Raw genomic sequence first — 115,343 nt, 5'->3', positions numbered from 1 at the left:
TCTTTCACGCGCCACTTGGCGTAGGCGTCCACCATCACGGCTTTCTTTTCCAGCGTCAGGAAGCGTTGTGTCGGTGCATCCAGTGTCATCAGGCGGGCATCGAACTTACGCACCTTGTTGACGTACGGGACTTTCACATGCAGGCCCGGCTGGACATCCGCCTGGACCACGCGACCGAATTGCAGCAACACCGCACGCTCGGTCTGAGCCACGATGTAGAAGCAGTTCCAGGCAGCGATCGCCACGACGACACCGACAATAAGGGCGATCAGCGATTTATTGCTCATCAGCGACTCTCCCTGGTACGTGCTTGCTGTTGCTGCTGCTCCGCCGCCGCGCGGGCATTGGCTTCATTGCTGGCCGCTGCCGTGCTGGACGGTGGCGTGCCGGTTTTACGACTGCCTTCGACCATCTTGTCCAGCGGCAAGTACAGCAGATTGCTCTGGCCGTTCTTGTTGCCGGTCACGAGGACCTTGCTGGTGTTGCTGAAGACTTCCTGCATGGTGTCCAGGTACAGACGCTCACGGGTGACTTCAGGCGCCTTGCGATACTCGCTCACCAGTTTGGTGAAGCGATCTGCCTCACCCTTGGCGCGGGAGACCACTTCGTCGCGGTAACCGTTGGCATCTTCAATGATGCGCTGGGCCTGACCACGGGCTTCCGGCACGACGCCGTTGGCGTAGGTCTCGGCCTGGTTGCGCGAACGCTGCTCGTCTTCACGGGCACGGATCACGTCATCGAAGGCTTCCTGGACTTCACGCGGTGCCGCTGCGCTCTGAACGTTGACCTGGGTAACGGTGATACCGGTGCGATAGGTATCGAGGAACCTTTGCAGGCGCTCCTTGATTTCGCTGGCCATCAACTCACGACCTTCAGTCAGCACCTGATCCATGGCGGTAGAGCCCACCACATGACGCAAGGCACTTTCAGTGGCGTGCTGCAGGCTGATTTCCGGTTGGTCGACGTTCAGCACGAAGTCTTGCAGATTGGAAATCTTGTATTGCACGGTCAGCGGCACTTCGACGATGTTCTCGTCTTCGGTGAGCATCTGGCCCTGCTTGGTATAGGCACGCTCACGCGTGACGTTTTCCATGAACTTCTTGTCGATCGGCGGGAAATAGATGTTCAGACCCGGACCGACAGTCTCGTAGTACTTGCCGAAGCGCAGCACCACGGCCTGCTCCTGCTCGTCCACGACATATACCGCGCTGTACAGCCAGACAGCCGCGAGCACGACAAGACCAATGCCGAGCAGGCCATAACCGCCACCCTTGCCCGAACGGCCACCACCATCGTCACCGCGTTTCTTACCACCACCGAACAAACCGTTCAGGCTTTCCTGCAGCTTTCGGAAGGCCTCGTCGAGATCCGGCGGCCCCTTGCGGTCGCCGTTGTTACGACGTTTTCCACCCCAGGGATCCTGATTATTCGAGTTGCCACCCGGCTCATTCCAAGCCATAGCGCTCTCCATCTGATAAAGCAAAGACGCACCCACGGCGCGCCGACCAATGCTACAGAATGCCTGACACAGCTTTCTCAGGCTTTTATTGCAAAGTGTGTTGCTCGATGAATTCCATCGGCTGCAGCCCTTCGCGACTGACCAGTCGATTGAGCTCCGTCCGAGGCAGGCGAACCGCCAGCAGGCAGACGCCTTCTTCGTCGTGTTCTTCTTTCTGCACCGCTCCGAGCTCAAAGAACTGGGCCCGCAACCGGGCGAAACGTTGCGGCAACTTCAGCGTGCCAACAAACAGGTCGTTGCCCAGCAGCTCCGCCACGGCCTGCTTGAGCAGGTCGAGGCCGGAGCCGTCGCGGGCCGATAACCAGACCCGCTGCGGCTTGCCATCGGCATCGCGCTGGATCTGCGGCTCCACGCCTTCGAGCAAATCGAGTTTGTTGTATACCTCGAGGATCGGCAAGTCCTGGGCTCCGATCTCGCCCAGCACCACCATGACCTGCTCGATCTGCAGCATCCGGTCCGGCTCGGCGGCATCGATCACGTGCAGCAGCAGGTCGGAGTTGCTCGACTCTTCGAGCGTAGCCCGGAAAGCCTCGACCAGCTTATGTGGCAGGTGCCGAATGAAGCCCACGGTGTCGGCCAGCACAATCGGCCCGAGGTCGTCCAGATCGAGCCGGCGCAGGGTCGGATCGAGCGTGGCGAACAGCTGGTCGGCGGCGTAGACATCGGACTGGGTCACGTTATTGAACAGCGTCGATTTGCCGGCGTTGGTGTAACCCACCAATGAAACCGTCGGGATATCAGCACGCTTGCGGCCACGCCGGGATTGCTCGCGCTGGCTGCGGACCTTTTCCAGACGCCCCTTGATCTGGCGCAGGCGAACCCGCAGCAAGCGCCGGTCGGTTTCCAGCTGGGTCTCACCCGGACCACGCAGACCGATACCACCCTTCTGCCGCTCAAGGTGGGTCCAGCCACGAACCAGTCGCGTACTCATGTGCTCAAGCTGGGCCAGTTCGACCTGGAGCTTGCCTTCATGGGTACGGGCGCGTTGGGCGAAGATATCGAGAATCAGCCCCGTCCGGTCGATCACGCGACACTCGAACACACGCTCGAGGTTACGCTCCTGACTGGGCGTGAGGATGTGATTGAAAATCACCAGGTCGACCTGCTCGGTTTTGACCAGGTCGCGCAATTCCTCGACCTTGCCGCTACCTATCAGGTATTTGGCGGTTGGCCGATGACGCGGCACGTTAAAAAACGCGACGGTCTCGGCGCCGGCCGAAAGTGCCAATTCCTGAAACTCCTGCGGATCTTCGCGCGCCTCAGGGTCTTGTCCATCCAAGTGAACGAGAATGGCCCGCTCACCCCCACCGTGGCGCTCAAAGAACAAAGGAGACTCCTATCAAGCGTTACCCGGTTCAGCGTCACCGGCTTCGGATTCGGTTGCGCTAGGCAGACGAATCGCACGCACAGGCACTACTGTCGAGATCGCGTGCTTGTAGACCATCTGGCTGACGGTGTTTTTCAACAGGATGACGAACTGGTCGAAAGACTCGATATGGCCTTGCAGTTTGATCCCGTTGACCAGATAGATGGACACCCCAACTTTCTCTTTACGTAAAGTGTTCAAGTAAGGGTCTTGTAGCGAATGCCCTTTTGACATGTGCCGCACTCCTTTAAGGATCAATAATTAAAATCGGAATCAGATGGCTTGGGCCGTCACACCCCCAAGGATAGACGGCAATTGCAAGGACTCAGCTCAATATGGAGATGGTCCCAAGGTATTTCAAGGCGCGCGGCAGATTGTCGCAATCAAGACTGTCAAGCCAATGCAAGTCAGTCCAGCTCCGCAGCCAGGTGAACTGGCGTTTCGCCAATTGGCGCGTGGCAATGATTCCACGCTCCTGCATCTCGGCTGACGTCAGCTTGCCGTCCAGATAGTCCCAGACCTGTCGATAACCCACCGCACGTATAGACGGCAACCCGGCATGCAGGTCACTTCGCTCACGCAGGGCTACGACCTCGTCTATGAATCCCTGTTCCAACATTAATGTGAATCTTTGTTCAATTCGCCGATGCAGCACTTGCCGGTTCGCCGGAGCGATGGCCAGATTGGCGACAGTATAGGGCAATTGTTGCATTCCCGAAGCGGCTGCTTCAGTACTTTGCGCAGATTGTCGCTGTCGCAGGGCCGTCATGCTCTGCCCGCTGACCCGATAGACCTCCAGCGCCCGGCTGAGCCGTTGCGGGTCGTTGGGGTGAATGCGGGCCGCCGACTCCGGGTCGATGATCGCCAGTTGCTCATGCAGGGCTTGCCAGCCAAGGCGTGCAGCCTCTTCTTCGATCTGCGCGCGCACGTTGGGATCGGCAGCCGGCATGTCCGCCAGCCCCTCGACCAGAGCCTTGTAGTACAGCATCGTGCCGCCCACCAGCAGCGGAATCTTGCCTCTGGCGGTGATGTCGGCCATGGCCTGAAGGGCATCGCGACGAAAATCCGCTGCCGAGTAAGCTTCGGCCGGATCCAGGATGTCGATCAGTCGGTGCGGGAACTCGGCCAGCAGCTCTTTTGACGGCTTGGCCGTGCCGATGTCCATGCCCCGGTAGACCAAGGCCGAATCGACGCTGATCAGCTCGCAGGGCAGCACTTTGGTCAACTCAATGGCCAGGTCGGTCTTGCCGGCTGCGGTCGGCCCCATCAGAAAGATCGCAGGTGGTAACTGGCTCATCAACGACCGCGCAGGAACAGTTTGTCCAGGTCGTCCAGGCCCAGTTGGGTCCAGGTCGGCCGGCCATGGTTGCATTGGCCGCTGCGCTCGGTGTTTTCCATATCCCGCAGCAGGCCATTCATTTCCGGCAAGGCCAGACGCCGGTTGGCGCGGATTGCGCCGTGGCAGGCCATGGTGCCGAGCAGTTCGTTCAGGTGCGCCTGGATCCGGTCGCTGGTGCCGTACTCCATCAAGTCCGCCAGCACGTCGCTGACCAGTCGGTTGGCCTCGGCCTGCTTCAACAACGCCGGGATCTGCCGGATCGCCAGGGTTTCCGGGCCCAGGCGCTGCAGCTCAAAGCCCAGGCGCTGGAACCAGCTCACATGCTCCTCGGCGCAATCGGCCTCACGCTGGCTGACCGCCAGGGATTCAGGCACCAATAGCGGTTGCCCGCTAAGGCCTTCGCTGGCCATGGCGATCTTCAGCCGCTCGTACATGATCCTCTCGTGGGCGGCATGCATGTCTACCAGAACCAGGCCTTGGGCATTTTCCGCGAGGATATAGATGCCTTTGAGCTGCGCCAGGGCATAACCCAGTGGCGGAATATCACCCTGGCCGTCCGGCAACGCCGCCGCACCGGCCTCAGGCAGGGGCTTGAAGAACTCGCGATAAGCCGCCTGAGCTTCGGCGGCGGGCACGCTCGATTGCGCACGCGGGGTGTATTGGTACTGGTAACCGCTGCCCGCGCCGGTCCCGGCGGCGTTGTAGGTCGGCTGGGGCTGGGGTTGCTCCAGCAGTGCGTTGGCGGCCAGGCGCATTTCGCCCTGAGGCCCGAATTCGCCAGCCTCCAGCCCCGTTGGCCGGACCATGCCGGCAACTGCCGCTGGTGCCGCCAATTGATCTTCGGGGCGCACATCACCCAAGGCGCGGTGCAAGGTGCCGTAAAGGAAATCGTGCACCATGCGCCCGTCACGGAAGCGTACTTCATGCTTGGTGGGATGCACGTTGACGTCCACCACCGCGGGATCGACTTCGAAAAAAAGCACGAACGTTGGATGCCGACCGTTGAACAACACGTCGCGATAGGCCTGGCGCACCGCGTGGGCCACCAGCTTGTCGCGCACCGCCCGCCCGTTCACGTAAAAGTACTGCAAGTCCGCCTGGCTGCGAGAAAAAGTCGGCAGCCCGACCCAGCCCCACAGGTGCAGGCCATTGCGCTCCACTTCGATGGGCAGAGCCTGCTCCAGGAACCCGGCACCGCACACCGCGCCAACGCGTCGAGCACGGGCCGCATCATCATGGGCCTCGTGCAGGCTGAGGATGGTCTTGCCGTTGTGGCGCAAATGGAACGCCACGTCAAAACGCGCCAGCGCCAGACGCTTGATGACTTCCTGCAAATGATCGAATTCGGTCTTCTCGGCCTTGAGAAACTTGCGCCGGGCCGGGGTATTGAAGAACAGGTCGCGCACTTCCACCGAGGTGCCCACCGGATGGGCCGCGGGCTGGACGCGAGAGGCCATGTCCCGGCCTTCGGTCTCGACCTGCCAGGCCTGGTCGGCTTCGCGGGTACGCGAGGTGAGCGTCAGGCGCGACACCGAACTGATGGAGGCCAGCGCCTCGCCACGGAACCCCAGGCTCATGACCCGCTCGAGGTCTTCCAGATCGCGGATCTTGCTGGTGGCGTGGCGCGCCAGGGCCAACGGCAGGTCGTCGGCAGGAATGCCGCCACCGTCATCGCGCACACGCAGCAGCTTGACACCGCCCTGCTCGACATCCACATCGATGCGCCGGGCCCCGGAGTCGAGGCTGTTCTCCAGCAACTCCTTGATCACCGACGCCGGACGCTCGACCACCTCACCGGCGGCGATCTGGTTCGCCAGCCGGGGGCTGAGCAGTTCGATGCGGGCAGTGCTGCCGGTCAGTTCATCGCTCATTGCTTGACCACCACTTCGTTGCCGGGAATGGTCAGGGTCTGGCCGATCTTGAGCTCGTCGCTCTTGAGATTATTGGCACTGCGCAACGACGCGGGCGACACCTGATAGCGCACCGCGATCATTGCCAGGGTTTCGCCAGGATTGACCCGATGGTCTCGCGGCCCCTGGGCGATCTTGCCGGAGTCTCGTAGCCAGGCGATGTAGGTGCCCGGTGGCGGGTTCTGCTGGAAGAACTGTCGCACGCCGCTGCTGATGGAACGGGCCAGGGCCTGTTGGTGGCTGGAGGATGTCAGCTTCGAGGCTTCGTTGGCGTTGGAGATGAACCCGGTTTCCACCAGAATCGACGGGATATCCGGTGACTTGAGCACCATGAACCCGGCCTGCTCGACGCGTCGCTTGTGCAGCGGCGTGACACGCCCAATGTTGCTCAAGACTTTTTGACCGACGTTCAGGCTGGACGTCAGCGAGGCGGTCATCGACAAATCGAGCAGCACGCCGGCGAGCATGCGGTCCTTGTCATCGAGGCTGACGTTACCGGCACCGCCAATCAGGTCGGAACGGTTTTCGCTGTCAGCCAGCCAACGGGCGGTCTCGGAGGTGGCCCCCCGGTCAGACAGGGCAAACACCGAGGCCCCGAACGCGGCTTTTGAAGGGGCGGCGTCGGCATGGATCGAGACGAACAGGTCCGCGCCCTTCTTGCGGGCGATTTCGGTACGGCCACGCAAGGGGATGAAATAGTCTCCGGTACGGGTCAGCTCCGCGCGAAAGCCCTTCATACCATTGACCTGACGCTGCAACTCACGGGCGATGGACAACACCACGTCCTTTTCACGCTGCCCTCGCGAGCCAGAGGCACCCGGGTCCTCCCCCCCGTGACCGGCATCGATCACAACGATGATATCGCGCTTGCCGGAAGGCGCCGGCGGTAGCTTGAGAGCAGGCTCGGTCGGCGTGACCGGCACCGCCGGCACTGTGGCGACTTTGGTCGGCGGCGCAGGCGGTGGCGCGGCATCGCCCGGGTTGTCGAACAAGTCCACCACCAGTCGGTTGCCGTACTGGGCGTTGGGCGCCAGGGTGAAGCTTTTCGGGGTCACCGCCTTATTCAGATCGACGACCACCCGCAGGTCAGTCGGCGTGCGCTGAGCCGAGCGAATGGCCGTGATCGGCGTGTTGGCGGTGGCGGCTGTCAGCGGCGCCCCCAGGGATGCGCCATTGATGTCGATCACCAGGCGATCCGGAGCGGTCAGGGTGAATACGCTGTGCTGCACCGGCCCCGTCAGGTCGAACACCAGACGAGTGTTGTCCGGCGCCCGCCACAGACGAACGCTGCTGACCTTCGTCTGTGCCACAGCATCGACGGCCAGTGCCGTAAGCAACATTCCTACGACAGCAACCACCGCGCGAAAGCGCATACCAAACCCCATCATCAATTAGTTTCCAGTGCCAAAGCGGCACACCACGACTCGCCACGCGAGCCTTGCGGCGTCAGTATCAACGAACGCCCGCCGTTCTGCGCGCCAATGGTAATGGTCAGGTCGGGCTTTGGCAAAAAGCCTGCACCCTTCTGGGGCCATTCGATCAGACACAAGGCGTCATCTTCGAAGTAATCGCGGATACCGAGGAATTCCAACTCTTCAGGGTCCACCAGTCGGTACAGGTCAAAATGGAAGGCACGAATGTCGCCGATTTCGTAGGGTTCAACCAACGTGAACGTAGGACTTTTCACTGCGCCGACGTGTCCCAGGCCACGAATAATGCCGCGGGACAAGGTGGTTTTTCCCGCGCCGAGGTCGCCCTCCAGAAAAATCAGACCATGGCCAGCCGTGGTACGCGCAATGCGCGCCCCCAATTGCGTCATGGCTTGTTCGTCCGCCACGTACAGGGTTACTTCAGACACGGTGAATGCTCCTCCAACAACTGACGAATGGCCGGGATCAGATCGGTCGCCGCCAATCCCCGGCCCGACTGACCGGCTTGCGCACCGGCATTGGCATGCAGCCACACCGCCAGGCAGGCGGCGTCAAAGCCATCCATGCCTTGGGCGAGCAACGCACCGACCACCCCGGCCAGCACATCCCCGAGGCCTGCCGTGGCCATGGCCGGATGGCCCTGGCTGCAAACCGACAGGCGACCGTCTGGACTGGCAATCAGGCTGCCAGCGCCTTTGAGAATCACTGTGGCCGCGTATTGTTTGCTCAATGCGTGGGCCGCCGCCGGACGATCGGCCTGCACCTGAGCCGTGGAGATACCCAGAAGCCGCGCCGCCTCGCCCGGATGAGGGGTGATCACACAGTGCGCGGGCAAACTGACCGCGCCACTGCTCAGCAGGTTCAGCGCATCGGCATCCCACACCTGGGGCAGCAATGCGTTGGCCGCCGCCGACAACAAGCTACGTCCCCACGCAGCCTGGCCGAGGCCCGGCCCCACCACCAACACACTGACCTGCTCAAGCAACCCCATCAATTGGTTTGCTGAGTGGGTGCCCTGCACCATGACTTCGGGTAAACGCGTCAGCGCAGCGGACACATGCTCGTTGCGAGTGGCCATGGACACCATCCCCGCGCCGCAACGCAGGGCACTCTCGGCGCTCATCTGGATAGCCCCGCCAAAACCTCGATCGCCGCCGATCAATAGAACATGACCGAACTTGCCTTTGTGGGATGCGCGCGCGCGCGGCGTCAGACCCGGCAGATTAGCGGGCTGCAGAAGCCGGGCCGTGGCCGGCGCCGCCTCGACGATGTCGGGATCGGCATGCAGATCATTGAATATCAGTTCACCGACCCGGTCCGCCGCATCGCCTGTGAACAGGCCCAGCTTCAGGCCGATAAAGGTTACGGTCAGGTCGGCCGTCACTGCCGTACCCAGCACCCGTCCCGTGTCGGCACACAAGCCCGAAGGGATATCCACCGCGGCCACTGGCAGGCCACTGACATTGATGGTGTCGATTGCCCGAACGTAGGGCTCGCGTACTTCGCCACTCAATCCCGTGCCGAGCAAGGCGTCGAGCAGCACGCCGCGCAAGTCGGACTCGTCCGACCATGGCTCCACCGGCACACCCACCGCCACCGCCTCGGCGTGGGCATTGGCGGCATCCCCCTGTAAACGCCGGGGCTCACCCACCGTCAGCACCCGCACTGACCAGCCGGCACGGCGGGCCAGGGTCGCCACCAGATAACCGTCGCCGGCGTTGTTGCCATGCCCGGCCAGCACGGTCAGCTCGCTGGCGTCTGGCCAGTGCCGGACAATGGCGCGCCAGGTGGCGCGGGCGGCTCGCTGCATCAATTCGAAGCCAGTCGTGCCTGCCGCAATCAGCTGTGCGTCAAGGGCCCGAACCTGCGCGGCACTGTACAGCGCGTCGGGAAAATCATCTTTAGTGTGCGGCATGCGTCTTCGGGCTCCGATGTCTGGCAGAATTATACGCATCTCAGCTCCGGTTTCTCTCGCCTCATGCCCGTCATTCCCACAGACCTCCCCGCCCTCGCCCAATCCATCAAGGACTGGGGCCGCGAGCTGGGTTTCCAGCAAGTCGGCATCAGCGGCCTGGACCTTGCCGAGCATGAGCAACATTTGCAGCGCTGGCTCGACGCGGGCTATCACGGCGAGATGGACTACATGGGCGCCCACGGCAGCAAACGCTCGCACCCCGAGGAACTGGTGCCGGGCACATTGCGTGTGGTTTCCCTGCGCATGGACTACCTGCCGGGCGACACGCAAATGGCGCAGATGCTCGGCCAACCGGAAAAAGCCTACGTCTCGCGTTATGCATTGGGCCGCGATTACCACAAATTGATCCGTAAACGCGTGCAGCATCTGGCAGAAAAAATTCAGGCGGTCATTGGCCCCTTCGGTTATCGGGCCTTCGTTGACAGCGCACCGGTGCTGGAAAAAGCCATCGCCGAGCAGGCAGGGCTGGGCTGGATCGGTAAAAACACCCTGGTACTGAACCGCAAGGCCGGCAGCTACTTCTTCTTGAGCGAGCTGTTTGTCGACCTGCCGCTGCCGGTTGACCCGCCCCACGCCAGCGAACACTGCGGAAAATGCACCGCATGCCTGGACATCTGCCCTACGAATGCCTTCGTCGGCCCCTACGTCCTGGATGCGCGACGGTGCATTTCCTACCTCACCATCGAACTCAAAAGCGCCATCCCCGAGGAACTGCGGCCATTGATCGGCAACCGGGTGTTCGGTTGCGATGACTGCCAGATCGTCTGCCCGTGGAACCGCTTCGCCCGACCGTCCGGAGAAAGCGACTTCAAACCGCGACACAACCTGGACAATGCCGGGTTGGCCGAGTTGTTCATGTGGGACGAGGAAAAATTCCTCAGCAGTACCGAGGGCTCGCCCCTGCGCCGCGCCGGGTACGAACGCTGGTTGCGCAACCTGGCGGTGGGGCTGGGAAATGCACCTTCAACCATCCCGGTCATGCAAGCGCTTGAAGCGCGGCGCGATTACCCATCGGAACTGGTGCGCGAGCATGTGGAGTGGGCGTTGCGCCAACACGCCGAGCGTCAGACCTCGTCGTTGTAGACGAACTTCGGCATTTCCCAGTGAAAGCGGATCGCCAGGAGCCGCAACAGGAAACCGCCGAACAAGGTGATGAGGATCGCCTGCTCGCTCGGCAACTGCAGATAGACACACAGCATGTAGCACCACGCCGCGGCAAACGAAACGCTGGCATAGAGCTCGCGACGGAAGATCAGCGGGATATCGTTACAAAAAATGTCACGCAGGATGCCACCGAAAACGCCGGTAATCACGCCACTGACCGAAGCCACCAACATGCCATGGCCCATTTCCAGGGCGGTCATGCAGCCGATCAGGGTGAACGCCACCAGGCCCACGGCGTCGAGCACCAGGAATAACGAGCGCAAATGGCGCATCCAGCGCGCCAGGATCACCGTCAGCATCGCCGCCGCGGTGGTCAGCACCAGATATTCCGGGTGCCTGACCCAGGTGAGCGGGTAATGACCGAGCAGCACATCGCGCACCGAGCCGCCACCCAACGCGGTGACGCAGGCGATCAGCACCACGCCAAACCAGTCCATGCCACGACGCCCGGCAGACAAAGCCCCAGTCATGGCTTCGGCGGTGATGGCGATCAGGTAAAGCATCAGCAACATGATGGCGGTCCTTGCAGGAAGGCGCGCAGTCTAGCCAGTTTGGGCAGGCACCAAAAGAGGGCGCGACACCGTCTTCTGCCTGAGCGCCATGCCGCCCGTTCAAACTACCCCTGTGGCGAGGGAGCTTGCTCCCGCTCGGCTGCGCAGCAGTCGCCAAACCGGACAACTCGATCTACCTGAAGCTGTTGGGCCTGCTTCGCAGGCCAGCGGGAGCAAGCTCCCTCGCCACAAAAGCGTGCTCGCACAACAGCCGAGGAGCCGACTTAGAACTTGATGAAGTGCTTACGGTAGTGCTGCAGCTCGGCGATGGACTCGCGGATATCGTCCAGGGCCAGGTGGCTGCCGCCCTTCTGGAAGCTGTCACGCACCTCAGGTGCCCAGCGGGCGGCCAGTTCCTTGAGGGTGGAGACGTCCAGGTTGCGGTAGTGAAAGTAGCTTTCCAGGGATTTCATATGGGTATAGAGAAAGCGACGATCCTGGCAGATGCTGTTGCCACAGATCGGTGACTTGCCCTTGGGCACCCACTGCTCAAGAAAGGCGATGGTTTGGGCTTCGGCCTCAGCCATGCTGATTTTGCTCTCGCGCACCCGTTGGGTCAGGCCTGAGCCGCCGTGCTGGCGAGTGTTCCATTCGTCCATACCCGCCAGGACCTCGTCGCTGTGATGGATCGCGATCACAGGGCCTTCGGCCAGGGTGTTGAGATCACTGTCGGTGACGATGGTGGCCATTTCGATGATGACGTCGGTGTCCGGGTTCAGACCGGTCATTTCCAGGTCGATCCAGATCAGGTTCTGCGGGTTCTGCATGGGGGAGCTCCTCGGCGTAGCTGCGCAGTTTAGCTTAGGCTTTGAACGAAAAGTGCCTGCGCGACGATCATGCTGCGTTGAAAACAGCCTCGGAATGCTCATTGACCACCAGTCAACGCTGCTTCCTCGCCTGTTTTCGCCCTGCCTGCTCGCTGCTCGGCGACTTTTCGTTCAAACCCGAGGCTGGGCCTTGAGCGTGCTAAACTCGCGGCCGTTTTTACCTAATCGCTGCATTCTTCGTACGGAACACCCATGGCCAAACGCCAACTCAATCGTCGTCAAAACTGGCGCATCGAAAAGATTCAGGGCGAGCGCGCCGCCCGCGCCGCCAAACGCGAATCCAGCGCGGTACAAGCGCTGGAGGGCGGCGACCTGGGCCCTGAACAGACCGGTCTGGTGATCGCGCACTTCGGTGTACAGGTCGAGGTCGAGGCCCGTGAAGGCGAATTGGCCGGCCAGGTATTCCGCTGCCACCTGCGAGCCAACCTGCCGGCCCTGGTCACCGGCGATCAGGTGGTCTGGCGTGCCGGCAACCAAGGCATCGGCGTGATCGTGGCTCAACTGCCGCGCCACACCGAACTGTGCCGTCCGGACAGCCGAGGCCAGCTCAAGCCGGTGGCGGCCAACGTCGACATGATCGTCATCGTCTTCGCCCCGCTGCCCGAGCCCCACGCCAACCTGATCGACCGCTATCTGGTCGCGGCCGAACACGCCGGCATCCGCCCCTTGTTGCTGCTCAACAAATTCGACCTGATCGATGAACACAACGCCCCGGCGCTGAACGCACTGCTCTCGGTCTATCGGCACTTGGGCTACCCGGTGCTGGAAGTTTCGGCTCACCACGGCGATGGCATGGAGAAATTGCAGGAACAACTGGACGGGCGCATCAGCGTGTTTGTCGGCCAGTCCGGTGTCGGCAAGTCGTCGCTGGTCAACAGCCTGCTGCCGGAAGTCGAGACGCGCGTCGGGCCGTTGTCCGAGCTGTCCGGCCAGGGCACTCACACCACCACCACTGCGCGGTTGTTCCACTTCCCCGGCGGCGGTGAGCTGATCGACTCGCCGGGCATCCGCGAGTTTGGCCTGGGTCACGTCAGCCGAGCCGATGTGGAAGCGGGGTTCATCGAGTTCAACGACCTGATCGGCACCTGCCGTTTCCGCGACTGCAAGCACGACCGCGAACCCGGTTGCGCCCTGCTCAAGGCGCTGGAAGACGGTCGTGTGCAACAGCAACGGATGAACAGCTATCGCTCGATCATCGCCAGCTTGCCGGAAAGCAGTTACTGATCTGAAAGGAAGGCAAGCCGGACACAGTTGTGGCGAGGGGATTTATCCCCGCTGGGGCGCGAAGCGCCCCTCCTTTTTATTCAACCCCGAATATCAGATGAAAAAAGAGGGGCTGCTTCGCAGCCCAACGGGGATAAATCCCCTCGCCACAGGTTGCGCTCGCCAGTCAGGTCACTGCGCAGGCGGCTCGGCCGGTTTCGGCGCGAGATCATCGAACAGATTCAGACGCTCACGTACCTCATGGGCGGGAACAGGCTGCTGGTCCGCCGGCAATGCGTTCGGATCCGCCGCCGCGCCGGGCGTAACCGGCACTTCACCCGGCGCGCCATCGCCCTGGGCCGGGTCCGGCGCCGGGTCATCGGTTTGCGAACCTTCGATGGCTTTCTGGGCCTTCTTGGTCAACACCACGATATCGATCCGCCGGTTGACCGGGTTGAACGGGTCTTTGCGGTCGAACAGCGCCGAGGAGGCATAACCGACCACCCGCGCCACCTGCTCGTCCGGATAACTGCCGGCCACCAGGGCCCGACGAGCCGCGTTGGCGCGATTGGCGGAGAGTTCCCAGTTACCGAAATCGCCTTTGCCGATGAAGGGCTTGGCATCGGTATGGCCACTGATGCTGATCTTGTTCGGCACCGCTTTGATGGTGTCGGCCATGGCCAGCAGAATATCTTCGAAATAAGGTTTCAGGCGCGCGCTGCCAGAGTCGAACATCGGACGATTCTCGGCGTCCATGATCTGGATGCGCAAGCCGTTCGGCGTGATTTCGAACAGGATCTGATCCTTGAACTTCTGCAGCTCTGGGTTCTCTTCGACTTTGTTCTGCAACTCTTGCAGCAACAACTCCAGACGCTCGCGCTCGACCTCCTCGGCCATGCCTTCGGCGTCATTGGCGTCTACCGTCGCCTTGTCGGGCTGAGGCTGGGATTCGACTTCAGGGTTGAGGGTGTTTTCCGGCGCCAGGACCGGCGAGCCGCCCAGGTCGATGATGTACGGCGTGCCGCTTTCGGAAAAACCCACCGGGTCCTTGAAGTAACCGGCGATGGCGATTTTCTGCTCTGGAGTCGCGGTGGACAGCAGCCACAGCACCAGAAAGAACGCCATCATCGCCGTCGCGAAGTCGGCGAAGGCGATTTTCCAGGCGCCCCCGTGATGCCCGCCGGCTATGCGCTTGACGCGCTTGATAATGATCGGCTGGTTGTTTTCCATCTTAGCGACCGCGAACCGCTTGTTCTAACTCGGCGAAGCTTGGACGGTGCGCCGGGTACAGGACCTTGCGACCGAACTCCACAGCCAGCGATGGAGGCATGCCCGAAGCCGAGGCCACGAGCGATGCCTTGATGGCTTCGTAGACATTGAGTTCTTCCTTGGCGTCGTGGGCCAGGGAATGGGCCAACGGGCCAAAGAAGCCATACGCGGCGAGAATACCGAAGAAGGTACCTACCAGTGCCGCACCTACGTGCAGGCCGATAGATGCCTGGTCGCCTTCGCCCAGGGAGGCCATGGTCACCACGATGCCCAATACCGCCGCGACGATACCGAAACCCGGCATGCCGTCGGCGATGCCGTTGACCGCGTGAGACGGGTGCTCCAGGTCTTCCTTGAGGCTGTACAGTTCCATGTCGAACAGACCTTCGAGCTCATGGGGAGCCATGTTGCCGGACGACATGATGCGCAGGTAATCACAGACGAACGCCGTCATGCGCTCATCCTTGAGCACCGTGGGGTACTTGGCGAAGATCGGGCTGGACGCTGCGTCTTCGATATCCCCTTCGATCGCCATCATGCCTTCGCGGCGGCTCTTGTTGAGGATCTCGTAGATCAGCCCCAGCACCTCAAGGTAGAAAGTGTGGCTGAAACGCGAGCCGAACATGCTCAAGGACTTTTTGAGCACGTGCATCGTCATGTAGCCGGGGTTGGCCTGCAGGAATGCGCCAAGGGCCGCGCCGCCGATGATCAGAACCTCAAAGGGCTGGATCAGGGCGGCAATCTTGCCATGGGAGAGCACGTATCCGCCCAGAACGCTCGCGAACACGACAATGATGCCGATAATTTTAGCCATAGATAGAAAGTACTTATTTAAGTCGGGTTCAAGGTCATATTCGGAAGCTGAAAAATCTCTTCTTCTACTTATCGGCAAAACTGCGCCAGACTATAGCCAGTTCAGGCGAAAAGCCAATTTGCCCCGTTCCGGGCGTAGATACTCCCTATGATGATCGCGTCCAGCCATGGCTAATGAAACGAAGGTTCCAACTCCACGACCGACCACGCTCGAAGGCTGGGTGAAGCTGCTCGAGGGCGTCCATCTGCCAGTGCCGCAGGCCAGTCATGACCTGGTCTGCAAAGCCATTGCCGACAGCCGCCGCTCACTGCGCGACATTGCCGAGCTGATCCAGGACAGCCCCGCCCTGGCGCTGAGCGTCATTCGTGAAGCCAACCATCACACCCATGGCAACTTTGCCGAACCGGCAGAAAATCTCGAAGTGGCCATCAACCGCCTCGGCCTCAAGCGCACCGAAGAACTGCTCGCCCGCCTGCCCTCGTTGCCGGAACAGCAAATCCCCCTCGCGCTGCGCCAACTGCAATTGATCAGCCAGCACGCAACGCAACAGGCCAATGGTTTTTTTGCCAGTCGCCTGGCGCGGCTGTGGCAAGACATCCACTGGGGCAGCCTGCTGTTTCTGTCACCGCTCTGGCCGCTGGCCCTGACTCATCCGGGATTGCTGGGCGAGTGGGAATTGCGGGTTGTCCATAAAGGCCAGTCAGCGAGCAAAGTGGAGCGCGAGCTGTTCGGCGTCAGCCTGCTGAAAATCTGCCTGGCGCTGGTGGAGACCTGGCGCCTGCCGGCCTGGGTGGCGCAGGGCTACCGCCTGCTGCTCAACGAACGCCGCGAGCTGGTGAAAGTGCTGCGCATCGCCCGGGACAGTGAACACCCGCTGCGCCAGCAGAATCGCCTGGACGATGACCCGACCCTGCGGCGCTGGCTCAATCAGCCAGCCAACACCGTGCTGCTAGCCAACGGCCTGGCCCTTTCAGCGCAACAGGCGTGGGACGGCCCTCACAGCACCCGCTGGCAATATCTGACAAGTTTGTATCTGCAGATGTCCATGGATGACGTCCAGCAGCAATTGCACCAGCAAGCCGTCATCAGTGCCCGCCACAACACCATGCCGGACCTCTGGCATCCGGCTGTGGCGTTGATCTGGCCCTGGGGCAGCCGACGCGTCCACCCGGGGCTGCTGCCGGCCGCCCCGCCCAGCGCCGAAGACCTGACCCAGTGGCGCAAGCAATGCGCCGAATTGCTGCTGGAACCGAGCCCGTTCAGCAACGCCATGCACCTGACCACCTCGGCACGGGACGCCTTGGTGGCATGCGGCATGCGGCGAGTGATGATTCTTATGGCCGACCGCAGCCAGACCAGCTTGCGCGTGCATCAGATCGCCGGCCTGCCCAAAGAAGCGGCGGCCATGAGTTTTTCCATCAGCCAAAGCAAAGTGTTGCAACGGTTGCAGGCCCAGCAGGCCCAGGTTCGCCTGAACCCGGACAACAACGCTCAGTTTTCGGCGTTGCTGCCGCCGGGCCTGCGCAGCCTGTTTCGCGGCGAACACCTGCTGTTGCGTTCACTGACCTGCAACAGCCGGGTGATCATGCTGGTGGCGGTGGACCAGGGCGGCGGGCCCTTCTCGGACGTGACGGTGCAAGCCTTCGGCAAAACCGTGCAGTGTATCGAACGCGCCTTGCACAGCTTTACCAACCGCGGTCGCTGATCTTGATACAATCTTTTCCCTTTGCGCCCCTGGAGACCTCACATGCCTGACTTCTCTGGCTTGCCGCTGGTAATCGAGCCGAGCGACCTGCTGTCGCGCCTCGACGCCCGCGAACTGATTCTGGTGGACCTGACCAGCGCCGCCCGCTATAGCACCGGGCACATCCCTGGCGCACGCTTCGTCGACCCCAAGCGCACCCAACTGGGCCAGCCCCCGGCACCAGGCCTGTTGCCAGCAAAAGCTGACCTCGAGACGCTGTTCGGCGAACTGGGGCACAACCCGAATGCGGTCTACGTGGTCTATGACGATGAAGGCGGTGGCTGGGCCGGGCGCTTTATCTGGCTGCTGGATGTGATCGGCCATTCGAACTACCACTACCTCGACGGTGGTTTGCTGTCGTGGCTGGACGAAGGCCTGCCGGTGTCCACTGAAGTGCCGCCGCCCGCCACAGGCCCGGTGAGCCTGACCCTGCACGATGGACCCACCGCCACCCGCGAATACCTGCAAAGCCGCCTCGGTGCCGCTGACCTGGCGATCTGGGACGCACGCGGGCCGCTGGAATATTCCGGCGAGAAAGTCGTCGCAGCCAGGGGCGGACATATTCCCGGCGCGATCAACTTCGAATGGACCGCCGGCATGGATCAGGCACGCAACCTGCGCATCCGCAGCGACATGCCGCAGATCCTCGAACAGTTGGGCATCACGCCTGACAAAGAAATCATCACCCATTGCCAGACCCACCACCGCTCTGGCTTCACCTATCTGGTGGCCAAGGCGCTCGGTTATCCGCGAGTCAAAGGCTATGCCGGCTCCTGGGGCGAATGGGGCAACCACCCTGATACCCCCATCGAGCTCTGAAGGTTCTTAAGGACAGTTAATGAAAAACCGCTTGTTCATCCTCAGCCAATACCTGCTACCCCACCACCTGCTGTCTCGGCTGGCCGGCTGCATTGCCGAATGCCGCGTGCGCTGGTTCAAGAACGCCTTCACCCAATGGTTCGCCAAACGTTATCAGGTGGACATGTCCCAGGCGCTGGTCGAAGACCTTACGGCCTACGAGCACTTCAATGCGTTCTTCACCCGAGCGCTGAAAGAAGGCGCCCGCCCGCTGGACCAGACTCCGGGAGCGATCCTCAGCCCCGCCGACGGTGCCGTCAGCCAACTCGGTCCCATCGAGCACGGCCGGGTATTCCAGGCCAAGGGCCACAGCTTCAGCGTGCTGGAACTGCTGGGCGGCGATGCAGCCAACGCAGCGCCGTTCATGGGCGGCGATTTCGCCACCATCTACCTGTCGCCCAAGGACTATCACCGCGTGCACATGCCACTGGCCGGCACCCTGCGGGAAATGGTCTACATCCCGGGACGGATTTTCTCGGTGAACCAGACCACCGCCGAAAACGTTCCGGAACTGTTCGCCCGTAACGAGCGCGTGGCGTGCATTTTCGACACCGAGCGCGGGCCGATGGCCGTGGTGCTGGTGGGCGCGATGATCGTTGCGTCCATCGAAACCGTCTGGGCCGGCCTGGTGACGCCACCCAAGCGCGAACTGAAAACCTTCCGTTACGACGAAGCCGCCCGGGCGCCGATCCACCTGGAGAAAGGCGCCGAGCTGGGCCGCTTCAAACTGGGATCGACCGCCATCGTGCTGTTCGGCCCGAACCAGGTGCAATGGGTCGAAGACCTGGTGGCCGGTTCGCCGGTGCAGATGGGCCAGGGGTTGGCACTGCCTCAGCTTGATTAAAGGGAGGCGGCTCGACTGGATTGAGCCGCCATCTCTCAAGCGAGACTTCCACTGCTCCGAAAGAATCTGACGAAGCTATTATCTATTACCCCTGGAAAACAGGCATGAAGAGTTCGGCTGTTTTAAGATACACATTGTTCATTTTAACGATCGGATTCACTACACACCTAACCGGGTTACTCTTCATCGTTGACGGCAGTACTTACACGACCATATCCAATCTTGGTCTTTTCCTGCCTGCGTTGATTTTATGTATTGGCGACACAGACCTGCGCAGAAGCCTTACCCAAAAACGATATCGACCCATTCTTCTACTGCTTGCCTTTTCTATGCTAATGGCATTGCTGAACCCCAACGCAGCGACACCTGCTTTTATACAATTCAAAACCGTGTTGTATATTACCCTGTACTTGGGTGCAATCCATATATTGAACAGGGAGGGACTACTTGAAAAATGCCTCACCCTTACCTTTGTAGTGGCGGGACTCTTTGCCATTGCTGGCTTGCTGATCCACTCCGTGCAACACGGGCAGAACATCCTGTTCAGTGGCAAGCGAATATTTAGCCTGGGTTATGGCGATTACGCGAATTTCAAGAACCCCATCATTGCCGCTCTTTACTTTGGTTTTTTTGGTATCTACGGTTTTCACCTACTGCTGACCAAAACCTTCGGTTTGTGGTCCAGAGTTCTATTCTCGGTGTGCATACTGGGCTTATCGATGTATCTGTTTTGCACCCTCTCCAGAGCTGTCTGGCTTGGATACGGCATGGCCGCCTGCACCACCATTCTTTTCCACCATAATTACAGATCAAGAAAATGGTTGTACCTGGCAGGTATATTTTTTATCGTTCTCGCGGCATGGTTATGGCCCATACTGATTCAGCAGCAAGGCCGTGGCTTCAGCCTGCGGGATGATATATGGGCCGGCTGGCTGAGCCGCTTTGGAGATTTCTGGATATTCGGCGCGGGAGCAGGTCGTGATTTTGACTTCTGCATTGCCGGGACAGTATGTTTCAACCAAGCACACAACTTGCTCCTTCAGTTCTTTTATGAATTTGGGATCATGGGCGCTGCACTGATGCTCCTAACCATTTTTTACGCCTTCAAATACTCTCTGGACAAGAGAGCCTGGAGGCTTCCCATGGGTTCGATTGGTCTGCCTCTATTCTTATTTGGTATTACCGCCGCCCTGTTTGACTATCACACCGTATTCAACAGACCGGGTGTCTATTGGATTGTCTTCTGGTTACCTATCGGAATAATTCTCTCCCAAACAACCCGTCCAGTTGTCCCGCACAAAGAGGCGGCTCATGCTCATTGATATTTTCCGGTCAGCCAAGCGTTACTGGCACATCGAAATTCTGGGTGGCCTGGATAAACCGTTCAAATGGAGACGGCTTTTCCTGAAGTGCCATAAGATCAACAGATACCGTTATTTGTTCTGGTTTCGCCTGGCCTATGCCATGCATCAGCAAGACAGTAAATTCTGGAGACGACGCGGCAAGCTGCTCAACGAACGAATAAGCCGCCAATTCAACGTCGAGATCATGCTGGGAGCCAGCATCGGGGAAGGACTTTGGATTGCCCACCCGAACGGAATAGTCATAACCTCCCATGCCATTATCGGGAAAGACTTCAGGATCTGGCAAAACTGCACACTTGGCATTAAGGGACAACGCGAATTCGCGGCATTGCGCATTGGCGATGGAGTAAGGGTTCACGCACACGCGTGCATTATTTCTGATGATCTCGAGCTGGGTGACAATGTCATTATTGGCGCCGGTGCTTTCGTCAACAAGAGCGTACCGTCCAACCACATGTACATCACTAAGAGCGTAGGTGAAATGAAGCGGTACGATCCTCAATCAATGGGTCGCCTGCAAAACCAGACGAAAAAAGGGGGCTGAAGAAGCGCAACCGCTCTTCGATTGCACCTCGAGCAATGAGCGCCCAACGAACGTCGATACCACACGCTCTTTCGGCCACAGCTGCTAGAGTTGGGAACATCCCTTTCATTTCCCGACGGAGCCCATCCACGGCATGAATGAGACCAGCCCTCTCCAGCTTTCGCGCGTTCTGACACCGACCCAGTCGCGCCTGTCGTTCTGCGACGCCACGCCGCGCGACCTCAAGCGCTGGATCGCCAACCTGCCCAAGGCCAATATCGGCGAAACCGCACGCCTGTTGTACCAGGCCATCGGCGAACTCAACCAACTGCTCACCCCCAGCGAGAATCGCCTGCAACTGCTCGAATTGTTGCGGCCCGAGGTGTATTACGTCTGCAAACACCTGGAGCGGCATTTTTTGCAACAGGCCATCGTTCTGGATGAGCGCTCGCGCAAGATCGTCAACCTGTGCCAGGCCCTGCAAACCCAATTGGCCATGGGTTACAAACAGATCGTCGCGCGCATCTCGCCGAAATACTCCAAGGACCGCGCCCGGCTGCTGAGCACCGCGCTGCAACGCGCGATGCATGCGCTGGACGGCACACTGCTGCGTATCAGCCAGTTGTATAGCCCGGTACCCGAAGGGCTGTGGCTCGATTTGCATCAGTTGTACCGAATCGCCTGCCACCATCGGCTGCAACACCTCAGCGTCAGCGATGAACTGGCCAGCCAGGTGCATCAGTTGAATGTTGAGCAAACCTACGTGGTCGCCCTGCTGCTGGGCACCTCACGCAGCAATCAACTGCGCCAGGGCCAGATTGCGCGACTCGTCGAGGTGCTCGAATCCTGGAGTCAGAAGGTCACGCTGGACCCGGCCACCACCGCCACGAGCCTGTTCGCCGTTGCACCGCAACTGGATATCGGACCGCGCTATCGCTCCAAGTTCAGGGCCGAGCAACAGCCCAGCCTGCTGGGTTTCGATCCGCAGCCGCTGGTGCGCGCCATTGCCACTCATCTGGAACAACCCGACGATCACACCTTGCCCGTGCCTGGCGCAATGAACGCCGACACCTTGCATCACCTGCAAGCGGCCTGGGGCGAAGCGGTCGAACGCAGCTTCCAGCGCACGGAGGGCAACGGCACGCTGACGCTCTGCGTGGGCATGAGCGCTTTGCACTATTACCTGGGCGGCGAGCGCTCTTTCAGCGAAATCCTCAAGGACTCTGCAACGCGCAAGGCCCGGTTCGAGGCCACACCGACCAAGACCAACGACACCTGGAGCCAGGCTTTCGACGCAGCTGCGACCGGTGACAGTGATCTGTTGCCCTATGAAGAAATCGAGTACCCGGTCAATCCGGCCGATGACGACGGCGCCAGCTCCGACAACCAGCACCACTTCGCGACCTACGACCTGCCCATCATCAATCACAGCCCCGGAGGTTACTGCCTCGGCTGGCCGAAGGAGGTGCCTGAGCAACTGCAGGCCGGGGAAATGGTCGGCATTCGCGACACTAACGATCAAGCCTGGAGCATCGCCGTGGTGCGCTGGATCAGGCAAGTGCGCAATGGCGCCATGCAAATGGGTATCGAGCTGGTCGCGCCTCATGCCCAGCCTTGCGGGCTGCAACTGGTACGAGAGAAGGATGAGCATGGTCACTACCTGCGAGGGCTGCTGCTGCCTGAGATCAGCGCCATTGACCTGCCTCCCACCATGATCGCGCCCCGTCTGCCTTTCCAGGAAGGCCAGCAAGTGCTGATCAACACCAACGGCCAGGAACGCCGCGCCAGCCTGGACCGACGGGTGACCAGCACGCACAGCTTCAACCAGTTTGCTTATCGACAGGAGGACTCAGCGACCACCGGAGATGACCACGACAATGAAGGGGATTTTGATTCGTTGTGGAAGTCGCTTTAGACCGCCAACACATAACCCTTTGTGAAGAGAAAGCTCTCTGTGGGAGCAAAGCTTGCTCCCACAGAAATCCCCTTGCCACAGGAGATTGAGTCAGAGCTGCCCGTCGCGATCCCTGAAGCCCAGCAGATACAACACCCCATCCAACCCGAGGGTTGAGATCGCCTGCCGGGCCGACTGCTTGACCAGCGGCTTGGCGCGGAACGCCACGCCCAGACCGGCGATCGCCAGCATTGGCAGATCGTTGGCGCCGTCGCCCACGGCGATGGTCTGTTCCAGGCGCAGGCCTTCCTTCTCGGCCAGTTCGCGCAACAGATCCGCCTTGCGCTGGGCATCGACGATCGGTTCGACGGCCACGCCCGTGACCTTGCCATCCACGACTTCCAGTTCATTGGCAAACACGTAGTCGATGCCGAGTTTGGCCTGCAACTGCTTGGCGAAGTAGGTGAAGCCACCCGACAGGATCGCGGTCTTGTAGCCCAGGCGCTTGAGTTCGGCGAACAGGGTTTCGGCGCCCTCGGTCAGGCGCAAGGAAGCGCCGATGGCGTCCAGCACGCTGACGTCCAGCCCCTTGAGTAGCGCCAGGCGCTCCTTGAAGCTGGCGCGAAAATCCAACTCGCCGGCCATGGCTCGCTCAGTGATGGCCGACACCTTGTCGCCCACGCCGGCGGCCTTGGCCAGTTCGTCGATGACTTCGGCTTCAATCAGCGTCGAATCCATGTCAAACACCGCCAGGCGGCGGTTGCGGCGGAACAGCGAGTCTTCCTGGAACGCGATGTCGACATTCAACTCCTGGGCCACGCTGAGGAACTCGGCACGCAGCGCCTGGGGATCGGCCGGCTCGCCGCGCACAGAGAATTCGATGCAGCCCTTGCCCTTGTCATCCGGCGTATCCAGCGGCATGCGCCCGGACAAACGGTCGATGTGGTCGATGTTCAGGTCGTATTTGGCAGTGATCGAACTGACCCGCTGCAATTGCTCGGCGGTAACCTTGCGGGTCAACAGAGTCACGATGTGCCGCTTCTTGCCCTGGCCATTGACCCAATGCTGGTAATCGGCTTCGGACACCGGGGTGAAACGCACCTGTTGGTCGAGTTTGTAGGCGGTGAACAGGATGTCCTTGAGCACCGACTTGCTTTGCTCGGCGTCCGGGATTTCAACCAGGATGCCGAACGACAGTGTGTCGTGAATCACCGCCTGACCAATGTCGAGAATGTTCACACCACCCTGGGCCAGAACGCCGGTAATGGCCGCAGTCAGACCCGGACGGTCACTGCCAGTGATGTTTATCAGGACGATTTCGCGCAAGGCGCACCCCCGCAGGTGGAAAAAAACCGCATTCTACCCACTTTCAGTGACCATCGGGCACCGTCGGTGCTTTGCCGGTCATGGGCCTGTCGCTATACTGCGCGTCAATTTCACGGACAAAGAGCCGAGCTCAGTGAACCGGCCCACGCCAGTCAAAACCGACAATTTCTTTCTGCTGATCTTCCGTGCACTGCGCCACCGTCGCGTGCCGATTGCATTGCGCATTGCCAGCCATAACGTGATCCTGGTCGCCCTGGCCCTGGTGATCTATGCCTGTGTGATGGGCCTGCAGTTCAAGCAGGCAATGCACGAGCAGGCCGATGCCCTGGGCGAGAGCCTGACCACGCAGACCGCCACGTCCGCCACTGAGCTACTGGTGTCCAACGACATCCTAAGCCTCAACGTGCTGCTCAACAACCTCACCAAAAACAAACTGGTGGCCCACGCCGCCATTTATAGCGTGGACAACCGCATCCTCGCCGAAGCCGGCCAGCGTCCCAAGCCGGGCCTGCTGGGCGAATCCGGCGGCATGTACCAGAGCAGGATCACTTTCCAGGACGTGACCGCCGGGCAACTGCGCATCAGCCTGGACATGGACCAGTTCCAGCAGCCGATGACCATCAGTCTGCAAAGCATGGGCATCCTCAGCGCGATATTGCTCGCGCTGGCGCTGGCCTTGAGCCTGCGCCTGGGACGGCACATCTCTACGCCACTGCTGCAACTGCGGGTCTGGCTGCGGGATATCGACGAGCACACCCCAGCGACCCAGCGCCAGGACGAAATTGGCGATCTGGCTCGGCAACTGCACGCCAGCTTCGCCCCGGAACCTGCCCCCGTGCCGGAGCCTGAAGACATCGACTACAGTGACGACGACGAAGCCGAACCAGGTTTCGAAGTGCGTAACCTGCGGGACCCGGACTTCGATGAAAGCCAACCTCTACCCGCCTCCAGGCCCGGGCCACGCCGCGTGGTCCGCACGGTAGAGGACGATGAAGACGACGATGCTTTCGCCGACCTGCGTGACGACTCAATCGCCGATGAGCCGCAATCGGTCGCCAGACCCGTCGCCTCGGACCTGCCCCAGCACAGTGCCGTGCTGGCCGTGCAACTGGGCGCCCAGGACCAACTGCGCCGGCTGCCCCAGGCGCGCCTGAAGGAACTGCTTGAGCGTTACCGCGACTGCCTCGACCAAGCCGCATCGCTGTATCAGGGCCAACTGCACACCCTGAACGATGGCAGCACGCTGATGCTGTTCCATACCGAGGACAGCGGTGATGACTACCTCACCAACGCCATTTGCTGCGGTGAGTTGCTCCGAGCCCTGGGCCACCAGTTGCAGATCGAAGTCGCCGACAGCGGCATCACCCTGCAATTGCAGTTGGGCCTGACCTTGGGTGACGGGCTGTTCGGCCTGAGCCAGATCGACCTGCTACTGACCGAAACCGCCCAGGACGCCCTGGCCCTGTCGCAGCACAGCCGCAACCTGCTGCTGGTGGAGCGCAAGATCAACGACGACGCCCTGATCCGCCAGCGCGCCCGCATCCGCCCTATCGCCAGCCCGGAAGGCGCATGCTGCGTCGAGCGACTGATGGAGCCTTATCCGTCGATGCTGGAGCGACAACTGGCGCGGATGCATGAGCGTCAGGCCTGAGCCTCAACACCTGAAATGACGAAGCCCGCAGATGAATGATTGTCTGCGGGCTTTTTTGTGGCCTTCGCCTACCTCATCGCGAGCAAGCTCGCTCCCACAGGGACCTCTGCCAGCCACAGATCCAGTGTGGGAGCGAGCCTGCTCGCGATGAGGCCGGCATAGACACCCGAGACTGCACCCCACAGAAACAACAAAGCCCGCATCAACGCGGGCTTTGTTTTGCATCCAGTTCAACCATCAGAACCTGAACACTTCCATGTCCGTACGGATCGGCAAGGCCATTGGAATCTTGTCCTTTTCCTTCTCGACCTTTTTGGTCGCTGCAGGAGCAGATTTGCGCGGCACCTCTGCGACAGGCGGCTGGTTGGCCAAAGGCTTGAGCGCCACGGACAGTTGCTCGGCCAGACGTTGCAGCAGCACGCCCTGAGCCTGGACCTGCGCCGCGGTACCGCCGGCATGTTGCTCCTGCAGATGAATGATCCGGTTCTCGCGAACCTTTCCGCGACGATCGATCAGGCGCCACTGGGCATCCAGTACCGCCGGTTGCGATTCGCCCGAATCCAGCCGGGTAATCGACAGCAAGACCTGAACATCCGGGGTAAAGCCCTGGGTGGCCGGCGCGAGTACTACGCGCTGGCTGTCCAGATGCCCGGCGACCTGACGCAGCAACAGCTGGTCAATGTCCGACGACAGGCTGCCGGCCCAACGACCGTCGGTGGCGGCCTGCAGGCTGCCGTCCGGTTGGCGTTGCAATAGGGTTTCACGTTGCAGGTAATCGGCAATCAATACCGGGCCCAGTAATACCGCCATGCCTGCGCTTTGTGCAGGCTGGGCCGGGTTTCCGCTGTCGAGTTGATACAGCGACACTGGCTGATTGACGCTACAGCCCGCCAGGCCAAGCAGGCCGGCGAGCCACAAAATAGGAAGGCGCAGAGCAGTCATCGTCCCGTCCAGGTGGCGGCCACAAGGCTTACCACAGTGAAAAAATACTCGGTCAATATGAAGAACGCTCGGCCACGCCGGCGCTTGAAAGGGCCTATCATCCGTGAATATGCGCTCCGACTCCAGCGCGAAAGTGCCGATCTGCGGCTTTTAATCGCAGACCGAGCGCTCTAGCACGCTTAATTGAGGTTTTCGACGAGCAGTGCATCGACCCGCTGAAACCCTCTCGGAAGCTTGTTGCCCCGCCGACCGCGTTCACCTTTGTAGTGTTCAAGATCGTCTGCCTTCAACGAAAGCGTACGCTTTCCAGCCTGCAGCACAAGCGTGGCGCCTTCCGGCAACACTGCAATATCCGTGACATATTCCTCACGACTTGCCACCCGTTCGCCGGAAATACCGATGATCTTGTTGCCTTTACCTTTACCCAACTGTGGCAAGTCACTGATTTTGAAGACCAGCAACCGACCTTCGGTCGTCACCGAAGCCAGCCAGTTGTTCTCACGATCGGACACAGGTCGCGGCGCTATGACCTTGGCGTTATTCGGCAGGCTCAACAACGCCTTGCCCGCCTTGTTCTTGGCTTGCAGGTCCTCACCCTTGACGACAAACCCGTAGCCGGCGTCCGACGCAATAACGTACAGCCCGTCATCATCAGGCATCAGCACGCATTCAAAAGTTGCACCCGGTGGAGGAGTTAATCGACCGGTCAGTGGCTCGCCCTGTCCGCGAGCCGATGGCAGGGTATGCGCCGGCACCGAATAACTGCGTCCGGTGGAGTCGACGAACACCGCAAACTGATTGGAACGCCCGGCCGCCAGGGCCTTGAAGCCATCCCCGGCCTTGTAGGAAAGCCCCGTCGCGTCAATATCATGACCTTTGGCAGAGCGTACCCAACCTTTTTCTGACAGCACGACAGTCACTTTCTCGTTCGGCAGCAGATCGTGCTCACTCAGCGCCTTGGCTTCGGCGCGCTCGACGATAGGCGAGCGACGGTCGTCGCCATAGGTTTCGGCATCCTTGAGCAGTTCGGTGCGCACCAGCTTCTTGAGCTTGGCTTCGCTGCCCAGCAAGGCTTGCAGCTTGGCCTGCTCCTTGAGCAGTTCATCCTGCTCGGCCCGCAGCTTCATCTCTTCCAGCCGCGCCAGTTGCCGCAGGCGGGTATCGAGAATGTAGTCGGCCTGGATTTCGCTCAAGGCGAAACGCTCGATCAGGCTGGCCTTGGGGTGCTCCTCGGTACGGATGATATGAATCACTTCATCCAGGTTGAGGTAGGCAATCAGCAAACCGTCCAACAGGTGCAGGCGACGTTCGACCTTGTCCAGGCGAAATTGCAGGCGCCGGCGCACGGTCTTGACCCGGAACTCCAGCCATTCAACCAGCAGCGCCCGCAGGTTTTTCAGCTGTGGCTTGCCGTCCAGACCGATGATGTTGATGTTGACCCGGTAGCTGGACTCAAGATCGGTACTGGCGAACAGGTGCTGCATCAGCGCGTCATGATCAACCCGACTGTTGACCGGAATAATCACGATCCGGCAGGGGTTCTCGTGGTCGGATTCGTCGCGAAGGTCAGCGACTTGCGGTGCTTTCGACGGTTTTGCCTGCATCATCGCGGCAATTTGTTCCAGCACCTTGGCCCCGGAAACCTGGTGCGGCAGGGCGGTGACGATGATGTCGCCATCTTCGATGTGGTACACCGCGCGCATACGCACCGAACCGCGACCGGTTTCGTAGATCTTCAGCAGGTCGGCGCGCGGGGTGATGATTTCCGCTTCGGTTGGGTAGTCCGGGCCCTGAATGTGTTCGCAGAGCTGCTCCACCGTGGCTTTGGGCTCGTCCAGCAAGCGCACGCACGCGGTGGCCACTTCCCGCAGGTTGTGGGGCGGCACATCGGTGGCCATGCCCACGGCGATACCGGTGGTGCCATTGAGCAGGATGTTCGGCAAACGCGCTGGCAACACCAGGGGTTCATCGAGAGTACCGTCGAAGTTCGGCCCCCAGTCCGCAGTGCCCTGGCCCAGCTCGCTGAGCAGCACTTCGGAATAACGCGACAGCCGTGCCTCGGTGTAACGCATGGCAGCAAAAGACTTGGGATCGTCTGGCGCACCCCAGTTCCCCTGGCCGTCCACCAGGGTGTAGCGGTAGCTGAACGGCTGGGCCATCAGCACCATGGCTTCGTAGCAGGCCGAGTCACCGTGAGGATGGAACTTACCGAGCACGTCACCGACGGTACGCGCCGACTTCTTGTGCTTGGAATCGGCATCCAGCCCCAGCTCACTCATGGCGTAGATGATCCGCCGCTGAACCGGCTTCAGACCGTCGCCGATGTGCGGCAAGGCGCGGTCCATGATCACGTACATGGAGTAATTGAGGTAGGCATTTTCGGTGAAGTCAGCCAGCGACCGGCGCTCTACGCCGTCTAAGCTGTCTGCAAGAATGTCGCTCATGCGGGCCTCATCAGTTCGTTGTCTGGCGCAGCAACATGGTGCCGCCGCGCTGGGTAAATTCAAGTTTGTTCAGGGCGCTCATGCCCAGCAGCACTTGCGTGCCGCCCAGGCCTGGCGCCACCAGGGCACGGACATCGCGCAATACGATGTCACCCAATTGCAAACGGTCGATACGGGTGCGATAACCCTCGCTCAAACCGTTGGCGGTGCTCAACGTCACACCGAAACCTTTTTCCAGCTTGAGGCGCGCGGCCAGCTCCTGCGGGATCGCCACGTCCGTGGCGCCGGTGTCGAGCATGAAGTCCACCGGTTGGCCGTTGATCTGGCCGCTGGCGACAAAATGCCCCTGTTTATTGCTGACCAGCTTCACCTCGATAAAACCTTCACCCTTTTGCGAATACACCTCGGTATTGGGATTCTGCGCACGCTGCTCCCACTGGGCAAAAAACCGCGCCGCCAGAAACAGCGCCGCGCACCAGGCCAGTATCATCAACACCCGGCCGGCGCGCTTGCCCGGCGGTTGCTGGCTCATGGCGTGGCGCCCCAACCACCGTCCGGCGCGGCAAAGCGCCAGATGATCGGCCGCCGCTCACCGTCGGCCCGTGCCCCGTCGTTGTTATCCAGACCAACCCAGGCGCCCTCGGCATCCACCACCAGCGCTTCGGCCAAGCCGTAGTTCTGTGAATAACGACGGTTTTCCTGCAACGCCTCGGCGGCGAACGACCAGCAACGCTCCACTTGAGCGGTTTGCGAGTCACGCCGGCAGATCTGATAAGCGTTGCGCTCCAGGGTAAACAGCTTGCCGTCGAACAGTGACAGATCGGCGAAATCCCGTGATACCGCCTGGGCATTGAGAAACTGCGCCGGCTGCATCTGCTTCCCCGCCTCACTGAGCAACACGCAATTTCCATCACATTCCCACACCGATTGCTGACGCTTGATCAGCAACAGCCCGCGACGCTCCCGCTCAGCGGCCAGCCATAGCTGATCACCGGCCGGATTGATCGCCAAGCCTTCAAACAAAGCATTGAAATGCAGCAACATGCCACTGGCCCGCGCCTGACGGATCATCGCCGGTCCGATTTTCAACCAGGACGCGGCGCCCGTCGGCGACACCTGCAACACCGCGGCATGGGATTCACTGACCACGTAGCGATTGCCGGCACTGTCACAACTGATGCCTTCGAAATCCAGCTCGCCACCGCGCAGGTACGACGCCGCCCAGGTCCGCGATCTCAAACCCCACGGCAAACCGCTGTCCGGCACCGGCGGCACCTCGATTTCAACGGCTTCTGCCTGCCAGACCGGCGCATCAGAAGACTTGAGGCGGTAGATCCGATCGTCATCGCGATCCGACACCGTCCACATTTCACCCCCGCACACGGCCAGCCCGGACAAGTTACCGCCACGCAAATCCTCGACGGCATGCTCGGACAGCAACTTCAACTGCGGTGCAGGACCTGCGACCACCACCCCCGCCCACAGCAACAACGCCAGGGCGAAACCGTTGCGCATCAGGCCAGCACCTCGGCCAGGTCCCCTTTGGATTCGAGCCAGGACTTGCGATCGCCAGCGCGTTTTTTCGCCAGCAGCATGTCCATCATTTCCGAGGTCGCTTCGAAATCATCCAGGGTCAACTGCACCAGGCGGCGCGTGTTCGGATCCATGGTGGTTTCGCGCAGTTGCGGCGGGTTCATCTCGCCAAGGCCCTTGAATCGGGTGACCTGCGGTTTGCCGCGTTTCTTTTCGGCCACCAAACGATCAAGAATGCCATCGCGCTCGGCCTCGTCCAGGGCGTAGTAGATCTCTTTGCCCAGGTCGATGCGGTACAGCGGCGGCATCGCCACGTAGACGTGACCGGCGTCCACCAGCGGGCGGAAATGCTGGACGAACAACGCGCAGAGCAACGTGGCGATGTGCAGACCGTCGGAGTCGGCGTCGGCGAGGATGCAGATCTTGCCGTAACGCAGTTGGCTCATGTCCGCGGCGCCCGGATCGACACCGATGGCCACGGCAATGTTATGCACTTCCTGGCTGGCCAGCACTTCGCTGCCGTCCACTTCCCAGGTGTTGAGGATCTTGCCGCGCAACGGCAGGATCGCCTGGAACTCTTTGTCCCGCGCCTGCTTGGCCGAACCGCCGGCGGAATCACCTTCCACCAAAAACAGCTCGGAACGCATCGGGTCCTGCCCGGCACAGTCAGCGAGCTTGCCGGGCAACGCCGGCCCCTGGGTGATGCGCTTGCGCTCGACCTTCTTGCTGGCCTTGAGGCGCCGGCCGGCGTTGTTGATCGCCAGTTCTGCCAGGGCCAAGCCGGTTTCCGGGTTAGCATTGAGCCACAGGCTGAACGCATCCTTGACCACCCCGGAAACAAACGCCGCCGCTTCGCGGGACGACAGACGCTCTTTGGTCTGGCCGGAGAATTGCGGCTCCTGCATCTTCATCGACAATACGAAGGCAATGCGCTCCCAGACGTCTTCCGGCGCCAGCTTCACGCCACGGGGCAGCAGGTTGCGGAACTCGCAGAACTCGCGCATGGCGTCGAGCAAACCCTGGCGCAACCCGTTCACGTGGGTGCCGCCCTGAGCGGTGGGGATCAGGTTGACGTAGCTTTCCTGGACGCTTTCGCCGCCTTCGGGCAGCCACAACAGCGCCCAGTCCACCGCTTCCTTGTTACCGGCCAGACTGCCGCAGAATGGCTCGTCCGGCAGGCGTTCGAAACCGTTGACCGCGTCCACCAGGTAAGAACGCAGGCCGTCCTCGTAATGCCACTCGACTTTCTCGCCGGTGGCTTTGTCTTCGAAACTGACCAGCAGCCCCGGACACAACACGGCCTTGGCCTTGAGCACGTGCTTGAGGCGGGTGACGGAGAATTTAGGCGAATCGAAATACTTCGGGTCCGGCGCAAAATACACGCTGGTCCCGGTGTTGCGCTTGCCGACTGTGCCGACCACTTCCAGTTCGGTGGCCTTGTAGCCATCGGCGAACGTCATCTGGTACTCGTTGCCGTCACGCTTGACCCGCACGCGGACCAGGGTCGACAAGGCGTTGACCACGGAAATACCCACCCCGTGCAAACCGCCGGAGAACTGGTAGTTCTTGTTGGAAAACTTGCCGCCCGCGTGGAGCTTGGTGAGGATCAACTCGACGCCGGACACGCCTTCTTCAGGGTGAATGTCCACCGGCATGCCGCGACCGTCGTCGCTGACTTCCAGCGAATGGTCGGCGTGCAGGATGACCTGCACCGAACGGGCGTGCCCGGCCAAGGCCTCGTCGACGCTGTTGTCGATGACTTCCTGGGCAAGGTGGTTCGGCCGACTGGTGTCGGTGTACATGCCGGGGCGCTTGCGCACCGGGTCGAGGCCCGAGAGGACTTCGATGGCGTCTGCGTTATAAGAGCTAGCGCTGGGAGTGGCCATGGGGTCTCGTCGTCAGTGTTCAATGAAAAAGAGGCGATGGCTCACAGCGACGTGAAGTCGATCGCCTGGTACAAATCGGCGCCAATGCCGGCAAAACTCAACAGCGCCGGCAACTGCTGGGCAAACCCTTGGAAACTGTGGTCGCCGCCGGCCTGGATGCGCAAGGCACAGGCGCGGTAATACTGCTGGGCGTGGCGATAATCCAGCGTTTCGTCCCCGGTTTGCAACCATACCTGATACCGCTGCGGATCCTGGGGCGCCGGCACCTCCAGTTCGGCCAGGGCCGTGACGTGGTCGTGGGTCAATTCCCAGGTTTCATCGGTGTACAAATTCTTCTGCGTGCCCAGGTAACCGTCGAACATCCGATGGGGGCTGACCGCAGGGTTGACCAGCAGGGCCTTGAGCCCGTGGCGCTCGGCCAAGTGAGTCGCATAGTAGCCGCCGAGCGAGCTGCCGACCAGCAGTGGGCGGCCCAGTTGTGCAATCGCCTGTTCCAGCTGACCGATGGCCTGGCGGGGGTGGTGATGCAAGGCGGGCACCTGTAGCTGGTCGCTGAGGCCGAGGCGTGCCATTACTTCGATCAACTGACTGGCCTTGGTCGACGCTGGGGCGCTGTTGAAGCCGTGGATGTAAAGGATCGAACCCGACATTGCCGACTCCCTGGGTGTTGGGCAAAGGGCGGAGTTTACAGGGAGATTGCGGTGATTGGGGGGGGATTTGCCCGTGTTGTCGCCTCCTATGACCCGTCGATCACAGCACCTGTGGGAGCGAGCCTGCTCGCGATGGCGGTCTGACTGAGTACATATCCATTGCTGAGGTAACGGCCACTTATGGTTCCGCTCTTACAGCGGGTCACTTTCGAAAAGCGCGAAAGTAACCAAAGCGCTTCTGCCCCACCACTCGGTGCCTCGCTTTGGCTCGGCATGCCCTCACTCCGGCATTGCTCCGTGGGCCCGCCGCGAAGGGCCATCCATGGCCCAGCGCGGCTATCCCGGCATCCATGCCGGGATGCCCACTCCACAATGCCTGCGTTCGGCCAGCGTGGTTAACGGGGCGCCGAGATCAACGTCCACCACGAGGCGGCCTGATAGCCGACCTGGTTCTTGGTGGGACCGCGTTTCTCCTGTGGGAGCGAGCTTGCTCGCGATGGCGGTGGACCAGCTTGCATCAGCGTTGGATGTACCACCATCTTCGCGAGCAAGCTCGCTCCCACAGTCGGATTGAAGTACTGCCGCCGGAGACAGGTCGGCGATAAGTGCTCTCCACAATGCTTCCGCTCGGCGCTAGCGCGGATCGACGATATCCAACGCCCGGTTCGCCAACAATTCACTGAGTTCGATCATCTGCTGGACTCCCAGGGCGAAATGCCGACGCGAGCCTTCCAGGTCGAAGGTCAGGTCGCCGAGCATGGCGTTGGCGGAGGCTAGGGTTTCGCTGAGGTTGGCTAGGAGGGTTTCGGTGTCTGCGCTCTCCGCGACGGAGAACAATTGGCTTGAGGGTTGTTTCTTCTTGGGTTGGGGCTTGGGGTCGAGGTAATGGTCGATGGCGCGCTTGGCGGCTTCATCGAGTTTTTGGAGATCGAGACCGGCGTGGGGTGATGAGGGATCAGTTTCGGGGGGATTGGGTGTGGCTTTGAACATAGGGTGACACTCCGTTTACTGGTTGGAGCTACCACGTTCGTTTCCAAGCGAGGGGGTGGCAGCCGTACGCAGGTTGGAAAACCGGGGTAAACGAGCCCGACAGACCCGAAGGTCTCCCGCGCACAGCTGCCATAACGAAAGCATGGTCAAAAAACGACCGCAAGCATACGTTATGAAGGGCGCTTTCGCGCCGTCTACTTATCGGATTTCCAAGCCCGGCCGCTGAATTTGCAGCGACGGAAAAAGACTAGCGACAGCCCTTCCCACCCGGCAACCGCCAGAACTCGTCGGAAAAATCTACTGCAGCCCGGAGGCCTGTCCGACCATTCCCACAATCCTGGTCGGCTGTCAGGCCGCCATCGCGAGCAAGCTCGCTCCCACACAGATTTTTGGTCGTTTATACAATCAGTGTCCACCGCCGATCCCTGTGGGAGCCGAGCTTGCTCGCGATAGCGGTGGGTCTGCTTGCATCGATGCTGAATGTGCTGCCGCCTTCGCGAGCAAGCTTTGCTCCCACAGGTCCTGCTCAAACAGGTTTGATGGATGTACACCCGCTAAAACCAGGCCGGCTATCAGGCCGCCTCGCGGTGGAGGTTGATCTTGGGCGCCCCGTTAACCACGCTGGCCGAACGTAGGTATTGCGTAGTGGGCACCTCGGCATGGATGCCGAGGTAGCCGCGCTGGGCCATGGATGGCCCTTCGCGGCGGGCCCACGGAGCAATGCCTACGTTCGGGCACACCGAGCCTAGGCGAGGTGCCGAGTGGTGGGGCAAAAGCGCTTTGGTTACTTTCGCGCTTTTCGAAAGTGACCCGCCGTAAGGGCGGAACCATAAGTGGCCGTTACCGCAGAAATGGATATATACCCGGTCAACAAAATCCTGGCCAGCTGTCAGGCCGCCATCGCGAGCAAGCTCGCTCCCACAGTTGGGCCGAACTTAATACCCGTTGGAGCCATAGTCAGGAGTGAACGCAAAACCAACCACCCGCTCAACCCCCGTCTCCAACCGCCCATCCGGCAAGAGCCGCAACCACCGATACCCCGGCGCCTGCCCCCCCACCGCAAAATCCTCACTCCCCGGCTCAAACTGAATACAGGTCGAAGGCGAAGCCAACAAACGAACCCCCTCACGCACCTGATCAACTTCCTGATGCACATGCCCCCACAGAACAGCACGCACCTGAGGAAACCGATCCAACACCGCAAACAGCGCCTCAGGATTACGCAACCCAATCGGCTCCATCCACGCACACCCAATCGAAACAGGATGATGATGCAGGCACACCAAGTGATGTCGCTCCGGCGCCTCGCTCAAGGCATTGGCCAACAGAATCAATTGCTCCTCGGCCAAAAACCCCGGCACCGACCCGGGCACAGCGGAGTCGAGCATCGTCACGCGCCAGTTGCCAATATCCACCACCGGATCAAGCAACGCGCTCTTGACCGCCGCCGTGACCATCACCTGCGGCTCGTCATGATTGCCCGGAATCCAACGCGCCGGCGCGTCGATACGCGCACTCAGTTGCCGAAACGCTTCGTAGGACTCCAGCGTTCCGTCCTGGGACAAATCCCCAGTGGCAAGCATCAGGTCAATGTTCGGCTGCTGCGTGAGCACCAAGTCAATGACCGCCTGCAGGCTGTCGCGGGTGTTCATGCCCAGCAACGAAGCGTCGGCCTCGGCAAACAGGTGACTGTCAGACAGTTGGACCAGCAGCGCCGTATCGGCGGTGGTCAAGGTGGATACGCTCGGCAAATCGCTCTCTCCCAGGCGCGACTACGCCATTGGATGAAGCGGCAATTATGCTGGGGAAGATCGAAAGGGGAAACCCGCGAACCGGAACCGGTTCACAACCAGTGTCCAGTTTTTGACCGGCAGCTACCGAACAACCTCGAATTCGTGGCCCAGCGCCAGGCAATGACTCAGCCATTCCCCCAGAAACAGGTTCAACTGGGCCTTTTCATCCGGTTGGTGCATCGACGCATTGGGATAAGGATAGATGCCGCGAAAACGTCGCGCATGTTCGGCGCTCACGACTTCGGCCATGCGCGCATCGTGATAGACCTGCACTTCCAGTTGCGGCACCGGCAACCAGGGCAGGCTGTGTTCCTGGCGCACTTGCAAGGTGGTGGTGTATGGGCAGGTTTGCAGCACTTCAATGGCCAGCACGCCGAGCATCTGGTCGCCATGGGTCACGGCGATGCGCCGGGGCGCGGGGTCGTTGCGCATGTCCGGCAACAAGCGCATCAGGCGGGCGTAGTTGGCCTCGCAGGCGGCCTGCAACCCGACCAGATCGACGCGATAACGGTCGCGCAGCTTGCTTAAGACCATAGCCCCCTCACTTCATCGCGATTCAAGGCCAGCCATTGCAAGGCAATGATGCTGGCCGCGTTGCAGATCTGCCCGTCGCGCACTGCTTGCAAGGCATCTTCAAAAGCCCAGACCTTCACACGAATGTCTTCGGCTTCTTCCACAAGCCCATGCAGGCCACCGGCCCCCACACTGTCGCAACGCCCCAAATAAAGATGCACGAATTCATTGCTGCCGCCCGGCGATGGAAAATACTTGGTCATCGGCCAGAGCGCAGCGAAGACAAGCCCAGCTTCCTCCTGCGCTTCGCGATGAGCAACTTCTTCCGGTTGCTCGTCCTTGTCGATCAGGCCGGCCACCAGTTCCACCAGCCAGGGGTTGGTGGTCTTGCCAATGGCGCCGACGCGAAACTGCTCGATCAGTACCACCTCATCGCGTTGCGGATCGTAGGGCAGCACGCACACCGCGTCATGACGCACGAACAGTTCACGGCTGATTTCACGGCTCATGCCACCGGCAAATAACTCGTGGCGCAGGTGGACGCGATCGAGTTTGTAGAAACCCTGAAAGCAGTTTTCACGCTTTACGATGTCCACGGCGCTCGGTGTGGCGTTGGCGAAATCGGTCATGACAGTCCTCGTTTGCAGCGGATCGATGCGAGGTTCCAGCCTCGGCTTCGCGCCATCCTAGCGCGCCCGTACCGTTTGATGCAGCCCCTTTCCAGTCATCGGGATAGACGGCTGCCCTCAAAGCCACTCTAATGAGCTTAGTGGCGAACTGATTGCCCTGCCGACAGTCGAAGCGGGTAACTTTTCGCCTTTCCCTGTTTCATGAAGGACGCCCATGTCGCTTTTCAAAACCCTTTGCGTGGCCACTATTGCCCTGACCCTGGGCGCTTGCCAAAGCCTGTTCCAACCCAACTACCGCGCTCCGCTGGAAACTACCCGCGATGCCTCGGAACAACTGCAACCAGGATGCGCCAGCGCCGACTGCCCCCTGGTCAACATTGACACCCTGCGCTTTCCCGCCGAGCCGGCCTTGGACGGCATTATCGAGAAACGCCTGCTGCAAATGACCCGCACCACACCGGACGCCCCGCTGGCGCCGACGCTGGCCGCCTACCGCGAGCAGTTTTTGCGCAGCGCCGCGCCACGCAACAGCAGTTACTTGCAAGCCAAGGTACGGGAGCAGCATGACGGCTTGGTGATCATCGAATTGTCCAGTTACCTGGACACTGGCGGTGCGCACGGTACGCCGGGGCGCGGTTTCATCAACTATTCGCGCCAGCAGCACAAAGTATTGACGCTGTCGGACATGCTGCTGCCGGGCCAGGAAGAGGCGTTCTGGAAAGCCGTGCAGGTCGCCCACAACAGCTGGCTGATCAGCACCAAACTGGATCAGGAACCGGAGTTCGTGAAGCAGTGGCCGTTCCAGAAAACCCCGAACGTGGCGCTGACCTACGGCGGCGTGATCCTCAAGTACCAAGTGAGCACCATCGCGCCATACGCCCTGGGCCACATCGAACTGAAGATCGCTTATCCACGCCTCAATGGCATCCTCAAGCCCGAGCTGTTTCCCGGCCGTAGTTGAAAGCCCGGCCCAGTATCAGTTGCAGCACCCCTGCCAGGACCAGCGACGGCAGGGTGGCGCCGATGTCCGGGTAGAAGTTGGCCAGCAGGTGATAGGTACTCACCCCGCCCAGCCAGGCCAACAGTGCCGGCCAGCACAACGCCGCTGACACGACCCGGCTGGCGCGCTTGCGCAGGATGAAGTGGTCCACCAGCACCACACCGAACAGCGGTGCGAACACCGAGCCGATCAGCAACAGGAAATTCTGATACTGAGCCAACGGCGCGAAGCAGGCGATCAAGGTGCAGACCACGCCAATCGCCAAGGCCAGGTGCTCGACTTTCAACCCCGTCAGCATGCCGCTGGACACCGCCGCCGAGTGGATATCAGCGAAGGCATTTTCCGATTCATCCAGCAAAATCAGCAGCAGCGGGATACCCAACCCGGCGCCCGCCAGGGCCAGCAACAGCGCGTTGACTTCACCGCTCGGCGCGAACGCCAGGGTGTAGGCCACGCCCAGGCTCATCAGCCAGAAATTACCGATAAAGAACCCCAGCGCGGTGCCGCCGAAGACGTTTTTTGCGCGTTTGCCGAAGCGCGAGTAGTCGGCAATCAGCGGCAACCAGGACAGCGGCATGGCTATCGCAATGTCGAAACCGACGGCAAACGGCATCGAACCATCTCCCGCCCGCGCCCACAACGCCGCCAGATCAGCCTTGGCAAACAGGTTCCAGGTCAGCCAGATGCACGCCGCCAGCAGCAGCCAGATGCCCCACTTGCGCAGGACCTTACGCACGAACGTCAGCGGCCCGCTCACTGCCAGCAGGGTCGCCAGTGCGCCGAAAAACAATGTCCACAGCAGTGGGTTCGACCCCAGGCTGCCTTCGCTGAAGGCCCGGGCGCCGAGCAGGCTGGCGGCGTCACGCATGACGATGATTTCGAATGAGCCCCAACCGATCAACTGCAGCAGGTTCAACACCGCCGGCACGCTCGCGCCCTTGCCGCCGAGGCTGAGCTTGAGAGCGGCCATGGCCGACAGGCCGGTGTCGCTGCCGATCACCCCGACGGCCGCCAGCAGCAGGACGCCCACCAGCGTGCCGAGGAAAATCGCCAGCAACGAACCGCTCAGGCCCAGGCCCGGCGCGAGCAAGGCGCCGACCTGCAAGACCATCAGGCCGATGCCGAGGGAAAACCACAGGGAGAACAGATCGCGGGCGCCGAAGACGCGCCTGTCCAAGGGGACGGCGGCGTCGGGGGAGTAGGTGCTGGGTTGGATGTTCAAGGGTTGTTATCTCAGAGGAATCTTTGTTGTTTTTTTGGCCGCTATCGCGAGCAAGCTCGCTCCCACAGAGGATCAACGGTGCACACAGACTTTGCGTCCACAGTAAATCCCCTGTGGGAGCGAGCTTGCTCGCGATGAGGGCAGTGAAAACACCGCCCCCCACAGCTCAAATCACACTTTCTTGTACAGCTGGCTGCCTTCCTTCTTGAACCGCTCAGCCTGTTCCGCCAAGCCCTGGGCGACATCGACATCCACCGCTTCAATGCGCTGGTTGGCCGCGTACTCGCGCACTTCCTGGGTGATTTTCATCGAGCAGAACTTCGGCCCGCACATCGAGCAGAAATGCGCGACCTTGGCCGAGTCCTTCGGCAGGGTTTCGTCGTGGTACGAGCGGGCGGTGTCCGGGTCCAGGCCGAGGTTGAACTGGTCTTCCCAGCGGAACTCGAAACGCGCCTTGCTCAAGGCGTTGTCGCGGATTTGCGCGCCTGGGTGCCCTTTGGCCAGATCGGCCGCATGCGCGGCGATCTTGTAGGTGATGATCCCGGTCTTCACGTCATCCTTGTTTGGCAGCCCCAAGTGTTCTTTCGGGGTGACGTAGCAGAGCATGGCGCAACCGAACCAGCCGATCATCGCCGCGCCGATACCGGAGGTGATGTGGTCATAGCCCGGCGCAATATCGGTGGTCAGCGGGCCGAGGGTGTAGAACGGCGCCTCGTCGCAGCACTCCAGCTGCTTGTCCATGTTCTCTTTGATCAACTGCATCGGCACGTGGCCCGGGCCTTCGATCATGCACTGCACGTCATGCTTCCAGGCGATCTTGGTCAGCTCGCCGAGGGTTTCCAGCTCACCGAACTGCGCTTCGTCGTTGGCGTCGGCAATCGAACCCGGACGCAGGCCATCGCCCAGCGAGAAGCTGACGTCGTAGGCCTTCATGATTTCGCAGATGTCTTCGAAGTGGGTGTAGAGGAAGTTCTCTTTGTGGTGCGCCAGGCACCACTTGGCCATGATCGAACCACCACGGCTGACGATGCCGGTGACGCGCTTGGCGGTCATCGGCACATAACGCAACAGCACGCCGGCGTGGATGGTGAAGTAGTCGACGCCCTGCTCGGCCTGTTCGATCAACGTGTCGCGGAACAGCTCCCAGGTCAGGTCTTCGGCCACGCCGCCGACTTTTTCCAGGGCCTGATAGATCGGCACGGTGCCGATCGGAACCGGCGAGTTGCGGATGATCCACTCGCGGGTTTCGTGGATGTGCTTGCCGGTGGACAGGTCCATGACCGTGTCCGAACCCCAGCGAATGCCCCAGGTCAGCTTCGCCACTTCTTCTTCGATGGACGAGCCCAGTGCGCTGTTGCCGATGTTGCCGTTGATCTTCACCAGGAAGTTACGGCCGATGATCATCGGTTCCAGTTCGGTGTGGTTGATGTTGGCCGGGATGATCGCGCGCCCCCGGGCGATTTCGTCACGCACGAATTCCGGGGTGATGACTTTCGGCACACTGGCACCGAAGCTGTGGCCGGCGTGTTGCTGGTCCAGCAGGCCGGCGACGCGGGCCACTTCCAGCTTCATGTTTTCGCGGATGGCGACGTATTCCATCTCGGCGGTGATGATGCCTTTGCGCGCGTAGTGCATCTGGCTGACGTTGGCGCCGGGCTTGGCGCGACGCGGGTTGTTCACATGGGCGAAGCGCAGTTTGGTCAGCTCGGGATCGGCCAGGCGTTCCTGGCCGAAGTTGGAGCTCAGTCCCGCCAGGCGTTCGGTGTCGCCACGGGCTTCGATCCACGGTGAGCGCACATCGGCCAGGCCTTTGCGCACGTCGATGATCACATTCGGGTCGGTGTAAGGACCCGAAGTGTCGTACACCACCACGGGCGCATTGATTTCGCCGCCAAAGTCGGTGGGGGTCACGTCGAGGCTGATTTCGCGCATGGGCACGCGAATATCCGGGCGGCTGCCCTGGACATAGATTTTTTGCGAGCGGGTAAAGGGCTGAACCGATTGCTCATCGACCTTGGCCGAATCACTGAGGTTGGTCGCGTTTTTTGATTTTGTCGTCATCACGGGCTCTCCAGACACACATCCAGGCAGTGGATTTTTGTCGGAGCGAACCTGTAACGAATGGACGCGTCCCTGCACGAGAGTGCGGACGCTGTGCTTGCTGCTCGAGGATGCTCGAAGATCGAAAGTCGATTGTCGAACAACATCCCGGACGAAGCACAAGAGGACTCGCCGGGTGACGAGAAATCTTGTTCCCTACGCAGGCGCTAACCTGATCAGGTTCAACGGGATCCGAAATTATTCGATCTCAGCCTCATAGCAAGGCACCCCGACAAGAACCCGGCCAGTCTAGACACAACCACCGCAGAACGCCATCGCGACGGCAAAAGGCGTGATGAATGGCGCAAATACAGGATTGTTGCCGTGCGCCCGCGCAACTACACTCGCTACGCCGCGCCTCTTGTGCGCAATCATTTGAGAAGTAGGGAACGCCTCATGCTGCGCAAACTCTCACTGGCCCTTGCCGTGTCTTGTGCGTCCAATGGAATGGCCTGGGCTGCCGAAGCGCCCTTGACCACCAAAACCGATCTGGTGAGCGTGTATCAGGAAGCGGTGGACAACAACGCCGACCTGGCCGCCGCCCGCGCCCAGTATGGCGCCCAGAAAGAAGTGGTGCCCCAGGCGCGCGCCGGGTTGCTACCCAACCTGTCGGCCGGTGCCGACCTGAACAACACCCGTACCGAGCTCGACCAGCCAGCCATGACCGCCTCCCGTAGCGGTACGGTCTACCAGGCCACGCTGTCCCAGCCGATTTTCCGTGCCGATCGCTGGTTTCAGTTCCAGGCGGCGAAGTCGGTCAACGAACAAGCGTCGCTGCAACTCTCGGCCACTGAACAGAACATGATCCTGCAAAGCGCCGAGAGCTATTTCAACGTGCTGCGCAGCCAGGACAACCTGGCCTCGACCAAGGCCGAGGAAGCGGCGTTCAAGCGTCAGCTCGACCAGTCCAACGAGCGCTTCGACGTAGGCCTGTCGGACAAGACCGACGTGCTGCAATCCCAGGCCAGCTACGACACCGCGCGAGCCAACCGGATCCTGGCCCAGCGTCAGGTCGACGACGCCTTCGAAGCCTTGATCACCCTGACCAACCGTCAGTACAACTCGCTCCAGGGCATCGTCCACACGCTGCCGATCCTGCCGCCGGCACCGAACGACGCCAAGGCCTGGGTCGATACGGCCGCCAAGCAGAACCTCAATCTGCTGGCCAGCAACTACGCCGTCACGGCCGCCGAAGACACCCTGCGTCAGCGCAAGTCCGGGCATGCCCCGACCCTCGATGCGATCGCCCAATACAAAAAAGGCGACAACGATGGCCTCGGTTTTACCAACCCCAGCCCTACCGGCCAGCGTTATGGTGGCGATGCCGAGCAACGCACCATCGGCCTGCAATTGAGCATCCCGATCTACAGCGGCGGGCTGACCAGCTCTCAGGTGCGCGAATCCTACTCGCAACTGACTCAGACCGAACAACAGCGCGAGGCCCTGCGCCGGCAGGTGGTGGAGAACACCCGCAACCTGCACCGGGCGGTGAATACCGATGTGGAACAGGTCCAGGCCCGCCGCCAGTCCATCATCTCCAACCAGAGCGCAGTGGAAGCCACGGAGATCGGTTACCAGGTGGGCACGCGCAACATCGTCGATGTACTCGATGCCCAGCGTCAGCTGTACACCTCGGTGCGCAACTACAACAACGCCCGCTATGACTACATCCTCGACAACCTGCGGCTCAAGCAGGCAGCGGGTACGTTGAGCCCGTCGGATCTGCAGGACCTGTCGCGCTATCTCAAACCCGACTACAACCCGGACAAGGACTTTCTACCGCCGGATCTGGCACAGGCTGCGGCGGAGCAACTGCGCTCGCGGCCGGCGCAGTAACCCCTCGGAGGGAAGCCCCCTCAGCAACCTCCTGTGGGAGCAAGCTTTGCTCCCACAGATATTCAGTCGCTCAGTCAATCAACCGCCCCAACCCCTCCAACAACCGTTGCAACGCGCCCTGGTTGGTGCGCATTACCGCAAGCCCCGCCTCGGCCATGCGCTGGGCATCGCGGGGCAGTTCGAACAGGCGTTGTACCGCCAGGGCCAGGCTTTCGGCATCTTCGACTTCCGCCAGCGCCCCGGCAGCCCGCAGTTGCGCGGCGATTTCGAGGAAGTTGAACAGGTGCGGCCCGCTGAGCACCGGCTTGGCCAGTGCCGCCGGTTCCAGCAGGTTATGCCCGCCGTTGGGTACCAGGCTGCCGCCGACAAACGCGCTGTCGGCCAGCGCGTAGAGAAACAACAGCTCGCCCATGGTATCGCCCAGCAGCACCGAGGTCTGGGCAGTGACGGGCCGTGCGCTGGAACGCCGCACCGTGGCGAAACCTTCGTTCTCACACAATTGATGCACTGAATCGAAACGCTCGGGATGGCGCGGCACCAGGATCAGCAACGCATCGGGATAACTGGCGAGCAACCGACGGTGGGCGGCCAGCACCACCTCATCTTCGCCTTCATGGGTACTGGCGGCGATCCACACCGGGCGTTCCGTCGCTTGCCACTCATGGCGCAAGGCGCTGGCGTTTTCCAGCAGTTGCGGGTCGATGGTCAGGTCGAACTTGATCGAACCGGTGACCTCGACGGTTTGCGCCCGGGCACCCAACTGGCGCAAGCGCTCGGCCTCGGCTTCGGTCTGGACAGCGAACAGGCTCATCTCGGCGAGCATTGGCCGGGTGAGTTTGGGCAAACGTGCATAACCGCGCGCAGAACGCTCCGACAGTCGCGCGTTGGCCAGGGCAACAGGGATGCCGCGCCTGGCGCATTGATGAATGTGGTTGGGCCACAATTCGGTTTCCATGATCACCGCGAGCACCGGGCGAACCCGATCGAGGAAACGGTTGGCCGCGCAGGGCAAGTCGTAGGGCAAATAGCAATGCTGGATGCGCGGCTCGTTGGCGAACAACGCCTGGATGCGCTCGGAACCGGTGGGCGTCATGCAGGTGACCGTGATCGGCAGCTGTGGATAACGTTGCAGCAAGGCGCGGATCATCGGCGCGGCGGCAATGCTCTCGCCCACCGATACGGCGTGGACCCAGATGCCTCCCGGCACCATCACCGGCAACCCCCAGGAAAAACGCTCGCCGATGCGCCGGGCGTAGGCCGGCGCCTTGCGTGCCCGCAACCAGAGCCGAATCGCTACCAGTGGCAGCCCCAGATAAAACAATGCGCTATAGAGAGTTCTGTTCATGGCGGCGGAGTTTATCGGGTTTTCAGCCGATCGCCTGCAACTGCACGGCAAAACGTTCCGCCAGCCAGCGCGCGGCCGGGCCCAACGGCTCGTCGCGGCGCCAGACCAGCTCCACCACCAGGGCCGGCGGGGTCCACTCACTGTTGAGCTCGACCATATCCCCCAGGTACGCCGGGTACTGCACCACATGCCGTGGCAGCCACGCCCAGCCCAGGCCGCTTCTCAGCCATTCGGCCAAGACGTAGAAACTGTCGGCGCGCCAGACCTGCGGGCTGGCCTGTTCACTCCCAGGGTAGACACTGGACTGGGTCGCCATGAGCAATTGCCGATGCCGGGCCATTTCCAGGCAGGTCACGTAATCATGGCTCGCCAGTGGATGCCCCCTGCCACAGACCGTGACCATCTCGACGCTGCCCAGCACCCGGCGCTCCAGCGCTTCGGGGATCTGGTCGTGATAAAACAGCAACCCCAGGTCAGCGCGGCGCTCCACCAGTTTGCGCGCCACATCGCCCTGCGCAGCGCTGGCCAGTTGCACCTCGAGGGTCGGGAACCGCTCGGCCAGGGCCGCCAGGCTGTCGATGACCGGCTGATAGGGCATCGCCTCATCCTGAGCCAGGCGCAACATCGCCTCCTGACCGCGCATCAGGGCCAGGGCCCGGCCATTGAGACGCTCACACTGGCGCAGCACTTCCCGCGCCTCTTCCAACAAGGCCTCGCCGGCTTCGGAGAGCTTCGGCTGGCGGCCACTGCTGCGCTCGAACAGCGTCACGCCCAGGTCGGTTTCCAACAACGCAATCGCGCTGCTAATGGCCGATTGAGCCTTGCGCTCGTCCCGCGCCACGGCGGAAAACGAACGTTTCTCGGCGACACCGACAAACAGCCGCAATTGCTCCAGATTCCACAGAACACTCATGCCCCGACCTATCTCGTATACAGATAGGTAATGACTTTACCCCATCTGACAGCGCCCTAAAATGTCCACACAGAAAGACGCACCCTTCAAGAGGATTTTCGCCTATGAACGCTTACTACTACCTGGCCATCGCCATCTGCGCCGAAGTGATCGCCACCGTGTCGATGAAAGCGATCAAAGGCTTGAGCACACCCCTGCCTCTGCTGCTGGTGATCGCCGGCTACGGCATCGCATTCTGGATGCTGACCCTGGTGGTGCGCACCGTTCCGGTGGGCGTGGCATATGCGGTCTGGGCTGGGATGGGGATCGTCATGGTCAGCGTGGCGGCGCTGTTCATCTACGGGCAGAAGCTGGACGTGCCGGCGATGCTGGGGATGGCGTTGATTGTGCTGGGGGTGGTGGTGATTCAGCTGTTTTCCAAGACTGCCGGGCACTGAAGCTGCAAGCTGCAAGCTGCAAGCTGCAAGCTGCAAGCTGCAAGCTGCAAGCTGCAAGCTGCAAGCTGCAAGCTGCAAGCTGCAAGCTGCAAGCTGCAAGCTGCAAGCTGCAAGCTGCAAGCAAAGGCTATCCCTCTTGCTTGTAACTTGCAGCTTGAAGCTTGAAACTTGCCGCTTCATTTCCCGCGAGGTCGCTGCATGCCATCCGTTATTTCCACCGACGTTCTGATTGTCGGCGCCGGAGTCGCCGGCCTCTGGCTGAATGCGCGCCTGCGCCGCCAGGGCTTTTCGACTGTGTTGGTGGAAAGCGCCAGCCTCGGCGGCGGGCAGAGCATCAAATCCCAGGGCATCATCCATGGTGGCGCCAAGTACGCCTTGCACGGTGCCCTCACCGGCGCCTCGGAAGCCATCGCCGACATGCCACGCCGCTGGCGCGAAGCCCTGGCCGGCGAGGGCGAACTGGATCTGTCCGGCGTGCGCCTGCTGTCCGAAGCTCACTACCTCTGGTCTCCCGGCACCCTGGCCGGCAACCTCACCAGCTTCTTCGCCAGCAAGGCCGTGCGTGGGCGGGTCGATCAGGTCAAGGGCGAGCAACTGCCGCCGGCCCTGCAAGACAAGCGCTTCAAGGGCAAGGTCTATCGCCTGGCCGAGTTGGTGGTGGACGTCCCCAGCCTGCTTGCACGGCTGGCAGATCTGGCCGGCGATGGTTTGCTGGCCGGCAAAGATATCGAGCCGTTGCGCGACGGCGACGAACTGATCGGCCTCAAGGTTGATGGCCGCGAGATCCGCGCCCAGCGTATCGTCCTCAGCGCCGGGGCCGGCACCGCCGATCTGCTCAGTGCCCTGGGCCTGGAGCAACCGGCCATGCAGCGTCGGCCGTTGCACATGGTGCTGGTCAAGGGACCGAGCCTCAAGCCGCTGTACGCTCACTGCCTGGGGGGCGGGCCGAAGCCGCGCATCACCGTGACCACCCACCCGGCCGCCGATGGCCAATGGGTCTGGTACTTGGGCGGCGACATTGCCGAAGCCGACGGCGTGGCCCGCGAGCCCGCCGCGCAGATTGCTACCGCCCAGAAAGAACTTGGCCAATTGCTGCCCTGGGTCGACCTCAGCGCCGCACAATGGGCCACGCTGCGGGTCGACCGCGCCGAACCGCTGCAATCGGGCCTGACCCGCCCGGACAACGCCTTTCTCGCCGAACAGGATCGCCTGCTGGTGGGCTGGCCGACCAAACTGGCCCTGGCCCCGGATTTTGCCGATCGAGTGATCGCCACGCTGCAACGCGATGGCATCGCCCCCAGCCATCCGGCGCCATTACCGGACCTGCCGAAACCGCCCATGGGCATCCCGGCCTGGGAGCAACTGCTGCCATGAGCCAACCGACCCTGCACGACATGCATCGCCCGCTGGGCAATAACGGCCCGCGGGTTTCACCCCTGGGCCTGGGGACCGTCAAGCTCGGCCGCGACCAGGGGGTCAAATACCCCAACGGTTTCCAGATTCCCGATGACGACGAAGCGCGCATGCTGCTCAAACTGGCGCGTGACCTGGGCATCAACCTGATCGACACCGCGCCGGCCTATGGCCGCAGCGAAGAACGCCTGGGCACGTTGTTGCGCGGCCAGCGCCAGGATTGGGTGATTGTCAGCAAGGTCGGTGAAGAGTTCAGTGACGGCCAGTCGCACCACGATTTCAGTGCCGCCCACACCCGACTCTCGGTGGAACGCAGCCTCAAGCGCCTGGAAACGGACTACATCGACATGGTGCTGGTGCACTCCGACGGCAACGACCTGGCAATCCTCAACGACAGTGAGGTCTACCCGACCCTGGCGGCGCTCAAGCGCGAGGGCAAGATCGGCGGCTTCGGCTTTTCCGGCAAAACCGTCGAGGGCGGTTTGAAAGCGCTGGAGCAAGGCGATTGCGCGATGGTCACCTACAATCTGAACGAACGAAACGAGAAGACTGTCATTGACTACGCAGCCTTGCATGGCAAGGCCATTCTGGTGAAGAAAGCCTTGGCCAGCGGTCACGTCTGCCTGAACCCTGGCGTGGACCCGGTCCGGGCCAGCTTCGAACTGTTGTTTGAACATCCCGGTGTCGCCAGTGCTATTGTCGGCACCATCAATCCGCTGCACCTCGCCCATAACGTCGCGACCGTAGCCAAGGTCCTACGTAAAAACTGACGCCGCCCTGCGCGGCCTTAAGGAAGGAGCCGACATGCCGCGCACGCTCATCAGAAAAAACCCCAGCAACTTCAAGACCCTGCCCCTGTTCGTCGAAGCGACACCCGAAGGCCTGACTTACCAGAGCGTCGGGATGCCATTGAATTTTTCCCAGACCTTGCAGCGGCGCCGTCCGGTGACGGTGGACGACCCCGAGCGTTTTTCCCTGGAACTGGCAAACCTCGGTGTCTCGGTGCGCCTGACCCTGCACTGGCAGAACCGCGACTATTGGGTGCTGGTGCGCCAGCGTCGACAGGACCGCGGCGACGTGGTGCTCAAGTTGATTTCCGGTTATGTCCCGGCCCATGAGCTGAACCTGCCGCTGCTCACCGCCATCAGTGAAATTGCCGAAGAATGCCTTCTGGAAACCCCCGAGGGCTGGCTTGGCGGACGCTTCAATGACACCTGGTTGCCCGCGCCCTACGCCACCGCCCTGCATTATCGTGAAGCCTTGCCGTTTCGCCTGACGCCGCTGTCCGGTTCGGCCCGCCCGGTGCGCAGCGCCAACCTGCAACTGATCGAGCGACCACGCGCCTACGTGCACCTGCCGACGGCCTCGCTGCAACTGATTTACGATTTGCGCCTGGATGTGCCCAAGGAAGCCAAGTCCCTGAGCCTGTTTCATGTGGATGAACGCCTGGAGGGAGACCAACTGGTGGCGCGCCTGGACCGCAAGCGACCCGATCTCTACCTGATGCCGCTACAGGACGGCCAACCCTTGCCCGAGCTGTACACCTTGAAGAAGGATCAACTGTACCCGGCCAGCACCCGCGGGCTGTACCTGGCGGAGAGTTTTGCCAGGCAGGACGGATGGCTGGTACGAGACGAGCGGATTCGCTGGAAGGATTGGCTGCACCAGCAAGGGCTGACGCCACCGGGCAAGGAGTCGGGGCTGACCCGGCTGAGGGGCAAGGCCCGGCAATTGCTCAAGAAGATCGTGCCACGCAAGGTGGCTCGTTAACGTCATCGAGTTGATGATGGGCCCTGTGAGAGCGAGCCTGCTCGCGATAGCGATGTGTCAGCCAAATCGAGGCTGACGGGGCCAACGCCATCGCGAGCAGGCTCGCTCCCACAGGTTGGCGCATTGCCTGACACATTGTCACCAGCAAAGGCTCAGTGATTGCGGATCTTTTCCACAATCGCCGTCGTCGAGCTGTTTTCCACCAGCCCCAACACCTTCACAGTGCCGCCGTAGGCCGCGACAATGTCCGCTCCCACGACCTGATCGATCCCGTAGTCACCGCCCTTGACCAGCACATCCGGCTTGACCTCGCGCAGCAGGTTTTCCGGCGTGCCTTCGCTGAAGCTGATCACCCAATCCACCGCGCCAAGACCAGCCAGGACCGCCATGCGCCGGTCGACGCTGTTGATCGGCCGACCCGGTCCTTTGAGACGACTCACGGATGCATCGTCGTTGACCGCGACGATCAGGCGATCGCCCTGGGCCCGGGCCTGCTCGAGGTAGGTCACGTGACCGGCATGCAGGATGTCGAAGCAGCCGTTGGTGAACACGATCGTCTCGTTGTGGGCACGGGCGTCGTCGACGGCCAGCAGCAATTGCTCCAGGCCCAGCACGCCTCGCTCGGAGCCTTCTTCGCGCTGGATCGCGCGGCGTAGCTCCGGGGCGCTGATGGCGGCAGTACCGAGCTTGCCAACGACAATGCCCGCCGCCAGGTTCGCCAGGGCCACCGCATGGGGCAGTTCCTCGCCGGCGGCGATGGCCGCAGCCAGGGTGGAGATCACGGTATCGCCGGCACCGGTCACGTCGAACACTTCACGGGCACGAGCCGGCAGGTGCAACGCTGGATGATCGGGACGCAACAGGGTCATGCCATGCTCGCCACGGGTCACCAGCAAGGCGCCGAGGTCGAGGTCTTGCATCAGCTGTGCGCCTTTGCTCACCAGTTCGTGCTCATCGGCGCAACCGCCGACGATGGTTTCGAATTCGCTGAGATTCGGCGTGATCACGCTCGCGCCGCGGTAGATCGAGAAATCCTTGCCCTTGGGGTCAGCCAGTACCGGAATGCCACGGGCACGAGCGGCCTGGATCAGCGCCTGATGGTTTTTCAACGCACCTTTGCCGTAGTCCGACAACACCAGCACCTTGACGCCTTCGAGCAGGTTATCGACCTCCGCCCCGAGGGCCAGGGGATCGGTGGCGAACGGTTCTTCGAAATCGATCCGCAACAGTTGCTGGTGACGGCTCATGACCCGCAGCTTGACGATGGTCGGCTGGTGCGCAACGCGCTGGAAAATCGCCCGCACGCCGGCGCCATTGAGGCTATTGGTCAGGCTATCGGCGGCTTCGTCGTCACCGGTCACCCCCACCAGAGAGGCCGGCGCACCGAGGGCGGCGATGTTCAAGGCAACGTTGGCGGCACCACCGGGACGGTCCTCGATGTGTTCGACCTTGACCACCGGAACCGGCGCCTCAGGGGAAATCCGTGAGGTACCGCCATGCCAATAGCGGTCGAGCATGACATCGCCGACCACCAATACAGGGGCTTGATCGAATCGCGGCATGGACAACTTCATGGAGCATCCCACATACAAAATGAACAGGGCCGCGATATTAGCACAGGGTTGAGGAAGGCTCTTGCATGGCTGTAAGCGGATGCGACAGCAGTTCTGGAGTCAGCGCTGGAGCAATGCCCACAACCGCTCGCAGGCCTCGCTCAGCGCTAGCTCGCCCGTGTCGATATCGCAATCGGGCTCCAGGGGGGCTTCGTACGGGCTGTCGAGACCGGTGAAATTTTTCAACCGTCCGGCCCGCGCTTCCCGATAAAGCCCCTTGGGGTCACGCAGGGCACAAACCTCGAAAGACGTGCTGACATAGACTTCAAGGAAAGCACCCTCGGGAAACAACTTGCGTGCCGCTTCGCGGTCGGCGCGAAATGGCGAAATGGCCGCAACGATGACAATCAGTCCGGCGTCGACCATCAACCGTGCCACTTCGGCGATACGCCGGACGTTTTCCTTGCGGGCTTCAGACGTCATGCCCAGGTCGCTGCACAAACCTCGGCGCAAGTTGTCGCCATCAAGCAGACAGGTATGAAGACCACTGCCGTGAAGCCGTACTTCCAGCGTATTGGCCAGTGTCGACTTTCCCGCCCCGGAAAGTCCGGTCAACCATATGCATCGCGGTTGCTGGGATTTGATCGCCGCCCGGGCCTCGGGAGAAATCGAGAGCCCATGCGGCTGTTGTAGCGAGACCTTTACCGTTCCATCCATAGCCGAGCCTCTCGCGAATATTGAAATCGCGCAAAACCGAAATCAGGCGAAGGTACCTTTCGTCACGTCGTCGGTGCCATCGATGAAATCCTTCTCATGCAAGCGGGCGTATAAACCGTTCAGTGCCAACAACTCTGAATGAGTACCTCGCTCGACAATACGCCCCTTGTCCATCAGCAGGATCAAGTCAGCCTTCTCGATGGTAGACAAGCGATGGGCGATCACTAGGGTGGTGCGTCCCTTCATCACTTGGTCCAGAGCTCCCTGGATGTGGCGCTCAGACTCGGTGTCGAGGGCCGAAGTGGCCTCATCCAAAATCAACAGGGGAGCGTTCTTGAGCAGGGCCCGAGCGATCGCCAGGCGCTGGCGCTGACCGCCGGAAAGCAGAACACCGTTTTCGCCCACCAAGGTGTCGTAACCCTGAGGCATTTGCTCAATGAATTCGGCCGCGTAGGCGTCTTCGGCAGCCTTGCGCACGTCCTCGAACGGGGCGCCTGCCAGGTCACCGTAGGCAATGTTGTTGGTAACGCTATCGTTGAACAGGGTGACCTGCTGAGTCACCAGGGCGATGTGACGACGCAAGTTAGTCAGCTTGTATTGCTCTACGTCCAAACCGTCGAGCAGGATCTGACCTTTGTCGTGATGATAAAAGCGCGGAATCAGGTTGGCCAAGGTCGACTTGCCGCTGCCTGAGCGCCCTACCAGCGCGATCATTTGCCCTTCTTCTGCGGTAAAGGAAATGTCGTCGAGCACGAGTTTTTCGGTGCCTGGGTACTGGAAGCTCAGGTTGCGCACCTCCAGGCGACCGTTTACACGAGCGATTTCCTGAGTCCCCGTATCCACTTCCGGCTCTTCGTCTAGTTGCTCGAAAATACTGTCCGCTGCCGCCAATCCTTTCTGGATCGTGGCGCTGACTTCCGACAGTTGACGAATGGGCTTGGGCAGCAAACCCGCAGCAGTGATGTAGGCGACCAGCTCACCGGCAGAAGCATCGCCGCGAAGATAAAGCACCAAGTACATCAGTACGGCCATACCAATATAAATCACCAGTTGCAGCATCGGCGTATAGATCGACTGGGTGCGGGTCATGCCCAGGCTGCGGTTCATATTGTCAGCACTGGCCTTGTGGAACCGTTCGATTTCGTAGGCTTCACCGCCAAAACTGCGAACGACACGGTAGCCCTGGATCGTCTCCGAAGCCACATGGGTCACATCACCCATCGCCACCTGGATTTTCTTGCTCTGCTTGCGAAATTTCTTGCTCGCGCTACTGACCATCAACGCGATGAAGGGAAGGATCGCCAGCAAGACGAGCGTCATTTTCCAGTTGCTATAAAGCAGGTATCCGAAAAGGAATACGACGGTCAGGCCTTCGCGGATCACCACTTTGATCGCATCGGTCGCGGCACCGGTGACCATGGTCACATTATAGGTAATGCGTGAAATCAGGTGCCCCGAGTTATGGTTGTCAAAATAGCGGTTAGGCAGGGTCAGCAAGTTGTCGAACAGGGCGCAACGCAGGTCATGAACCACGCCACGGGCGACCTTGGCCAAATAGTAGTTACCTAGAAATGAGCCTATGCCTTGATAGACAGCAATGAGCACGATCAACAATGGCACGCCAAGCACCAGTGAAATCCCCATAAACTGGGTGTCGCTGGGCTTTTGCAAAGCGTCGAGAAAGTGCTTGAGCATGTCCGCCAGCATCGGTTGACTGGATGCGAACAGCACGAAGCCGATGATACTGATGGCAAAAGCTCCCCAGTAAGGGAGCACGTATTTCAGCAACCGCAGGTAAATCTTCATGCTCGATTGCTGGTCGGGATTGGCCATTCGGTGCGCCTCGGACATTTGAAAAGAGAGACAAGCTGCGGATTGTAACAGCGAACCCATTACAACATCGGCTCAGTCAGGACGGCCGCCAAAAGCGCAGAGACAGTGTTCGCATCAGCGCCGCAGGCATCAAGAAACGGAAGCGCTTTGCTTGGCGTCTGTAGTTGCCGTTTTCCCACGAGCAGCCAATACGATACTCACGGCGATCGGCAGCCATGTGATCAACCAGTCCGCGTTGGGTTTGAGCCAAAGACCAATGCCATCCGTCAGTAACGATGCCCCGGAAAAAACCCACAGCGCCAGCAACATTTGCCCCAGCGGTTGCGCTCGCGAAATCCAACCACGCCAACCAACCGCCAGCCACAGCCATCCGAATAACAGCAGACCAGGAACACCGAGGCGCACGCCGATATCCAGGAAGAGGTTATGGGGGTGCTTGAATGAACGTCCGATTTCAGGGATCGGGATGAGATATTCATGGAATCCTAACCCCAACGCCCAGTGTTCCAGTAGCAATTGAACGCCGCCGCTCCATAGCTCCGGACGAAAGGAAACACCACGCTGGAGAAGGATCTGTGGCTTGTACAGAGCAACAGATGCCACGCCCAGGATTACCAGAAAGATCAAGGCGGCCCACAAGCGTGACGGTCGCGCCGCCCCCATTACAAGTAGACAGGCCAACAAACCGATCCACACACCGCGCGTCTGACTGAAGCCAAGGAACAGGGCATACCCCAGGGCCGGAATCAGCAACAACACCATTACGCGGGGGCTGAACCGTTTGGTCTGAAACGTGAAGGCGCCAATAATCGCCAAGGCCCCCACTGCATGCGCAGCCATGATCGCTGCGTCCCACAAGCCTATGGCAATCACCCGAGCGTTGAATGGCTTGACGGACAGTTGATAGAAGTAGACCCACGAAGCCGCTGCAAAAAAACCTCCGACAATCGATGCGTACAGCAGCATGGACTCGAACCGCCACTTACTGTTCTGTGCAGCCAATAATACGCCCAGCAGAGTTAGCGCAGCGTAAAGTGTCACCTTGCTCTTGCCGAAGACGTCATCCCCCCCCTGCAGCGCCAATACCAGTAGGGTCCAGGCCACAAACAGGATGAAGAGCAGACATTCCGGCTGCCTGAGCAATGAGCGAAAATCCCGACGAAACAGCGCCAACAAGGCGGGTAGCCACAATAGGAAAATCAAACTCTGGTGATAAAGCTTGTTACTCGGTAGTACCCATGCTCCACACAGCAGTATCAGAAATCCGGTCGATGCCCACAACGTCAGTACATCTTTGTCGATGAGCCTTCTCACTGCTGCTAGCACTCGGTTTTCCCCAGCATTCTGTTAGCGACCCGCTGCAACTGGGCGTTGTCGGCATTTTTCCAGCCGCCCTTGATGCAATAGTGTTCAGAGAGGTAGTGAAGGAAGTTGCGTCTCAACTGATCGTTGAGCGGCCATTGCGCAAACGCGCGCGCCAGCCCCATTAGCTGCTCGGCATTATCGGCGTGCATCACCAACCCCTCGATATTGAAGAACGCCTGGCCCAAGGTCAGCACCGGCTTACCCAAAAGCAAAGCCTCAAGGCCCACCGTTGAGTTCAGCGTGACCACAAACTGACTGGCCTCGATCAATTGCTGGGTGGAGTTGCCATTGGCGAACAACAGACGAGCGTGAGTGCGTTCATGCAAATCTGGATAGTGCTGGCGGCTGGATGGATGTTCTTTGAAGACCACTGTCAAACCGGTCTCGTCGGCCAGGCGCTCACCCAGGGCAAACATCTCCCGCATGTTCCGAACCCAAGGAGAAAACAACCGAACCTGACTATCGCGGTCATCCTGAAACGGAATAAAGACGAATTGCTCAGGTAATACTATTGGGGGAGGACCGCTGGCACGGGGCTTACGAGGAATCAGGACAGGCGCCGCCTGATGGTCAGGCACGGGATAAGGATAATTGAGATAAAAATCGACCTCACGCGGAACGGCGTTCAGGAAATTCACACCCTGGGGGTCAACGGTCGTGGTGTCGGGTAACAAGCCATTCTCGAAGAAGAACGTCTTACACCCAGGCGCAGCCAACGCCATTAACAGTTGGCAGTATCGATGTCCCCCATTCCAGAATACCAGCACATCGGGACGCTCGCGGTCGAGCAGGGCCTGGACACGCAACGCAACCCAGAGGAGTTCCAGACGTAACAATAAGCGATACAAGCGACCGGTGCTCTTATTCTTGACGCGCCGTTCCTCGCATTTTCTTTCGATCAGGTTTGGGCTGTCGATTCGCGAAAGCACCCTGGATACTCGTAAGGATCTCGGCCAGGGCATCTCTGAAGGAGTAACGACTGTACCTTGTAGCTCGGTCTCATTAAGCAATCGATTGAAATAAAGCCCCTGATGCTTGGCCAGGGAAATGAACAGCATTTTCGTCATAGGGTGTCCAGAAAGTAGGCCGCATTCACCTACCAAAGTGTTTCATAACCGCCGTGCGACCAGTCCGCAGACATTAACATCCCGCTATTCAACGGCCCGCGCATAGGAGACTGCCAACATGAATCAAAAGATAACTAGTCGATGGCAATGCCCGGGCAGCCCGCGCAAACAGGGGCATGCACCTCCTGAAAATTGGCACGACTATACCACAGCGGTTTTTTGCAGCATGCACACTGCGGTAACATACCCGGCTGCCCACCACGGGCATGCCTTGGAGCCTTGATGCAAACGCTCGATCACATTTCTTACCTCAACATGCGCGAAGACGCTGACGTTCTCGAAGCCGACGGCAAAGGGGACAAAGTTCTGCGTCTTGCCGATGGATCGATACTCAAGCTATTTCGCCGTAAACGCCTGCTGACCTCTGCCCTCTGGGCACCCTACGCCAAGCGCTTCGCCGACAACTGCAGAGCACTGCAGGAACGAAAAATCGAGTGTCCGAGAATTCGCCGGATTTATCGCATCCCCAGTATCGAGCGCGATGCAGTGCATTACGACCCATTGCCTGGGCGAACCCTGCGTCAGTTACTCGGCGTCGAGGGGAATGATGATCTTCGCGCACGGCTGGGCGAATTCATTGCCGGCCTACATGAAACCGGCATCTACTTTCGCTCCGCACATCTGGGCAACGTGGTATTGACGCCCCACAACACGCTTGGACTGATCGATGTCGCAGACCTGCGCTCTCAATGCAAGCCTCTGCGCAAAGGCCTACGCCTACGCAACTTCAAACATATATTGCGCTATCGCCAAGACCGCGAATGGCTGCTCAAGGACAACCAATTTCTTGAGCACTACCTGAACAATCAACACGTCTGCAGCGAGCGTGAACTGAACCAGGTGCTCAACCCCTGAGCCCCCAGCCGCCGACGTCAGCCAGCGGCGGCTAACTTGAAGGTTTCGAAGTTGCACGCAGGATCGGAGCCGCGAAGCAGGTCATCAACCAGCTGGGTGGTCTTCAGCAGTCCTTGGGAACCGTGTACCAAATGATAATCGGCAAAGCGCCGGGCTTGGGCCGAATGCGCTTGGTAATCCTGCTCAAGCGCTTTCAGTTGCCGGGAAAGCCCCTGCCCATCGCTCACTTGAGGCCCGAAAAATAACGAATGAGAGAAAATATCCACATCGCTGCCGGCATTCACGTGAATCACTGGTCGGCCCGCCAGACCCGCCTCAATGCCAGCGTTGGACATGATGTTAATGACGACACTGGCCTGCGCCAAAGCCTGAGCCAGCGAACACTGGCTATCCAGCAACTCGATATTGGTAAACTGCGCAGCGGCATCGCCCCAGAATCGCGCCTTGCTGCGAGGGTGACGCTTGAACAGCAAACGATAGTCCGGATTTTGTCCGGCCCAATCACGCAGTAACCGATAGGTGTCCTGATAACCCGATTCTTTTTCTCGGTCAGGACCAACCCCCAGAATCAATAACGTTTTAAGAGCCGGATCAGCGCCCGGCAGATCATAAGTTTCGTCAGCAAGGTAAGAACCGACCAACACCACCGTCGACTCACCGAACCGCAATCTTCGCTCTTGCAATGCAACCAGCGAGCTACGACCAAAAACACCATAATAGTCGTAGTCGTTCATCCCCAGTCGCCCTGAAGATTCCAAGGTTGTGGCATGAGCCAGTTGTAGCAGTCGTGCCCCACGCGCAGCAAGCGCCAAACGCAAGAACGGAGCATGAAGACTACCATTGCGTTCATTGATCAGTAACTTGGGTGAATACGTCATCACCAGCCACTGGGCATGGGCAGCGTATGCCAAATAACGTAACGGTACAGACTGCGGCGGCGCCATGAGCATACGTCGGGCACAGGCATCCGACGGTGAGCGTAACGCTGCCTCCGCCAGAAGAAGCCCCCGGCTGCGCAGAGCCTCGATCAGAATATTCTTGCGCTGCAACGCCATGGATTTCGGCGCCGAATGCAGCAACAACACCTCACAGGGCATGGCGACAACCGAATCGCTCAAACAAACCCTTGCGCGAATGCCGATCACGAACTCCACCAGCGCATCACGAACCAACCGTAGCAAGCTGGCGAAGCGACCATGCCGCTGGCGCAGCAGTTTCCAGCGATACCGGTCCAGCTCACGCGCTTTCTGTGCCCAGCTCTCTTGGCCCTGGATCACACTTTCACCGGTGAAAGGCGAGCTCACTTGAAAAGCGACCGAATAGCCTTGCGCGTATAAGTCCAGCGCGTGAGCGAGCGAACATCAGTACGCACGGCTTGAATATAAAAAGCCTTGGCGTTGACATAATCACCAGCGCTGTAGCAAGCGCGGAACAGCGACAGGCAGCGTTGAGCAAGGAAAGCCCGGCGCAGATCCTGCAACTGCGGCTGACGCGCCGGAGAAAAAACCTCGTCAACCATCCCCACGCCAGCCGCCAGGGCTTGCTTGAGGTCATGACGCATGCTGTCGTCATGCTTGTGGATCAGCGCCAGTGGCGCATCGAGCACACTGCATGGGAAACCCGCAAGCACCTGAGCAAACACCGGAATATCTTCGACACAGCGCAAATGCTCCGGGTAGTTGCCTGGCCCAAATACTTCTCGATGCATTGCACAGGCACCGTTGGACAGCGATACCGTCTTGTCCAACAGATAACCACGTACGCGCTCACGCGGGGTGGCGGGCAAGGGTTGTACGGCGTGCAGGACACGACGACCATCAGCGAATACCGACCAGTGACCACCGATAATCATGCGGCTGGTGGGATTGCTGGAGATATGCCGAGTCAACGCAGCCAAAGCACCAGGCGCCATCTCATCGTCGGCATCAAGGAAAATCAGATATGGCCCACGAGCCTCCTCGATCCCACGATTACGTACCGAGGACAAACCACCGTTGGGCTTGCGCAAAACCCGAAAGCAACCGGCATGCTCAACTTGGAGTTGTTCCAGGACTTGTGGCGTTGCATCAGTGGAGCCATCATCGATCACCAGCAACTCCGCCTGAGCATCGCGCAGTTGCCCCACCACCGAGTTCACCGCACGAGGCAAGGTATCGGCGTAGTTATAAGCAGGAATGACGACACTGATCAAAACTTCAGTCATAAACATCCACCCCCTCTTTGACCACCAGAATATCCTCCATGATCAGGTATTGCAGGTCAGAGCCAAAGAACATGTTCAGAGCGTCCGTAGGCGAGCAGATCATCGGTTCGCCACGGCGGTTGAGTGAGGTGTTCAGGGACACGCCGTTGCCGGTCAGTACTTCCAGAGCCTTCATCATGTCGTAATAGCGTGGGTTGTATTCACGCTTGAGTACCTGGGCCCGGGATGTGCCGTCTTCGTGGACGACTTCCGGCACGCGGGTTTTCCACTCTTCAGCCACTTCGAAGGTGAACGTCATGAACGGCGCGGGGTGATCGACCTTGATCATCTGCGGTGCGACCGTGTCGAGCATCGACGGGCAGAAAGGCCTCCAGCGCTCGCGGAACTTGATCTGTTCGTTGATGCGATCGGCCACGCCGCTGGCGCTCGGGCAACCGATGATCGAGCGACCGCCCAAGGCACGCGGGCCAAACTCCATGCGCCCCTGGAACCAGGCCACCGGGTTGCCGTCGACCATGATCTTGGCGATGCGCTCAGGGGTGTTGTCGATCTTGCGCCACGCAGGCTTGCTCGGATGGCGGGCGCAGGCGGCGATGACGTCTTCGTTGCTGTAGGCCGGGCCGAGGTAGACGTGTTCCATCTTCTCCACCGGCACGCCACGGGCGTGGGACACATAAGCTGCCGCCCCCACGGCGGTGCCGGCGTCGCCGGAAGCCGGTTGCACGAACAGTTCCTTGACGTCGTCACGGGCGATGATTTTCTGATTCAGCTTGACGTTCAACGCACAGCCACCGGCGAACGCCAGCTTGCCGGTTTCCTTGAGCACGTCGCCCAGATAGTGGTCGATCATCTGCAGCGCAAGTTTCTCGAACAGCGCCTGCATGCTGGCCGCGTAGTGGATGTACGGCTCGTCGGCGATGTCGCCTTCACGTTTCGGGCCGAGCCATTCGATCAGCTTCGGCGAGAAGTAGAAGCCTTTGCCCTTCTCTTTATATCGACGCAGGCCGATCACGTTGGCGTAGTCGGTATTGATCACCAGTTCGCCGTTTTCAAACGAGGCCAGGCGCGAGAAGTCGTACTTGCTGGCATCGCCGTAAGGCGCCATGCCCATGACCTTGAACTCACCGTCGAGCATCTCGAAACCCAGGAACTCGGTGATCGCGCCATACAGGCCGCCGAGGGAGTCCGGATCGAAGAATTCCTTGATCTTGTGGATCTTGCCGTTTTCGCCGTAGCCGAAGAAGGTCGTGGCGTATTCACCCTTGCCGTCGATGCCCAGGATCGCGGTTTTCTCCTGGAAGCCCGAGCAGTGGTACGCACTGGAGGCGTGGGCCAGATGGTGCTCGACCGGCTCGATCTTGATCTTTTTCGGATCAAAACCCAGCTGCTCCAGGCACCAGACAATCTTGCGGCGATAGCGCTTGTAGCGACGGTTGCCCATCAGGATCGCATCGAGGGCGCGATCCGGGGCGTACCAGTAACGCTTGGCGTAATGCCAGCGCGCTTCGCCGAACAGGCTGATCGGGGCGAACGGGATTGCCACCACGTCGACGTCGGACGGCTTGATGCCGGCCTGTTCCAGACAGAACTTCGCCGACTCGTAGGGCATGCGGTTCTTTGCATGTTTATCGCGTACGAAGCGCTCTTCCTCGGCCGCCGCGATCAGCTTGCCGTCGATGTACAGCGCTGCGGAGGGATCATGGCTAAGGGCGCCGGACAGGCCAAGAATCGTCAATGCCACAGGGGTCTAGCCTCTTAATGTCTGCATGCGAGGCGACAAACGCCTCGAAAAAAGATGTGCCGCACGCCGGGGCGCGGGGCAGCTAAAGGGCGGGATTATAGCTTAAAAGCGTTGGCAAGCCTCGTAGGAGCTGCCGAAGCTGCGATCTTTTGATTTTGATCTTTCCCTTGAACCTCAAGGGGTAAAACAAAGATCGCAGCCTTCAGCAGTTCCTACACAGGGGACGTGCCGAAGCAGCTATCGGGGCACCCTTCAAAAACTTTTGGGCAACCGCTGATCAATCACCTGATACAACGCACTGTCTTGCGGCCAGTTGCGCATGAACCGCGCACGATCCCTGGCATAGGCGGGGGTGAAGCTGGAGAGGCTGCGGTGCTGGCACATGGAGTCCAGGTCGATCAGCACCCAGCGATCGTCCTGCCAGAGCAGGTTGTGGCCCTTGAAATCGCCGTGACTGATACGCTCGCGGATCAGGCCGGCGAACAACCGGTCCAGCGCCAGCAACTCAGGCTCGGGAGCGGCGCCGTTTTCGACGTAAGGGGCCAGGCGTTCGATGATGTCAGGCCCCGACAGGTGCTCGGTCACCAGGTAGGCGCCGCGACGCAGCCACAGAAAACGCTTTTCCAGCAGCGCCAGCGGCTTGGGCGTGGCGATACCGAGGAACGTCAGGCGATGACCTTCGCGCCAGGCATGCCAGGCGCGGCTCGGACGCCAGAAGCGCTTGAGCCAGTGGGCGAAGTTTTTGATGTTGTAGCGCTTGATCAACACAGAGCGCCCGTTCACATCGACTTTACCAACGCTCGCCGACCCACCGGTCTTGTATAAGTGGCCTTGGTCAAGCAAGGCATCGGCCTGCTCCAGTACCGGCGCCATGACCGCCTCTTCATCACGACGAATCGCCCGCAAACCGAACGGACCACGCTGCACGCTGAACAGACTGCACTCACGCCCGACTTTTTCCAGAAAGTCATTCAGGCGCCAGGCGTACACCTTGTCGATCTGTTTTTGCAGCGCCTCCATGGGCAAGGCGTGCTCGGCGTTGCCCAGCAGGTAATGCACCAACAACTCTTCGTTGAAAGGCTCGAGGGATTTGGGCAACTGGGCGAAAAACACCCCCAGGTTTTCGAGCACTTTGTTGCGCGACAATGGCTGGCCCGGGGTTTCGGCGCGGATGCCGCCTCCGTCGATCAAATAGAGTTTGCCGCCGTGACGCAACAGATTGTCCAAGTGCAAATCTTCCTGCCACAGGCCTTTGCTGTGCAGTTGTGCAATCGCTCCCAACGCCTCGGCCAGTACCGCCGTTTGTTCGTCGGCGAGCAGTGGCAGGCCCTCGACCTGTTTCCAGGCGTCCCCGAGGCTTTCGGCCCCCTCGAGCAATTCGAACAGCAGCCAGCCACCCTCGCCTTCTTTCAGGCCATCGGCCAGCAACAGCGGCGTAGTCAGCCCCTGCTCGGCCAGCAGGCGCACGCCTTGCAGTTCGCGGTGAAAGTGCCTGCCCGCTTTGCTGCCGACCAGCAACTTGGCCAACACCGGACGGCCGCGCCAGACGCCAGCACCGACGTAGCGCTGTCCCGGCAACACACGCAACAGGGAAAGCAGCTGCAATTGCGCCGGGCCGGCGGCGTCCGCCAGCTCCAGGCTCAAAGGCAGGTTGGGGCTGCGGCCGGCGTTCTTCAATTCGGATAAATGCATCAACGAGCCTCCTTATGGCTGCGCCGGGCGGTCAGACGAGTCATCCAGCGGTCAACCAGTGCACTCTTGAGCGGTTGATCCAGGTAGGTGCAGAGCATCTGGCGCACATCGTCGTCACTCCAGGCTCGCGCGCGACGCAGCAAGGGCTCCAGGTCCTTGATTCGATCCCGCTGACCGAACAGTAGCGGCCGGGTCTTTTCGAGGTCGATCAACTGCGCCTGATAGCCACTGGCGGTGGCTTGCAAAAAAATGTGCTTGGGGTAGAAGCAACCATGGACCTGGCGCATGCCGTGCAGGCGTCGCGCCAACTGCCCGCAAGCCTGCAGGACGGTGGCGCGTTGCGTCGCCGCCAGGCTGGACCAGCGTTGCAGCAATGAATCCAGGTCATCCCAACCGTCCAGGGCACGCGTCAGCAGAATCGCCCGCACCTCCCCGCCCACGTTGCGCTGACCATAGAACACCGCTTGCAGGGCCGGAATCCCCAGTTGGCGGTAACGCCTGATGTTGCGAAACTCCCGGTAAAAGCTGGGCTCGCCGAAGGGGTGGGACCACGTCCTGGTGAGGTAATTACTCTGGCGCTTGAGGTAATAACCCCGCCCTTCCAGTTCCAGCCGGAAGACACTGCTCCAACCGCCGCCCGCGGTGTTGGGTTCATCCACCGCATCCAATTGCAGGTCCCAAAGGGCTTCGAAGCTATCCAGGCCGTGGCGTTGCAACAATGACTGGTCTTCAGTCGCCAGAAAATCAGTCATTCACGCCCCTCGAAAAATCTCACCACGTGACGGATGCGCTTCTTGTCACACGCATCGAGCCGGTTACGCTGGCGATACTGCAGGTAAAAACGCAGGCGCTGAGTGGCTGACAAATGATACTTGGCCACCTTGTCCAGGCACGCCAGGTCTTTGGTGATGCGATAGTTGAGCCAGAAACCGCGCCAGAAATCGCCGTTGGGGCAATCGATAAAGAACAGCCGTGACTGCTCGTCGATCAGCAAGTTGCGCCATTTCAGATCGTTATGGGTAAAACGATTTTCGTGCATGGTCCGGGTATAGCCGGCCAGTTGCCGACTCACCCCGTCGACCCAGGCACGATTGGCCAGCCTTGGATCGTGACGCCTTGCCAATGCCGAGAGGTCTTCGGTGCCCGGCAGCTCGCGCGTGATCATCGCGCCACGGTCATAGGCTGCGCCACGTCGCTCCAGCCCCCAGGCCACGACTTCGGCGGTGGGGATGCCCCACTTGGCGAAGCGCTTGAGGTTCTGCCATTCGGACTTGACCCGCGGCTTACCCAAGTATCGCCGCAGCCCCTTGCCGGCCCCGGTGTAGCGCTTGACATAGTAATTCACGCCGCTGCGCTGTACCCGAATCACCTCGGACAGCGGGTCCCGCGTCAGACGCTCGCCCTCTAGGGCGAACACTGCATCAAGACTGCCGAAATCCTCTGCCAGCTCAGCGTAGGAAGGCTCCAGTACCCAACCCGACATCAGAGCGCGCCCCCGTACCGCAGCTTGCGCGCATAAAGCCGGTTGGCTTTGCCTTCGAGCCAGGTCAGCAGCGAAGCTTCTTCGGCCAGGATCCGCCGTAGCGGCTGCTGGAAATAGCCCTTGAGGAAGCGCAACTTGTCACGCCGGGTCAGACCGATGTCCAGTGCAGAGAAATACAGCGCCGCCAGGTCCTTGTTGCGCCAACGAAGGGGGATGGCCGGACGGATCTGCGCACGGTGCAGGTCAATCACAGAAAGTTTGAAATCCGTGGCGGTCACGGGCTTATCGGTGTGCAGCAGAAAGTGGCAGATGTAGCAGTCGCGATGGTTGACCCCGGCCCGATGCATCATGCCGGTCATGCGCGCCACTTCGGCGATCAGGGCTCGCTTGAGCTTCGGCTGTGGCGGCTGCTTGACCCAGTCCATGCTGAGATCTTCGAGACTGACGGTCGGCGCCAGTTCTTCGGTGACGATGAACGAATGCTGGTCGGCCGGGTTGCTGCCTTTCTCGCCATAGGCGACGGCGGTCATGGTCGGCACACCGACTTGCTGCAAGCGCTGGATGGCTTTCCATTCCTGTCCCGCACCCAGTACCGGCAACTTGGCGGTCAGCAGGTTCTTGAAGATCTCGCGCCAACCGATGCCACGGTGGATTTTCACGAAAAAGCCACGACCATCCACCTCCGTGCGCAAGGTGCGCCGGGCTTCCAGTTCGCGATAGACCTCGCCCTTGAGCGCCTCGACTTCGGCGAACGCATCGCGTCCGGCCCAAAGGCTCTTGAACGGTTCGGCCAGCATCAATTTCATTGTGCGTGCTCCGCCAATATCACATCGGCCGCGTGCTGCGGCATGCTGTAGAGGTCGGCCGTCTCGGCGAAGGCCAGACCGTTGCGGCTCCAGGCCGCGCGTGCGTCGGCGTCACCCAACATCCGCCCCAGGTACTCGGTGAGCTGCGCCTGTTCGAACGGCTCGTCCAGGACCAGGCCACTGTCGGCCTCGGCGATGTAATGGGCGTAACCACACACCGCGCTGACCAGCACCGGCAAGCCGGCCACCAGCGCTTCAAGCAGTACGGTGCCGGTGTTCTCGTTGTACGCCGGGTGGATCAACAGGTCGGCGCCCAGCAGGAAACGCGGAATGTCGCTGCGGCCCTTGAGGAAGCGTACGTTGTCACCAAGCCCCAACGCGGCGCTCTGCAATTGGAATACTTTGGGGTCGTCCTGGCCGATTACAAACAGGCGGGTGCGTTTTTTAAGCTGCGAAGGTAGCGCGGCCAGGGCCTTGAGGCTGCGATCCACGCCCTTGGTCTTGAACCCGGAACCGATCTGCACCAGCAGCAGGTCATCATCGGCCAGGTCGAATTCGGCACGAAACGCGGCGCGAACCTCATCGGCGTCGGCGGGCCGGCGACGATCCTGGGCGATGCCCGGTGGCAGCAGGTGAAAGCGCTCCAGCGGCGTGGCGTAGTGCTTGATGAACAAAGGCTGTTGCACTTCGGAAATCATCAGTATTTCGGTCTTGGCATCCTTGGCGAATACCGCTCGCTCGTACTCGGAAAAGTGGCGGTAACGCCCCCAACGCCGGTACAGCGAATTGCGCAGGTTCTGCGCCTTGTCTTCAAAGCAGCCGTCAGCGGCGTAATACACGTCCAGGCCGGGCATTTTGTTGAAGCCGATCAAACGGTCGACCGGACGCTTGGCCAGGTCATTTTCCATCCACGCACTGAGTTTCTCATTGCGACGGTGGTTGAACAGCGCCTTGACCGGCGCCACCAGCACTTCGAAGCCCGGCGGGACGTCACCTTCCCAGATCAGCGTGTAGACGCGGATCTGGTGACCACGCCGCTGGCATTCCAGGGCGATGCGCATGAAGTCACGCTGCAGGCCGCCGAAAGGGAAGTATTTATAAAGGACAAAAGCCAATTGCATCAGCGCGGCTCCTCAGCCAATAACGTGCTCAAGTGGCTGGCAACACGCTCGGGATTCAGACGCGTGAAGCACAGAGGCTGCTCGCGTTTCAGGTCAAACCGACGGGCATCTTCGGCGGTCGGCGGATAAGTGCATTGTTTCTGCATGCAGGGCGCGCAAGGGAAATCACTGGCGAGGTGAATCTGCCCCTTGCCATAGGCACCGGTCAGCACCGGGTTGGTGGGGCCGAGCAATGAAATGGTCGGCACATCCAGGGCCGCGGCCAGATGGCCAAGGCCGGTGTCCACGGCCACACAGGCCTGTGCGCCGGCCAACACCTTGCCCATCCCACCCAGATTCAGCTTTGGCAATACCAGGGCGTTGCGCAGGCCATTGGCAATCCGCTCGGCCCGGGCTTTCTCCAGCGGGCTGCCCCATGGCAGCTTCACCACGACGCCGAACTGGCCCATGCGCTCAACAAGTTGACGCCAGTAGAGCTCAGGCCAGTGCTTGGATTCCCAAGTCGTGCCGTGCAGGAACACCACGTAAGGGTAACTGCGCGGCAATTCAACCAGGCGATCGACATTCAGGCCGTAGCTGCCCATGGTTTTGGGCAGGTCATAACCCAGTGCCACAGCAAACAACTGGCGCACGCGCTCTACCGCATGCTGACCGCGAGCCACGCCCAGGCGACGGGAATAGAAGCGCGCTGCAAGGGGTTCGCGGGCCGATTCTTTATCCAGGCCTGCCACCGGGGCCTTGACGTAGCGGGTCAGCCAGGCGCTTTTCAGCAGGCCTTGGGCGTCGATCACCAGATCGTACTTCTTGGCACGCACGCTTTGCTTGAAACGTCGCCACTCGCCGCTTTTGATGGTTTGCCAGAGGTTCTTGCGCCAGCGACGAATCGCCACCGGAATGACTGTATCCACCGCCGGATGCCAGGTAGGAATTTCGGCAAAGCCTTCTTCCACCACCCAGTCGAACCTGATGCCGGGAATCGCCCGCGCCGCGTCGGTCAGCGCTGGCAGGGTGTGAACCACATCCCCCAGCGAAGAGGTCTTGATCAGCAATACCCGCAAGTTACTGAACCTCCACCGGTGCGCCCTGCAAACGCCCCAGGGCATCGTTCACCGACGGCGGCATGAGCTGGCGCAGGCAGTTGTAATGACCGAAGCGACAGGTGCGGTCGAAGCACGGGCTGCATTCGATGCCCAGGCGTACGACTTCGACTTTTTCGGCCAGCGGCGGCGTAAAGCCCGGCGAAGTGGAGCCGTACACGGCCACCAGTGGCCGGTTCAGGGCGGCGGCCACGTGCATCAGGCCGGAGTCGTTGGACACCACCGAATCGGCGCAGGACAACAGGTCGATGGCTTCGGCCAGGGAGGTATCGCCGCTGAGATTCACCGACTCCTCCCGCAGACCCGGGATCAGGCGCGAGCGGATGTCCTCGCCCACCGAATGATCGTTTTTCGAACCGAACAACCAGACCTGCCAGCCTTCGCGAATCTTCGTCTCGGCGACCTGGGCGTAATGCTCCGCCGGCCAGCGCTTGGACTCACCGAATTCGGCGCCTGGGCAGAGAGCCAGCACCGGGCGGTCCAGGCTCAGACCGAACTTGGCCAGCGCCGCTTCGCGGGTCACCGGGTCGATCGCAAGGCTTGGGCGCGGATACGGCTTGGGCAACTCGGCACCTGGCTCGTAGGCCAGGGCCATGAAGCGCTCGATCATCAGCGGGTAGCGTTCTTTGTCCAGCGTGCGCACGTCATTGAGCAAGCCGTAGCGGAACTCGCCGCGCCAGCCGGTACGTTTGGGGATACTGGCGAAGAACGGCACCAGTGCCGATTTCAACGAATTGGGCAACAGGATCGCCTGGTCGTACTGACCGGCCAGGGACTTGCCGATGCGTCGACGGGTCGCCAGCTCCAGCACACCGTGGCCGAGCGGGAAGCTCAAGGCCTTGCGCACCTGGGGCATGCGCTCAAGAATCGGCCGACTCCACTCGGGGGCCAACACGTCGATTTCGCACTGTGGGTGGCGCTGCTTGAGGCACTGAAACAGTGTCTGCGCCATCACCATGTCACCGACCCAACTGGGCCCTACGATCAGAATATTCATGTGGCTTCCAAAAACGATGCGGGGAGGCCTACGCCTCCCCGCCTCGACAATCACTGTGGCTTAGGACGTTGCCTGCTGCCGTCACTCTACAACTGTGGGAGCGAGCCTGCTCGCGATGGGGCCGGCACATCCAACATCAATGTCGCCTGACACTCCGCCTTCGCGAGCAAGCCCGCTCCCACATTTAAATCTTCAGCTCAGCCCCAGTTCTCGCCAGATTCGCAGCACCTGCCTGCGCTCATCCACAAACTGGTCGCCTGCAATCACCCCGGCGTCTTTCTGTAGAGCCTGGCGGTGGGCGGCTGAGCGGTAGGCTTTGTAGGCCTCGCGCAGCAGGGTAGCGTCTTCGACCGGCATCAGCCCGACGTCCTGCAACCCTTCCAGAATGCGGATGTTATCGGTGTAGCGCAGCAGCGACGGGTGCTCCTCGGACCACGCCAGGGCCGCGTATTGCACCATAAATTCAATGTCGACGATACCTCCGGCATCCTGCTTGAGGTCGAACGGCGCGGTGGCTTCGAAGGCATTCGCTGCGGTTCCGGCAGCGGTGACCTTGCTGCCGAGGTTATCGCGCATCTTGGCGCGCATCTCGCTGACTTCCTGGCGCAGCGTCGACAAATCACGCTTGCGCCCCAGCACCTGGGCACGAACCTTCTCGAACGCCTGACCCACGTCCTGACTGCCCACCAGCACCCGAGCCCGCACCAAAGCCTGATGCTCCCAAGTCCAGGCCTCGTTCTCCTGATAGCGTGCAAAAGCCCCGAGGGAGCTGACTAGCAACCCCGACGCCCCGGACGGCCGCAAGCGCATGTCCACTTCGTAGAGCTGTCCAGAGTTGGTCTGGGCCGTCAGCAAATGGATGATTCGCTGGCCGAGCCGGGTGAAAAACTGCGCGCCGTCGATGGGTTTCGGGCCATCGGTTTCCGCCTGCGGATCACCATCGTGGATGAACACCAGATCCAGGTCGGAACCATGCCCCAATTCCAGACCGCCGACTTTCCCATAACCGACAATGATGAAGCCCGGATCGCACAGGCTGCCGTCAGTGCGCAGCGGCACGCCATACTTGGCCACGGTCTGACGCCAGGCCAGGGCCAGCACTTGTTCAAGAATTGCTTCGGCGAGCCAGGTCAGGTAATCGCTGACTTTCATCAACGGCAGGCTGCCGGCAATTTCCGAGGCGGCCACCCGCAAACGATGCGCGAGCTTGAAATGCCGCAACGCCTCCATCTGCTGCTCGAGATCATCCTCGGGGATGCGCGTCAGGCGTTCACGCAACTCCGCCGCCAGTTCCGGCGCCAGGGGCGGCTTGAAAAGTCGCCCCTCGTTGAGCAATTCATCGAGCAACAGGGGAAAGCGGGTGATCTGCTCGGCAATCCACGGGCTCGCCGCGCACAGTGTCAGCAGGCGTCGCAGGGCACCGGGATTTTCCGTCAGCAGCACCAGATAGGCCGATCGGCGCGCCACGGCTTCCACCAGCGGCAATACGCGCTCAAGCACCAGGTCCGGATTGGCATGCTCCACCGCCTGGGCCAACAGGCGTGGAATGAATGCATCCAGACGCTCACGCCCCAGACGCTGCATGGCGCGCAATTGCGCACTGCCGCGCAGGGCGGCCAGGGCTTTGAGCGCCTTGGGTGCATCGGCGAAGCCGCCCTCCTCCAGTTGACGACACGCCGCCCCTTCATCCTGGCTGTCTTCCCACAGCGGCAACCATTCGCCGCCCACCGTTACTTCGCTTTCACCGTCCTGCTCTTCATCCGGATCGGCGATGACCTGGCCGAAGTGCCAGGCTACGCGACCGCGCCAGTACATCAATTGCTCATGGAAGGCCGCCCAGTCGGCAAAACCCAGCATGAACGCAATGCGCGCCTGATCCTGCGGGGTGTCCGGCAGCATCTGGGTCTGGCGGTCGGCGATGGCCTGGATCGCGTGTTCGGTGTAACGCAAGAATTCATAACCCTGGCGCAGCTCATCGACCACCTTGGCCGGCAGATAACCCTGGCCTTCCAGGGTCGCCAGCACTTTCAACAACGGGCGCTGCTGCAAACTCAAGTCACGACCGCCATGGATCAACTGGAACGCCTGGGCAATGAACTCCACCTCGCGGATGCCGCCCGAACCCAGCTTGATGTTGTCGGCCATGCCCTTGCGCCGCACTTCCTGCTGGATCAACTGCTTCATGGTGCGCAGCGCTTCGATGGCGGAAAAATCCAGATAACGGCGATAAACGAACGGACGCAGCATGTCGAGCAGTTGCGCGCCGGCCACCTGGTCACCCGCCACCACCCGCGCCTTGATCATCGCGTAGCGTTCCCAGTCACGGCCCTGATCCTGGTAATACTGCTCCAGCGCGTTGAAACTCAGCACCAGCGCTCCGGCCGAACCATAGGGGCGCAGGCGCATGTCGACGCGGAATACGAAGCCGTCGACGGTCATCGGGTCCAGGGCCTTGATCAGGCGCTGCCCCACACGAATGAAAAACTCCTGGTTATCCAGTGCCCGCTTGGCGCCAACGGTCTCGCCGCCCTCGGGGTAGGCGAAAATCAGATCGATGTCCGACGACAGGTTCAGTTCCACCGCACCAAGCTTGCCCATGCCCAGGATAACCATGTGCTGCGGTTCACCGCTGCGCCGCCCGGTAGGCGTACCGAATTGCTGACTGTGGCGCTGGTACAGCCATTGATAGGCCTGGTCGATGCAAGTATCGGCCATGTCGGAGAGATCGCGGCAGGTCTGGACCAGGTCGGCCTGGCGGGTCAGGTCGCGCCAGATGATCCGCACCTGTTGGCGGCTGCGCTGGCGACGCAAGATGCGACCCAGTTCGTCTTCAGTCTCGGCGGCCTGGACGGCTGCGCCAATCTGAGCGCACATTTCGCCGGGAGCCAGGTGGCGGTCCAGTTCGCCGCTGCGCACCAGTTCCAGCAACATCGAGGGGTCACGAACACTCTGCTCGATAAAAAAATCACTGGCGGCGGCGACACGGTTGAACTCGCTCCAGCGTTCGGGCGCCCAGGTGGACAGCCCGTGGTCGTCGTCCAGGGAAGCGACCGCCGCACGGAACGACTGCTCGGCACGACTGACCAATGACTGGAGAATTGCCGGAACTTCGGTAAGCGGGGGCAGGCTCATGGTCTATCCTTGATCGGCGCGGGGAAAGGCTGGATGTAGTGTTTTTTCAACTGCCACTACCTGATCGACTGTCGAACAAAGATGATAAATAGCTGAAAATCTGATTTTATTGGCAGCCGACATCAAGTTTTTACCTGTACGAGTTGGCTAACGACCAACAGTAACGATTATTCTCACAACGAAACGAGGGGCCATAAGCCGCTCATGTGTAGTTTTACTACTCGTCTATACATTCGAAAGGCTGAAACGGCCGACGATTTGTAGTAAAACTACACGCCGCCGAAACAACCTTCGGCAATCCAAGAATTTATACCGTCTGCCCACAAGGCCAGTCGCAAACTCAGGCAACCGATTCTGGTAGCCTTTCCGCCCTGGAGCAAGCCATGCAAGACCTCGATCCCGTCGAAACCCAGGAATGGCTGGACGCCCTGGAATCGGTTCTCGACAAAGAAGGCGAAGACCGTGCTCACTATCTGATGACCCGTATGGGCGAACTCGCAACCCGCAGCGGTTCGCAATTGCCTTACGCCATCACCACGCCATACCGCAACACAATCCCCGTTACCCACGAAGCACGCATGCCCGGCGACCTGTTCATGGAACGCCGCATTCGCTCGCTGGTACGCTGGAACGCGATGGCCATGGTGATGCGTACGAACCTGAAAGATTCTGACCTGGGCGGTCACATCTCCAGCTTCGCCTCCAGCGCAACCTTGTACGACATCGGCTTCAACTATTTCTTCCAGGCCCCGACCGACGAACACGGCGGCGACCTGATCTACTTCCAGGGCCACACCTCGCCAGGCGTTTACGCCCGTGCATTCATGGAAGGCCGCATCAGCGAAGAGCAGATGAACAACTTCCGCCAGGAAGTGGATGGTCAGGGCCTGTCGTCCTACCCGCACCCTTGGCTGATGCCTGATTTCTGGCAGTTCCCGACGGTATCCATGGGTCTGGGCCCGATCCAGGCCATCTACCAGGCGCGTTTCATGAAGTACCTGGAAGCACGTGGCTTCATTCCCGAAGGCAAGCAGAAAGTCTGGTGCTTCCTGGGCGACGGCGAGTGCGACGAGCCGGAATCCCTGGGCGCGATCTCCCTGGCTGGCCGCGAGAAGCTGGACAACCTGATCTTCGTCATCAACTGCAACCTGCAGCGCCTCGACGGCCCCGTTCGCGGCAACGGCAAGATCATCCAGGAACTCGAAGGCGTGTTCCGTGGCGCCCAGTGGAATGTGACCAAAGTCATCTGGGGCCGTTTCTGGGACCCACTGCTGGCCAAGGACGTCGACGGCATCCTGCAGCGCCGCATGGACGAAGTCATCGACGGCGAATACCAGAACTACAAGGCCAAGGACGGCGCGTTCGTCCGTGAGCACTTCTTCAACACGCCTGAACTCAAGGCAATGGTTGCCGATCTGTCCGACGACGAGATCTGGAAGCTCAACCGTGGCGGCCACGACCCGTACAAGGTCTACGCGGCGTACCACGAAGCAGTCAACCACAAGGAACAACCGACCGTCATCCTGGCCAAGACCATCAAGGGTTATGGCACCGGTGCCGGCGAAGCGAAAAACACTGCGCACAACACCAAGAAAGTCGACGTCGACAGCCTGAAGTTGTTCCGCGACCGCTTCGACATCCCGGTCAAGGACGAGGAACTGGAAAACCTGCCGTTCTTCAAGCCGGAGCCCAACAGCGCCGAAGCCCGCTACCTGAGCGAGCGTCGCACCGCACTGGGTGGTTTCGTGCCCCAGCGCCGCGCCCAGAGCTTCAGCGTGCCGACCCCATCGCTCGATACCCTCAAGGCGATCCTTGACGGCTCGGGCGACCGTGAAATCTCCACCACCATGGCCTTCGTGCGGATCCTCGCGCAACTGGTCAAGGACAAGGAAATCGGCCCACGCATCGTTCCAATCATTCCGGACGAAGCCCGTACCTTCGGTATGGAAGGCATGTTCCGTCAGTTGGGCATCTACTCCTCCGTCGGCCAGCTCTACGAGCCAGTCGATAAAGACCAGGTGATGTTCTACAAGGAAGACAAGAAGGGCCAGATCCTCGAAGAAGGCATCAACGAAGCAGGCGCCATGAGCTCCTTCATCGCTGCCGGAACTTCGTACTCCAGCCACAACCAGCCGATGCTGCCGTTCTACATCTTCTATTCGATGTTCGGTTTCCAGCGTATCGGCGACCTGGCCTGGGCCGCTGGCGACAGCCGGACCCGTGGCTTCCTGATCGGCGGTACCGCCGGCCGGACCACGCTCAACGGCGAAGGCCTGCAACACGAAGACGGTCACAGCCACATCCTGGCTGCCACCATCCCGAACTGCCGCACCTTTGATCCAACCTACGGCTACGAGCTGGCGGTGATCATCCAGGACGGCATGAAGAAGATGACCGAAGAGCAACAAGACGTCTTCTACTACATCACCGTGATGAACGAATCCTACCAGCAGCCAGCCATGCCGGCCGGCGTGGAGGAAGGCATCATCAAGGGCATGTACCTGCTCGAAGAAGACACCCGCGAAGCGGCGCACCACGTCCAGCTGATGGGCTCCGGCACCATCCTGCGCGAAGTGCGTGAAGCAGCGAAGATCCTGCGTGAAGAGTTCAACGTCGGCGCTGACGTGTGGAGCGTTACCAGCTTCAACGAACTGCGTCGCGATGGCCTGGCCGTGGAGCGCAGCAACCGTCTGCACCCGGGCCAGAAGCCGAAACTGAGCTACGTCGAAGAATGCCTGAACGGCCGCAAAGGTCCGGTCATCGCTTCTACCGACTACATGAAACTGTTCGCCGAGCAGATCCGTCAGTGGGTTCCTTCCAAGGAATTCAAGGTGCTGGGCACCGACGGTTTCGGCCGTAGCGACAGCCGCAAGAAGCTGCGTCACTTCTTCGAAGTCGACCGTAAGTTCGTTGTGTTGGCAGCCCTGGAAGCCCTGGCTGACCGTGGCGATATCGAACCCAAGGTGGTGGCCGAGGCCATCGTCAAGTTCGGCATCGATCCGGAAAAACGCAACCCACTGGACTGCTGAGGAGAATTTCCGTGAGCGAACTCATTCGCGTACCTGACATCGGCAGCGGTGAAGGTGAAGTAATTGAACTGTTTGTGAAGGTCGGCGACCGTATCGAAGCCGAGCAGAGCATCCTGACGCTTGAATCGGACAAGGCCAGCATGGAAGTGCCTGCGCCGAAGGCCGGTATCGTCAAAAGCCTGAAAGTGAAGCTGGGCGATCGCCTGAAAGAAGGCGACGAACTGCTGGAGCTGGAAGTCGAGGGCGCCGCTGCCGCGCCTGAGGCGGCTCCTGCTGCCCCGGCGGCGGCTGAAAAGCCTGCCGCCGCACCGGTTGCCGAGGCGGCTCCCGCCCCTGCCGCCGCGCCTGCCGCTGCCACGGTCCAGGACATTCATGTTCCGGACATTGGCTCCTCGGGCAAGGCCAAGATCATCGAAGTGCTGGTCAAGGTCGGCGACACCGTCGAAGCCGACCAGTCGCTGATCACCCTGGAATCCGACAAAGCCAGCATGGAAATCCCGTCGCCGGCCGCCGGCGTGGTGGAAAGCGTCGAGATCAAGCTGGAAGACGAAGTGGGCACCGGCGACCTGATCCTGAAGCTGAAAGTGGCCGGTGCTGCGGCACCTGCTGCCCCAGCCCAGGCTGCTGCGCCTGCCGCCAAGGCCGAAGCCGCTCCAGCTCCAGCTCCGGCTCCGGCTCCGGCTGCCGCGCCTGCCGCCAAGGCCGAGACAGCTCCTGCTCCTGCCGCCACACCTGCACCCAGCGGTGCCAAGGTGCATGCCGGCCCTGCGGTGCGTCAGCTGGCCCGTGAATTTGGTGTCGAGCTGTCCGCCGTCAGCCCAAGCGGCCCACACGGCCGCGTGCTGAAAGAAGACGTGCAGACTTACGTCAAGGCCATGATGCAGAAGGCCAAGAACGCTCCGACCGAAGGCGCCACGGGTGGTGCGGGCATCCCGCCGATCCCGGCAGTGGATTTCAGCCGCTTCGGCGAAACCGAAGAAGTGGCAATGACTCGCCTGATGCAAATCGGCGCGTCGAGTCTGCATCGCAGCTGGCTGAACATTCCGCACGTGACTCAGTTCGACCAGGCCGACATCACCGAACTGGAAGCTTTCCGCGTCGCGCAGAAAGCCGTGGCCGAGAAGGCTGGCGTCAAGCTGACCGTGCTGCCACTGCTGCTCAAGGCCTGTGCGCACCTGCTCAAGGAATTGCCGGACTTCAACAGCTCGCTGGCCCCAAGCGGCAAGGCTGTCATTCGCAAGAAATACGTGCACATCGGGTTTGCCGTCGACACCCCGGAAGGCCTGCTGGTACCGGTCATCCGCAACGTCGACCAGAAGAGCCTGCTGCAACTGGCTGGCGAAGCCGCTGCCCTGGCCGAAAAAGCCCGGAGCAAAAAGCTCACCGCCGACGACATGCAGGGTGCCTGCTTCACCATTTCCAGCCTCGGCCACATTGGCGGTACCGGCTTCACGCCGATCGTCAACGCGCCGGAAGTGGCGATCCTGGGGGTCTCCAAAGCCACCATCCAGCCCGTCTGGGACGGTAAAGCCTTCCAGCCGAAGCTGATGCTGCCACTGTCGCTGTCCTACGATCACCGTGTGATCAACGGCGCCGCCGCTGCACGCTTCACCAAGCGTCTGAGCGACCTGCTGGGCGACATCCGTACCATCTTGCTGTAACACCGGGCGGCCCTCCTCACGGAGGGCCCTTCGGACCGCTGTTTTCCGAGCGCCACGCTCGTACCTCAACCCCGCCCGTTTGGCGGGGCTTTTTTTTGCCTGAAATAAAGTCGAACTTGCAGAGCAGCCCGTTCCAGGGCCCAACTTTCCTACTGCACTTCACCTAGATGACTACGTCATCTATTGGACGTTTCTCACAACACACGCCCCCTCTCCTATCAATATTTATCCCATGCATCGCTTTAGGATGAGTTCAGGGAAGCCATTAACTACTTACCTAAAAAAACTTTAACTTCGAATGGACTCGAATGATGTTCAAACCCACTGTTGGCCCTATTGTCGGCCACACGACACCTCATCACACGCGGATATTCCTGCGAGGGGATAACGATAAGAACAGCCTGGTATTCGCCGCCATCCGTTACCGGCGCCAGGGAGATTCAATCTGGTCGAAAGGACACTTTGTTCAGTTGCATGCTTACCGCGACATGTCCGATGTCATCGTATTGAAGAACCTTCAGGCCGATACCGTCTATGAATACCAAGCCGGCTGGTTCAGCCGCCTGAGCCCTACTCATACAATCGAAACCGTCCAGGAACTGCCGCTGCAATGGCCTCGGGATATTTATCAGATGCGCACGCCGTCCAGCAAAACCAGTGCGCCGCGCAGCTATATCGTGGGTTCCTGCCGCTACCTGCGGGTGACGGCCGGCGTCCCGTCCAGACCTGAACTGGGCGACCGGACTTTCGCTGGCATCAACCGCATCGTGGCCCAGGCCGACCCGCCGATCAGTGCTGTAGTGATGACCGGCGACCAGGTTTATCTAGACGATTTGAATATTGTCGCCCCGGACCGGAACTCAAAGGATATTCTTTTCAAATACCGCACCGCCTTTTCCCAGCCGCATATTAGAAAGTTGATGGCGGGAACACCGAGCTACATGATTCTCGACGATCATGAAATCAAAGATAATTGGCCTGCCAGCAAGAAAAAAGGCGACGAAAACTTTTATGCCAATGCCATGGACGCCTATGCGCTTTATCAAGCCAGCCATAGTCCGGCACATGAACTGTTAAGTGACGGAACATTAAGTGAACCATTGAGACAATGTTGGTATCAGTTCGCTCACGGCGATATCGAATGGTTCGTCACCGACAGTCGGACCCAGCGCAATCTATCGGCGGATGATCGACGTATCCTGGATCAAGCGCAGGAACGATCGCTGATCAAATGGCTGGTCAACAGTCCGGCGCGGGTCAAGTTCATCGTGACCGGCGTGATGTTCTACCCGGACCGCAAGCTCAATACCTCGGACGCCTGGCAGGCCTTCCCGGAACAGCGTCTGCGCCTGCTGGAAACCGTTCGCCGCCATCGGATCAAGAACGTTATTTTCGTGTCCGGCGACGTCCATGGCTCTCTCACCAGTCGCCTGAGTCACAGCCAGGACCCTGACTTCGAGGTACATACCATCGTTTCCTCGCCGTTTTGCAACAGCAAACTGCTTCCTTATGCCAGCGCCGCGAGTTTTATTTTTGGTGATGCCATGGCTCGGACGCCCAGCGGGGACTATCGCTATGGGTTGAGCGGCAAGGTCATCAGCCAGGACAACTTCGCCCACCTGAAAGTCACGGCGCAGAGCGTTCAGGTCACGTTTCACGACCGTGATGGCAGCCCATTACAGACAGTAGATATCCCGCTGCGCTGACGGGTGGTATAACCACCCATGCCGTCTGATCGGCGGGCGACTGGAGAAATCCCTTCGTCGGCCGATAAAAGGTTTATAGCACTTGGCCTTCATCTCTCTTGTCAGCCAGTGCCGCAATGATGCAACCTTGCGGCAGTCCGTAATAACGAGGGCGTCAGCCCGGCGCGATCAGCATTTTCGAAGCGAGTTTCCCCATGAAAAGCCAACCCGATGCCGCCAGCCGTATGGCGGCCGAGGTAGTGACGCAGTTACCGGTGCCCTCGCGGCTCGGCATGCTGCGTTTCGAACGGCTGAATGAAGCAAGCTGGGCGCTGCTGTTCCTCGACCCCAACTGCGAGCGTTACTTCGGTCTGCCGGCCGTCGAGCTTTGCTCGCTGGTCAGTTCGCCCTACGCCAGCCTGATGGAGCCCGAAGCGCGCTATCAACTCCACGATGCGATCCAGCAGCAGCTGGCCCAGGCCCCGCATTACCTGATCCGCTACACGCTCCACACCGCCAAGGGCGCCATGAATATGCTGGAGATGGGCGAGCCCTATAAACAGCACAATCGCCATCTACTACGCGGCTACCTGCTGGCCGTGGACGATTTGCTGGCAAGCGAGCCGTCGATGCCGGCTCTGGACCTGGAAACTCAAAACTCGCGCCTGCAAATTGCCCTGGAACTGAACCAGCGCGCCCAGCAGGAGCAGCTGCAACACCTGGACCGGGTGCGCGCCCAGCAGGACCTGATCCTGCTACTGACCCGCCAGCGCTACAGCGCCAACAATTCCCTGCAGGAGGCCGCCGAGCTCATCACCCGCAGCGCCTGCGACATCTACCAGATTGATTGCGCCAGCATCTGGAACCTGGAAGATGGCCAGTTGGTGCCGATTTCGGCTTATAACCGCGCCTCCCAAGACTACTTTCTGCCGGACGTGATCAACGCCAACGAGTTTCCTGACTACATGGAGGCGCTGCAGACCTGCCGCGCCATCGACGCGCACAATGCGATGCGCGACCCGCGTACCCGGGAAATGGCCGCAAGCCTGCGCACCCGCGAAGTCAACGCCATGCTCGACGCCAGCGTTCGTATCGACGGCCAGGTGGTGGGCGTACTGTGCCTCGAGCAAATTGGCGTCACCCGCGCCTGGCAGTCCGACGAGATCGCCTTTGCCGGTGAACTGGCTGACCAGTTCGCCCAGGTCATCAACAACCACAACCGCCGGACCGCCACCAACGCCCTGCACTTGTTCCAGCGCGCCGTGGAGCAGAGCGCCAACGCGTTCCTGCTGGTCAATTGCGACGGCGTGGTGGAATACGTCAACCCCAGCTTCACCGCCATCACCCAATATTCCACCGAGGAAGTCCACGGCCAGCGCCTGTCGGAACTACCGGCCCTGGAAAACCTCAGCGAGCTGCTGTTCGATGCACCGTCGGCCCTGGCCCAGAGCAATAGCTGGCAAGGTGAATTCAAGAGCCGGCGCAAGAATCTGGAACCCTACTGGGGCCAATTGTCGATTTCCAAGGTCTATGGCGATAACCGTGAACTGACCCACTACATCGGCATTTACGAAGACATCACCCAGACCAAACTGGCCCAGCAGCGCATCGAGCGCCTGGCCTACACCGACAACCTGACCAACCTGGGCAACCGCCCGGCGTTCATCCGCAACCTCGATGAGCGCTTTGCCCGGGACAGCGATTCGCCCATCAGCCTGTTGCTGGTGGACATCGACAACTTCAAGCGCATCAATGACAGCCTCGGCCATCAGACCGGCGACAAGCTGCTGATCAGCCTGGCCCGCCGCTTGCGCAACAGCCTGAGCCCCAGCGGCAGCCTGGCACGGTTCGCCAGCAATGAATTCGCCGTACTGCTGGACGACACCGACCTGGAGGCCGGGCAGCAGATCGCCAGCCAGTTGCTGATGACGCTCGACAAGCCGATGTTCGTCGATAACCAACTGATCAGCGTGACCGGCTCCGTGGGCCTCGCCTGCGCGCCACTGCACGGCCGCGACCCCCAGACCCTGATGCGCAACGCCGGACTCGCCCTGCACAAGGCCAAAGCCAACGGCAAGCATCAGGTCCAGGTATTCACCGAGGCGCTGAACGCCGAGGCCAGCTACAAGCTGTTCGTGGAAAACAACCTGCGCCGCGCCTTGACCCAGAACGAGCTGGACGTGTTCTACCAGCCAAAACTGTGCCTGCGCAGCGGTCGCTTGCTGGGCATGGAGGCGCTGCTGCGCTGGAACCATCCCGAGAAGGGCATGATTCGCCCGGATCAGTTCATCAGCGTGGCCGAAGAAACGGGCCTGATCATCCCCATTGGCAAATGGATCGCCCGTCAGGCATGCCGCATGAGCAAGCAATTGACCGCCGCCGGCCTGGGCAACCTGCAAGTGGCGATCAACCTCTCGCCCAAGCAGTTCTCCGACCCGGACCTGGTCGCCTCGATCGCCAGCATCCTCAAGGAAGAACAACTGCCGGCCCGCCTGCTGGAACTGGAACTGACCGAAGGCCTGCTGCTGGAGGCCACCGAAGACACCCACCTGCAGCTCGACCAACTCAAGCGCCTGGGCCTGACCCTGGCCATGGACGACTTCGGCACCGGTTACTCATCCCTGAGTTACCTGAAAAAATTCCCGATCGACATCATCAAGATCGATCGCAGCTTCATCCACGAGATCCCGGACAACCAGGACGACATGGAAATCACTTCCGCGGTGATCGCCATGGCCCACAACCTGAAACTCAAGGTGGTGGCCGAAGGTATCGAAACCGCACAGCAACTGGCGTTCCTGCGGCGCCACCGCTGCGACGTCGGCCAGGGCTACCTGTTCGACCGACCGATCCCCGGCGCGGAGCTGATCGAGAAGCTCAAGCGCTATCCGCGCGGCCCAATTGCCTGACAAGCGGTGTAACACTCGGGCACACTGACGGTCTCATTGCTTACATTCGCTCAACTCAATCTGACTGAGAGGACTGATGATGGTCTTGCGCTCGGAAATCCTGGTGAACAAAAACGTGCTCCCTACTCAAGAACAAGCTCTGCCTGGCCGCGAAACCCCAATGACCGTGCCGGAAAAACACTTCGTCCACGATGCGCCGCTGCTGGGTCCGTTTGCCATGGACGTGGATTTCGCGATCTTCGGCCTGGGCTGTTTCTGGGGCGCGGAACGCAAGTTCTGGCAGCGCGAAGGCGTGGTCAGTACAGCGGTGGGTTACGCCGGTGGCTTTACGCCGAACCCGACGTACGAAGAAGTCTGCTCGGGCCTTACCGGCCACAGCGAAGTGGTCCTGGTGGTCTACGAGCCAGAAAAAGTCAGCTACGAGCAGCTTCTGAAGATGTTCTGGGAGCTGCACAATCCGACCCAGGGCATGCGCCAGGGCAATGACATCGGCACCCAGTACCGCTCGGTGATCTATGCCACCAACCCAACCCAACTGGCTGCCGCCAAGCACAGCGCGCAAGTATTTCAGGCTGAATTGACCAAGGCCGGTAAAGGCGTCATTACCACCGAGATCGAAGAAGCCCCGACGTTCTTCTTCGCCGAGGCTTATCACCAGCAATATCTGGCGAAGAACCCTGAAGGTTATTGCGGAATTGGCGGTACGGGCGTGACTTGCCCGATCTGACTTTTTGCCGCTGAAAAGCTTCGCGAGCAAGCCCGCTCCCACAGGGTTCTGAGTCTGACCAATGTGGGCGCGGGCTTGCTCGCGAAGGCGCTCTATCAGACGGTATCAATGCATCTGATCAGCTTTCAGCGATCAGCCAATCCATCTGCCAGCCGCCCTGGGTCTGCCCAAGCTTCTTCGACAACCAAGGCAGCAGCTCGCGCAATTCCTCCTCCAGCCCCCATGGCGGATTGGCAATCGCCAAGCCGGAGCCGTTCAGGCTATTGGGCGTGGCCAGCGGATGCACCAGCAATTCCACTCGCAACAATTTCGGCGCACCGGTGCCGGCCAGGTCCTGATAGAAACGGCGCAACAGCCGCTGGTCCTTCACCGGGTACCAGATTGCTGCCACTGTCTGGCGCATCCGGCCAATGGCCTCCTTGAGTGACGCGGCACAGCGTTGCATCTCGTCCAGCTGTTCAAAGGGCGGATCGATCAACATCAGGCCGCGTTTTTCCGCCACCGGCAGCAGCGCCCGGGGCACATGCCAGCCTTCGCCCAGGTGCACCGCCACGCGACGATCGCCTTTCATGTTGTCCTTGAGCAGCACACCGTCTTCTGGATGTTTTTCGTTCAGAAGTACCCGATCCTGCGGACGGGTCAGGCGCCGCGCCAGTTCCGGTGACCCCGGGTAGTAACGCAACTGCCCGTCCGGGTTCATCTCGTGCAGCACTTTCATGTAGTCGGCGGTCAGCGCGGGCAGATCCTCCTGGCCCCACAACCGCGCGATGCCTTCAAGGTATTCGCCGGTACGATTGGCCTGATCGCCCTGCAAGTCGTACAGCCCGATGCCCGCATGGGTATCGAGATAGGCGAAGGGCTGCTCCTTGCGCGACATCAAAGCGATGAGACGGGTCAAGGTCAGGTGTTTGAACACATCGGCGTGATTGCCGGCGTGGAAGGCGTGGCGATAATTCATGGCGGCTCCTGCGAAGGCCGAGGAGTTTACCTTGAAGCGCGCCCAACGTCAGGGGGTCGCAGCCGAGCGGACGGGCCGTGACCACACCCGGTGGTCATCAGCCCAATTCCAGCATCAAGTATTCTTGCAGGGGGGCTTTTGGCCCATGGACCATCCCTGGCTCCCCAAGAAAATGCCTGATCTTGCAGCGCAGGATGCTCTCGTCGGCCTGTTCGAACAGATACGGATGCTCTTCGCTCAACCACTTGAGCAAGTTATTGAGCAGGCAGTCCGTCGTATCCCCGGCCAGTTCCTGCAACAACAGCGCAGGCACTTCCCACCAGGGGAACGCCCGGGCCGGGCGCAGGGCATTTCCCGGGATCTCGAAAGACCGACCGTTGATCAGGCAACGGCTGATGGCGGGCAACAGCTGGCTGACCTCCACCGCATCCGATCGCAGGATCGGCTGGATAAAACGCCCATCCCAAAAGCGGAAAAAAACCGACTTGCCACCGGGCAGCAGAACCTGGGTGAGCCCACGCAGATGTTCGGCAAGGCTTTGCTGGCTGCAAGCGGTCACCGCCAGCCAGCCCCAATCAAGCGAGTCGGTCGTCGCGACCCAGTCAAGAAACTCGCTGTCCGGGTCGACAGCTCCGACATAGGGCATGACCGTTTCCCAGTCGGCGTAAGGCGTATCGGCCCAGATCGGGTTGGGCGCCACCGTCATCGAACGCCTCCAGGCCATCAGCGGCCCGGCGGTGCTGGCGCTGCTGAAAATGGCGTAGAGCTGCTCGGATGCCTGCAAGGGCTGTTGCTCAAGCCAGGCGCGGGGAGATTGACCGGTACTCATGGACGCTCCTGGACACCAGCCCGCCTGGGCATCACCGGCAATGGTTCGCAGACGCCTTCTTTGCAACGCTCACACTCCTCACAGAATGGCGCCTGGCCCTGCAGGCTGAAAACTTGCGCGAGGGAAAGTTGCGCGGCTGCGGCCGCGACAAGTGTTTCGGGACAGCCGGGTAAACCTGGCGCGGCACTCCTGGCCGTCATCGGTGCCCCACCCACCTGGATCGGCACGCTGCTGAAGATTCCCCCAGCCCCGATGTTGATCCACTGCCCACCGGCCTGAATGGTCGCGCTGACGCCGCCATCCAGCACCACTTGCTGCCCGGCGCTGACGTGAAATTGCTGGGTGGCATTGAGGGCCTGACTGGTTACCCGAATATGCCGCTCGCCGGCCACCACCAGATGATCATCCTGCCTGACCTCAACCTGGCGCTGACCATGGGTGATGCGCAACTCATCGGCCTTGAGCTCATGCCGCGCGGTGCCGGTGACGACGATGCTGCGTTCGTGATCAACCTGAACCCGCTGATCATGCAGCACATGCTGGGTCCAGTTGCGTTGAGCCCGCAGGTAAATCTCCTCGGCGCCCTGGCGATCCTCGATGCGCAATTCGTTATAACCGCCCCCGCCAGGGCTGCTCTGGCTGCGCAATATGCTGCGGGTTTTATCGGCCGGCAGGTCCAGGGGCACCGGGGTCGCGCCGTTCGGCAGGCAGCCCACGACCAATGGCTTGTCCACATCACCGTCGATGAAACCCACCAGCACCTCCATGCCGACCCGGGGAATCATCACGCTGCCATAGCGATCATGGGCCCAACCCGTGGCCACCCGTAGCCAGCAACTGGAGTGCTCGTCGCGCTGACCGTGGCGATCCCAGATCAGTTGCACCTTGACCCGTCCGTATTCGTCGCAATGGATCTCGCTGTCCACCGGTCCCGTCACCACCGCCGACTGATAACCGTGGGCGGCTGGCTTTTCGTGGGACAGGGGCGGACGAAAGAAAACATCCCACGGGGTGGCGAGGAACGTATTGCTGTAGCCCTGGAAATCATCCGGGCTGTCACTGACCGTTTCCTCCAGCACTTGTGGCTGGCGACCATGGTGGGTGACTTGCGTGAGCAGCCAGAGATCGTTCCATTGCGCTCGAGGATGGCCTTTGATTTGGAGGAAGTGCCCACTGACGAGTGCGCATTGGTCGCTGCGCCCCTCGGCCAGACGGTGGTCGGCGCCATGGCGCTCCAGTGCGCGCCGGGTAAGGTGCCGGCCATGGTCGCGATCGGAAAACCGGCCGGGGTAGTGATACGCCTCCAGAGCCGGTTGCTGCTGACTGTCCAGACTGGTTTGCAACAGCAGACCGGGCTTTTGAAAATCGTAGTCACGCAGCGTCACCGCCGTAGTCCGGGTCTGCAGTCGCACAGCCAGGCGCTTGATCGCCGGCTCGCTGGCGGCCATGCCACTGCCGGGCAGATACAACGTCGCCTCGGGCAGGCGGGGAAACACCGTCTGGTCGTCACCGAACACCAACAGATGGCCGTCGCGGCTGTGCCGGAAGTGATAATGGATCCCGGCCTCGGCGCAGATCCGCCCGATGAAGGCCAGGTCGCTTTCACCAAACTGCACACAGTATTCGCGTTCGGGGTATTGCCCACCGAGGTTGAACTGGAACGCGTCACCCTGAATCCCGTGATCCGTCAGGATCAGGGTAATGATTGCCGGCACGCTCAGGTGCTGGAAAATCCGCTGGTTGATTCGATGGTCCAGGTAAGCCAGGCGTGGTACCAGTCTGATCTGGTAACGGGTCAAGCGCTTGCCCGAGTCGCCTTGGGCCGCGCTATAAACCTGGCCGTGTATGCCCCGCCCCTGATCATCAAAAGCCAGAAAGGCCTGACGATGCAGGAGGTCTTCCAGCGCCAGATCCGGCCGCTCACTGACCAGTTCCAGATCAAAGCAATAGGGTTGACTGATGGCTTCCTTGCCCCTGAACTCAAGCACCTTGAGTTCATTCGGCCCGCTGTCGAGTGCCAGGGTGAAACGTGGTTGGTTGGCAGGCGCGAACATCCGATGTGCCTCTGCTGAATAAAAGCGGGCGATTCTGCATGAGCACCAGGGAGAGTTGATCGGACCTCAGGAAAAACAGAATTGCCTTACATTCAAGGAGATTAAAGCCGCATTGTCCGCTGCGTTTTCCGACAGACATTCCGCGCATGGTGGTGACCGAAGTCGCCGCAGGAAACAATCAGCAAATTCCTACAACCTGACGGCCTCAGGACCGCACTGGGCCGTGCTAACGTCCTTTCGTCGCAAAAAAGCAAAGGACGCAACCCATGACGACTCGCTACGCAAAAATCGCAATGACCCTGGCTCTCGCCGCTTTCGCCTTGCTGACCGTGTTCAACAACATCACGGACTACCATTCCAACTTCAATTTCGTCCATCACGTGCTGAGTATGGACACCACCTTTCCCGACAATGCCGCGCGCTATCGCGCCATCGACCAGCCTTGGGCATGGCACGGCGCCTACTGGCTGATCATCCTTGGCGAAGCGCTCACCGCAGGCTTGCTGGGCTATGGCGCGCTCGAACTATGGCAGGCACGTAAAACCCCGAGCGTGGTTTTCGCTCAGGCCAAACGCTGCGCCATCATCGGTTTGACGGTGGGTTTCTTCGTCTGGTTCTTTGGCTTCATGGTCGTCGGCGGGGAATGGTTTCTGATGTGGCAATCAGAAATCTGGAATGGCCAGGACGCAGCCTTCAGGTTCTACATGGCGCTACTGGGCGTGCTGATATTTCTCAATCAGCCCGACACAGAGCTGGACTGATGCCCATAAAAAACGGCCCGTCTCCATGGGAGGACGGGCCGTTTCTCTATTCAGAACCTTCGCGCGAGCCGTCAAGGCCCCGCTGGAGGTCTTACTGGTTCAGACGGAAATCTTTCTCAGCCGCTTCAAAGCGCTGCAGCATACCGGCGGTAGGCGAGCCCATCTTGCTGACGAAGTAGATAGCCAGGCTGGCGAAGATGAAGCCTGGGATGATTTCGTACAGGCCCAGCAGCTCGAAGTGTTTCCAGACGATCACGGTGATCGCCCCCACCAGGATGCCTGCCAGCGCGCCGTTACGGGTCATGTTTTTCCAGATCACCGAGATCAGGACAACAGGACCGAAGGCAGCACCGAAACCGGCCCAAGCGTAGCTCACCAGACCCAGGACACGGTTCTCCGGGTTGGCAGCCAGGAAGATGGCAACCAATGCCACCAGCAACACCATGGCGCGACCGACCCAGACCAGCTCCAACTGGGAAGCATGCTTGCGCAGGAAAGCCTTGTAGAAGTCTTCGGTCAGGGCACTGGAGCACACCAGCAACTGGCAGCTCAGGGTGCTCATGACAGCTGCCAGGATCGCCGACAGCAGCACACCGGCCACCCATGGGTTGAACAGCAGTTTGGCCAGCTCGATGAACACACGCTCAGGGTTCTCGGTCACGGGGCCGGCCACTTCCGGGTGCGCCGAGAAGTAAGCGATACCGAAGAAGCCGACAGCCACGGTGCCGCCCAGGCAGAGAATCATCCAGGCCATCGAGATACGACGAGCCTTGGCGATGGACTTGACCGAGTCAGCAGCCATGAAACGCGCCAGGATGTGCGGCTGGCCGAAGTAGCCCAGGCCCCAGCCCATCAGCGAGATCACGCCGATGAACGTGGTGTTTTTCAGCATGTCGAAAGCCGTAGGATCTTTCGCTTCGATGGCCAGGAACGTGGTGTCCACGCCGCCGGTCGCCAGCAGCACGATGATCGGCGTGAGGATCAGCGCGAAGATCATCAGGGTCGCTTGTACGGTGTCGGTCCAGCTCACGGCCAGGAAGCCACCGATGAAGGTGTAGGCAATGGTTGCCGCCGCACCGGCCCACAGCGCTGTCTCGTAGGACATGCCGAAGGTGCTTTCAAACAGACGGGCACCGGCCACGATGCCGGAAGCGCAGTAGATGGTGAAGAACACCAGGATCACAACCGCAGAGATGATCCGCAGCAGGCCGCTGGTATCTTCAAAACGGCTGGAGAAGTAATCCGGCAGTGTCAGCGCGTCACCGTTGTGCTCGGTCTGTACCCGCAGGCGACCGGCCACGAACAGCCAGTTCAGGTAGGCACCGATGATCAGGCCGATGGCGATCCAGCCTTCCGACAGGCCGGACATGTAGATAGCACCGGGCAAGCCCATCAACAGCCAGCCGCTCATGTCGGAGGCACCGGCGGACAATGCAGTCACGACGCTGCCCAGGCTGCGACCGCCCAGGATGTAATCGGAAAGGTTATTGGTGGAGCGATAAGCCATCAGGCCGATCAGGACCATTACAGCGATATAGATCACGAAAGTGATCAGGGTGGGATTACTAACACTCATGAGTTACGCCCTGGCTTTGTTTTTATGTAGCGGTGGCAGTAGGAAGCGTCGACAAGACAACCATAGACCTTGCTTGACGTTTCCAGGACCCGCGAATTTATGACTGATGTTTCCCCAGGAAAGCCATCAGCCGATGCCAACGGCTTCGAACCGGTTGCACCTTGGCGACGAATGCTATTCAACAAATGAAATAAGGTGCAACCAGTTTCGCTCGATTCAGTTGCACCTAGTCGGTTTTTTCGCCAAATGACTGTTTTTTGCTCCCTTTTAGTGCGGTATCAACCTTTGGCTAGAAGCCAATGCACTAAGCAGAAGCACCGCTCAAGCCGCGAATTTTGCTTTCCTGATGAGCTGCTTATTTTTTCGACGAAAAAAGGTTGCACCCGGTTGCACCTCGGCCAGCTCGCAGCTAATCTTGCCGCCAGCTGATGCCACGCAATACGTGGTAAACATGAGGATAAAAATATGGCTACCACCACCCTTGGGGTCAAACTCGATGACCCAACCCGCGAACGCCTCAAGGCGGCCGCAACCTCGATTGATCGCACGCCCCACTGGCTGATCAAGCAGGCAATTTTCAATTACCTGGAAAAACTCGAGGGTGGTGCAACCCTGACCGAACTGAACGGTTCGACCCGCGCCGACAACGATGAAGCCGGCGACGTCCAGGTCGACCACGCGCACCAGTGCTTCCTGGAGTTTGCCGAAAGCATTTTGCCGCAATCGGTCCTGCGCGCCTCTATCACCGCCGCTTACCGTCGTCCGGAGCCGGAAGTGGTGCCGATGCTGATCGAGCAGGCGCGCCTGCCGGCCGACATGGCCGAAGCCACCAACAAACTGGCCTCCTCGATTGCTGAAAAACTGCGCAACCAGAAGAGTGCCGGCGGCCGTGCCGGTATTGTTCAGGGGCTGTTGCAGGAGTTTTCCCTGTCGTCCCAGGAAGGCGTGGCGCTGATGTGTCTGGCCGAGGCGCTGCTGCGTATCCCGGACAAAGGTACTCGCGATGCACTGATCCGCGACAAGATCAGCACCGGCAACTGGCACCCGCACCTGGGCAACAGCCCATCGCTGTTCGTCAACGCCGCCACTTGGGGCCTGCTGCTGACCGGCAAACTGGTCGCCACCCATAATGAAGCGGGCCTGACTTCCTCCCTGAGCCGCATCATTGGCAAGAGTGGCGAGCCGATGATCCGCAAGGGCGTCGACATGGCCATGCGCCTGATGGGCGAGCAGTTCGTCACCGGTGAAACCATCGCCGAAGCCCTGGCCAACGCCAACAAATTCGAGACCAAGGGTTTCCGCTATTCCTACGACATGCTGGGTGAAGCCGCACTCACCGAACATGACGCCCAGAAGTACCTGGCCTCGTACGAACAAGCCATCCACTCGATCGGCAAGGCGTCCCACGGCCGCGGGATTTATGAAGGTCCGGGCATTTCCATCAAGCTCTCGGCCCTGCACCCCCGCTACAGCCGCGCCCAGTACGAGCGCGTCATGGAAGAGCTGTACCCGCGCCTGCTGTCGCTGACCCTGCTGGCCAAGCAATACGACATCGGCTTGAACATCGACGCCGAAGAAGCCGACCGCCTCGAACTGTCCCTGGACCTGCTGGAACGCCTGTGCTTCGAACCACAGCTGACTGGCTGGAACGGCATTGGCTTCGTGATCCAGGCCTATCAGAAGCGTTGCCCGTACGTGATCGACTACGTCATCGATCTGGCCCGCCGCAGCCGTCATCGCCTGATGATCCGCCTGGTGAAAGGCGCCTACTGGGACAGCGAGATCAAGCGCGCCCAGGTCGAAGGCCTGGAAGGCTATCCGGTCTACACCCGCAAGGTGTACACCGACGTGTCCTACATCGCCTGCGCCCGCAAACTGCTGTCGGTGCCGGAAGCCATCTACCCGCAATTCGCCACGCACAACGCCCATACCCTGTCGGCCATCTACCACATCGCCGGTCAGAACTATTACCCGGGCCAGTATGAGTTCCAGTGCCTGCACGGCATGGGTGAACCGCTGTACGAGCAGGTTGTAGGCAAAGTCTCCGAAGGCAAGTTGAACCGTCCGTGCCGCGTGTACGCTCCGGTCGGCACCCACGAGACACTGCTGGCTTATCTGGTTCGTCGCCTGTTGGAAAACGGTGCCAACACCTCGTTCGTCAACCGCATCGCCGACCAGTCCATCTCCATTCAGGAGCTGGTGGCCGATCCGGTTGCCAGCATCGAGCAGATGGCAACCCTGGAAGGCGGCTTCGGCCTGCCGCACCCGCGCATCCCGCTACCGCGTGACCTGTATGGCAGCGAACGCGCCAACTCCAGCGGCATCGACCTGGCCAACGAACATCGCCTGGCCTCGCTGTCCTGCGCCCTGCTGGCCACCGCCCATAACAACTGGAAAGCCGCGCCGATGCTCGGTTGCGCAGCCAGCGAAGAAACACCGGCACCGGTGCTGAACCCGTCCGATCACCGTGACGTGGTCGGCCATGTGCAGGAAGCCACGGTCGCTGACGTCGACAACGCCATCCAGTGCGCCCTCAACGCGGCGCCGATCTGGCAGGCCACGCCACCGGCCGAGCGCGCTGCGATCCTGGAGCGCGCCGCCGACCTGATGGAAGGCGAGATCCAGCCGTTGATGGGCCTGCTGGCCCGCGAAGCCGGCAAGACCTTCGCCAACGCCATCGCCGAAGTGCGTGAAGCCGTGGACTTCCTGCGTTACTACGCAGTGCAGGCCCGCAACGACTTCACCAACGATGCCCACCGCCCACTGGGCCCGGTGGTCTGCATCAGCCCGTGGAACTTCCCGCTGGCGATTTTCAGCGGCCAAGTGGCCGCCGCCCTGGCCGCCGGTAACCCGGTACTGGCCAAGCCTGCCGAGCAGACGCCGTTGGTGGCTGCCCAAGCCGTGCGCCTGATGCTCGAAGCCGGTATTCCGGAAGGCGTGCTGCAACTGCTGCCGGGCCGTGGCGAAACCGTCGGTGCCCGCCTGGTGGGTGATGATCGGGTCAAAGGCGTGATGTTCACCGGTTCCACCGAAGTCGCTCGTCTGTTGCAGCGCAACATCGCCGGGCGCCTGGACAACCAGGGTCGTCCGATCCCGCTGATCGCCGAAACCGGTGGCCAGAACGCAATGATCGTCGACTCCTCGGCCCTGACCGAACAAGTGGTCATCGACGTGGTGTCTTCGGCATTCGACAGCGCCGGCCAGCGCTGCTCCGCTCTGCGGGTCCTGTGCTTGCAGGAAGACTCGGCCGACCGCGTCATCGAAATGCTCAAGGGAGCCATGGCTGAATCGCGTCTCGGCAACCCGGAGCGTCTGTCGGTAGACATCGGCCCGGTGATCGATGCTGAGGCCAAGGCCGGTATCGAGAAACACATCCAGGCCATGCGCGATAAAGGTCGCACGGTTTATCAGATGGCAATCGCCGACAGCGCCGAGTGCAAGCGCGGCACGTTTGTGATGCCGACCCTGATCGAGCTGGAAAGCTTCGACGAGCTGCAGCGCGAGATCTTTGGTCCGGTGTTGCACGTGGTGCGCTACAAGCGCAAGGAACTGGATCAACTGATCAACCAGATCAATGCCTCCGGTTATGGCCTGACCCTGGGCGTACACACCCGCATCGACGAGACCATCGCCAAGGTGATCGATAACGTCCATGCCGGTAACGTCTATGTGAACCGCAACATCGTGGGTGCGGTGGTCGGTGTGCAACCGTTCGGTGGCGAAGGCCTGTCGGGCACCGGTCCCAAGGCTGGCGGTCCGCTGTACCTGTACCGCCTGCTGTCGACCCGGCCTACCGATGCGATCCAGCAATCGTTCGTCCGTGACGATGCCCTCAACGCGCCTGACCTGCGTTTGCGCGACGCCATGAGCAAGCCGCTGACCGCCCTGCAAGCCTGGGCAGACAGCCAGAAACTCGCCGAATTGAGCGCCCTGTGCGTACAGTTCGCGGCTCAGTCGCAAAGCGGTATCACCCGCCAACTGACCGGCCCGACCGGCGAACGCAACAGCTACGCCATTCTGCCCCGCGAGCACGTGCTGTGCCTGGCGGACGTAGAGGGCGATCTGCTGACGCAACTGGCCGCGGTGCTGGCGGTAGGCGGCTCGGCTGTTTGGCCGGAAACCGACACCAGCAAAGCTCTGTTCGCACGCTTGCCGAAAGAAATTCAAGCACGCATCCAGCGGGTTTCCGACTGGGCCAAGGACGAAGTGGCTTACGACGCCGTCCTGCATCATGGCGACTCGGATCAACTGCGCAGCGTTTGCCAGCAAGTGGCCAAGCGTGCCGGCGCCATTGTCGGAGTCCAGGGCTTGTCCCAGGGCGAAACCAACATCGCACTGGAGCGCCTGGTGATCGAACGGGCGTTGAGCGTCAACACCGCTGCGGCGGGTGGCAACGCCAGCCTGATGACCATCGGCTAAACCGCTGTAGACCAGGCATCTGCAATGGGTGCCTGGTCATCGAAATCCCTGTGGGAGCGAGCCTGCTCGCGATAGCCGTGCTTCAGTCAGAAGTGTTGTCGACTGATACACCACTATCGCGAGCAGGCTCGCTCCCACATTTAGATTAGTGTTGCCCTCACCTCTGCATCACTGCCATCAATCATCCTGTTCAGCCTCTATTGCCACGCCTAGACTCGGCCCATTCCAAAAAAAGGTAAGCCGCCATGTCCGAGACGTTGCTCAGTTCCCGAAATCTGGCTTTCGAGCTGTATGAAGTCCTTGATGCCGAGGGCTTGACCCAGCGCGAGCGGTTCGCCGAGCACAATCGCGAAACCTTCGACGCGGCCATCGGCACCGCCCGCAGCATCGCCGAAAAATATTTCGCACCGCATAACCGCAAGAACGATGAAAACGAGCCGCGCTACGAGGACGGTCAGGCGATCCTGATTCCGGAAGTAAAGCCGGCGGTGGATGCCTTCCTGGAGGCCGGTTTTCTCAACGCTGCACGCAGTTTCGACGCCGGCGGCATGCAATTGCCGACGCTGCTGTCCCAAGCCTGCTTCGCGCACTTTCAGTCGGCCAACGCCGCTTCGACCTCTTACCCGTTCCTGACCATGGGCGCGGCGAACCTGATCGAAAGCTTCGGCAGCGAGGAGCAGAAACAACGTTTCCTGCAACCGATGATCGATGGTCGCTTCTTCGGCACCATGGCCCTGACCGAACCCCACGCCGGATCTTCGCTATCGGATATTCGTACCCGTGCGGAGCCGGCATCCGACGGCACTTATCGGCTCAAGGGCAACAAGATCTTCATCTCCGGCGGCGATCATCCGCTGTCGGAAAACATCGTGCACATGGTCCTGGCGAAACTGCCGGACGCGCCACCCGGCGTTAAGGGCATCTCGCTGTTTATCGTGCCCAAGTTCCTGGTCAACGACGACGGCAGCCTCGGCCAGCGTAACGACGTGCTGCTGGCCGGGCTGTTCCACAAGATGGGCTGGCGGGGCACCACCTCCACGGCGCTGAACTTCGGCGACAACGGCGAATGCGTCGGTTACTTGGTAGGAAAACCGCACCACGGCCTGAGCTACATGTTCCAGATGATGAACGAAGCGCGGATCGGCGTTGGCATGGGTGCGGTCATGCTGGGTTACGCCGGCTACCTGTATTCCCTTGAATACGCCCGCGAACGTCCGCAGGGCCGGGTGCCCGACAGCAAGGACCCCACCACCGCTCCCGTGGCGATCATCCAGCACGCCGATGTACGTCGCATGCTGCTGACCCAGAAGGCCTACGTTGAAGGCGCATTTGACCTGGGCCTGTACGCCGCACGCCTGTTCGACGACACCACCACCCTTGAAAGCGAAGCCGAGCGCAGACGCGCCCATGAGTTGCTGGATCTGCTGACCCCCATCGTCAAATCCTGGCCATCGGAGTTTTGCCTGAAAGCCAACGAACTGGCGATCCAGATTCTGGGTGGCCACGGCTATACCCGCGAATACCCAGTCGAGCAGTATTACCGCGACAACCGCTTGAACCCGATTCATGAAGGTACTCACGGCATCCAGTCCCTGGACCTGCTGGGACGCAAACTGGCGCAAAACGGCGGTGCAGGGCTCAAGCAACTGATCCGCCTGGTGGCCGACACCAGCGAACGCGCCCAGGCGTACGAATCGTTGACGCCTTTGCGTCAGCCGCTGGAAGCCCTGGTGGCGCGCCTGCAAACGGTGACCCTGGGCCTGCTGACGGACCTGGCCCAAGGCAAGGTCAACAGCAGCCTCGCCAATTCGGCGCTGTATCTCAAGGTGTTTGGGCACATGGTGATTGGCTGGCGCTGGCTGGAGCAGGCGATTCGGGCCGAGGAAGGCCTGGCCAAGGGGAACGCGACGGACACCGACTTCTATAAGGGCAAGCTGCAAGCGGCGCGGTATTTCCTGACCTGGGAAGTCCCGGGTTGCCAACATGAGTTGGCGCTGCTTGAGGCGCGGGATGATACCTGCCTTGGAATGCGGGATGAGTGGTTCTGAGCCAGGTCTTGCGGCGCGGCTGAAATCCAATCGCGAGCAGGCTCGCTCCCACAGTGGATCGGCGGTGAACACGGATATTGCGTTCACTCAGCCCCATGTGGGAGCGAGCCTGCTCGCGATGACTTAAGTACAGACAACGACGCTTTGTAAGCCAAGTTGCGACTTCAAGCCTGCTGAATCGTCTTGGAAATGACCTCGACCGTGGCGCTGACTTGCTCTTGGTAACGGTCGAGTTCCGCTTGATGTTGCTTCTGCATTTCCACCTGCTGCGAGCACAGGTTCATGGCCGCCAATACCAGCAGACGATCACCGATCAGCGTCGGGTATTTCCTTTTGGTGTCGGCCAGAGCGGCCTTGAGCATCGAAGCGGCGTCCAGCAGGGCCTGTTCCTGCCCGGCCGGCGCCTTGATTGAATAGTCCTCTCCCAGGATCGAGACGACTGTCACCCCGTCGGCGCCATGCTTCATGCGCTGACAGGACCGGCGCTGGCGCGCTCGATCAGGGCCTGGATGCGCGCGGCGGTGGTGCCGTGCAGCTCTTCCTGTTCCATCAGGTTCAGTTGCAAGCTTTCATTTTCATCCTTGGCCTTGGCCAGTTCCGCGTTCAGGGTCTCATTCAGGCCGGCCAGTTGACGGTTCTGTTGCACCAGATCATTGACCAGTTGTTCCAGTTGGCTGAGGGATGTTTCCAACATATTGATTTCCAGGCTTTTTCAAGGGGGCGCGTACGATAAAGAAAAGTCACCGTCAATGCCACGACTTGGGGCGGCGGTGCTTCGCTGGCGAGCTGTAAAGACTGTGAATGGAAGATCTGGTTCCCGCCCTTCGTCGCGCAGCAGGCGCTGCCCTGCGACAAAAGCACGCAGCGACTCAAGACTTTAGTCGTATGACCGATAAGTCAGGGAACACCTGTCACCCCCCCCGCACGGACGCGCCCCCTTCCGGTACTTTCCATGTCCCTACGTAATATGAATATCGCGCCGCGGGCGTTCCTGGGGTTTGCCCTGATCGGCGCCCTGATGCTGGCCCTCGGGGTGTTCGCCCTGAGCCAGATGAGCAAAATCCGTGCATCCGGCGAAAGCCTCGTCCAGAACAGCGTGCCCAGCATCAAGGCCCTGGATGAATTCACCTCGCTGACCCTGCGTCTGCGCGTGCTGTCCTATCGCTTGCTGGTCAACCGCGAACCGGACATCCAGCAGAAAACCTTCAGCTTGTTCGAGCAACGCAACCAGCAGATCCAGACGGCTCAAAGCGCCTACGAAAAACTCATCAGCTCCCCGCAAGAACGGGCCGCCTACGATCAGTACGTTCAATTGCTGGGCCAATACCGCCAGCTCGAAGAGCGGATGAAAACGTTGTCGCGCAACAATCAGCTCGATGAACTGCGTGCATTGCTCAACACTGAACTGCTGAGCAACTCAGACGCCATCAACGCGGCGATCGCCCGCTTGGTGGACATCAACAACCAGCAAGCCGAGGCCCTCAATCAGGGTGCGACCCAACAATATTCAACGGCCTTCAATTGGGTAGTCACGCTGCTGGTTATCGCCACCGGCCTGACCCTGCTGTTTGCCTGGCTGCTGACCAACAGCATTACCCGTCCGATCGGCAGCGCCCTGGACGCCGCCGAAGAAATCGCCAAGGGCAACCTGACCCGACCGATTACCGTGGATGGCAACGATGAAGCCGGTCGCCTGCTGCGGGCGATGTCGACCATGCAGGACAAACTGCGCGACACCCTGCAACGGATCTCCGGCTCGGCCACCCAACTGGCTTCCGCCGCCGAAGAGCTCAACAGCGTCACCGACGAAAGCGCCCGCGGCCTGACCCAGCAGAACAATGAAATCGAACAGGCCGCCACCGCAGTCAACGAGATGACCAGCGCCGTCGAAGAAGTGGCGCGCAACGCGGTCAGCACCTCCGAAGCCTCGAAAGACGCCACCGCCTCTGCCGGTGACGGTCGCGACCTGGTACAGGAAACCGTCAGCGCCATCGAACGCATGAGCGCCGATGTACAAAGCACCGCCACGTTGATCGGCGACCTGGCCAATGAGTCCCGCGACATCGGCAAAGTGCTGGACGTGATTCGCGGCCTGGCTGACCAGACCAACCTGCTGGCCTTGAACGCCGCCATCGAAGCGGCCCGCGCCGGTGAGGCCGGTCGTGGTTTCGCCGTGGTGGCCGACGAAGTGCGCGCCCTGGCCCATCGCACCCAGCAGTCGACCAGCGAGATCGAACGCATGATCGGCAGCATCCAGAGCGGCACCGAACACGCCGTGGATTCGATGCGCAACAGCACCGAGCGTGCTGAGTCGACGCTGAACATCGCCCGTGGTGCCGGCCTGTCCCTGGACACCATCAACACCGCCATCGTCGAAATCAACGAACGCAACCTGGTGATCGCCAGCGCCGCCGAGGAACAGGCCCAAGTGGCCCGTGAAGTGGACCGCAACCTGGTGAACATCCGCGACCTTTCGGTGCAATCGGCCACTGGCGCCAACCAGACCAGCGCCGCCAGTGCCGAACTGTCGCGCCTGGCCGTGGACTTGAACAGCATGGTTGGGCGGTTCAGCCTTTAACCCGCGTAACGGTTGATCGTCCACAGACCGTGCGCGATCAACCCTCCAGCTTTTGTGGCGAGGGAGCTTGCTCCCGCTGGGCTGCGAAGCGGCCCCATAACCTCAAAAGCGACGACTGCTTCGCAGCCGAACGGGAGCAAGCTCCCTCGCCACGGTATTGCTGCCGCGCTTGTACCCCACAATCCGCCAACCTTTTTTGACAGCATCACATTTCAACAGGTTAGAATCGCTGGCACGCAGACTGCATGGTCAGTTTGCGCCCGCCCCCCACGCTTGCTCGGAGTACTGCCTTTGACTGCGACGACCATCAACAGCCTGTTCTTGATCGGCGCGTTGCTGGTAGGTGCGAGCATTCTGGTCAGTTCTCTTTCGTCCCGCCTGGGCATCCCGATCCTGGTGATCATCCTGGCCGTGGGCATGGTTGCCGGTGTCGACGGCGCCGGGATTCTGTTCGATAACTACGCCACAGCCTATCTGGTCGGCAACCTCGCGCTGGCGGTCATTCTGCTGGACGGTGGCCTGCGCACGCGGGTGTCGAGCTTTCGCGTGGCGTTGTGGCCAGCATTGTCGCTGGCCACCGTTGGCGTCCTGATCACCACCGGGCTGACCGGCCTGGCGGCGGCGTGGCTGTTCAATCTGAACCTGATGCAAGGTCTGCTGATTGGCGCCATCGTCGGCTCGACCGATGCCGCGGCGGTGTTTTCGCTGTTGGGCGGCAAGGGCCTGAACGAGCGGGTCAGCGCGACGCTGGAGATCGAGTCCGGTAGCAACGACCCCATGGCAGTGTTCCTGACCGTAACCCTGATCGGCATGCTCGCCAGCGGTGAAACCGGTCTGCATTGGAACCTGCTGGGGCACTTGTTGCGTGAATTCGGCATCGGCGGGGTGATCGGCCTGGGTGGTGGCTGGCTGATGCTGCAACTGGTCAACCGCATCAACCTGGCCAACGGGCTCTACCCGATCCTCGTCATCAGCGGCGGCCTGGCGGTGTTCGCTCTGACCAATGCCCTGCACGGCAGCGGCTTCCTCGCGGTTTACCTGTGCGGCCTGGTGATCGGCAACCGCCCGGTGCGCAGCCGTCATGGCATCCTGCACATGCTCGATGGCATGGCCTGGCTGGCGCAGATCGGCATGTTCCTGGTGCTGGGGCTGCTGGTCACGCCCCATGACCTGTTGCCGATCGCCCTGCCGGCCCTGGGCCTGGCCTTGTGGATGATCCTGATCGCACGTCCGCTGTCGGTGATGGTGGGGCTGTTGCCGTTCAAGGCTTTCCATGGCCGCGAGAAAGTGTTCATTTCCTGGGTCGGCCTACGCGGCGCGGTGCCAATCATCCTGGCAGTGTTCCCGTTGATGGCCGGCCTGCCCAACGCCCAGCTCTACTTCAACCTGGCGTTCTTTATCGTGCTGGTGTCGTTGCTGGTGCAGGGTACGAGTCTGCCGTGGGTCGCCAAACTGTTGCACGTTACCGTCCCGCCAGAACCCCTGCCGATCTCCCGGGCAGCGCTGGAGGTCCACGTCACCAGCGAGTGGGAACTGTTCATCTATCGCCTCGGCGCGGAGAAATGGTGCATCGGCTCGCCCCTGCGGGATCTGAAAATGCCCGACGGTACACGGATCGCAGCCCTGTTTCGTGGCCAGCAACTGCTCCATCCGTCGGGTAGTACGGTGCTGGAAGTCGGTGATTTGCTGTGTGTGATCGGCCATGAACACGATTTGCCGGCCCTTGGAAAACTGTTCAGCCAGGCACCGCAAAGGGGCTTGGATCTGCGCTTCTTCGGCGATTTCGTACTCGAAGGAGACGCCCAGCTGGCCGCGGTTGCGGCCCTGTACGGGCTGAAGCTGGACGGCATCGACCCGGACATGTCCCTGGGCCGTTTCATCGCCCAGAAAGTCGGTGGCGCGCCAGTAGTCGGTGACCAGGTGGATTGGAACAACACCCTTTGGACCGTTGCGGTCATGGACGGGAACAAGATCGGCAAAGTGGGCGTCAGATTCCCCGAAGGAAGTCGCCCGGGTCCCGGCTTGTTCCTCTAAACTGCTCCCACTTTCACTTGCTCGACCGGTCTCTATGCCTACCCTGCGCTCCTTTTTAACCATTGCCCTGCTGGGCCTGAGTCTTTCCGTCTGCCCACTGCAAGCCGCCGAACCGCTCACCAGCGCTTCGGTCCAGGCCAGCCTGGACAAAATCGCTGACCGCAAACTGCCGGAAGCCGAGCAGAAGGCCTTGCAGGAGACCCTGCAAAAGACCCTGGCACAGCTCACCAGCAAGGCCGAATACGAGCAGAAGCTGGTCGATCTCAAACAGCAGCTGGCCAGTGCCCCCAAGCAAAACATTGAAAACCAGCGCGAGCTGGCCCGGCTCAAGAGCACCCCCGTGGTGCCGGTGGCACAGCGTTACGCCAACCTGCCGGTGCCCCAGCTCGAACAGATGCTGACGGACCGTTCCACCCAGCAGAGTGACCTGCAAAAAGCCCTGGCCGATGCCAACAGCCTGATCATCACCGCCCAGACCCGCCCCGAGCGCGCCCAGGCCGAAATCGCCAGCAGCCAGACCCGCATCCAGCAGATCAACACCATCCTCAAGACGGGCAAGGATGCCGGTAAAACCCTGAACGGCGAACAGCGCGACCAGCTCAACGCCGAACTGGCCGCACTCAATGCCCTGATTCCGCTGCGGCGCCAGGAACTGGCCGGCAACAGCCAGTTGCAAGACCTGGGCAACAGTCAGCACGACTTGCTGACGGAAAAGATCGACCGCATGGAGCAGGAAATCCAGGACCTGCAGACGCTGATCAACCAGAAGCGACTGGCCCAGTCCCAGGAAACGGTGACCCAGCAATCCATCGAAGCCCAGAAGGCCGGCGGCAGCAGCCTGCTGGCGACCGAAAGCACGGCCAACCTGAAACTTTCCGACTATCTGCTCAAAAGCACCGACCGCCTCAATGAGGTCACCCAGCAGAACCTGCAGACCAAGCAACTGCTGGACAGCGTTACCCAGACCGACGCGGCCCTGGACGAGCAGATCAGCGTACTCAAGGGCAGCCTGCTGCTGTCCAAGATTCTCTACAAACAGCGCCAAACCCTGCCGCGCCTGGAACTGGACAAGAATCTGGCGGACCAGATTGCCGACATCCGCCTGTACCAGTTCGAAGTCAGTCAACAACGCGAACTGCTGAACAACCCAAGCGCCTATGTCGACAATCTGCTGGCCTCGCAGCCTGCCGAGCAAGTCACGCCGCAACTGCGCAAGACCCTGCTGGAACTGGCCCTGACCCGGGTCGACCTGCTGGAAAGGCTGAACCGCGAGTTGAGCGCGGTGCTTAACGAATCCATCACCTTGCAGCTCAACCAGAAGCAACTGCTCAGTACCGCCCAAAACTTGCGGGCGACCCTGGAAGAGCAAATGTTCTGGATTCCCAGCAACAAGCCGCTGGATTTCGAATGGATGCGTGGCGTGCCGGCGCGTCTGGAAAAACAGGTCGACTCGCTACCCTGGGCCTCGAGTCTCAGTGAGCTGGCGGACGGCCTGACCCAGCGGCCGCTGCTGTTCCTGCCCCTGGCGCTGCTCATCGGTGCACTGCTGTGGCGGCGCAAGAATCTGTATGCCCGACTGAACAAGGTTCACCAGGACGTCGGCCACTTCAAGCGTGACAGTCAGTGGCACACCCCCCAGGCGATTCTGATCAATATCCTGCTGGCGATGCCGGTAGCCCTGGCGCTGGCCCTGTGCGGCTACGCCCTGCAGATCGACGCCCGGGGCCAGAACGCCAACCTCGGCGCGGCGCTGCTGCAGATCGGCCAGGCCTGGCTGGTGTTCTATACCGCCTATAGGGTGCTGGCGCCCGGTGGCGTGGCCGAGTTGCATTTCCGCTGGGAAAAACCCCAGGTCGAATTCCTCCAGGGCTGGATCCGCCGGCTCGGGCTGGTGGTACTGGCGCTGGTCGCGGTGGTGGCCGTGGCCGAATTGCAACCCTCGGCCCTGGCCGACGATGTATTGGGCATGCCGGTGGTGCTGACCTGCTACGCCCTGATGGCCTGGTTGCTCAGCCGCCTGTTGCTCAGCAGCCCGACCCACCAGAACACCTCGCTGTTCCGCAAGGCCGTCGGGGTGATGTTCACCGCGCTGCCCATCGCCTTGTTCGTAGCCGTGTGCTTCGGCTACTACTACACCGCCCTGAAACTCAGCGACCGACTGATCAATACCCTGTACCTGCTGATGTTCTGGCTGGTGATCGAGGCCACCTTCGTGCGCGGCCTGTCCGTCGCGGCGCGGCGCCTGGCCTACCAGCGCGCCCTGGCCAAGCGTCAGGCGACCAAGGAAGCCGGTGATGGCGAAGCAGTGGTCGAGGAGCCGACCCTGGACATCGAAAAGGTCAACGAACAGTCCCTGCGCCTGATCCGCCTGGCGCTGCTGGGCGGTTTCATCGCCGCGCTGTACTGGGTCTGGTCGGACCTGATCAGCGTGTTCTCCTACCTGGACAACATCACCCTCTACGAGTACACCAGCGGTACCGGCGCCGCCATGAGCATGGTGCCCATCAGCATCGGTGACATGCTCGGCGCCCTGATCATCATCGGCATCACCTTCGCCCTGGCACGTAACCTGCCGGGACTTTTGGAAGTGTTCGTCCTGTCCAAGCTCAACCTGGCCCAGGGCAGCGCCTATGCCGCCACCACGCTGCTGTCCTATGTGATCGCCGGTATCGGCTTCGTCACCACACTGTCCACCCTGGGCGTGAGCTGGGACAAGCTGCAATGGCTGGTGGCCGCGCTCTCAGTCGGCCTGGGCTTCGGCATGCAGGAAATCTTCGCCAACTTCATCTCCGGGATCATGATCCTGTTCGAACGTCCGGTGCGGATCGGCGACACCATCACCATTGGCAACCTGTCGGGCACGGTCAGCAAGATCCGTATCCGTGCCACCACCATCACCGACTTCGACCGTAAAGACATCATCGTTCCGAACAAAACGTTCATCACCGGACAGTTGATCAACTGGTCGCTGACCGACACCGTCACCCGAGTAACCCTCAAACTGGGTGTCGACTACGGATCAGACCTTGATCTGGTCAAGGAACTGCTGCTCAAGGCTGCCCGCGAGAACCCTCGCGTGCTGAAAGAACCAGAACCACTCGTGTACTTCCTCAACTTCGGGGAGAGTACCCTGGACCATGAGCTGCGCATGCATGTGCGCGACCTGGGTGACCGCAATCCTGTGCTGGACGAGATCAACCGGTTCATCAGTCGCGAATTCAAGAAGCAGAACATCAGCATTGCGTTCCGGCAGGTAGAAGTTTCCTTGAAAAATCTTCAAGGCCTCGAATACAAGCTGACACCTGTCTTGCCTGGAGACAAAACCGCGACGCCTGAGCCTCCCCTCACGCCAGGGCCCAAGTCCTTGCCAGAGCCGCCGGCAGCCACCCTCGACTGATCGCGCGAAGCCTGCGGGCATCGCGCCGGAGACGGCCATGAAAACCCTGGAAACATTGACCTTCGATAACCGCTTCGCCCGTCTTGGCGACGGTTTCTCGGCCCACGTGCTACCCGAGCCCATCGACAATCCCCGGCTGGTCGTTGCCAGCGACCAAGCCATGGCATTGCTGGACCTGGACCCAGTCGAAGCCCAGGCACCGCTGTTCGCCGAGCTGTTCGGCGGACACAAGCTGTGGGCTGAAACCGAGCCCCGGGCGATGGTGTATTCGGGCCACCAGTTCGGCCATTACAACCCACAACTGGGGGACGGCCGCGGGTTGCTACTGGGGGAGGTATACAACGAGGCCGGGGACCACTGGGACCTGCACCTCAAGGGCGCCGGCCAGACACCGTTCTCACGCATGGGCGATGGACGGGCGGTATTGCGCTCCTCGATCCGCGAGTTCCTGGCGTCCGAAGCGCTGCACGCCCTGGGCATACCGACTACACGCGCCTTATGCGTGATCGGTTCCGACACCCCGGTATGGCGCGAAAAGCAGGAGCGCGCCGCCATGGTGTTGCGTATGGCGCCGAGCCATGTGCGCTTCGGGCATTTCGAATACTTCTACTACACCAAAAAGCCCGAGTTGCATGCCACCCTCGCGGAGCATGTGCTGAACATGCACTTTGCCGAGTGCCGCGAACAACCGGAGCCGTACCTGGCGATGTTCCGCGAAATCGTCGAGCGCAACGCCGAATTGATCGCCAAATGGCAAGCCTACGGCTTCTGCCACGGTGTGATGAACACCGACAACATGTCGATCCTGGGCATCACCTTCGATTTCGGGCCGTTCGCCTTCCTCGACGACTTCGACGCCAACTTCATCTGCAACCACTCCGACGACCAGGGCCGCTACTCGTTTAGCAACCAGGTGCCAATCGGCCAATGGAACCTCAGCGCACTGGCCCAGGCCCTGACGCCGTTCATCAGCGTCGAGGCCCTGCGTGAAACACTCGGTTTGTATTTGCCGCTGTACCAGGCCCACTACCTGGACCTGATGCGCCGCCGCCTGGGCCTGACCAGCGCCGAGGAGGATGACCAGAACCTGGTGGAGCGCCTGCTGCAATTGATGCAAAACAGCGGCGTCGACTACAGCCTGTTCTTCCGCCGGCTAGGCGATCAGTCCCCCGAACAGGCCGTCGCCGCCCTGCGTGATGACTTCGTCGACCTCAAGGGCTTCGACGCCTGGGGCGAGCTATACGTTGCCCGCGTCAGCCGCGAAGGCCCTGTCGATCAAGACCTGCGTCGCGTCCGCATGCACGCGGTGAACCCACTGTATGTGCTGCGCAACTACCTGGCGCAGAAAGCCATCGACGCCGCCGAAGCAGGCGACTACGAAGAAGTCCGCCGCCTGCACACCGTCCTGAGCAGGCCGTTCGAAGAACAGCCGGGCATGGACAGCTACGCGCAACGCCCGCCGGAGTGGGGCAAACATCTGGAGATCAGTTGTTCGTCGTAAAACCTTCAGTCTTGCGAGGGCAAGGCATGTGGGAGCAAGGCTTGCCCGCGATGAAAGCAACTCGGTCTTCCCCATAAACCGAGGAGCCTGTATCGCGAGCAAGCTTTGCTCCCACAGGGAAACGTCAAATAAAGGTTTCAACCGACACGCCGAAGCGCCCCGCCAGCCAGCGGATTTGCCTCAAATTGAGCTGGCGCTTGCCGCTTAACACCTCCGATACCACCGACTGGGTGCCGACGCCCGGCAAGTCGCTCTGGCTCATCCCATGCTCGCGCATCAGGTAGCGAAGTGTCTCGACGCCGCTGGCCTTGGGCATTGGCCGATGTTGGTGATCCCAGGCCTCGATCCATTCGCCGATGATGTCCACCAGGCTCATAAGGGGATGGGCTTCGTCTTCACCAATCAATTCCAGCAATTCATCGAGAGCTGCGACCAACCGGTCGTAGTCCTCCTCGTTCCTGGGTTTGCGCAGCAGGGGCGACACAAACTCCCAATGGGCGGCGACTTGTTCGATTAGTGCACTCATCCCTTTTCCTCCTTCCACTTGCCTCTGTCGTATTCCTGATGATCCAGCACGCATTTGATGTACAAGCGCTGAGGCCGATAGCGAACCACGGCAACCAGTCGCAATTTATTGCCACCAATATCGAACACATGTAGCGGACCGACCTTGTCGGTTGCGGGAAAAATGGATTTCATCGCAGCGAAGTCAGCCGGGCTGTTGCGTTTGATAAGCCGATACCATTGATCCAGCGAATTGGCGCAGCGCGGCCATTTTTCCTTGGCCTCCCAGATGCGCTTCTCAGTGATCACATGCATGCAATGTCCTTATCGCATTTTGCTATGGAGGAGTTAAACACAGATCGGACGCATCGCAAATTGCGATAGAGCCAAATAGACAGAAGGTTGCCGAAGTGTTTTTTTAGCCTAGTCACTCAAGGCCTCAAGACTTCGGCAAAAAATGTGAGCGGATGTGAGCCCTGCTCACCCCACCTTATCGTTGCCCTGCTCAGGCGTCTCGATGCCCGGTTCTGCCTCGCCACTCTCTGCTTCACCAGCCGGTTTGGCCGGCGGTTTTTTCTCGGGGTAGCCGGGCATGCCGCGGGCGTCTTCGGGAGTCAGTTCATCCCGTTCGTGGCGACGGTCGATGGCGTAGGACGGGGCGGCGTTCGGGTCTTCGTCGCGGCCGGCGGTGCCGAGTACGAAGCCGTCGTCGTTAGGGTTGGTGGGTGCCTGGGGGATAGTTGGGTCTTGAGGATTGCTCATGGGGCCTCCTGGGTTGCGAACAGGTGCTGTGTGTTTTTTGAGGGCCTGGGGCGTTTTCAGTGCGGCGCACCTGATGAATGGCAGTCTTGATAAATGTCCTGGGAAAATGCCTGGATCGTGAGTCCGCTCCCACAAGGGAAATCCGGTGGTAATGCTGCCTGCGCCCTACGCCATATCACTCTGGCTGAATTCTTCGGCCAGAAAATCAATCAGCGTGCGCACCGACGGCAGCAACCCGCGCCGGGAGGCGAAGATCGCATGGACGATCCCGCACTTGGGCGTCCAGCCCGGCACCAATTCCACCAGCCGGCCAGCAGCCAGGTCTTCGCGCACCACCACGGCGGGCAGGTGAGCGATGCCGATACCCGCCAGTACCGCGTGACGCAGGGCCAGCAGGTCATCGGTGACCATGCGTGGTTCATGGCGAATCAACGCGCTGGCGCCGTCCGGGCCGAACAATTCCCACTGGTATTCACGCTGCGCCGCCCCCCAGTGCACGCTCGGCAAACCGTGCAGGTCCGCCGGTGAAGCGGGTGAGGACAGGCGCTCGCGGTAGGCCGGGCTGCCTACCAGGCACTGGGTGCTGTTGCCCAGTACTTTCATGACCATGTCGGTGTTTTCCAGCGGCGGAAAGCGTACCCGCAACGCGATATCGAACCCCTCATGGATCAGGTCGACCCGGCGGTTGGTGCTCTCAATGAACAACTCCACCCGTGGGTACTTGAGCATGTAGCGGGTCAGCATCGGCCCGACCCAGCTGTTGAGCAACGCTGTCGGGCAACTGATACGCACCAGGCCCTGGGGCTCGGAGCGGTTGCGCTCGATCACTTCGGCCGCGCTCTCGGCCTCGACCCGCATCGCCAGGCAGCGCTGGTAGTAGGCCTGGCCGATCTCCGTCAACGAGCAATGACGACTGGAGCGATGGATCAACCGCACCCCAAGGCGTTCTTCCAGTTGGGCAATGCGCCGGCTGAGCTTCGATTTGGGCATGTCCAGCGCTCGGCCGGCGGCGGCGAAACCGCCGTGCTCGACCACTTGGGTGAAGTAGTAAAGCGTGTTGAGGTCTTCGATGATCGTTCTCCAAATAGAACGCTAAGGCTGATTTTTGCAGTCTAGCGCATCAAAGGTGCCAGTTTTAATCTATGTCCATCGCTTAGCAACACACCAACACTGAAAACTTTAACCACGCCGAACCGTTCGGCAGCCAAAACTTAGAGGACTAACGCCATGACCACTTCCTACAAGCGTCTCGACAAAGATAACGCCGCCGTTCTGCTGGTGGACCACCAGGCTGGCCTGCTGTCGCTGGTGCGTGACATCGACCCGGACCGCTTCAAGAACAACGTGCTGGCCCTGGCCGACCTGGCCAAATACTTCGAGCTGCCGACCATCCTCACCACCAGTTTCGAAACCGGCCCCAACGGCCCGTTGATGCCCGAGCTCAAGAGCCTGTTCCCGGACGCGCCGTACATCGCCCGTCCCGGCCAGATCAACGCCTGGGACAACGAAGATTTCGTCAAGGCGATCAAAGCCACCGGCAAGAAGCAACTGATCATCGCCGGCGTCGTCACGGAAGTCTGTGTAGCCTTCCCGGCACTGTCGGCCCTGGCCGAAGGTTTCGAGGTGTTCGTGGTCACCGATGCCTCTGGCACCTTCAACGAGCTGACCCGTCAATCGGCCTGGGACCGCATGTCCTCCTCGGGCGCGCAATTGATGACCTGGTTCGGTCTGGCCTGCGAACTGCACCGCGACTGGCGCAACGATGTGGAAGGGCTGGCGACCTTGTTCTCCAACCACATCCCGGACTACCGCAACCTGATGACCAGCTACAACACGCTGACCAGCGCGAAGTAACCGGCAACGCGTAACCCCTGTGGGAGCGAGCCCGCTCGCGATGACGGCAGGACAGTCAATGACGTATTGACTGTCAGGCCGCAATCGCGAGCAGGCTCGCTCCCACAAGTGTTTGCGGTGTGCTCTACACGGTGGTCAAATCTTTACCAATGATCTTTTCTGGAGTTGTCCCAATGCTGATCCCCTGCCCCCACTGCAACGGGCTCAACCGCATCCCCGCCGAACGCCTGGGCGATGAGCCCAAGTGCGGGCGCTGCAAGGCCCAGGTGCTGTTGAGCAAACCGTTCGAACTCAAGCAAGGCGACTACGCCAGCCAGATCAAGGGTGACCTGCCGTTACTGGTGGATGTGTGGGCCGATTGGTGCGGGCCATGCAAATCCTTCGCGCCCGTGTTCGAACAGGCCGCCATGCAACTGGTGGGTAAATGCCGCCTGGCCAAGCTCGACAGCGAAGCCAACCAGCAGCTATCGGCACAGCTGGGGATCCGCTCGATACCCAGCCTGATCCTGTTCAAGGACGGCCGCGAAGTGGCGCGCCAGAGCGGGGCATTGCCGTTGCCGCAGTTGATGAGTTGGTTGCGCGGCCAGGGGATTTGACCTCAGCACTGTGGGAGCGAGCCTGCTCGCGATAGCGGACTGCCTGGCTACCTCTATGTTGAATGTGCCACCGCAATCGCGAGCAGGCTCGCTCCCACAGTGGACTTGTATACGCCAGTCAATCAGGCGCTTTCCAGCAAGCTATGCAACTCCATGAACTGCTGGGTCAGCTTGTGCCGCGGGTCCAGATGGATCAGGGGCAAGCTCGCCTGATGGGATTCACGCATGCGCACCGAACTGCTCAGGTACACCGGCAAAACCGGCAAGCCTTCGGCAATGAGTTCGTCAAGGATCTGCTGCGGCAGGCTGGCCCGCGCCTGGAACTGATTGACGACGATGCCTTCGACTTCGAGCCCTTCGTTGTGGTCGTCCTTGAGTTCTTCTATTTCCGCCAACAGACCGTACAACGCCTGACGTGAAAAGCTGTCGCAATCGAAGGGAATCAGCACACGATCAGCGGCGATCAGTGCCGAAACCGCATAGAAGTTCAAGGCGGGCGGGGTATCCAGATAGATCCGGTCGTAATCCTCGCCCAGCTCTTCGAGCAACTTGCGCAGTTTGTTGATCTTGTGTTTCGCCTCAAGCTTGGGTTGCAGATCCGTCAGCTCGGCGGTGGCAGTGATGACGTGCAGGTTGTCGAACGGTGTTTCGTAGATATCCACCTTGTTCTTTTTCGAGAAGGGCCCGGACGACAGGGTTTGCTTGAAGAAATCGGCAATACCCATGGGGATGTCGTCGCCGGTAAGGCCCGTCAGGTATTGAGTCGAATTGGCCTGGGCATCCAGGTCCACCAACAGCGTGCGATACCCCTCGCTGGCACTGACCGCTGCCAGATTGCAGGCGATGCTGGACTTGCCCACGCCACCTTTCTGATTGAATACCACGCGCCGCATGTCAAAACCTCCGTGTATCAAAGATTCCCGAGTGTAGTAGGCCTCGATACCCCTTCGCTACCTTCGCTGCGGACGGACTACGACGCCGGAGGTTTTTTTCCACCCTTCAAGCATCAACTTGGCGCGAGAGTGACAGAAACGTCCGACAGACATACTCGTCATAATCGCGACAATGGCTCTTGTCTGCGCCTGGACGAACGAACCGGTACATTTCGCTGAGCAAAATGTAACCAGCATTTGCTACAAGCCAACCGCACCCGGATAATGCGCGCCACTTGGGTCGCAAGACCATGCAGGGTTGGACGCGGGTCAAACCACTGAACCGTGACAATAAAAGCCCGCAGGGGTGGGGTGTATTTGTGATCAATTTCAACATCGCCCAATGGCGCGCGTGGGCCCCTGGGCTCGAAAGCGTGGACGACTGGCAGGCATGGAGCCGACAGCCGGTCGTGTTGCCCGCCAGCGATGCCGCCCCTGACGTTTCGTTTCTGCCGGCCATGCAGCGCCGTCGCCTCAGTCGCCTGGCGCGGATGGCCTTCAGCGTGGGCTGGCCGCTGGCCGAAGGCCGGTCGAACCTGCCGTTGGTCTTTATTTCCCGTCACGGCGAAACCCCGCGTACTTTTGAGATTCTCAAGGACCTGGCAGCCAACCAACCGTTATCGCCGACTCAATTCAGCCTGTCGGTGCATAACGCCGTGATCGGCCTGTGGTCGATCCTGCGCGGCGAAACCAGCGAAATGACCGCCCTGGCGGCCACGGGCGACGGGCTGGAACACGGGATCCTGGAAGCCGTCGCGCTGCTGAACGAGGGAGCGGCGGCGGTGCTGCTGGTGATCACCGAAGAGCAGCCACCCCAGGTCTACGCTCCCTGGGTCAACGATGTGCCCTTCCCCTATGCAGTGGGCTTGCTGTTGACTCCAGGCGACGATTGGCAACTGGACCTGTCCACCCAGGCCGGTCAAAGGCCCGCCAGCGACTGGCCCCATGCCCTGGGTTTGTTGCGTACGCTGCTGAACAACCTATCCACCTGCCAACATGCCTGGAAGAATCGTGTATGGACCTGGCAACGCAACCGGTGAACGGTAAACATCGCGACGCCTACTACTGGCGCCTGATCGCGACTGCGGCAAGCTTCGTCCTGTTCGGGCTGGGCGGGCTGTGCCTGCGATTGCTGGTGTTTCCATTGCTGGCCTGGCTGCCCGGCGACGCCCAGGCCCACCGCCTGCGAGCCCGCCGCACTGTGGGGCGACTGTTCTGGTTCTTTATCCGTTTCATGGCCCGCACCGGCGTGCTCACCTATCAGATCGACGGCGCGGAGAAACTCGGTCGCCCCGGGCAAATGATCATCGCCAACCATCCGTCGCTGATCGACGTGGTGTTCCTGATCGGCCTGGTGCGCGACGCCAACTGCGTGGTCAAGCAAAGCCTGTGGGAAAACCCCTTCACCCGCGGCCCGCTGCGTTCGACCCAATACATCAGCAACGACGGCAGCATGGACATGCTCGATGCCGCCAGCGACGCCCTGCAGGACGGCCAGAGCCTGATCGTGTTCCCCGAAGGCACCCGTACTCGGCCAGGCCAACCGCCGGCCTTTCATCGGGGCGCAGCGGCCATCGCGCTGCGAGGTGCGAAAATCCTCACTCCGGTGACCATCAAGGTCAGCCCCACCACTTTGACCAAGGCCGAACCCTGGTATCGCATCCCTCAGCGCCGCGTGCACTTCAGTTTCCACGTGGGGGCCGATATAGATCCACAGGCGTTCGCCGCGCTCGGCCCTGCGCCGCAGGCTTCGCGCAGGCTCAACGATTTTCTGCATCACTATTACATCAAGGAGCTCGCCGAAGATGAGCGATCTGCACCATGACATCAAACAGCTGATCATCGACGCCCTCGGCCTGGAGGACATCAGCACCGACGATATCGGCGACCATCAGACCCTGTTCGGCGAAGGCCTGGGCCTGGACTCGGTGGATGCCCTGGAGCTGGGCCTGGCGATCCAGAGGGAGTACGGGATCAAGATCGATGCCGACGCCAAGGACACCCGCAACCATTTCAGCAATGTGGCAAGCCTTGCGGCCTTCGTCACTGCAAATCGCGTAGCCTGAGACCGGACCATGCAAACTCGTGACGACATTTTCAATACCCTGCGCGATGCTCTGGTCGAGCTTTTCGAGCTGGACCCTGAGCGCGTAACGCTGGAGTCGAACCTGTATCAGGACCTGGAAATCGACAGCATCGACGCGGTCGACCTGATCGACCACATCAAGCGCCAGACCGGCAAGAAGATCGCCGCCGAAGAGTTCAAGTCGGTGCGCACCGTCAACGACGTGGTCGAGGCGGTCTATCGACTGGTTCAACCGGCCGCATGACCCGGCTGATTGGCCTCGGCCTGCTGCTGGTGGGCCTGTTGTACCCCTTTGCGGTGTATTTCGGCATGGAGCATTTCGCCCCATGGCAGTTCGGCCTGCTGCTGGGTAGCCTGTGGCTGGCCCGGGCATTGCTCGGTAAAAGCGAGCCCGGCAGCCGCTGGATGGCGGTTACCGCAATTGCCTTCAGTGTTTTGCTCGCGCTGTTCGACAGCCCGCTCCTGCTGCGCTGGTATCCGGTGCTGATCAGCGCTTTCATGCTCGGGCTGTTCGCCCTGAGCCTGAAATACGGTCCGCCGATGGTCGAGCGCCTGGCGCGCCTGCGCGAACCGCAGCTACCGGCCAACGCGGTGGTGTATACCCGCCAGGTCACGGTGGTCTGGAGTGTGTTTTTCCTGTGTAACGGCTTGCTCGCCGCCGCCCTCACCCTCTGGGCGCCGCTGAGCTGGTGGATGTTGTACACCGGCCTGATTTCCTACGGATTGATGGGGCTGCTGTTTGCCATTGAATGGCTTATACGACAACGGGTAAGAGGCCGCCCATGAATTGGATAACACTTGAGCAGATGTTGCTCAGCGCCCAGCCGGACCGTGCTGTGGCCGTCGACCCGGCGCTGAGCCACTCGCAACTGCGGGACGCGGCGCTGGGCCTGGCCGCCGGTCTGCAGACCCGCGGCGTACGGCGCATAGCGGTGCACCTGGAAGACGCCGCCGACCTGGCGGTGGCCCTGCTCGGTGCCTGGCGCGCCGGGGCCAGCGTCCTGCTCCCGGCCGACCTGCAAGCCCAGACCCGCCAGCGCTGGTCGGCGGACGTCGACCTGTGGTTGACCGATCAACCCACGGACATCCGTCTCGACGACCTGCGACAAGCCCCCCTTGAGGCCACTGAACTGGACCTCGATCAGTGCTGGCTGAGCCTGTGCACCTCCGGGTCAAGCGGCGAGCCCAAGCGCATCGAGAAAAATCTGCGTCAGTTGAGCAACGAAGTCCAGGCCCTGGAACAATTGTGGGGCACCGACCTGGGCCCGGCCTGCGTGATCGGCAGCGTCGCCACCCAGCACATCTATGGCCTGCTGTTTCGGGTGCTGTGGCCGCTGTGTGCCGGGCGCACATTCGTGCGCCGGCAACTGGCTTTTCCCGAAGACCTGCAACGCGCCAGCCGCCAGTACCCGGCTTTTGCCTGGGTCGCCAGCCCGGCCTTGCTCAAGCGCATGGGCGATAACCTCGACTGGCCAGCATTGAGCTGCGTACGCCGGGTATTCTCCTCCGGTGGTGCCTTGCCGACCGAGGCCGCCCAAAGCCTGCACCAGCGGCTGGGGCAATGGCCGACGGAAATCTTTGGCAGTTCGGAAACCGGCGGCATCGCCTGGCGTCAGGGCGCAGGCTTATGGCAGCCCTTCGCCGACGTAAAGCTGAGCCAGGACAGTGACGGTGCCTTGCTGATCGCCTCGCCTTATCTGCCGGCCGGCCATGTGGAACACACCGCCGACGCGGCGCGGATCGCCGGGGATGGACGCTTCGAACTGCTCGGACGGCTGGATCGCATCGTCAAGCTTGAAGAAAAACGCATCTCCCTGCCCATGCTGGAACAGGCGTTGATGGCCCACGACTGGGTCAGCGAAGCCCGACTGGGGGTGGTCCAGGAAAATCGCGCCTCCCTCGGGGCGCTGCTAGTGCTGAGCGAAAGCGGCCTGCACGCCTTGCGCAACCTGGGTCGACGCGCCGTGACCGAGGCCTTGCGCCGTCACTTGAGCGAACACTGCGAAACCCTCGCCTTGCCTCGGCGCTGGCGCTGGCTGCGGCAGTTGCCGCTCAACGCCCAAGGCAAGCTGCCCCAGGCCGAAGTCGAAGCCCTGCTGATGGCTGCGCGCCCCAAAGCCCCGCAAGTGCTCGAACAGGTCGAAACCGACGGGCAATGGAGCCTGCAACTGCTAGTGCCCCCGGACCTGGCGTATTTCAGCGGCCACTTTCCCACCGCACCGGTCCTGCCCGGCGTGGTGCAGGTCGACTGGGCCTTGAGCCTGGGCCGACAACTGATGGACCTGCCGCCGCGGTTCGTCGGCATGGAAGTGCTGAAGTTCCAGCAACTGATGCGCCCCGGCGATGAAATCCAACTGCACCTGCGTTTCGACCGCGAGCGCGGCAAGCTGTACTTCGCTTATCGCAATGACACGGCGGCCTGTTCGAGTGGGCGGATTGTCCTGGGGGTGGCCGATGACTAATTGCACCGCCCTCCTGTGGCGAGGGAGCTTGCTCCCGCTGGGCTGCGAAGCAGCCCCAAGCGTTTCAAATCGCCGGGCGAGTGCTGCGCACTCGAGCGGGAGCAAGCTCCCTCGCCACAATAAGCGCCCTGTTCACAATGGATCGGTGGAAGGCGCAAACCATGCATAACCCCTGCGCCGTCATCCCGGTCTACAACCACGAAACCGCCGTCGCGACCGTGGTGCAAGCGCTGCTCGCCAACGGCTTGCCCTGCGTGCTGGTGGACGACGCCAGCAGCCCGGCCTGCGCGGCGGTATTGGAGCAGCTGGCCGAGGGCGAGCAGGTTCATCTGGTCAGGCTGGCGGTCAATCAAGGCAAGGGTGGCGCGGTGATGACCGGTCTGCGGGAAGCGTCGCGCCTGGGCTTCAGCCACGCCCTGCAGGTCGATGCCGACGGGCAACACGATCTTGGCGACGTAAGGAACTTCATCGAGCAATCCCGCGCTCACCCGGAGGCGGTGATCTGCGGTTATCCCCAATACGATGAGAGTGTGCCCAAAGGCCGCTTGTATGCACGCTACCTGACGCATGTCATGGTCTGGATCAACAGCCTGTCCCTGCAAATCCGCGACTCGATGTGCGGGTTTCGGGTCTACCCCCTGCCACCGGTCCTGACGCTGATCAATTCGGCGAACATTGGCAAGCGCATGGATTTCGACTCCGACATCCTGGTGCGCCTGGCCTGGCGCAATCAACCGATGCGCTGGTTGCGTACCCGGGTTCACTACCCCTTGGACGGGGTTTCGCACTTTCGCCTGTTCCACGACAACGTACTGATTTCCAGCATGCACACCCGGTTGTTCTTCGGCATGCTGGTGCGCTCCCCCCTGATTCTCTGGCGACGGTGGCGAACATGAGCCTTGAGACAGACAAGCAGCACTGGGCCGACCGCCAGGAGCGCGGCAGTTTCTGGCTGATGAAACTCACCGCGTTCGCCGCCAAGGTGTTGGGCCGCCGCTTATTGAGCCCGTTGCTCTACGGCATCGTCCTGTACTTCTTCATTTTCGGCCGCAGCGCCCGGCAGGCAGCCTGGCAATACCAGCAGCGCCTGGCCGACTGGAGCGGCCGCACCGAGCTGCGCCCAAGCCATTGGCGAGTGTTCGGGCAGTTCATGGCGTTTGCCGACTCCCTGCTGGACAAGCTCGACGTCTGGAACGGCAAGCTGAGCCTGGAACAGATCGAAATCGTCGATCCGGCATTGCTGCGCAATCACTTGCGCGACGGCCGTGGGCAGATGCTGGTGGGCGCACACCTGGGCAACCTGGAAATGTGCCGGGCCCTGGCCGAGCTGGGCGAGAAAGTGACCATGAACGTCCTGGTGCACACCAAGCATGCCGAACAGTTCAATCGTTTGCTGGGGGAAGCCGGCGCCACGCATCTGCGGCTGATCCAGGTCAGCGAGCTGGACCCGGTGATCATGCTGCAACTGAGCGAACGCCTGGAACGCGGCGAGTGGCTGGCAATAGCCGGCGACCGCATACCGCTGCACGGCGCACGCACTGTGACCGTGGACTTCATGGGTCGCCCGGCGGCATTTCCCCAAGGGCCCTGGCTGCTGGCCGGGCTTCTCAAATGCCCGATCAACCTGCTGATGTGCCTCAAGCACGAGGGACGCTATCGGGTCACCCTCGAACCCTTCGCCGAGGCCGTGGTGTGGAAACGCAGCGACCGCGAGCAGGTCATCACCCATTGGGCCGGCCTCTACGCCCAGCGCCTGGCGCACTATTGCCTCCAGGCACCGCAACAGTGGTTCAACTTTTACCCTTTCTGGAAGACCGATGACGATGCCCACTCTTGAGCCGGTAACCTTCGGCGAACGCCCCTTGCGCATCGAGGACGTACTGGCCCTGGCCAATCGTCAGGTGCAGACGCGGTTGCAGGATGATCCGGCATTCCGCCAGCGCATCGCCAAGGGTGCGCAATTCCTCGACTCTTTGCTGGACAAGGAAGGCGTGATCTACGGCGTGACCACCGGTTACGGCGACTCCTGCGTGGTGGCCGTGCCGTTGCACCACGTCGAGGCCCTGCCCCGTCACTTGTATACGTTCCACGGTTGCGGCCTGGGCAAACTGCTGGACCCGCAGGCCACCCGCGCCGTGCTGGCCGCGCGTTTGCAGTCGCTGTGCCACGGCGTGTCCGGGGTGCGCGTGGAACTGCTGGAGCGGCTCCAGGCCTTTCTCGAACATGACATTCTGCCGCTGATTCCGGAAGAAGGCTCGGTGGGCGCCAGCGGGGACCTGACGCCCCTGTCTTACGTCGCCGCCACCCTCTCCGGCGAGCGGGAAGTGATGTTCGCTGGCGAACGCCGCCTGGCCGCCGATGTGCACCGCGAACTCGGTTGGACTCCGTTGGTGCTGCGGCCCAAGGAAGCCCTCGCGCTGATGAACGGCACCGCCGTGATGACCGGCCTGGCCTGCCTGGCCTTCGCCCGCGCCGACTACCTGTTGCAACTGGCAACCCGCATCACCGCGCTGAACGTGGTCGCGCTGCAAGGCAACCCGGAGCACTTCGACGAGCGCCTGTTCGCCGCCAAGCCGCATCCGGGGCAAATGCAAGTGGCCGCGTGGCTGCGCAAGGACCTGGCGATCGACGCCCCCACCGCGCCGCTGCATCGCCTGCAGGATCGCTACTCCCTGCGCTGCGCCCCCCACGTGCTTGGCGTGCTGGCCGACAGTCTGAACTGGCTGCGTTCATTCATCGAAATCGAGCTCAACAGCGCCAACGACAATCCGATCATCGACGCCGAAGCCGAGCGCGTACTGCACGGCGGGCATTTCTACGGCGGGCATATCGCCTTTGCCATGGACAGCCTCAAGAACCTGGTGGCCAACGTCGCCGATCTGCTGGACCGCCAGCTCGCGCTATTGGTCGACGAACGCTACAACCACGGCTTGCCGAGCAACCTGTCCGGCGCCAGCGCCGAGCGAGCGATGCTCAACCATGGCTTCAAGGCGGTGCAGATCGGCACCAGCGCCTGGACCGCCGAAGCCTTGAAAAACACCATGCCGGCCAGCGTGTTCTCGCGCTCCACCGAATGCCACAACCAGGACAAAGTGAGCATGGGCACCATCGCTGCCCGGGATGCGATCCGCGTGCTGGAACTGACCGAACAAGTGGCCGCCGCGACGCTGCTGGCCGCCAACCAGGGCGTGTGGCTGCGCAGCCGTGCCGAAGATGCCCGACCGCTGCCGTCGGCCTTGGCCGACATGCACGAACAATTGGCCGTGGATTTC

General features: G+C 61.0%; 94 protein-coding genes and 1 riboswitch (2 of these 95 running past the window's edge). Of the genes, 39 read left to right on the top strand and 55 right to left on the bottom strand.

The features are described 5' to 3' along the window. The 9 genes from hflC to GKKCFE_RS01170 form a co-directional block, all read right to left on the bottom strand. Positions 1-287, bottom strand: the start of a protein-coding gene (gene hflC / locus GKKCFE_RS01210) for a protease modulator HflC (RefSeq protein WP_047227313.1). Its footprint begins 583 nt before the window's first position; the window shows 287 of its 870 coding nt (coding positions 1-287); the start codon lies at positions 285-287; its stop codon lies beyond the left edge, outside the window. Continuing rightward, entirely contained in the window at positions 287-1,459 is a 1,173-nt protein-coding gene (gene hflK / locus GKKCFE_RS01205) for an FtsH protease activity modulator HflK (RefSeq protein ID WP_139048559.1), read from the bottom strand. Before hflK ends, hflC begins: the two co-directional genes overlap by 1 nt. 85 nt (positions 1,460-1,544) lie before the next feature. Continuing rightward, positions 1,545-2,846: a ribosome rescue GTPase HflX gene (hflX, locus tag GKKCFE_RS01200; protein ID WP_047227311.1), complete on the bottom strand. Its 1,302-nt coding sequence runs from the start codon at positions 2,844-2,846 to the stop codon at positions 1,545-1,547. A gap of 12 nt (positions 2,847-2,858) precedes the next feature. Next, on the bottom strand, positions 2,859-3,119 hold the full coding sequence (gene hfq / locus GKKCFE_RS01195; RefSeq protein ID WP_047227310.1) for an RNA chaperone Hfq: 261 nt from the start codon (positions 3,117-3,119) through the stop codon (positions 2,859-2,861). Between the two features lie 91 nt (positions 3,120-3,210). Further along, entirely contained in the window at positions 3,211-4,182 is a 972-nt protein-coding gene (gene miaA / locus GKKCFE_RS01190; protein ID WP_139048560.1) for a tRNA (adenosine(37)-N6)-dimethylallyltransferase MiaA, read from the bottom strand. Further along, on the bottom strand, positions 4,182-6,095 hold the full coding sequence (mutL, locus tag GKKCFE_RS01185; RefSeq protein ID WP_076382898.1) for a DNA mismatch repair endonuclease MutL: 1,914 nt from the start codon (positions 6,093-6,095) through the stop codon (positions 4,182-4,184). Before mutL ends, miaA begins: the two co-directional genes overlap by 1 nt. After that, positions 6,092-7,522, bottom strand: a complete 1,431-nt coding sequence (locus GKKCFE_RS01180; RefSeq protein WP_047227307.1) for an N-acetylmuramoyl-L-alanine amidase — start codon at positions 7,520-7,522, stop codon at positions 6,092-6,094. Before GKKCFE_RS01180 ends, mutL begins: the two co-directional genes overlap by 4 nt. Next, positions 7,522-7,992 (bottom strand): tRNA (adenosine(37)-N6)-threonylcarbamoyltransferase complex ATPase subunit type 1 TsaE, encoded by a 471-nt coding sequence (gene tsaE / locus GKKCFE_RS01175; RefSeq protein WP_047227306.1) that lies wholly within the window; start codon positions 7,990-7,992, stop codon positions 7,522-7,524. Before tsaE ends, GKKCFE_RS01180 begins: the two co-directional genes overlap by 1 nt. Next, a complete protein-coding gene (locus tag GKKCFE_RS01170; protein WP_445577397.1) occupies positions 7,980-9,479 on the bottom strand; it encodes an NAD(P)H-hydrate dehydratase in 1,500 nt (499 codons plus the stop codon). The genes tsaE and GKKCFE_RS01170 overlap by 13 nt, the downstream gene beginning before the upstream one ends. Positions 9,480-9,542: 63 nt before the next feature. On the opposite strand from GKKCFE_RS01170, the gene queG reads away from it, so the two are divergent. Further along, on the top strand, positions 9,543-10,622 hold the full coding sequence (gene queG, locus GKKCFE_RS01165; protein ID WP_445577396.1) for a tRNA epoxyqueuosine(34) reductase QueG: 1,080 nt from the start codon (positions 9,543-9,545) through the stop codon (positions 10,620-10,622). On the opposite strand, the gene GKKCFE_RS01160 is transcribed toward queG, so the two are convergent. Further along, entirely contained in the window at positions 10,604-11,218 is a 615-nt protein-coding gene (locus GKKCFE_RS01160; RefSeq protein WP_171061284.1) for a trimeric intracellular cation channel family protein, read from the bottom strand. The two genes, queG and GKKCFE_RS01160, sit on opposite strands and share 19 nt — an antisense overlap. Before the next feature lie 260 nt (positions 11,219-11,478). Next, a complete protein-coding gene (gene orn, locus GKKCFE_RS01155) occupies positions 11,479-12,021 on the bottom strand; it encodes an oligoribonuclease (RefSeq protein WP_047227302.1) in 543 nt (180 codons plus the stop codon). A gap of 252 nt (positions 12,022-12,273) precedes the next feature. Here orn and rsgA point away from each other — a divergent pair, with 252 nt between their 5' ends. Continuing rightward, a complete protein-coding gene (gene rsgA, locus GKKCFE_RS01150) occupies positions 12,274-13,305 on the top strand; it encodes a small ribosomal subunit biogenesis GTPase RsgA (RefSeq protein ID WP_047227301.1) in 1,032 nt (343 codons plus the stop codon). A 171-nt stretch (positions 13,306-13,476) separates the two neighbouring features. Here rsgA and motB read toward each other — a convergent pair whose 3' ends face one another. Further along, positions 13,477-14,514 (bottom strand): flagellar motor protein MotB, encoded by a 1,038-nt coding sequence (gene motB / locus GKKCFE_RS01145; RefSeq protein WP_339491637.1) that lies wholly within the window; start codon positions 14,512-14,514, stop codon positions 13,477-13,479. Between the two features lies 1 nt (position 14,515). Beyond that, entirely contained in the window at positions 14,516-15,367 is an 852-nt protein-coding gene (gene motA, locus GKKCFE_RS01140) for a flagellar motor stator protein MotA (protein ID WP_139048564.1), read from the bottom strand. Positions 15,368-15,533: 166 nt separating this feature from the next. On the opposite strand from motA, the gene GKKCFE_RS01135 reads away from it, so the two are divergent. The 6 genes from GKKCFE_RS01135 to GKKCFE_RS01110 all read left to right on the top strand — a co-directional run bounded on the left by GKKCFE_RS01135 (position 15,534) and on the right by GKKCFE_RS01110 (position 22,615). After that, entirely contained in the window at positions 15,534-17,072 is a 1,539-nt protein-coding gene (locus tag GKKCFE_RS01135) for an HDOD domain-containing protein (RefSeq protein WP_445577395.1), read from the top strand. 42 nt (positions 17,073-17,114) lie between these two features. Next, the gene (locus tag GKKCFE_RS01130; protein WP_445577394.1) at positions 17,115-17,930 is read left to right on the top strand and encodes a rhodanese-like domain-containing protein; all 816 of its coding nucleotides are present in this window, start codon (positions 17,115-17,117) and stop codon (positions 17,928-17,930) included. 19 nt (positions 17,931-17,949) lie between these two features. Further along, positions 17,950-18,813 (top strand): archaetidylserine decarboxylase, encoded by an 864-nt coding sequence (asd, locus tag GKKCFE_RS01125; RefSeq protein WP_439125447.1) that lies wholly within the window; start codon positions 17,950-17,952, stop codon positions 18,811-18,813. A 104-nt stretch (positions 18,814-18,917) separates the two neighbouring features. Then, positions 18,918-20,135, top strand: coding sequence for an O-antigen ligase family protein (locus GKKCFE_RS01120; RefSeq protein ID WP_445577393.1), 1,218 nt, complete (start codon positions 18,918-18,920; stop codon positions 20,133-20,135). Further along, on the top strand, positions 20,125-20,721 hold the full coding sequence (locus GKKCFE_RS01115) for a serine acetyltransferase (RefSeq protein ID WP_139048569.1): 597 nt from the start codon (positions 20,125-20,127) through the stop codon (positions 20,719-20,721). Before GKKCFE_RS01120 ends, GKKCFE_RS01115 begins: the two co-directional genes overlap by 11 nt. A 133-nt stretch (positions 20,722-20,854) precedes the next feature. Then, entirely contained in the window at positions 20,855-22,615 is a 1,761-nt protein-coding gene (locus tag GKKCFE_RS01110; protein ID WP_445577392.1) for a molecular chaperone, read from the top strand. 90 nt (positions 22,616-22,705) lie between these two features. On the opposite strand, the gene serB is transcribed toward GKKCFE_RS01110, so the two are convergent. Beyond that, complete coding sequence (serB, locus tag GKKCFE_RS01105) at positions 22,706-23,920, bottom strand: phosphoserine phosphatase SerB (protein ID WP_316912520.1); 1,215 nt, start codon at positions 23,918-23,920, stop codon at positions 22,706-22,708. 133 nt (positions 23,921-24,053) lie between these two features. Between serB and GKKCFE_RS01100 the strand changes: the two genes are divergently transcribed. Continuing rightward, complete coding sequence (locus tag GKKCFE_RS01100; protein WP_047227293.1) at positions 24,054-25,571, top strand: AhpA/YtjB family protein; 1,518 nt, start codon at positions 24,054-24,056, stop codon at positions 25,569-25,571. 237 nt (positions 25,572-25,808) lie between these two features. Here the strand turns inward: GKKCFE_RS01100 and GKKCFE_RS01095 are convergent, their stop codons facing one another. The 10 genes from GKKCFE_RS01095 to GKKCFE_RS01050 all read right to left on the bottom strand — a co-directional run bounded on the left by GKKCFE_RS01095 (position 25,809) and on the right by GKKCFE_RS01050 (position 36,951). Then, on the bottom strand, positions 25,809-26,513 hold the full coding sequence (locus GKKCFE_RS01095; protein ID WP_047227292.1) for a PqiC family protein: 705 nt from the start codon (positions 26,511-26,513) through the stop codon (positions 25,809-25,811). Between the two features lie 179 nt (positions 26,514-26,692). Further along, positions 26,693-28,957, bottom strand: a complete 2,265-nt coding sequence (parC, locus tag GKKCFE_RS01090; RefSeq protein WP_047227291.1) for a DNA topoisomerase IV subunit A — start codon at positions 28,955-28,957, stop codon at positions 26,693-26,695. A gap of 10 nt (positions 28,958-28,967) precedes the next feature. Beyond that, a complete protein-coding gene (locus GKKCFE_RS01085; protein WP_445577391.1) occupies positions 28,968-29,489 on the bottom strand; it encodes a retropepsin-like aspartic protease family protein in 522 nt (173 codons plus the stop codon). Further along, positions 29,486-30,472, bottom strand: a complete 987-nt coding sequence (locus GKKCFE_RS01080; protein WP_445577390.1) for an esterase-like activity of phytase family protein — start codon at positions 30,470-30,472, stop codon at positions 29,486-29,488. The genes GKKCFE_RS01085 and GKKCFE_RS01080 overlap by 4 nt, the downstream gene beginning before the upstream one ends. Continuing rightward, positions 30,472-32,376, bottom strand: a complete 1,905-nt coding sequence (gene parE / locus GKKCFE_RS01075) for a DNA topoisomerase IV subunit B (protein WP_047227288.1) — start codon at positions 32,374-32,376, stop codon at positions 30,472-30,474. Before parE ends, GKKCFE_RS01080 begins: the two co-directional genes overlap by 1 nt. Before the next feature lie 41 nt (positions 32,377-32,417). Further along, positions 32,418-33,026, bottom strand: a complete 609-nt coding sequence (locus GKKCFE_RS01070) for a YqiA/YcfP family alpha/beta fold hydrolase (RefSeq protein ID WP_047227287.1) — start codon at positions 33,024-33,026, stop codon at positions 32,418-32,420. Positions 33,027-33,659: 633 nt separating this feature from the next. Further along, positions 33,660-34,016, bottom strand: a complete 357-nt coding sequence (locus tag GKKCFE_RS01065; RefSeq protein ID WP_445577389.1) for a DUF6124 family protein — start codon at positions 34,014-34,016, stop codon at positions 33,660-33,662. 935 nt (positions 34,017-34,951) lie between these two features. Further along, a complete protein-coding gene (gene cpdA / locus GKKCFE_RS01060) occupies positions 34,952-35,767 on the bottom strand; it encodes a 3',5'-cyclic-AMP phosphodiesterase (RefSeq protein WP_445577388.1) in 816 nt (271 codons plus the stop codon). A gap of 123 nt (positions 35,768-35,890) precedes the next feature. Continuing rightward, positions 35,891-36,343 carry a DUF1249 domain-containing protein gene (locus GKKCFE_RS01055; protein WP_047225883.1) on the bottom strand — a complete coding sequence of 151 codons (453 nt, stop codon included), beginning with the start codon at positions 36,341-36,343 and terminating at the stop codon, positions 35,891-35,893. Next, positions 36,334-36,951, bottom strand: a complete 618-nt coding sequence (locus GKKCFE_RS01050; RefSeq protein WP_139048582.1) for an NUDIX domain-containing protein — start codon at positions 36,949-36,951, stop codon at positions 36,334-36,336. Before GKKCFE_RS01050 ends, GKKCFE_RS01055 begins: the two co-directional genes overlap by 10 nt. A 214-nt stretch (positions 36,952-37,165) precedes the next feature. Between GKKCFE_RS01050 and GKKCFE_RS01045 the strand changes: the two genes are divergently transcribed. Beyond that, entirely contained in the window at positions 37,166-37,912 is a 747-nt protein-coding gene (locus tag GKKCFE_RS01045) for a DUF3298 domain-containing protein (RefSeq protein ID WP_139048583.1), read from the top strand. On the opposite strand, the gene cytX is transcribed toward GKKCFE_RS01045, so the two are convergent. Together cytX and thiC are read right to left on the bottom strand one after the other, a co-directional pair. Beyond that, entirely contained in the window at positions 37,881-39,173 is a 1,293-nt protein-coding gene (gene cytX, locus GKKCFE_RS01040; RefSeq protein WP_339491383.1) for a putative hydroxymethylpyrimidine transporter CytX, read from the bottom strand. The genes GKKCFE_RS01045 and cytX overlap by 32 nt on opposite strands. A 171-nt stretch (positions 39,174-39,344) precedes the next feature. Further along, positions 39,345-41,234, bottom strand: coding sequence for a phosphomethylpyrimidine synthase ThiC (thiC, locus tag GKKCFE_RS01035; RefSeq protein WP_445577387.1), 1,890 nt, complete (start codon positions 41,232-41,234; stop codon positions 39,345-39,347). Between the two features lie 175 nt (positions 41,235-41,409). After that, positions 41,410-41,515: riboswitch (TPP riboswitch) on the bottom strand. A 154-nt stretch (positions 41,516-41,669) separates the two neighbouring features. Here thiC and GKKCFE_RS01030 point away from each other — a divergent pair. Then, positions 41,670-43,109, top strand: a complete 1,440-nt coding sequence (locus GKKCFE_RS01030) for a TolC family outer membrane protein (RefSeq protein ID WP_316912513.1) — start codon at positions 41,670-41,672, stop codon at positions 43,107-43,109. A gap of 70 nt (positions 43,110-43,179) precedes the next feature. On the opposite strand, the gene waaA is transcribed toward GKKCFE_RS01030, so the two are convergent. Together waaA and GKKCFE_RS01020 are read right to left on the bottom strand one after the other, a co-directional pair. After that, entirely contained in the window at positions 43,180-44,454 is a 1,275-nt protein-coding gene (gene waaA / locus GKKCFE_RS01025) for a lipid IV(A) 3-deoxy-D-manno-octulosonic acid transferase (protein ID WP_188252204.1), read from the bottom strand. A gap of 22 nt (positions 44,455-44,476) precedes the next feature. Further along, positions 44,477-45,367 (bottom strand): LysR family transcriptional regulator, encoded by an 891-nt coding sequence (locus GKKCFE_RS01020; protein WP_445577386.1) that lies wholly within the window; start codon positions 45,365-45,367, stop codon positions 44,477-44,479. Between the two features lie 104 nt (positions 45,368-45,471). Here GKKCFE_RS01020 and GKKCFE_RS01015 point away from each other — a divergent pair, with 104 nt between their 5' ends. The 4 genes from GKKCFE_RS01015 to GKKCFE_RS01000 all read left to right on the top strand — a co-directional run bounded on the left by GKKCFE_RS01015 (position 45,472) and on the right by GKKCFE_RS01000 (position 48,987). Further along, positions 45,472-45,804, top strand: coding sequence for a DMT family transporter (locus GKKCFE_RS01015; RefSeq protein WP_047225891.1), 333 nt, complete (start codon positions 45,472-45,474; stop codon positions 45,802-45,804). Positions 45,805-46,002: 198 nt separating this feature from the next. Beyond that, positions 46,003-47,178 carry an NAD(P)/FAD-dependent oxidoreductase gene (locus GKKCFE_RS01010; protein WP_274090524.1) on the top strand — a complete coding sequence of 392 codons (1,176 nt, stop codon included), beginning with the start codon at positions 46,003-46,005 and terminating at the stop codon, positions 47,176-47,178. Beyond that, positions 47,175-47,987: an aldo/keto reductase gene (locus GKKCFE_RS01005; protein WP_445577385.1), complete on the top strand. Its 813-nt coding sequence runs from the start codon at positions 47,175-47,177 to the stop codon at positions 47,985-47,987. The genes GKKCFE_RS01010 and GKKCFE_RS01005 overlap by 4 nt, the downstream gene beginning before the upstream one ends. 34 nt (positions 47,988-48,021) lie before the next feature. Continuing rightward, complete coding sequence (locus GKKCFE_RS01000) at positions 48,022-48,987, top strand: hypothetical protein (protein ID WP_047225894.1); 966 nt, start codon at positions 48,022-48,024, stop codon at positions 48,985-48,987. A gap of 152 nt (positions 48,988-49,139) precedes the next feature. Here the strand turns inward: GKKCFE_RS01000 and hldE are convergent, their stop codons facing one another. The 5 genes from hldE to GKKCFE_RS00975 all read right to left on the bottom strand — a co-directional run bounded on the left by hldE (position 49,140) and on the right by GKKCFE_RS00975 (position 55,522). Continuing rightward, on the bottom strand, positions 49,140-50,561 hold the full coding sequence (gene hldE, locus GKKCFE_RS00995) for a bifunctional D-glycero-beta-D-manno-heptose-7-phosphate kinase/D-glycero-beta-D-manno-heptose 1-phosphate adenylyltransferase HldE (RefSeq protein ID WP_047225895.1): 1,422 nt from the start codon (positions 50,559-50,561) through the stop codon (positions 49,140-49,142). Between the two features lie 99 nt (positions 50,562-50,660). Beyond that, complete coding sequence (cysC, locus tag GKKCFE_RS00990; RefSeq protein WP_445577384.1) at positions 50,661-51,257, bottom strand: adenylyl-sulfate kinase; 597 nt, start codon at positions 51,255-51,257, stop codon at positions 50,661-50,663. Positions 51,258-51,299: 42 nt separating this feature from the next. Then, positions 51,300-53,090: a lipid A export permease/ATP-binding protein MsbA gene (msbA, locus tag GKKCFE_RS00985; RefSeq protein ID WP_139048591.1), complete on the bottom strand. Its 1,791-nt coding sequence runs from the start codon at positions 53,088-53,090 to the stop codon at positions 51,300-51,302. Positions 53,091-53,219: 129 nt separating this feature from the next. Then, the gene (locus GKKCFE_RS00980; RefSeq protein WP_188252201.1) at positions 53,220-54,416 is read right to left on the bottom strand and encodes an O-antigen ligase family protein; all 1,197 of its coding nucleotides are present in this window, start codon (positions 54,414-54,416) and stop codon (positions 53,220-53,222) included. Next, positions 54,410-55,522: a capsular polysaccharide export protein, LipB/KpsS family gene (locus GKKCFE_RS00975; protein ID WP_139048593.1), complete on the bottom strand. Its 1,113-nt coding sequence runs from the start codon at positions 55,520-55,522 to the stop codon at positions 54,410-54,412. The genes GKKCFE_RS00980 and GKKCFE_RS00975 overlap by 7 nt, the downstream gene beginning before the upstream one ends. Before the next feature lie 282 nt (positions 55,523-55,804). Here GKKCFE_RS00975 and GKKCFE_RS00970 point away from each other — a divergent pair, with 282 nt between their 5' ends. Continuing rightward, entirely contained in the window at positions 55,805-56,437 is a 633-nt protein-coding gene (locus GKKCFE_RS00970) for a toluene tolerance protein (RefSeq protein WP_316912509.1), read from the top strand. 17 nt (positions 56,438-56,454) lie between these two features. On the opposite strand, the gene GKKCFE_RS00965 is transcribed toward GKKCFE_RS00970, so the two are convergent. From GKKCFE_RS00965 to glnE, 11 genes are all read right to left on the bottom strand, one after another. Beyond that, on the bottom strand, positions 56,455-57,741 hold the full coding sequence (locus tag GKKCFE_RS00965; protein ID WP_139048595.1) for a capsule biosynthesis protein: 1,287 nt from the start codon (positions 57,739-57,741) through the stop codon (positions 56,455-56,457). Next, positions 57,738-58,640, bottom strand: coding sequence for a glycosyltransferase family 2 protein (locus tag GKKCFE_RS00960; protein WP_188252199.1), 903 nt, complete (start codon positions 58,638-58,640; stop codon positions 57,738-57,740). The genes GKKCFE_RS00965 and GKKCFE_RS00960 overlap by 4 nt, the downstream gene beginning before the upstream one ends. Next, complete coding sequence (locus GKKCFE_RS00955; protein WP_139048597.1) at positions 58,633-60,381, bottom strand: carbamoyltransferase family protein; 1,749 nt, start codon at positions 60,379-60,381, stop codon at positions 58,633-58,635. The genes GKKCFE_RS00960 and GKKCFE_RS00955 overlap by 8 nt, the downstream gene beginning before the upstream one ends. 252 nt (positions 60,382-60,633) lie before the next feature. Further along, positions 60,634-62,073 carry a lipopolysaccharide kinase InaA family protein gene (locus tag GKKCFE_RS00950; RefSeq protein WP_445577383.1) on the bottom strand — a complete coding sequence of 480 codons (1,440 nt, stop codon included), beginning with the start codon at positions 62,071-62,073 and terminating at the stop codon, positions 60,634-60,636. Beyond that, entirely contained in the window at positions 62,073-62,825 is a 753-nt protein-coding gene (locus tag GKKCFE_RS00945; RefSeq protein WP_139048599.1) for a lipopolysaccharide kinase InaA family protein, read from the bottom strand. The genes GKKCFE_RS00950 and GKKCFE_RS00945 overlap by 1 nt, the downstream gene beginning before the upstream one ends. After that, on the bottom strand, positions 62,822-63,556 hold the full coding sequence (locus GKKCFE_RS00940) for a lipopolysaccharide kinase InaA family protein (RefSeq protein ID WP_076382932.1): 735 nt from the start codon (positions 63,554-63,556) through the stop codon (positions 62,822-62,824). The genes GKKCFE_RS00945 and GKKCFE_RS00940 overlap by 4 nt, the downstream gene beginning before the upstream one ends. Continuing rightward, a complete protein-coding gene (gene rfaP / locus GKKCFE_RS00935) occupies positions 63,556-64,362 on the bottom strand; it encodes a lipopolysaccharide core heptose(I) kinase RfaP (protein WP_047225907.1) in 807 nt (268 codons plus the stop codon). The genes GKKCFE_RS00940 and rfaP overlap by 1 nt, the downstream gene beginning before the upstream one ends. Continuing rightward, the gene (locus GKKCFE_RS00930; RefSeq protein ID WP_047225908.1) at positions 64,359-65,483 is read right to left on the bottom strand and encodes a glycosyltransferase family 4 protein; all 1,125 of its coding nucleotides are present in this window, start codon (positions 65,481-65,483) and stop codon (positions 64,359-64,361) included. The genes rfaP and GKKCFE_RS00930 overlap by 4 nt, the downstream gene beginning before the upstream one ends. Then, positions 65,483-66,541 carry a lipopolysaccharide heptosyltransferase I gene (gene waaC / locus GKKCFE_RS00925; protein WP_047225909.1) on the bottom strand — a complete coding sequence of 353 codons (1,059 nt, stop codon included), beginning with the start codon at positions 66,539-66,541 and terminating at the stop codon, positions 65,483-65,485. The genes GKKCFE_RS00930 and waaC overlap by 1 nt, the downstream gene beginning before the upstream one ends. Position 66,542: 1 nt before the next feature. Next, a complete protein-coding gene (gene waaF / locus GKKCFE_RS00920; protein WP_107321432.1) occupies positions 66,543-67,577 on the bottom strand; it encodes a lipopolysaccharide heptosyltransferase II in 1,035 nt (344 codons plus the stop codon). Between the two features lie 192 nt (positions 67,578-67,769). Next, positions 67,770-70,709 (bottom strand): bifunctional [glutamate--ammonia ligase]-adenylyl-L-tyrosine phosphorylase/[glutamate--ammonia-ligase] adenylyltransferase, encoded by a 2,940-nt coding sequence (gene glnE, locus GKKCFE_RS00915; protein WP_305467191.1) that lies wholly within the window; start codon positions 70,707-70,709, stop codon positions 67,770-67,772. Positions 70,710-71,092: 383 nt separating this feature from the next. Here glnE and aceE point away from each other — a divergent pair, with 383 nt between their 5' ends. The 5 genes from aceE (at position 71,093) to msrA (ending at position 80,720) form a co-directional block, all read left to right on the top strand. Then, complete coding sequence (aceE, locus tag GKKCFE_RS00910) at positions 71,093-73,738, top strand: pyruvate dehydrogenase (acetyl-transferring), homodimeric type (RefSeq protein ID WP_047225912.1); 2,646 nt, start codon at positions 71,093-71,095, stop codon at positions 73,736-73,738. Positions 73,739-73,749: 11 nt separating this feature from the next. Further along, complete coding sequence (aceF, locus tag GKKCFE_RS00905; RefSeq protein WP_445577382.1) at positions 73,750-75,399, top strand: dihydrolipoyllysine-residue acetyltransferase; 1,650 nt, start codon at positions 73,750-73,752, stop codon at positions 75,397-75,399. A gap of 311 nt (positions 75,400-75,710) precedes the next feature. Then, positions 75,711-77,105 carry an alkaline phosphatase D family protein gene (locus GKKCFE_RS00900; RefSeq protein ID WP_445578078.1) on the top strand — a complete coding sequence of 465 codons (1,395 nt, stop codon included), beginning with the start codon at positions 75,711-75,713 and terminating at the stop codon, positions 77,103-77,105. A gap of 194 nt (positions 77,106-77,299) precedes the next feature. Further along, the gene (locus GKKCFE_RS00895; protein ID WP_047225915.1) at positions 77,300-79,993 is read left to right on the top strand and encodes a putative bifunctional diguanylate cyclase/phosphodiesterase; all 2,694 of its coding nucleotides are present in this window, start codon (positions 77,300-77,302) and stop codon (positions 79,991-79,993) included. A gap of 79 nt (positions 79,994-80,072) precedes the next feature. Then, entirely contained in the window at positions 80,073-80,720 is a 648-nt protein-coding gene (gene msrA, locus GKKCFE_RS00890) for a peptide-methionine (S)-S-oxide reductase MsrA (protein WP_047226186.1), read from the top strand. Positions 80,721-80,838: 118 nt separating this feature from the next. Here msrA and GKKCFE_RS00885 read toward each other — a convergent pair whose 3' ends face one another. The 3 genes from GKKCFE_RS00885 to GKKCFE_RS00875 all read right to left on the bottom strand — a co-directional run bounded on the left by GKKCFE_RS00885 (position 80,839) and on the right by GKKCFE_RS00875 (position 84,561). Beyond that, entirely contained in the window at positions 80,839-81,678 is an 840-nt protein-coding gene (locus GKKCFE_RS00885; protein ID WP_047225916.1) for a 23S rRNA (adenine(2030)-N(6))-methyltransferase RlmJ, read from the bottom strand. A gap of 97 nt (positions 81,679-81,775) precedes the next feature. After that, positions 81,776-82,507, bottom strand: coding sequence for a DUF4123 domain-containing protein (locus tag GKKCFE_RS00880; protein ID WP_445577381.1), 732 nt, complete (start codon positions 82,505-82,507; stop codon positions 81,776-81,778). Next, positions 82,504-84,561 (bottom strand): type VI secretion system Vgr family protein, encoded by a 2,058-nt coding sequence (locus tag GKKCFE_RS00875; protein ID WP_445577380.1) that lies wholly within the window; start codon positions 84,559-84,561, stop codon positions 82,504-82,506. The genes GKKCFE_RS00880 and GKKCFE_RS00875 overlap by 4 nt, the downstream gene beginning before the upstream one ends. Positions 84,562-84,827: 266 nt before the next feature. Between GKKCFE_RS00875 and GKKCFE_RS00870 the strand changes: the two genes are divergently transcribed. After that, positions 84,828-85,322 (top strand): DUF2165 family protein, encoded by a 495-nt coding sequence (locus GKKCFE_RS00870; protein WP_076382946.1) that lies wholly within the window; start codon positions 84,828-84,830, stop codon positions 85,320-85,322. A gap of 91 nt (positions 85,323-85,413) precedes the next feature. Here the strand turns inward: GKKCFE_RS00870 and putP are convergent, their stop codons facing one another. Continuing rightward, positions 85,414-86,898, bottom strand: coding sequence for a sodium/proline symporter PutP (gene putP, locus GKKCFE_RS00865; protein ID WP_076382948.1), 1,485 nt, complete (start codon positions 86,896-86,898; stop codon positions 85,414-85,416). Positions 86,899-87,363: 465 nt separating this feature from the next. On the opposite strand from putP, the gene putA reads away from it, so the two are divergent. Then, positions 87,364-91,317 carry a trifunctional transcriptional regulator/proline dehydrogenase/L-glutamate gamma-semialdehyde dehydrogenase gene (gene putA / locus GKKCFE_RS00860; protein ID WP_076382950.1) on the top strand — a complete coding sequence of 1,318 codons (3,954 nt, stop codon included), beginning with the start codon at positions 87,364-87,366 and terminating at the stop codon, positions 91,315-91,317. Between the two features lie 245 nt (positions 91,318-91,562). Beyond that, positions 91,563-93,365: an acyl-CoA dehydrogenase gene (locus tag GKKCFE_RS00855; RefSeq protein WP_445577379.1), complete on the top strand. Its 1,803-nt coding sequence runs from the start codon at positions 91,563-91,565 to the stop codon at positions 93,363-93,365. Positions 93,366-93,529: 164 nt separating this feature from the next. Here GKKCFE_RS00855 and GKKCFE_RS00850 read toward each other — a convergent pair whose 3' ends face one another. Continuing rightward, positions 93,530-93,832, bottom strand: coding sequence for a cell division protein ZapA (locus GKKCFE_RS00850; protein WP_445577378.1), 303 nt, complete (start codon positions 93,830-93,832; stop codon positions 93,530-93,532). Beyond that, positions 93,829-94,059, bottom strand: a complete 231-nt coding sequence (locus GKKCFE_RS00845; protein ID WP_139048609.1) for a hypothetical protein — start codon at positions 94,057-94,059, stop codon at positions 93,829-93,831. Before GKKCFE_RS00845 ends, GKKCFE_RS00850 begins: the two co-directional genes overlap by 4 nt. Before the next feature lie 258 nt (positions 94,060-94,317). Here GKKCFE_RS00845 and GKKCFE_RS00840 point away from each other — a divergent pair, with 258 nt between their 5' ends. The 4 genes from GKKCFE_RS00840 (at position 94,318) to selO (ending at position 102,875) form a co-directional block, all read left to right on the top strand. Further along, positions 94,318-95,943, top strand: a complete 1,626-nt coding sequence (locus tag GKKCFE_RS00840) for a methyl-accepting chemotaxis protein (RefSeq protein WP_445577377.1) — start codon at positions 94,318-94,320, stop codon at positions 95,941-95,943. 291 nt (positions 95,944-96,234) lie between these two features. Beyond that, a complete protein-coding gene (locus GKKCFE_RS00835) occupies positions 96,235-97,977 on the top strand; it encodes a potassium/proton antiporter (RefSeq protein WP_047225926.1) in 1,743 nt (580 codons plus the stop codon). Between the two features lie 34 nt (positions 97,978-98,011). Beyond that, positions 98,012-101,374, top strand: a complete 3,363-nt coding sequence (gene mscK, locus GKKCFE_RS00830) for a mechanosensitive channel MscK (RefSeq protein WP_339491401.1) — start codon at positions 98,012-98,014, stop codon at positions 101,372-101,374. 37 nt (positions 101,375-101,411) lie between these two features. Continuing rightward, on the top strand, positions 101,412-102,875 hold the full coding sequence (gene selO / locus GKKCFE_RS00825; protein WP_107321425.1) for a protein adenylyltransferase SelO: 1,464 nt from the start codon (positions 101,412-101,414) through the stop codon (positions 102,873-102,875). 124 nt (positions 102,876-102,999) lie between these two features. Here selO and GKKCFE_RS00820 read toward each other — a convergent pair whose 3' ends face one another. The 4 genes from GKKCFE_RS00820 to GKKCFE_RS00805 all read right to left on the bottom strand — a co-directional run bounded on the left by GKKCFE_RS00820 (position 103,000) and on the right by GKKCFE_RS00805 (position 105,212). Then, a complete protein-coding gene (locus tag GKKCFE_RS00820) occupies positions 103,000-103,401 on the bottom strand; it encodes a helix-turn-helix domain-containing protein (RefSeq protein ID WP_076382957.1) in 402 nt (133 codons plus the stop codon). Next, positions 103,398-103,694, bottom strand: a complete 297-nt coding sequence (locus tag GKKCFE_RS00815; protein WP_076382959.1) for a type II toxin-antitoxin system HigB family toxin — start codon at positions 103,692-103,694, stop codon at positions 103,398-103,400. The genes GKKCFE_RS00820 and GKKCFE_RS00815 overlap by 4 nt, the downstream gene beginning before the upstream one ends. Positions 103,695-103,859: 165 nt before the next feature. Continuing rightward, positions 103,860-104,141, bottom strand: a complete 282-nt coding sequence (locus GKKCFE_RS00810) for a hypothetical protein (protein ID WP_047225931.1) — start codon at positions 104,139-104,141, stop codon at positions 103,860-103,862. A 165-nt stretch (positions 104,142-104,306) separates the two neighbouring features. Continuing rightward, entirely contained in the window at positions 104,307-105,212 is a 906-nt protein-coding gene (locus tag GKKCFE_RS00805; RefSeq protein ID WP_188252209.1) for a LysR family transcriptional regulator, read from the bottom strand. 156 nt (positions 105,213-105,368) lie between these two features. On the opposite strand from GKKCFE_RS00805, the gene ycaC reads away from it, so the two are divergent. Continuing rightward, entirely contained in the window at positions 105,369-105,995 is a 627-nt protein-coding gene (gene ycaC / locus GKKCFE_RS00800) for an isochorismate family cysteine hydrolase YcaC (protein ID WP_047225933.1), read from the top strand. Between the two features lie 173 nt (positions 105,996-106,168). Continuing rightward, on the top strand, positions 106,169-106,591 hold the full coding sequence (gene trxC, locus GKKCFE_RS00795; protein WP_173407460.1) for a thioredoxin TrxC: 423 nt from the start codon (positions 106,169-106,171) through the stop codon (positions 106,589-106,591). Between the two features lie 122 nt (positions 106,592-106,713). On the opposite strand, the gene GKKCFE_RS00790 is transcribed toward trxC, so the two are convergent. Beyond that, on the bottom strand, positions 106,714-107,484 hold the full coding sequence (locus tag GKKCFE_RS00790; protein ID WP_047225935.1) for a ParA family protein: 771 nt from the start codon (positions 107,482-107,484) through the stop codon (positions 106,714-106,716). Positions 107,485-107,843: 359 nt separating this feature from the next. Between GKKCFE_RS00790 and GKKCFE_RS00785 the strand changes: the two genes are divergently transcribed. The 9 genes from GKKCFE_RS00785 to GKKCFE_RS00745 all read left to right on the top strand — a co-directional run. Continuing rightward, the gene (locus GKKCFE_RS00785; protein WP_076386490.1) at positions 107,844-108,563 is read left to right on the top strand and encodes a beta-ketoacyl synthase chain length factor; all 720 of its coding nucleotides are present in this window, start codon (positions 107,844-107,846) and stop codon (positions 108,561-108,563) included. Continuing rightward, positions 108,539-109,348: a lysophospholipid acyltransferase family protein gene (locus GKKCFE_RS00780; RefSeq protein ID WP_047225936.1), complete on the top strand. Its 810-nt coding sequence runs from the start codon at positions 108,539-108,541 to the stop codon at positions 109,346-109,348. Before GKKCFE_RS00785 ends, GKKCFE_RS00780 begins: the two co-directional genes overlap by 25 nt. After that, complete coding sequence (locus GKKCFE_RS00775; protein WP_047225937.1) at positions 109,329-109,589, top strand: phosphopantetheine-binding protein; 261 nt, start codon at positions 109,329-109,331, stop codon at positions 109,587-109,589. Before GKKCFE_RS00780 ends, GKKCFE_RS00775 begins: the two co-directional genes overlap by 20 nt. Before the next feature lie 9 nt (positions 109,590-109,598). Continuing rightward, the gene (locus GKKCFE_RS00770) at positions 109,599-109,853 is read left to right on the top strand and encodes an acyl carrier protein (RefSeq protein WP_030140951.1); all 255 of its coding nucleotides are present in this window, start codon (positions 109,599-109,601) and stop codon (positions 109,851-109,853) included. Next, a complete protein-coding gene (locus GKKCFE_RS00765; protein ID WP_281459612.1) occupies positions 109,850-110,395 on the top strand; it encodes a COG4648 family protein in 546 nt (181 codons plus the stop codon). The genes GKKCFE_RS00770 and GKKCFE_RS00765 overlap by 4 nt, the downstream gene beginning before the upstream one ends. Further along, positions 110,392-112,071: an AMP-binding protein gene (locus tag GKKCFE_RS00760; RefSeq protein WP_445577376.1), complete on the top strand. Its 1,680-nt coding sequence runs from the start codon at positions 110,392-110,394 to the stop codon at positions 112,069-112,071. Before GKKCFE_RS00765 ends, GKKCFE_RS00760 begins: the two co-directional genes overlap by 4 nt. A 161-nt stretch (positions 112,072-112,232) precedes the next feature. Further along, a complete protein-coding gene (locus GKKCFE_RS00755; protein WP_047225940.1) occupies positions 112,233-112,967 on the top strand; it encodes a glycosyltransferase family 2 protein in 735 nt (244 codons plus the stop codon). After that, on the top strand, positions 112,964-113,908 hold the full coding sequence (locus tag GKKCFE_RS00750; RefSeq protein WP_047225941.1) for an LpxL/LpxP family acyltransferase: 945 nt from the start codon (positions 112,964-112,966) through the stop codon (positions 113,906-113,908). The genes GKKCFE_RS00755 and GKKCFE_RS00750 overlap by 4 nt, the downstream gene beginning before the upstream one ends. Then, positions 113,889-115,343: the 5' portion of an HAL/PAL/TAL family ammonia-lyase gene (locus tag GKKCFE_RS00745; protein ID WP_445577375.1), read on the top strand. The gene runs 90 nt beyond the window's last position; the window shows 1,455 of its 1,545 coding nt (coding positions 1-1,455); it begins with the start codon at positions 113,889-113,891; its stop codon lies beyond the right edge, outside the window. Before GKKCFE_RS00750 ends, GKKCFE_RS00745 begins: the two co-directional genes overlap by 20 nt.

It is taken from the genome of Pseudomonas sp. E141 (assembly GCF_052659885.1).
The sequence above is the reverse complement of the archived record's forward strand: the minus strand, read 5'-3'. Positions and strand labels throughout refer to the sequence as shown.

Excerpts from the sequence above, each read along its gene's own strand:
- hflK (WP_139048559.1), bottom strand. The coding sequence starts at position 1,459 with ATGGCTTGGAATGAGCCGGGTGGCAACTCGAATAATCAGGATCCCTGG.
- hfq (WP_047227310.1), bottom strand. The coding sequence starts at position 3,119 with ATGTCAAAAGGGCATTCGCTACAAGACCCTTACTTGAACACTTTACGT.
- miaA (WP_139048560.1), bottom strand. The coding sequence starts at position 4,182 with ATGAGCCAGTTACCACCTGCGATCTTTCTGATGGGGCCGACCGCAGCC.
- mutL (WP_076382898.1), bottom strand. The coding sequence starts at position 6,095 with ATGAGCGATGAACTGACCGGCAGCACTGCCCGCATCGAACTGCTCAGC.
- GKKCFE_RS01180 (WP_047227307.1), bottom strand. The coding sequence starts at position 7,522 with ATGATGGGGTTTGGTATGCGCTTTCGCGCGGTGGTTGCTGTCGTAGGA.
- GKKCFE_RS01170 (WP_445577397.1), bottom strand. The coding sequence starts at position 9,479 with ATGCCGCACACTAAAGATGATTTTCCCGACGCGCTGTACAGTGCCGCG.
- queG (WP_445577396.1), top strand. The coding sequence starts at position 9,543 with ATGCCCGTCATTCCCACAGACCTCCCCGCCCTCGCCCAATCCATCAAG.
- orn (WP_047227302.1), bottom strand. The coding sequence starts at position 12,021 with ATGCAGAACCCGCAGAACCTGATCTGGATCGACCTGGAAATGACCGGT.
- rsgA (WP_047227301.1), top strand. The coding sequence starts at position 12,274 with ATGGCCAAACGCCAACTCAATCGTCGTCAAAACTGGCGCATCGAAAAG.
- motB (WP_339491637.1), bottom strand. The coding sequence starts at position 14,514 with ATGGAAAACAACCAGCCGATCATTATCAAGCGCGTCAAGCGCATAGCC.
- motA (WP_139048564.1), bottom strand. The coding sequence starts at position 15,367 with ATGGCTAAAATTATCGGCATCATTGTCGTGTTCGCGAGCGTTCTGGGC.
- GKKCFE_RS01135 (WP_445577395.1), top strand. The coding sequence starts at position 15,534 with ATGGCTAATGAAACGAAGGTTCCAACTCCACGACCGACCACGCTCGAA.
- GKKCFE_RS01130 (WP_445577394.1), top strand. The coding sequence starts at position 17,115 with ATGCCTGACTTCTCTGGCTTGCCGCTGGTAATCGAGCCGAGCGACCTG.
- asd (WP_439125447.1), top strand. The coding sequence starts at position 17,950 with ATGAAAAACCGCTTGTTCATCCTCAGCCAATACCTGCTACCCCACCAC.
- GKKCFE_RS01120 (WP_445577393.1), top strand. The coding sequence starts at position 18,918 with ATGAAGAGTTCGGCTGTTTTAAGATACACATTGTTCATTTTAACGATC.
- GKKCFE_RS01115 (WP_139048569.1), top strand. The coding sequence starts at position 20,125 with ATGCTCATTGATATTTTCCGGTCAGCCAAGCGTTACTGGCACATCGAA.
- GKKCFE_RS01110 (WP_445577392.1), top strand. The coding sequence starts at position 20,855 with ATGAATGAGACCAGCCCTCTCCAGCTTTCGCGCGTTCTGACACCGACC.
- GKKCFE_RS01095 (WP_047227292.1), bottom strand. The coding sequence starts at position 26,513 with ATGACTGCTCTGCGCCTTCCTATTTTGTGGCTCGCCGGCCTGCTTGGC.
- parC (WP_047227291.1), bottom strand. The coding sequence starts at position 28,957 with ATGAGCGACATTCTTGCAGACAGCTTAGACGGCGTAGAGCGCCGGTCG.
- GKKCFE_RS01085 (WP_445577391.1), bottom strand. The coding sequence starts at position 29,489 with ATGAGCCAGCAACCGCCGGGCAAGCGCGCCGGCCGGGTGTTGATGATA.
- GKKCFE_RS01080 (WP_445577390.1), bottom strand. The coding sequence starts at position 30,472 with ATGCGCAACGGTTTCGCCCTGGCGTTGTTGCTGTGGGCGGGGGTGGTG.
- parE (WP_047227288.1), bottom strand. The coding sequence starts at position 32,376 with ATGGCCACTCCCAGCGCTAGCTCTTATAACGCAGACGCCATCGAAGTC.
- GKKCFE_RS01070 (WP_047227287.1), bottom strand. The coding sequence starts at position 33,026 with ATGTCGGGTTCGATCCTTTACATCCACGGCTTCAACAGCGCCCCAGCG.
- GKKCFE_RS01065 (WP_445577389.1), bottom strand. The coding sequence starts at position 34,016 with ATGTTCAAAGCCACACCCAATCCCCCCGAAACTGATCCCTCATCACCC.
- GKKCFE_RS01055 (WP_047225883.1), bottom strand. The coding sequence starts at position 36,343 with ATGGTCTTAAGCAAGCTGCGCGACCGTTATCGCGTCGATCTGGTCGGG.
- GKKCFE_RS01050 (WP_139048582.1), bottom strand. The coding sequence starts at position 36,951 with ATGACCGATTTCGCCAACGCCACACCGAGCGCCGTGGACATCGTAAAG.
- GKKCFE_RS01045 (WP_139048583.1), top strand. The coding sequence starts at position 37,166 with ATGTCGCTTTTCAAAACCCTTTGCGTGGCCACTATTGCCCTGACCCTG.
- thiC (WP_445577387.1), bottom strand. The coding sequence starts at position 41,234 with ATGACGACAAAATCAAAAAACGCGACCAACCTCAGTGATTCGGCCAAG.
- GKKCFE_RS01030 (WP_316912513.1), top strand. The coding sequence starts at position 41,670 with ATGCTGCGCAAACTCTCACTGGCCCTTGCCGTGTCTTGTGCGTCCAAT.
- waaA (WP_188252204.1), bottom strand. The coding sequence starts at position 44,454 with ATGAACAGAACTCTCTATAGCGCATTGTTTTATCTGGGGCTGCCACTG.
- GKKCFE_RS01020 (WP_445577386.1), bottom strand. The coding sequence starts at position 45,367 with ATGAGTGTTCTGTGGAATCTGGAGCAATTGCGGCTGTTTGTCGGTGTC.
- GKKCFE_RS01015 (WP_047225891.1), top strand. The coding sequence starts at position 45,472 with ATGAACGCTTACTACTACCTGGCCATCGCCATCTGCGCCGAAGTGATC.
- GKKCFE_RS01010 (WP_274090524.1), top strand. The coding sequence starts at position 46,003 with ATGCCATCCGTTATTTCCACCGACGTTCTGATTGTCGGCGCCGGAGTC.
- GKKCFE_RS01005 (WP_445577385.1), top strand. The coding sequence starts at position 47,175 with ATGAGCCAACCGACCCTGCACGACATGCATCGCCCGCTGGGCAATAAC.
- GKKCFE_RS01000 (WP_047225894.1), top strand. The coding sequence starts at position 48,022 with ATGCCGCGCACGCTCATCAGAAAAAACCCCAGCAACTTCAAGACCCTG.
- hldE (WP_047225895.1), bottom strand. The coding sequence starts at position 50,561 with ATGAAGTTGTCCATGCCGCGATTCGATCAAGCCCCTGTATTGGTGGTC.
- cysC (WP_445577384.1), bottom strand. The coding sequence starts at position 51,257 with ATGGATGGAACGGTAAAGGTCTCGCTACAACAGCCGCATGGGCTCTCG.
- msbA (WP_139048591.1), bottom strand. The coding sequence starts at position 53,090 with ATGGCCAATCCCGACCAGCAATCGAGCATGAAGATTTACCTGCGGTTG.
- GKKCFE_RS00975 (WP_139048593.1), bottom strand. The coding sequence starts at position 55,522 with ATGACGAAAATGCTGTTCATTTCCCTGGCCAAGCATCAGGGGCTTTAT.
- GKKCFE_RS00970 (WP_316912509.1), top strand. The coding sequence starts at position 55,805 with ATGCAAACGCTCGATCACATTTCTTACCTCAACATGCGCGAAGACGCT.
- GKKCFE_RS00960 (WP_188252199.1), bottom strand. The coding sequence starts at position 58,640 with ATGACTGAAGTTTTGATCAGTGTCGTCATTCCTGCTTATAACTACGCC.
- GKKCFE_RS00950 (WP_445577383.1), bottom strand. The coding sequence starts at position 62,073 with ATGCATTTATCCGAATTGAAGAACGCCGGCCGCAGCCCCAACCTGCCT.
- GKKCFE_RS00945 (WP_139048599.1), bottom strand. The coding sequence starts at position 62,825 with ATGACTGATTTTCTGGCGACTGAAGACCAGTCATTGTTGCAACGCCAC.
- GKKCFE_RS00940 (WP_076382932.1), bottom strand. The coding sequence starts at position 63,556 with ATGTCGGGTTGGGTACTGGAGCCTTCCTACGCTGAGCTGGCAGAGGAT.
- rfaP (WP_047225907.1), bottom strand. The coding sequence starts at position 64,362 with ATGAAATTGATGCTGGCCGAACCGTTCAAGAGCCTTTGGGCCGGACGC.
- GKKCFE_RS00930 (WP_047225908.1), bottom strand. The coding sequence starts at position 65,483 with ATGCAATTGGCTTTTGTCCTTTATAAATACTTCCCTTTCGGCGGCCTG.
- waaF (WP_107321432.1), bottom strand. The coding sequence starts at position 67,577 with ATGAATATTCTGATCGTAGGGCCCAGTTGGGTCGGTGACATGGTGATG.
- glnE (WP_305467191.1), bottom strand. The coding sequence starts at position 70,709 with ATGAGCCTGCCCCCGCTTACCGAAGTTCCGGCAATTCTCCAGTCATTG.
- aceE (WP_047225912.1), top strand. The coding sequence starts at position 71,093 with ATGCAAGACCTCGATCCCGTCGAAACCCAGGAATGGCTGGACGCCCTG.
- GKKCFE_RS00900 (WP_445578078.1), top strand. The coding sequence starts at position 75,711 with ATGTTCAAACCCACTGTTGGCCCTATTGTCGGCCACACGACACCTCAT.
- GKKCFE_RS00895 (WP_047225915.1), top strand. The coding sequence starts at position 77,300 with ATGAAAAGCCAACCCGATGCCGCCAGCCGTATGGCGGCCGAGGTAGTG.
- msrA (WP_047226186.1), top strand. The coding sequence starts at position 80,073 with ATGGTCTTGCGCTCGGAAATCCTGGTGAACAAAAACGTGCTCCCTACT.
- GKKCFE_RS00885 (WP_047225916.1), bottom strand. The coding sequence starts at position 81,678 with ATGAATTATCGCCACGCCTTCCACGCCGGCAATCACGCCGATGTGTTC.
- GKKCFE_RS00880 (WP_445577381.1), bottom strand. The coding sequence starts at position 82,507 with ATGAGTACCGGTCAATCTCCCCGCGCCTGGCTTGAGCAACAGCCCTTG.
- GKKCFE_RS00875 (WP_445577380.1), bottom strand. The coding sequence starts at position 84,561 with ATGTTCGCGCCTGCCAACCAACCACGTTTCACCCTGGCACTCGACAGC.
- GKKCFE_RS00870 (WP_076382946.1), top strand. The coding sequence starts at position 84,828 with ATGACGACTCGCTACGCAAAAATCGCAATGACCCTGGCTCTCGCCGCT.
- putP (WP_076382948.1), bottom strand. The coding sequence starts at position 86,898 with ATGAGTGTTAGTAATCCCACCCTGATCACTTTCGTGATCTATATCGCT.
- putA (WP_076382950.1), top strand. The coding sequence starts at position 87,364 with ATGGCTACCACCACCCTTGGGGTCAAACTCGATGACCCAACCCGCGAA.
- GKKCFE_RS00855 (WP_445577379.1), top strand. The coding sequence starts at position 91,563 with ATGTCCGAGACGTTGCTCAGTTCCCGAAATCTGGCTTTCGAGCTGTAT.
- GKKCFE_RS00850 (WP_445577378.1), bottom strand. The coding sequence starts at position 93,832 with ATGAAGCATGGCGCCGACGGGGTGACAGTCGTCTCGATCCTGGGAGAG.
- GKKCFE_RS00845 (WP_139048609.1), bottom strand. The coding sequence starts at position 94,059 with ATGTTGGAAACATCCCTCAGCCAACTGGAACAACTGGTCAATGATCTG.
- GKKCFE_RS00840 (WP_445577377.1), top strand. The coding sequence starts at position 94,318 with ATGTCCCTACGTAATATGAATATCGCGCCGCGGGCGTTCCTGGGGTTT.
- mscK (WP_339491401.1), top strand. The coding sequence starts at position 98,012 with ATGCCTACCCTGCGCTCCTTTTTAACCATTGCCCTGCTGGGCCTGAGT.
- selO (WP_107321425.1), top strand. The coding sequence starts at position 101,412 with ATGAAAACCCTGGAAACATTGACCTTCGATAACCGCTTCGCCCGTCTT.
- GKKCFE_RS00820 (WP_076382957.1), bottom strand. The coding sequence starts at position 103,401 with ATGAGTGCACTAATCGAACAAGTCGCCGCCCATTGGGAGTTTGTGTCG.
- GKKCFE_RS00815 (WP_076382959.1), bottom strand. The coding sequence starts at position 103,694 with ATGCATGTGATCACTGAGAAGCGCATCTGGGAGGCCAAGGAAAAATGG.
- GKKCFE_RS00810 (WP_047225931.1), bottom strand. The coding sequence starts at position 104,141 with ATGAGCAATCCTCAAGACCCAACTATCCCCCAGGCACCCACCAACCCT.
- ycaC (WP_047225933.1), top strand. The coding sequence starts at position 105,369 with ATGACCACTTCCTACAAGCGTCTCGACAAAGATAACGCCGCCGTTCTG.
- trxC (WP_173407460.1), top strand. The coding sequence starts at position 106,169 with ATGCTGATCCCCTGCCCCCACTGCAACGGGCTCAACCGCATCCCCGCC.
- GKKCFE_RS00790 (WP_047225935.1), bottom strand. The coding sequence starts at position 107,484 with ATGCGGCGCGTGGTATTCAATCAGAAAGGTGGCGTGGGCAAGTCCAGC.
- GKKCFE_RS00780 (WP_047225936.1), top strand. The coding sequence starts at position 108,539 with ATGGACCTGGCAACGCAACCGGTGAACGGTAAACATCGCGACGCCTAC.
- GKKCFE_RS00775 (WP_047225937.1), top strand. The coding sequence starts at position 109,329 with ATGAGCGATCTGCACCATGACATCAAACAGCTGATCATCGACGCCCTC.
- GKKCFE_RS00770 (WP_030140951.1), top strand. The coding sequence starts at position 109,599 with ATGCAAACTCGTGACGACATTTTCAATACCCTGCGCGATGCTCTGGTC.
- GKKCFE_RS00765 (WP_281459612.1), top strand. The coding sequence starts at position 109,850 with ATGACCCGGCTGATTGGCCTCGGCCTGCTGCTGGTGGGCCTGTTGTAC.
- GKKCFE_RS00760 (WP_445577376.1), top strand. The coding sequence starts at position 110,392 with ATGAATTGGATAACACTTGAGCAGATGTTGCTCAGCGCCCAGCCGGAC.
- GKKCFE_RS00755 (WP_047225940.1), top strand. The coding sequence starts at position 112,233 with ATGCATAACCCCTGCGCCGTCATCCCGGTCTACAACCACGAAACCGCC.
- GKKCFE_RS00750 (WP_047225941.1), top strand. The coding sequence starts at position 112,964 with ATGAGCCTTGAGACAGACAAGCAGCACTGGGCCGACCGCCAGGAGCGC.